Raw genomic sequence first — 111,108 nt, 5'->3', positions numbered from 1 at the left:
TCTTGGGCCTGATCATCCTCTCCTTTGCCTTGGCCGGTGTAGGTAGCTACCTCAATGGCCCGGCACGTACCGCCCCCGCCACCGTCAACGGCAATGAGATCAGCTCGGCTGCGCTGGAAAATGCCTATCGCAACGAGCGGGCCCGGATGGAATCCCAAATGGGGGAGTCTTTCAGCCAGTTGGCCGCCAATCCCGATTACATGAAGCAGTTCCGCCGCGGTGTGCTGGACCGGCTGATCGATCAGGCCCTGTTTGACAGCAAGGCCCGCGAGCTGGGTCTGCGCGTCAGCGACGAGCAGATCAAGCAGGCCATCGTCGCCATGCCGGAGTTTGCCGAAGATGGCAAATTCAACAATGACCGCTACCTGCAGCTCATTCGTCGTGCCGGCATGACCCCCGAGATGTTCCGTGACTCCCTGCGCCAGGACATGGTGCGTCAGCAGCTGATGGGCGCCTTGCTGGGCTCCGAATTTGCACTCAAGGGTGAAGCCGAGCAGCTCGACCGGATCTACAACCAGACCCGGGATCTGCGCCTGGTGCGCCTGGCTGCCGCCGCCTACATGGGGGATGTTCAAGTCTCCGATGAGGAAGTGGATCAGTACTACAAAACCAACAGCGCCCGTTTCATGAACGACGAGAAGGTCAAGGTCGACTATCTGCTGCTGGATGCTGCCACCCTCGGCAAGGATATCAAGGTCACCGAGCAGGATGCCCAGGATTACTACGATCAGCACCAGGACCTGTTCCAGCGTGCCGAGCGTCGTCACGTGGCGCATATCCTGATCCCGTTTGGCAAGGACGAGAAAGCTACCGAGCAGAAGGCTGACGCCCTGCTGGCACAGGCCAAGGGGGGCGATGATTTTGCCGCGCTGGCCAAGGCCAACTCTTCCGACACCTTCTCCGCCAAGAAGGGCGGCGAGCTCGACTGGTTCGAGAAAGGGGTGATGGATCCGGCATTCGAGAAGGCGGCCTTCGCGCTGGCCAAGGCGGGCGATCTCTCCACCGTGGTGAAGAGCCCGTTCGGCTTCCACGTCATCAAGCTGCTGGGGGTTGAACCGGCCCAGACCAAGCCGTTTGCCGATGTGAAAGCGGAGACCATCAGCCGTCTGCAAGCTGACAAGGCCAAGGAGCTGTTCTTTGCCGAGCAGCAGAAGATGGCTGACAGCAGCTTCGAGAACCCGGATTCGCTGGATTTGACCGCCGATGCCATGGGCCTGAAGGTCATCTCCTCTGACTATTTCAGTCAGGCCGATGCGCCGGCACCGCTCAATGATCCCAAGGCGCTGTCCACTGCCTTCTCCGAGCAACTGCGCGATGACAACACCAACTCCGACGTGATCGAGCTGGCGGATGGCAAGGCCCTGGTTATGCACATCACCGGCCATCAACCGAAAGCGGCCAAACCGCTGGCGGAGATCAAGGAGCAGGTGATTGCTGCCATCAAGCACGACAAGGCCAGTGAAGTGGCCCGTGGCAAGGCGCAGGGTCTGCTGGACAAGCTGAAGGCCGGTGAGAACATCCAGGCCGATCTGACTGCACTGGGTCTGAAGGTGGAGACGCACAAGGGCGTTGCCCGCTTCACTCAGGAGATGGATCAGAACCTGCTGGCCCAGGCGTTCCGTATGCCTCATCCGCAGGATGGCAAGCCGAGCGTCGAGCTGGTGACCGAAGCCAATGGCGATCGCGTCGTGGTGGCCCTGGACAAAGTCAACGTGACCAAGGAGCCGTCCCAGATGGTCAGCCTGCTGCAAGGCCAGCTTGGCCAGGGCAAGGCTCAGGTGAGCTACAAGTCGCTGATCGACGAGCTGCGCAAAGCCGCCAAGATCGAGTACTTCACCGATGTGGAAGCCACAGTCGAATAAACCCGACCGGTTGCAACCCATTGAAAACGGCCCCGTGATGGGGCCGTTTTTTTATCTGCAGGAGTGGTGCTGAGGTCGTTATCCTGGCTGCGTTGCAGTGCAGAGCAGGTTGATCGTCAGCAGGGGACTATCCCGGCCATAAAAAAACCGGCAATCGCTTGCCGGTTTTTTCTATTCAAGCGCCTTGGCTGGCGAGGCTTATACCACGCCCTGAGTGCGCAGGTAATCCTCGTAGGTACCGCCGAAGTCGCGGATGCCGTTTTCGGTCAGCTCCATGATGCGGGTCGCCAGGGACGACACGAATTCACGGTCGTGGGAGACGAAGATCAGGGTCCCCTGATACATCTCCAGCGCCAGGTTCAAGGATTCGATGGATTCCATGTCCAGGTGGTTGGTCGGCTCATCCATGATCAGGATGTTGGGACGCTGCATCATCAGCTTGCCGAACAGCATGCGACCCTGCTCGCCACCGGAGAGTACCTTGACCGGCTTCTTGATGTCGTCCTGGGTGAACAGCAGACGACCCAGCACAGAGCGTACCGCCTGCTCGTCTTCGTTGGCCTGTTTCCACTGGGCCATCCAGTCGAACACGTTGAGATCTGTGTCGAAGTCCTCGGCGTGATCCTGGGCGTAGTAGCCGATCTGGGCGTTTTCGGACCACTTGATGGTGCCGCTGTCCGGTGCCAGCTCGCCCATGAGGGTCTTGATCAGGGTGGATTTACCTATGCCGTTGGTACCCAGAATGGCGACCTTCTCGCCCACTTCCAGCATCATGCTCAGGCCCTTGAACAGGGGCGCCTCACCATAGCCCTTGGCAACGCCTTCCACTTCCAGGATGTTGCGGTAGAGCTTCTTCTCCTGCTCGAAGCGGATGAAGGGGTTCTGACGGCTGGAGACCTTCACTTCCTCGATCTTGATCTTGTCGATCTGCTTGAGGCGGGAGGTGGCCTGGCTCGACTTGGAGGCGTTGGCGCTGAAACGGGAGACGAAGGATTGCAGATCGGCGATCTGGGCCTTTTTCTTGGCGTTGTCGGAGATCAGACGCTCGCGGGCCTGGGTGGCCGCCGTCATGTAGTCGTCGTAGTTGCCCGGGTAGACGCGCAGCTCGCCATAGTCCAGATCCGCCATGTGGGTACAGACCGAGTTCAGGAAGTGACGGTCGTGAGAGATGATGATCATGGTACTTTCACGATCGTTGAGCACCTGCTCCAGCCAGCGAATGGTGTTGATGTCCAGGTTGTTGGTCGGTTCGTCCAGCAGCAGGATGTCGGGGTTGGAGAACAGCGCCTGTGCCAGCAGCACCCGCAGCTTCCAGCCCGGCGCCACTTCGCTCATGGGGCCGTTGTGCAGCTCGATGGGAATGCCGGCACCCAGCAGCAGCTCGCCTGCGCGGGCCTCGGCGGTGTAACCGTCATACTCGGCGACCAGACCTTCCAGCTCGGCGGCTTTCATGTAGTCGTCGTCGGTGGCTTCCAGGTTGGCGTAGATGGCATCGCGCTCGGCGATGGCGGCCCACAGCTCGTTGTGGCCCATCATGACCACGTCCAGCACGCGCATCTCTTCGTAGGCGAACTGATCCTGGCGCAGCTTACCGATGCGCTCATTGACGTCCAGGCTCACATTACCGCCAGTGGGCTCAAGGTCGCCACCGAGGATCTTCATGAAGGTGGACTTGCCACAGCCGTTGGCGCCAATCAGGCCATAGCGGTTGCCGCCGCCAAACTTGACGTTGATGTTCTCGAACAGCGGCTTGGCGCCGAATTGCATGGTGATATTGTTGCTGCTTAACAAAGGATGTGTCCCGGGTTGTCTGCCAAATGGCGCGCATTATGGCACAGATCCCCTAAAAGTTTTAGCAAGAACTGTGATCCGCCCCCATTGCGCATGGCTTGTCGCTCATGATGGGCGACCATGAAAAAAGCCGGCACAGGGCCGGCTTGCAAAAGGGGATCCGCGTTTAGTGGGCGGTGGCGCTGGAGGCGCCCAGCCCGGTTTGTGAGCGGACGAACTGGGGCAGGAACTTGGCGTGCTCATCGGCCGCATTCTGCGACTTGTCGGTGACCGAGAACAGCCAGATCCCGATGAAGGCCACTGCCATGGAGAAGAGGGCAGGGTACTCGTAGGGGAAGATGGCCTGGGCATGGCCCAGCACCTTCACCCACACGGTCGGGCCCAGGATCATCAGGCTGACCGCACTGACCAGCCCGAGCCAGCCACCGTAGACGGCGCCGCGGGTGGTCAGACGGGACCAGAACATGGAGAGGAACAGCACAGGGAAGTTGCAGCTGGCCGCGATGGAGAAGGCCAGACCCACCATGAAGGCGATGTTCTGCTTCTCGAACAGGATCCCCAGACCGATGGCGACCACTCCCAGCACCACAGTGGTGTACTTGGAGACGCGCAGCTCGTCGGTTTCGTTGGCCTTGCCCTTCTTGATGACGCTGGCGTAGAGGTCGTGGGAGACCGCCGAGGCGCCCGCCAGGGTCAGGCCCGAGACCACCGCCAGTATGGTGGCGAAGGCGACGGCCGAGATGAAGCCGAGGAACAGGCTGCCGCCGACCGCATCGGCCAGGTGAATGGCCGCCATGTTGGTGCCGCCCAGCAGGGCGCCGGTGGCATCCTTGAAGGCCGGGTTGGTGCTGACCAACAGGATGGCGCCAAAGCCGATGATGAAGGTCAGTATGTAGAAGTAACCGATGAAGCCGGTGGCGTAGAACACGCTCTTGCGCGCTTCCTTGGCATCGCTCACGGTGAAGAAGCGCATCAGTATGTGGGGCAGGCCGGCGGTGCCGAACATCAGGGCCAGACCGAGCGAGATGGCGGAGATGGGATCGGCCACCAGACCGCCCGGGCTCATGATGGCGATGCCCTTCTCATGCACCTTGACCGCTTCGCTGAACAGGGCGCCTATGTCGAAGTTGACGGACTTCATCACCATGATGGCCATGAAGCTGGCACCGGAGAGCAGCATCACCGCCTTGATGATCTGCACCCAGGTGGTGGCGAGCATGCCGCCAAACAGCACGTAGAGCACCATCAGTATGCCGACCAGCACCACGGCGACGTGGTATTGCAGGCCGAACAGCAGCTCGATGAGCTTGCCTGCCCCCACCATCTGGGCGATCAGGTAGAGCGCCACCACCACCAGGGAGCCGCTGGCGGAGAGGGTGCGGACCTCGGTCTGCTTGAGACGGTAGGAGGCCACGTCGGCAAAGGTATATTTGCCGAGGTTGCGCAGCCGCTCCGCGATCAGGAACAGTATGATGGGCCAGCCCACCAGGAAGCCGATGGAGTAGATGAGGCCATCGTAGCCCGAGGTGTAGACCAGGGCCGAGATGCCGAGGAAGGAGGCGGCGGACATGTAGTCGCCGGCGATGGCCAGCCCGTTCTGGAAGCCGGTGATGCGGCCGCCGGCGGCATAGTAGTCGGAGGCCGAGCGGTTGCGCTTGGAGGCCCAGTAGGTGATGAACAGGGTGCCCGCCACGAAGATCACGAACATGACGATGGCCGAGATGTTGAGGGGTTGGCGATGGACTTCACCGGTCAGCGCGTCGGCCGCCAGCAGGGGGGAAGAGGCCAGCGTAGCCAGCAACAGCAGAGACTTGCCTTTCATGATTGCACTCCCTTGAGGATCTTCTGGTTCAACTCGTCAAACTCGCCGTTGGCCCGAAACACGTAGATGCCGGTCAGCACGAAGGAGGCGAGGATCAGCCCCACCCCGACCGGGATGCCACGGGTGATGGTGGAGCCCTGGCTCAAGGGGGTGCCGAGCCAGCCGGGGGCAAAGGCGATGAGCATGATGAAGGCCAGGTAGAGCCCCAACATCAGGATGGAGAGGGTCCAGGCGAAGCGCTGACGCTTGGCGATCAGCTCCTGGAAGTTGGGATCTTGCTGGATCCGAAGATAAGGTTGCTGTTCCATTGCAGTTCTCCATGACATTGAGTGTCAGCGGTGGATGAAGGGAGGTCCCTACCGAGCAGCAGACCTGCTCATGTAAGTGAAATGTGAATTAAATGTTATTGGTGGGCAATTAGACTTTGGGATAAGCCAGTGGCCCGCCTTGGGTCAGGCGCAGGTAGATGAGGGCGGCCGTGATGGCGTCACTCAGGGCGTCGTGGACGGGCAGGGGAGGCAATGCCAGGTGCTGGCAGATGGCGGCCAGATGCAAGTCGATGGCGGCGTCGGGATAGCGCCGATAGAGGCTGTCATGATAGAGGCGGCTCACCTCTATGCCCCGCTGGGGCAGGGTCAGCCCCCATAGTCTCTGGCAGGCCAGGTTGAGAATGCGCAGGTCGTAGGCGATGTGATAGCCCACCAGTTCGCGCGGGCCGATAAAGTCGAGCAGCAGGCGCAGCGCGGCTTCCAGCGTCAATCCCTGTTGCAGATCCTGATGGCGCAGGCCGTGGATCACCACGGATTGCGCGCTCAGACTGGCGGGTGGCTGCACCTTGAGGGTGAGCGCCTCTCCGGTCAGCAGCCGGTTGCCCTGGATGCGCACGGCGCCGATGGAGACTATCTCCGCCCGCTCGGGATCCAGGCTGGTGGTCTCGAAATCGAGGGCGATCCGCTCATCGCCCGGCGGTGCGGTGAAGAGCGGGGCGAACTCTCCCTCACGGAAGGCGCGACCAAGCCAACGGCGTCGCCAGTGGTTCCACATGCCTATTGTCTCAGACGAAAGTGCAAGGTGAGCCACTGCTGGAATTTCTTCACCTGATGCAGCGCTTGGCGCAGCAGATCCCGCTCGCCGTGGCTGAGCTCGCTTACCTGCACCCGGCTGTCGCCTCCCTTGAGCTGGCTGCGCAAGCGCAAGCGGATAAAGAGCCGGAACGCCTCCGCCAGGTTGGCGCCATAGCTGGCGCTGAGCCGATCGCACGCCACCAGCGCCTCGATGCGCCCCAGGGTCGAGGTCTCCAGAATGGTCGCCTCCAGCGCCAGCATGCGGATGCCGTGCACCAGCGGGAAGAGGCCGCCCCGCTTGAGATCAAGCCCGTCCGGCGCCCGCTCCAGCCGGCCAAACAGGGTCAGCGGCGCATGAAAGGCCACCGCCGGCCGCACCATCTCCGCCAGCAGATCCTGCCGATCGGCCAGTTGCTCCCGCAGCTTGCGGGCGACGGGAGGCAGCAGGCCGCGATCCCCGGCGATGGGGTGGGCATCGGCCAGGGTAGCGAGCCAGAGCAGGTCGGCCTCGCCCGCGTTGACGCAGGCCCGCTCAATCTCCTGTTGCCACTCGTTGACCTCTTTCACCCAGCTCGGGTTGTTGACCATCACCTGGCCGGGGCAGGGCGGATAACCGAGCCGCTCGAGCAGGGCGCTGAAGGCGGCCAAGTCGGCCTGCTGATTTGGCCAGTGCAGGCCGGCGGGCAGGATCAGGGCATTGTCCTGATCGGTTTTCTGGATCTGCTCGCCGCGCCCCTCCGAGCCCAGCATCAGCAAGCACACCTTGTCCTGTACCTCGGGCGGGATCACCAGGGCAAAGGCCTTGGCGATCAGCTGTTCGTTGATGGTGGCGATGAGCCGCATCAGGAAGGCGGTGTGGATCCCCTGGCCAAACAGGGAGCGAGTCAGCTGTTGCTGCTCGCGGGCCACCGCCTCCAGTGCGGGCTGGGAGTCTGCCCGGGCGATGCGCAGGGTCAGCACGTGGGAGTGGGTGGAAAAGAGCCCCAGCACCTGGGTCAGCTGCAATATGCCCGCCACCTCGCCTTGTTGCCAGATGACCAGCCGCTTGATGCGATGACGGGTCATCAATAACAGGGCATCGAACAGGTAACTGCCCAGCGGCAGGCCAATCAGCTGTGTCGGGGTCAGCACGGCGAGTGGCGCAGTCAGCGGCAGTCCCTTCAGGGTGAGGGCGTGCAGCAGTGTCTTGCGGGTCGCCAGGGTCAGGCTGCCATCCGGCGCCGGGTAGAGCAGGCAATCCGTGCCTTTGGCCACCATGGCCTCGGTGGCCGCCAGCAGGCTGAGCCGGTTTTCGACGACGAGCGGCGCCTGCAGATGGCCGGGTTCGATGCGGGTCAGGATAAATTCCGCCAGATTCTTCTGGCCCAGCTGTTCCCGTTGCTCCTGCTGCTGTTGCCGCTCGACCAGATTGGCGGTGAAGTAGCTGGCCAGCGCCGGCGCCTGCTCGCAGAGGGCCAGAAAGGTGTGGCGGGGGATCAGCTGGCAGAGGGTATCTTCCAGCGCCGTGAAGCTGTGGCGACAGCGGCCGTCAAACTGGGCACGCACGTCGAACAGATCATCGACCCCGTAGTCACCGAAGTGGTGGTGAGGCGCCGACTCCTCCACCGCCCCCTTGATGACGAGGTAGAGGCCGGGCGGGACATCACCGGCGTTGAGCACCACCTGACCTGCGCGGAAATAGCAGATGGAGAGGCTCTGCGCGAGCCGCTGGCGCTCTTCGGCGCTCAGGCTGTCAAACGGCGGGCGGGAAAAGTTGAACAGGGTGGTCATGGCAATCCTTGGCCGGTGGCGTCAGGTCAGTCTGACAAAGCGGTAGCATCTGAGCCAGCCGACTTTAGTCGCACGCGGCATCTGCAACGGGAAACATATGCCCTCGCTGTACCTGGCGATAACACTCTGATAACGTGGTGGTATGACCAGTGAGTCAACAACAGGGATCAAGGAGAGGACAAGGGAGATGGAAAAACCAAGGGTCAAGTGCGAGATCCGGGACGGCATCGCCGAAGTGATACTGGCGCGGGGGGACAAGCTCAATGCGCTGGATAGAAGCATGTTCGGCGCCATCGACGAGACGCTGACGCAGCTCGCGCAGCACAAGGGGTTGCGGGCCGTGATCCTGCACGGTGAAGGGCGTGCCTTCTGCGCCGGACTGGATGTGAAATCCATGCTCAAGCAGCCGGTGGCGGCGCTCGATATCCTCAAGCGCGAGGCGGATGAGGCGACCAACCTGGCCCAGCGGGTGGCTTACGGCTGGCATCAGCTGCCGGTGCCCGTGATTGCGGTGACCCAGGGGGTCTGTTTTGGTGGCGGCCTGCAAATTGCGCTGGGGGCCGATTTTAGGTTCAGCACCCCGGATTGCCGCTTCTCGGTGATGGAGATCAAGTGGGGCATCATTCCCGACATGAGCGGCAGCGTCACCCTGCGCAACCTGATGGGGGTGGACACAGCCATGGAGCTGGCCATGAGCGGGCGTGAATGCGATGCGCTGGAGGCGAGATCCCTCGGGCTGGTGAGCCGGGTCTGCGAGGATCCGCTGGCAGAGGCGCGGGAGTTTGCGAAGACCCTCATCACCAAGTCGCCGGACGCGCTGGCGGGGATCAAGCAGCTCTACCATCAGGCCTGGGCTCGCAGCGATGAGGTGATGCTCAAGGAAGAGACCCGTTTGCAGAGACAGATCCTGGGGCGGCCCAATCAGTGGCGCGCCACCCTCAACAGCCTGTTTCGCTGGCGCTTGCCATTCGGACCCAGGCGCAACGCGCTCTGAGCGGCCCGTACCCCAGACTGATGCAGAACAAATAAAAATGGCAGCCGAGGCTGCCATTTATAAATCAATAATGCTTTGTTTTATAAGCTCTTTTTGTTTTTAGTGTCCGCAATGTGTCCACGACTCTGACAAACTGACCACGCTTATAGGGCCAACCACATCTCACAGGCTTCTATTTTCCGTGAGATAAGCCAACAAGTACATCAGGGTCACATTCCCCCTTCAAAATTTCAGTTCTCAGAGGACCCCTTCTTGCACCTAAGCGTCTGAAACAAAACGCCTTCTAGCTGTTCCCTCGCGGAAAGCAGGATCCTTCCAGATAGTTCAAATCCCCACGGAAAGTACGCTACTCCCAATATATTCAATGACTTACGTTTTCTACGCCGCTAGTCAGACCCCTTTCAAACTGTAAAACCCTGCAATTTCTTTCGATCCTTTCAGATCCTAACCTCGGCCGAGATCCTTTATCTGGCGCGCTCTAGGCCTATGGTTTTGCGGTAATCCACTTTTGCAAAAAATTTTATTGATGCGGCGCGCAGGCGGGAGCGGAAGAGCGCGGTTTCCGTGACGCAGACGCGGCGGTGGGCGTCGCCGCCATGCGCTGGGAGGCTGTGAGCGTGCGCATGCTTCACGTATGATGCAGCGCTGCCCGATGGCTGCTTCTTCATGCGGCGCCATTCCCTGGCCATGCTCAGGCGCTGTCAGGCAGATAGAAGAAGGCCCCACTTTGTGGGGCCTTCTTTGCTTGGTGGCTTACTCGATGATGGGGGATAGCTGGCTGGCCAACTGCTTGGCTTGTTGGCCATGTCCGGTCATGGCCCCGCTGTTACCGGGGGCTGGCCCGTTGCCGTGGGTGTGGCTGGCAGTGGCTGCGGCCAGCTGCTCTACCACGTTCATCAGCTGCAGCAGCAGCCGGAAGATGTTCACGCTGTCGGACCCCATCCACGAACGGGGCGCCTCCAGGTGTTGCAGTTCGCCGGCAACCGCCCGGCGCAGCTGGCCCACCACCTCGACCAGATCCCCCGCCGTGGTCTGGCTCATGTTGCCCAGACTCCCCAGGGTGAGGTCATCCCCGGCCAACAGCTCGATGGCGCCCAGCGCCTCGATGAGCTTGAACCCGCCCACTTCCTCGATGCTGTGCTGGGCTACCTGCAGCTGATGCTGGCCATGTTCCCCCAGGTAGTCGTCACTCTGGTGGTGCATCTGCAGGGCTTGGTCATGCAGGCGTCGGTCGGTGTGGCGGGAGAGGTTACCCACGGTGTCGGTGCGGCTGGCCACCTCGGCCCGTTGCTGCTGCAACTGCTCGCCCGGGGCGATGTCCGGCAGGGACCAGCCACTGCCGAGCACGGTACGGATAAAGGGCCGGTCGGCCCGCCCAAAGGCAAAGCCCAGCTCAACCAGTGTCCCCTCGATGGGGAACTGCAGCAGGCCTTGCTCCTGCCCGCCGAACTGCACTGGCAGCGGCACGGCCCGATAAAGTGGGGCGGCCTTGTCCGGCTGGCCATCCTCACCCAGCAGTTGCACGTCCACCGCATAGCGGGGGCGAAAGGGGTCATTGAGCTGGCCAGCGCTGGCCTGATCGCTGATGGCCTCGACCCGTCCGAACTTGGGCAGGTGCATCTTGTCGGCCAGCTCCGGGAATTCCCCCTCTATCTTGCGCCGCTCTGGCGACTTGGTGACCTTGCCCGGGGTGGCCGTGGTCAGGGTCATCTCGTCGCCCTTGAGCCGCACCCGCATCACCCGCTTGCCGTTGATGATGGTACCGGGCCGGATGGACGGGACCGGCGACAGGGTCAGGGTGTCGCCCGCCTGGCGGCCTGACCAAGCGGGATCGAGCGTGACCTCCTTGTCATGCCAGCGGCTGTGGGCGTGGCTGCCCACAAAGATGGCGCCATTGGGTTGCTGGTACCAGACAAAGTCGGGCACCTCAAAGGCGCGGCCAGCGTTGTCGAGCAGCTGATAACCGGTGCCGGCGCTGGTGAAGTTGGGGATCGGCCGGTCGGTGTAATCGCTGCCCTGGGGCAGCAGGAAGGTCAGACCGGTCTGGTCGGTCAGCCAGGCCAGCAGGCCGCGCAGGGTGGCATGTTGTTGGCTGACCGGCAGCCGTGAGCCCAGGGCACCGGCCAGCTCGCGGCACAGCAGCTTGCTGGCGCCATTGGCGGCAGGCTGCACGTCGTACACGTAACCTGTGAACCAGCGGCGCAGGTCGCCGTTGTAGCCGGTGTCCAAGGTGAAGGTCTGCCCCTTGCGGGCCGTTCCTTCAATGGTCAGGGCGGCGCGGCCGCCGGCGTTGATGTCCAACACCAGGTCATGGTCGACCAGGTGCACCGGCTGGCCGGCGAGGGTCAGTGACGTGGAGAGTTTCATGCCAGCATGTCATCCATCGGTTTGAGCACATAGCGCTCGAAGCTGCTGAGGTCTTGCTCGTCGTCGCCAGTCCCTTTGGCGCCTGGCTTGGCGGTGCTGGTGTTGGCGGTACTCTGGCCCACGGTGGGGGCTTTCTTCGGCAAGCGTTGTTCGCGCTTCTCCGGTACCGAGTTGAACTCTTTCAAGGTGAACTGCACCTGCCAGGCCAGCAGCCCCTCCTGTTCGCTGGCGGTGATGCGCCCGGCAAACTTGGCCTGGCGCACCTTCACCGACTTGGCCAGGAGCGAGCCGACCCGGTAGACGTGGCGTTTGCCGCCATTGCCCTTGGCATCGGCCAACTCAAACAGCCGGCTGAGCATGCGCTCATCCTTGAACGGGATGAGGCCGGATACGTCGAGCTCCTTGCCCTTGGCGCCCTGTTCGGCGCTGCTGGTTGAGCTGGTCTGGCCGCTCTGGTCCTTGTCCTGAAACTGCATCGATGCGGATACCCGCATCGACTTCATGACGATGGGCTCGCCATCGAGGGTCAGCATGGCTTGGCTCATGGGGTTAACTCCTGCCAGAAGGTGAGCGGGGAGGGGGAGAGCAGCAGAGCCCCAACAGTCATGCTCTGGCTGTGGTCGGGTGGGGAGCTCTGCCCGAGCTGGGTGGCGAGGCTGGCCGTATCCCCCTGACCTTGCCAGTGCCAGAGCGTGCCGGACAGCGTGCCCAGCTTGGCCAAGGTCTCGGCGAGTTGTGCCAGGCGAGCGGTGCGGCGTGTCGCCAGTCCCTGCAGCTTGGCGATCGGGGTCTGGCTGTCACGGGCCAGGCTCTCCAGCTGGGCCAGCTCTGCCCCCAACACCATGCGGGCCGGGCGCAGTGGTGCCCAGCTCAGCGGCTCATCGGCGCGCCAGCGCGGCACCTTGGCCGCCGTGGGCTGGCTCATGGTGTCGTTGTTGGCGTGAAGGCGCCGCAGGGTGGCGCACCACTCCGGCAGTGGCAGCAGGGCGCAGAGGATAGCCAGCTGCCTGGCCAGCTCCTCGGCGCTATTGCCGGTGACCAGCCAGGCGAGGGCATGCAGTTGCCCGCTGGGCAGAAGGGGATCAGCCCCGTCCTGCAGCTTGGCGGCCAGGGTGGCCACCGCATTGGGGGCGGCCAAGCTGAATTGTTGTCCCTGCTGTTGGCCGACCCCGTGCTGGTAGGGGGTGACGGTCAGACAACGGCCAGTGACCAGCAACTGGTCGAGCTCGGCGCGCAGACCCGCCAGCGCGGTGGCCGCCTCGCTTAGCGGGCTGCGTGGGTATTGGGCACGCTCGGCCACGCTCTGTAGGCGCGCCATAGCACTGGTTTGGGTGGCCGGGATCTGGGCCAGCACGCCCTGGGCGTTGGCCTGCAGGCTGGCGGCACTGGCCGGCCAGCGTAGCGCCCCTTGTGTCCAACTCATTGCGGCATCTCTGGCCAGTTGACCTCGGTGGGCCAGCCTTCACTTTGTGGCAGGCGGTAGAGGGCGACCCGGTAGCGCTGCCAGGCGGTGAGCTGTTTGCGTTCGGCCTCGCTGATGATGCCCAACGCCTCGGCATCCTCCAGCGGCGCCATGGTGGTGGCGGCCTGTTTGAGCAGCGTCGTGAGGCGGGCCTGCTGCTGCGTCTCGGTCGGCGGCGCGAGGGTGATCACCTCGATATCGCCAAACTCGCCAAATACAGCCCGGCTGTAGAGCTCGCGGCCATGCTCCTCCGAGTCATCCTTGCGGGCGGCGAACTGCACCTGCTCAGGCAGGTGGGCAAACAGCACGTCCAGGGTGATGCTGTCGGGATCCGCTGCGTAATGGCGTGGGTTCGCAGCGGTTAGCACTTCAATGCGTTCCATGATGTTCTCCTCTCTTATGCAACCCGGATCCACAGGGTGGTGCGGTCATCCCAGCGGTCATCGCTGTTATCTGTGACGAACCCCAAGCACTTCCAGGTGCCCGGCAAGGCCCAATCGCGATTCTGGCCCCACTCGGAGGCGTTGGCAGGGCGCAGCGACGAGCCGGCGATGGTGGCAGATGGATTCATGGCCGCGGCATGGCCCGGGATCACAGCGGCCATCATGTAGGTACCTACCTGCCCCCAACCGCTGGCGACGATGTCCTGGTTGCCTTGCGCGGCCGTGTGGTTGTGGGTGTAGTGGGGCTGGTTTCCCGGGCTGTAGCAACGGCCCGTGCCGTCATTCACCGTGCCCACAAAGGAGCCGTTCCCTGCGGCATCAATCGTCAGGCGGGTGGCGGTGGCTCCCCCTTGACCGTTGGAGGAAGCAATCCGAAACGCGCCATCGGTCGCAAGGTAGGTCATCACCGCCCATTTGCCCGGGATGTGGTATTCGGTCATTGCGTAGTTGGGATCCGAGATCCCTAAGCGCCAGCCCACCTCCCAGCCAGTGGCTGCCTGGTTGAGCCACTGACGAAACGCAGTCTGGCTGGCGCAGTAGCGCAGATAGCTGTCGTTGCCGTAGTCGACCCGAAAGGCCACGGCGCCGACCATACGTTGTTCATCAACCAGGTTGGTGCGCAAGGTGCGGACTAGGAGATCGCCGGAGCCGTCGCGTAGGGCATAGGTGTTGGCCGATGGATCGTAACTGGGGGCAATGTTGGCGAGCTTGCCCAGACCCACGTCATCGGCGCTCGGCTTGTTCAGGGTGTTGTAATCCCGGGCCCAGGGTGTGAAGGCCCCGGTGTTGTACTGGGCGCGGGTATAGACCCGGCTGGTGTTGTAGACGTGGTAACGCTGCTGCACCCCGGCGCCGACGGTCACTGTCAGGGAGCCGGCTTTAGGCTCGGGATAGTTGAGTGAGGCCGCGGCATTGGCATCGGACTCCTGGCGAAACACGCTGGGGGTGATGAGGGTGTTCAGGTCTTCCTTGGCCAGCGGGATCGGATTGGTCAGCGTGCCCGGGTGGGTGTGGTTGGCAGCAGCCAGATCCGGTTTGTTGGTCACCTCGCTATAGCTAGGCCAGCGGCTGGCGGTGGCCGGTATCTGGTCGAGCTCATTCCACCGGTGGCGGTGGCTGCCGTCTTTTATCTCCACCGCGATGGTGACGCCTTGGGCATCTTCCAGGATGCCCTTGCCGGCCACGTCCCCGGTCAGCTCGATGGTGCGCTTGCGGCGCACGTCGGTGACGCTGCCATTGGCATTGACGATGGCCACCTTGGCCACATGGTGCTGATAGCCGTTGCTGTCTAGGTAGTCGGTGAGCTCTGGCACGCTTAAGGTCAGAGTGAAGTGATTCACCCAGGCATCGAGCAAGGAGCCCGCCCGGTAGATGTCGAGCCAGAGCCCCACCGGCTTGGCTCCCGGGGTCACCTTCTTGACCTCGTTCAGCTCCGCCCGCAGGCCGCCCACGTAGGCCACCCCGGGTTGCACCTTGTAGACCCCGGACTCGATACCTAAGTTAAAGCCGTTGCCGTAGAAGGTGGCCGGCCCGAAGAACTGCAGCGCCTGCAGGCGCAGGTCGTCGTCCATCCCGCGCAGGCGGGCGGCATAGTCTATCTGCCAGGTGCTGGCGTCCACGTGGGTGGCGGTGGCCTCAGCCGCCCGGTCGTACTCCATCAGCATGGATTTCACCAGGCTGTTGCCGGTCTGGCCGGTGGCCTCATTGGTCTTGAGTTTGGTCTCCAGCCCCTTGTGCACAATCATCCCCACCACGCCGGTGGCCTTGTTGATGAGGTACATGGCGTTGAAGCTGAAATCGCCGACCGTGGTGTCCATTACGATGGTGTAAGCCACTGCATCGTTGTTGATACGCCCGCGCTGGTCCACCGGGTGGCGGTGCACAATCTGGCCCGCCTGCGGCAGGCCGCTGTCCGGGTTGATGGCGGCATCGGGATCGAGATCCGGCACGTTGGCCAGCACGAACTCATCGAGCACCACCGGTGCCTGGGTGGCGAGGCACTCCTGCCAGTAGCGGGAGAAGGCGTTGGTAATGATTTGGCTCATGCGTTCCTCTTGAGTGATGCGCCGAACACCTGCTGGCTCATGTCGATACGACCGAACCGCAGGGTGCCGGTGACCGGGTAAACCACCTGAAAGCGATAGCGGCGGCAGGTGCGGCCATAGTGTTGAATGAGGGTTTCCATCAGTTTCTGGTTGGCTGCGATGGCGCCGTCGGTCACCTCGATGGTGATGACGTCCCAGGGGGCGCCGGCCTGGCGTTCGTGGATGTCACACCAGCCGATGCCCAGGCGCTCAAAAATGCGCTTAAAGCCGGCCACCTCACCGGCGTCCCGGGCGTTCACAAAGGCGAATTTGACTCGTTTGCGAAAGAGCAGCAGCGGCTCGCCGTTGAAGCGGGTGATGTCACGCTCCCAGGCGAGCAGCGAGAGCAGGGACTCCGAGCAGGTCAGCGGGTCTTGCTGGGCCAGCGGCAGCAACAGCCAGCCTTTGAGCCGCTGCCAGAAGGCGTTGATGCCACGCGCCAGAAACCCGGGCTCGGCGTGGGCCGGGCTGATGGTGTAACCGTCTTCCCACCAGGGGGCGCTGGCATCGGGTAGCACCGGCGCCTGCCGGCCGTGTTCAAGCGGGGTCGGGTTACTCATGCAGGGTCACCGCCAGCTTGTCGAGGCGCGGGATGGCCAGCCCCGACACGATGTCATCCTGCGCAAACTTGAGGCTCTGCAGCTGCGGGAACTGGCTGTGCAGCTCGCGGCCCAGCTGCGAGAGCGAGAAGCGCGAGCGCGGCCAGGTACGGGTCACGGCCGGAAAGTCCGCCGACTGGCGAAACGCCGCCTTGACCAGATTCTCGGCGCCCGCCTTGAGCGCGGCCAACTGCTCATCGGAGAGGTTGGGCTGGGGCCAGAGCTCCAGCGTCAGGCTGTGCTGGGTTTCGGGCATGGGCATCACGAACAGGTCATCCCCATGTCCATGGTTGCCCTGGCGGCCCACGTAGTCGTTGAGCTGCTCAATGAGGCTGGCTGGGGTCGCGCCCACCTCCAGCAGGATGTAGGCATTGGCGGTACCCGGGCCACGGGGGCCTTCATGTTCAAAGAAGATGTGATCGGCCCGGATCCCCGCCACGTTTGCCAGCATGGAGCGGTAAATCGCGTCGATGTGGTAGCGACCCACCGCCGAAAACTGGTTCTGGATGCGCAGGCCGAGCGCGTCGTTGCCCTCGGCATCGGCGCCCTGGGTGGTGATCCATTCCTTGTCATCGTTGCGGGCCGACAGGATGCCGGTCACCGGTTCACTGAGCAGGTTGTAATAGCCCGGCGCCAGATTCCAGGCGCTGCCGGCAAACTCCGCCTCGCAGACCACCCGGGCAACCGCTTCGCCGGCGGGGCTCACTACCGCCTGCAGGGGTTTGAGGCGGTAGATGGTGCCGTTGATGCGCTCGGTGGCGATCCAGATATCGGCCGGGATGGTGGCGGCCTCGCTCGGATTAGCCTTGACGAAGTTGACCAGGCCCCGTGTGGTCTGGGCCGCCTTGCGGGTCAAGTCCACATCCCAGGCCTTGAGGTCGAGATAGGCATCGGTGGCGGTGGCTGCGAAGGTGTTGGGCAGCACATGGCCGGCCAGCAGGGTACGGACCAGCCAGAGCGCCGGGGTTATAACCACCCCGCGCACCAGCCGCCAGAATGGGCTCACGTCGCTGTCGTTGGTGATGAGGGAGCCGGCGGCCACCACCTCCTTTTTGAGCTCGGCCTCCATGGCCTGTTCGGTGGTTGGGACGCCGGTCTCGGCCAGCAGGGCCATAAAGTCCACGGTCGGGCGCAGGTTCACAGGGTTACCTCCAAATCGCCGAATTCATAGGTGCGAGCGGTGACCAGCACCCGGTCGGGGACCTCTTCACGGATGAGGATGGTGCCGGGCACCAGCCGCTCGTCGTCTTCTACCAGCAGTTCAATCTCGGTCATCACGTCGCTGCGCAGGGTCGGGCTGCGCTCGCCAATGAGCTTGCGGGCGAGCCCCGACTCCATGATGCGGTGCTTGATGTCCTGACCGATGCTGTGGCGGTCCTGGGTGTAGCGCGGCTGGCCGCCGGCATCGAGTTGCCAGGCGCCGTTGACGACCAGGAGATCGATGTACTTAGGTTCGTGGGTCAGGGGGTCATTCATCATTTGGTCTCCAGCCAGACGTTCTCGGCCATCTGCTCCGGGGTCATCGGGTTCTGGTTGGTGATGTGCACCTCGCCGACGTGCAGGGACTTGGCCGGCTTCTGGTTGGCAGAGGTCGCGGCCGCGTTGGCCTGGATCAGCTGCTGGCCAATGCCACCGGATGGCACCTTGCTCTGGTCTTGCTGGCGGTAGCGGGCGAGGGGCGCGTTGACCGTCTCCTGTTGTCGCTCTTGCGCTGGCACATTCATCACCCCGGGCATGACCGGCACATTCAGTGGCGGCATGCTCGGCATGGCGAGATCCGGCATGCTGCCGAGCTCGATGTTGACGCCCGGGATCATGTTGAGCTTGTCGATCAACCAGTCCACGGCTTTGCCCAGCAACTGGAAGGGACTTAGGTTGGCAAGCAACTGCATGAAGTTGGCCCAGCCGGCGGCTGCTCCATCGATCATCGCCTGGATGGCGTCGAACACGCCCCAGTCTGCCAGGGTCTTTTTCAGGTCGTCCCAGTAGTAGATGACCGCCGCGACGGTGCCGATCAGCAGCACAATGCCCGCGATGATCAGGCCGATGGGGTTGGCATACATGGCAATGTTGACGGCCAGCATGATGGCGCGAAAGGCAACCAGCCCGGCTTTGAGCAGGTTGAGCGGCGCCATGATGACGGTCCAGGCGATGCCGAGCCCCAGGGTGGCCAGCTTGGCGAGCCCGGCAACCAGCATCCACACCCCGGTGACCATACTCAGTCCGACGATGGCGAGCAGGGTATAGCTCACCACCTTGGTCAGGTTCGGGAAGAGGTGCGTCCAGCGCAGCACATCATTGGCGCCATCGGCAAAGACGCCGACCACCGCATTGATGGCAGGTAGCACCACCCCGAAGGCGGCGGCACGAATGGCGAACCATCCCTGTGTCACCCGTTCCCACTGGTCGGTCATGGAGGCGGCCATCTGCTCGGCCTTGCCCATGCCGTGGGTGTTGGCCAGCGCGTTGATGTTGGTGGCCAGCCCCTTGGTGTTGGTCATCAGCAGCTTGATCATGGCGACTGCCTCATCCGAGCCGAAGGCCTTCTTGAGCTCGTCCCCCTCGGCCACGCTCATGGTCTCGCCGTAACGCATCTTGAGCTTGTCCAGGATGGTCAGCACCGGCAGCATGTTGCCTGCCGAGTCGGTGAACTGCATGCCGAGCGCCTTCTGAGCGCCACCGACACCAGCCAGGAACGACTTGAACTTGGTACCGGCCTCGCCGCCACTCATGGTGGCCTGCAGTTGGCCGATCACGGCGAACTGCTCATCCATCGAGACGCCCGCGGCGGTGGCGTTGGCACCGATCGCCCCAAAGGCATCGGCCATGCCCTGGCCGGTGGTCTTGAACAGCTGCACCGCCAGCGCGGTCTTGCCGGCCACATCTTCGACCCAGTTGGCCTTGCCCATCTGCTTGGCCTGCTGTTCGAAGATGCCGTACATGGTGCCCATGTAGTTGGTGATGGTGGCGGTATCGGCTTTGGTGGCCTTGGCCAGGGTGGTGGAGGCGCGGGTAAAAGCGGGCAGTTCATTGCCCTCCAGCCCGGCGATCGCGGATTGGATATCGTAGGAGGAGCGCACGATCTCGGTGGCCGACTCACCATACTGGATGGAGAGTTTGAGCGCCTCGCGACCGAGCGCCCCGAGCACATCCTTTTGCACATCGAGAGAGGCCACTTCCGCCAGCGCCCGATCCATTTCGATGGCGGGGCCCAGAGCCCCCTGGATCGCCATGACGCCGCCGGCGACGGTGGTGGCCCCCATGGCCATGCTGCCCCAGCCCTGGCGGCCAGCCTTGCTGACCTTGTCCATCTGGGCATTGATGCCGGCAAGGGGCTTGGTGACCTGGTCAACCAACGCCACCTGCATCATCAATTTTTCCATCCAGGCCATAGGGGTCTCTTATCCGTTCAGTGCTTTGGCGATGCCCTCGGCCACGGCGATGGCGTTGGAATCTCGGTGGTACTTGTCTAACCAGGTAGCGCGGGCCAGGCTCTCGATGTCGTCATCCTCATGGGGCAGGTAGTAGCGTCGCAGCGCCAATACTTGTTCAAGCTGGTTGCGCTCGATGGCCTCGGCACGCGCGGTCAGTTTTTTACGGTGATTTCCAGATCAGGGGCGAACTCTTTGTTGATCGCGCCCGCCAGCTGCAGCGCAGCGCTGGGACGCTTGAGCAGATCATCGAGCGCCTCTTTGCTCTCGGTGCAGACGATCTTCTTCAGGTAGTTGTGGGCCGGCGCCACCTTGTCGTTGGGCATCATGTCGTTGATGAAGCCGTTGTAGGCGGTCATGGTCGGTTCAAAGCTGATGTCGGTACCGGCGATGGTCAGGGTGATTTTTTTGCTCATGGGGTGGTTTCCTCTTGTTCAATCCAATGGTTCAGGGTGTTGAGTTGGGTCTGGCAGCGGCGCATGGCCGTCTGCAGGGTGGGGATAAACCGCACGGCGTCGCCGTAGGTGCTCCCCGTGAATTCAGGCTCCGGGCAGTGGGGCACCAGCCCCGGCGGCGGCAGTCGCTTCACTACCTGGGTTTGCACCACTGCGGTGGGCTGGCTGGAGCAGGCGCAAAGCGCCACCAGGCAGAGGCTCGCGAGCGCAATCTGGGCGGCCCGCCGGCGGTGTGGCCAGGGCGTGTTGCAGTTCATCGGCGGTTTTCCTGTTCTGGTTGTCGAGCTCGGTCAATGCCGCGTTCTGGTCGTTAAGCAGTAAGCGCAGACCCTTTGCCTGCATCAGCAGTTCCTGGAGGGCGGTCGCTTGCTGGGTGTTGACTGCCTGCAGGATGTTGATGGTGTCGTTGGCGTTGGCCAGCTCCTTGGTGCGCTGCGTGAGTCGTTCGCCTTGGGTAAACAGAATGGTGCCAAGCACAAAGCCGATGATGGTCGGCAGGAACCGGATGAGCGTGCTCATGCTTCCCCCATCGACAACTGGGCAGGGGTACCTATGGGCAGCTCACCGGCCGGCATCGGTTCATGCAGCGGCCAGCGGTAGCCGGTGACGCGGGTCAGCGGAAATTCACGGATATTCACCTCATCCCCTTGGTTGCCACCGAGCACCAACAGGTTGCCGGAGGGTGACTTGCCGACCACGAACCCCACATGACCACCACCGTCACGGGTGAACACCACCACGCAGCCTGGCACGGGGCTATCCAGTTTCTCGCCCCATCCCAAGTAGCTTTTGGCACTCTCAAAGCGGGTTGACTGGATGCCGACCCGTTCCAGGCAAGCCCCGACAAAGGCGGCGCACCACGGGGTTTCATCGTCTTTGATGCCGCCCCGCTTGATTGCCTTCCACATGTCCAGGATGGCCTGGGCATGCTTGGGCCCTTTTATCTCTTTCAGGCCCAAGAACTGGCGGGCCTCTTCAATCCAGCGCAGTGACATGTCAGTTTTCCTTCTTGTTGAACATCAGTGCGGCCCGGTCGCGGATGATGTCGATCCCAAGCAGTCCCACCATGCCACCCAGTAACGGGGTGGCCTCCTGGGGGATCCCGAGCAAGTGGGTCCCGGTGGCAGCAGCCAGAGTGATGAGGCCGCACAGCAAGGATTCGATCAGCCGGCGGCGACCCCGCCCACCGGCATAGGTGATGCGCAGGAAGGCGATGGCCAGCGCCAGCAGTGCCCCATAGACAGCGGGCCAGTTATCCATCAACCAGGTCAGCATGGCGGCCCAGAGGGTGGGGTCTTTGTTTGGCATAGGGTTCATATCCCGTTCTCGATGCTTATTGGCCGCGACGCTCTGCGCGGCTCTGGCAGGGCACACATTTGCGCACCCCGGGTACTCGCTGGCGGCGTTCCTCCGGGATCGGGTCATCGCACGCTTCGCAAAGGTGCAAGCTCTCGCCCTGGTAGTGGCTGCGGCCAAGCTGGCTATCCAGCTGGGCCGCCAGCATCCGCTCGGCGTGTTGGTTGGCACGGTCGATCAGATCCATCGGTTAGCCCTTGAGGTGACGGGTGTCGTCATCCGACAGGTACGGCATGCCGTTGATGTGCACGAAGTCCGGGGAGGTGACGAACCCCTTGATTTTGTGCACCCCCTTGCTGCCGCCCTTGGGATCGATATCGAGCAGGTCAGAGATCACCAGCTTCACGCCAAAGGCTTCCACCTTCATGGTCTCGTCGCCGGTGTCGGCGTAGAACAGCACATCGTCCGGCTTCATGCCGCGCCAGCTGCCCTGACGCTTGGCGCTCTCACACAGCATCTTGAAGTTCTTGGCATCGAGCTCGAACTCCAGCTCTGCGGCCACATCCCCATCGATATAGCCATCAGGGATGCCACGGGTTTGCGCCACGGCGCTGTTGTCGGTGATGGAGAGGCTGGCCTTCTCGATGTGCACCATGGTGCCCATCAGGGTGGTATCGAAGGACTGGCCTGAAATACGGCGGGTCATGGGTTAGCCCTCCCCGTTGTTGAGGATCAAATCGAGCATGATGTTGACGGTGATCCCTTTGGGGCAGTCCACGGTGCGCACCACCACATAGATGGAGACCAGGTTCTTGGCGGTCCACTGGATGCGGATGTCGCCATCCTTGGGGGAGGCGATGTCACCCGGGAACGGTTGGCCGTTGATGGTGATGGCGCTGGCCATCTGGCGCAGGTCCTTGCCAAAGAACATGACGGCGGCCTCGGTGCTGCCCGGGGTGGAGTTGAACGAGCGATCGCCGATGCGGGCTATGGCGCGCAGGCGCATCCGGCGGGCGACCTTGTAAGCAATGCGCAGGTTTTCGATCACCTGGTAGTCGCCGCCCTCGACGTCCAGGGTGCGGCCATCGGCCCAATAGGTGCCGTCAAAGTCCGGGTACCACATAGGCACCGAGTAACGGCTGGCTTCCAGGGTCTGCAGGGTGGCCAGCGGCAGTTCGGTGCCGTCCTTGTCCTTGGGGGTCGCCCCAAGGCCGACCACAGCGCCGGTTTTCACCCGGCAAGGGCTGTCTGCGATGCTCACTGCCCGGTTGCACAGGCGGCCGGCGTAAGCCCCGATGAGGTTGGGCCACAGCTGCGGGATCAGGGAGACCGATTCCGCCGCGATGCCATCCTGCAGGGCGGCCAGTTCTGCCTCGTATTCACTCCAGTCCTGACCACCCTCGGCGGTGGAGACGATACCCGGTACCGCCAGCAGCATGGCTTGCCAGCGACCCCATTTGGCGATCAGCTCCTGGTTGAGGGCGTGGGCGGCGTTGATTTTCGCCTTATCCCACTCCTGCCCCAGCACCACGACGGCCTCGAATGACTGGGTTTTCTGGACGGTGCGAACGGCATCCTTCCAATCCATGTCGGTCGGCAGCACGAAGGCGGCGGCCGTCCAGTTCTGGCCAGCGTTGGCCATGGCAGCCTGCAGGTTGGTTTTCAGCTCGCTGTCAGCCTCGCCCAGCAGCTTGTCAAAGTCCGACTGGGTATTGAGCGAGAGCAGCTTGTTGGTGTTGGTCGGCGCACTGCCGATGAACAGCAGGTGACGCTCGACTTCCGTCACGGGCCCCTGCATCTGGTTCAAGTTGTTGATCTGTACATAAGGCCACATGCCGTTATTTCCCCTTCATGCCTTGTTTGTTGACGTCCCAGCCGTAGTTGATGCTCTGCAGCGCGCGGGCAAAGGCCTGCTCGCGCTGCTGGGTGTTGGCGCCCAGGAATGGGCGGGCGGGTAGCTGGATCTCCCAGCTCTCTTTCACCGGTTCATCCTTGAGTTTCTTGATAAGCAACCCTGCCTGGGCGTAGTTGAGGTTGCCCGTTATCCAGCCCAGTGAAGCCGAGCGGTATGCCCGCTTGCGCTTGCCCGGGCGCTTGAACCCCAGTTCCCGCAACTTGCGGGCTTGTGCCTTGCTGGCCTGCTTGTTTTTGCCGCCGTCGCTGGGGGCAATACGGCGCCGGCTGGCTGCCGTTACCTTGTAGGTGTGCCCCTTCTGGTGGGTGTTGGCGATGACCCCGGCGTGGGCGCTCATGGTGCCCTTGGTGAACCCCAGCTCTGCCACGTCCTGACGAGGCTCGCGGATCTGCAACAGCTTGGGCAGGCCACGCAACATCTTGCGTTTGCCCCGCTTGCGCGGTGCCCACGGCTGGCCGTTGGGGTCTTGTTGCTGGCGCACGTTACGGGCGGCCAGCTTCTTCATCTCGTTGGCTGCGCGCCACACCAGGCGCTTGCGCTTCTTGGGTGGCAGGGCCAGCAGGTTGAGCTGGTCTTTGCTGCGGCGAGTGTCCAGGGTGATGGTGATCATGACTGGCCACCGACCTGGTGATGGCCGGTATCACCCACGTTCAGGTCGATATGGTCGGCCACCCAGATTTCATACGGACCCACGTTCCAGCGTTTGCCCATCCAGTTGATCGGGCCTTGCGGATGCTCGATAAGGCGAAGCGGCTCGGTAAAGGCGAGCTGGATCTCGAGATCGGCGGTCTTCTCATCGTTTGGGGTGACGGCGTAATCGGGATCGTCCAGCTCGAACTTCTCGCGGAATGGGTCGTTCTCCTGCACCCAGGCGGCGACAGCGGCCAACACGATGGCCGGATCCAGTTCGCGAAACGGCAGCTGCTCGATGGTGAACACCGCCTGATAGGTGAGCCAGGCCACATCCACCCCAGTGGGGCCCATGTTCTTGGGCTCCAGCCGGATGGTGCCGTTCTCCATCCAGCTATCCAGCGACTTGTGGCACTTGGCCGGGAGCACCCGCAACAGCTCGGCGTGGAGCGCCTGCAGGAAATAGCCCTGGGCCTGTTGCTCGTTCATGCCTGCATTTTTATCTGGGCTCATATCAGCGAGACCCCCGCTCTGTGCTTGCCCTTGATGCTGCGCACCAACTGCTGACTCTCGGCCAGCAGGTGGGCGCGCTGGTCTGGCGATCGCTCTACCTGGTTGTTGGCGGTGGCCCGCTCGGTGACGCTGGCGAACTCGGGCAGCAGGGCCGCCTTGGCGCGGGCAAAGACGGCGGCCAGATACTGCTCTGTCAGCGCATTGGTGCCGCCTTCCAGGCTGGGCCCGGGTACCTCGGCGGCGGTGGTGTAGCCCTTGCCCAGCAGCGCGGCCTGATGGCTTTCGAGCTGCAGGTTGATTTCAGAGACGGCGGCCAGCAGGGCGGCGCCGGTGGTCTGGGTATCCAGATCAGCAGGCAGGGCGCGGCGGCGCTCGAAGTCAGCGACGGCCACATCCGGCCAGAACCCGTCATTGCGGATAGTGGCGGCGCTGTAGTCGATGTCCTTGCCTGCAAACATGGCTTGCCTCGCTGGTTGGTTGAAATGGGGCACCCCTGTAGCCACGCAATTGCCGCTGGGTTAGCCAAAGGCTGCCCATGGCATTCGCGCCGGGGTGCGGTGGCGCGGAGAGTCTTATTGCTCCGGATTCAGCGCCCGCAGGCGCATGGCAATCTTTTGGCGCAAGGTGCCGACGCCCACCTTGCTGTGCAGCTTGTCGGCCTGGGCCAGCCAGTGATCGGCTTGTTCCAGGGTGGCGTTGTCGCCCACTGCGCTGGGGCGGGGCTGGCCGTCGTGGTCACGCAGCAGCAGGCAACCGGCGGCCTTGAACCACTTGGCGGTCAACCGCTCGTTGAGGCGCCAGTCATTGCGCACCTTGTCGAATACCCGGGAGAACCAGGGCTCGACGGCATGACCCTCGGCGGACTGCTTCTCGGCCCACTCCAGCACGGTGTCGGCCACGAAGTGGGCCCAGTCGCGCTTGATGTTGTTCGGGGTGCGCTGCCCCTGAGCAATGGCGAGCTCTGCCCAGGCAATGCCTGCATCAAAATCCCCGACGTCAAAGGCCCAGATGATGAGGCGCTGAAACAGCTCGTTCTGGTAGGGCTGGCCGGACTCACTGATGGCGGCCAGATAGCGCTCCACATAGGGGCGGTACTTGGGCATCAGCTCATCGCGTTTCATGTTCACCCGGTCACCGATGCGCGCCAGTTTGCGCAAGCGGGCAATGTCCTGTTCCAGGGCAACCAGTTGCAGGTGCAGGCTGTCTGCCACTGCACCGGTGGCCATGCCAGAGCAGGCGGCCTGCTCGGCCCCCTGCATGGCTTGAACGCGCTGCTTGTGACGTTGACCGGGTGAGCTCATGACTTAGGCCTCGGGCGCTGCCGGTGCGGCGCCGATCTCGATGTCGGCCTCTTCAAAGCCGCCATAGGCCAGGTGCTCGCCCAGGGCATAGCCTTCCATGCGCCAGTACTGGTTATCGAAGCACTTGCGATCCTGGTTATCCTCGGCCTTGCGGTTGCGCGTACCGCGCTGGGTGTAGCAGTGCAGGTTGTCCAGGGTGGTGACCACCATCCGCTTGCCCGGGAAGAAGGGCGGGATGTAGGCCTTGCGCCCGGCGATGGACTCGGCCAGCTTCTGGGCGGCGATCTGCTCGCTCGGCTTGGTGGCTTCGCTGTAGAGCTTGGCCTGGGCAGCTGCCACAAGTTCGGTACCGACCAGCACCACCAAGCGTGGGTCTTGGCGGAACAGGGGATCGATGGTGGTGTTGATAAGATCGGAGGCCATCTCGTCCAGGGTCTTGTAATCGCCCTTGCCGTCCGGGTCGAAGTGGATTTTCTTGCCGGCCCCGGCCTTGATGATCTGGCTACCTTTGTTCCACTCGCGGGCGATCTGATGCCAACCCTTGTTGACATCTTCACCCAGCGGATGAGCATCGGGGTCGGTAGTCTCTTCGGCAGAGACGCCGTTCCAGCCGACCCGCAGGATGTCGAGGGCGAATGCCGTGTTGATGAACTCACCGACCAGGCGGATGAACTCGCCCTCGCTGCCGGCGTTGGCCCAGACGCACAGGGTCGCCCAGTCGAGCGAGGCGCACGAATCGGTCTCGGTCAGCTCGTAGGTGTTGCCATCCACGCCGACCTTGCCGTTGAAGCGGCCATTTTTCTTGCGGCCGGTGAACAGCTTGCCGATGCCGACTTGCACCACCTGGCCCTTGATCTGATCCACATCCATGCAGGTGATGAGGTTCAGGAACTCGACCGAGGCGAGCAGGCCCGCGCGCAGGCCGGTTTCCACCGGGCCACTGATGACGCTGAACTGTTTGTCCAGCACGTTAACGGGGATGCCATAGGTCTTGGCCAGGGCAGCACTGTATTTTTCGAGGCGCTGACGGGCCTGGACGGTTAGGGTCTGACTCACGGTCGCTCCTTAATATGCGGTGGGGGTATCGTCACCGCCGAGCTCACCTGGGCGCTGGCCCGGCACTTCAACGGAGAACTTGTCGATCTTGGCGGTCAGTTCTGAGAGCTGGGTTTGCAGCTGGTTGAACTGCTCGGTGGTGACGCCGGGTTTGTCTTCTTTTGCCGGGTCGATGACCGGGGCCGGTTCGGTCTCCGGTTTGGTTTCCAGCTTGGCGCTGAAGGCATCGATCTTGGTGCCAAGGCCTGTCAGGGCCCCCAGCATCTGATCGAACTGTTCTGGTTTCATTTCCTCATCCTCGGATTGGCTGGGGGTGGGTTGTGGTTCGTGCTCGCCATGGCTGGACAGTAGGTTGAACAGCTTTGAGAGCAGGCTGTCGGGCTTCTCGTGCTTGGGCAGCTTGAGCATGGAGAGATCCAGCGGTTCGCTGGTGCCGATGGTTTGGCCCTTGCTGCTCTTGCTGAACTTGAGATGGGTGGTGCCGGTGCTGGCTGGCTGGTCGGTGACGCCCAGGCCAATCAAGTAGGTTCGGCCCAGATCGGCGAATTGCTCGAACGGTTCGATGGAACAGAACTGGTACTGGCCGCTTTGGTTCCAGTAGACGAGATCCCGGTTGGGGCAGAGGACGGCGAACAGTTTGAGCTTGCCGTCGACCTCTTCGGTCTTGAGCGCCTGCACGGTGCCATAGCTGGACCAGCGATCGTGCTCTGGCCAGATGACGGCGGTGTAATAGGTCGGGTCGTAGGTCTCGGCCATGTCGACCAGCCAGTCGCGGGTGATGTCTCGGCCGTCCACCGCTTTGCCTTCGGTGGCGATACAGACAAAGCCAGTTCTCAAGGTTGATTCGTTCATGCCTGCTCCCAATTGATACGGGCTCAGGCTATCGGGTCGGGAAGGGGTATTCATCCGGTTGTGTTCGGGGGGATTCGGATCCTGCTGGATATCCGAATTGCTCAGAACATCAGTGGGATAAGTGGGGATAGTGGGCTGGCTATGATGGCGCCATCATTCATATTGATGGAGGCGCCGTGGCGTATCCCGAAGAGATCCGCAATGCCGCGCGGGGACTCTACCTTAAGCGATGGACCCCCCAGGAGATCAAGGACGAACTAGGTCTGAACTCCTGCCGCATTGTCTACTACTGGGCCGAAAAGCTCGGCTGGCGGGAGCTGCTCACTGATGAAGCGGTAGAGGATGCCATTGCCCGCCGCCTGCACTCCCTGTTGGGGCGTGAGAAGAAAACCAGCGCCGAGATGGATGAGATTGACCGGCTGGTCTGCCACCATGTCAGCCTGAAAGAGAAGGCCCTCAAGTGGGCCGAGCGGCAGCAGGCGCTCGCCGCTCGCCGCGAGAGTGGCGATGAACCGACCGCCGAACGGCCGCGCCGTGGCCGAGGTGGCCAGGATAGTGGCAGCAGCAAGGGCAAGGGCGGCAAGAAGGCCAAGAACGAGGTCGGCCACCTGACAGCCGATGACTTTGCCGAGTGGCTGGGTACCTTGTTTGGCTATCAGCTGCGCTGCCGGGAGGCCAAGAACGACCCGGCCTTGCCGCGCACCCGTAATATCCTCAAATCCCGCCAGATCGGCATGACTTACTACTTCGCCGGCGAGGCGCTGGAAGATGCGATTCTGACCGGCGGTAACCAGATCTTCCTGTCAGCCACCCGGGCCCAGGCGGAGGTGTTCCGCTCCTACATCTGCAAGATTGCCCAGACCTTCCTTGGGCTGACCCTGACCGGTAACCCCATCGTCTTGTCGAACGGGGCAGAGCTGCACTTCTGCTCGACCAACTCTAACAGCGCCCAGTCCCGTTCCGGCAACGTCTACATCGACGAGTACTTCTGGATCCCCAACTTCGAGAAGCTGTCGGACGTGGCCAGCGCCATGGCGACCCAGAGCCGCTGGCGCAAAACTTACTTCTCGACCCCATCCAGCAAGGTTCACGAAGCGTACCGGTTCTGGACCGGGGATCGCTGGAAGGGACAGCGCCCGAGCCGGGTGGCCATCGACTTCCCTGGTGAAGATGAGATGCGCGATGGCGGACGGGTCTGCCAAGACCGTCAGTGGCGCTATGTCATCACCATCGAGGATGCTATTCGCCTGGGCTGCAACCTCATCGACATTGAGGATCTCAAAGACGAATACCCGGAGGAGGTGTTCGATCGCCTCTACCTGTGCCGCTTTATCGACGATGCGCTGTCGGTGTTCAAGTTCCAGGATATGGAGCGGGCAGGGGTGGACCCGACCCGGTGGGAGGACTACAAGCCCGGGCGGCCTGACCCGTTCGGGCGGCGAGAGGTGTGGATGGGCTACGACCCGAGCCGCACCCGCGACAACGCCACCCTGGTGGTGGTCGCCCCACCCACCGTTGCTGGCGAACGGTTCCGGGTGCTGGAAAAGCACTACTGGCGCGGGCTCAACTTCCAGTACCAAGCGCAGGAGATCACGCGGATCGCCAAGAAATTCCGGGTCACCTATCTCGGGGTCGATGTATCCGGTATCGGCTCCGGGGTCTATGACCTCTTGAAACCCGTGTTCAAAGGGGTATGTCACCCCATCAACTACAGCATCGAGAGCAAGTCGCGGCTGGTGCTCAAGATGATCGACGTGGTGGAGGCCAACCGTATCGAGTGGGACAGCGCGGACCGGGATATTCCGCTGGCGTTCCTTGCCATCAAGCGCAGCACCACTGGCGGCGGTCAGATGACGTTTCGGGCCGCCCGCGACAATGTGACCGGACACGCTGACGTGTTCTTTGCCATCGCCCACGCCGTGGCCAATGAGCCGCTCGATACCAACCGCAAACGCAAATCCAGCTGGGTCACCAGCCAGGAGAGAAAGGCAGCATGACCAAACGACAGCAAGCACAGGCCAAGGTGGCCACCCCTTCCGCGCGTCCCTCCGTGGTGTTCAGCATGCCGGAAGAGATAGACCCCACCGCCTGGATGACTGACTACACCGGGGTGTTCTACAACCCCTACGGCGAGTATTACCAGCCGCCCATCGAGCGCAAGGGGCTGGCCAAGGTAGTGCGGGCCAATGCCCACCACGGGGCCATCCTGATGGCGCGGCGCAACATGGTTGCGGGGCGCTTTACCAACCAGCGCGCAACCATCACCGCGTTCGTGCACAACTATCTGCAGTTCGGGGATGCGGGCATGCTCAAGCTGCGTAACGGCTTTGGCCAAGTGGTCGGGCTGCACCCGCTCTCCAGCGTCTACTTGCGCCGGCGCGAAGACGGTTGCTTTGTTTATTTGCAGCAGCAGGGCAAGCCGAACCTGATTTACCGGCCGGAGGACGTGATCTGGCTGGCCCAGTACGATCCTGAGCAACAGGTCTATGGGATGCCCGATTACCTGGGCGGCCTGCAGTCGGCCCTGCTCAATCAGGATGCCACCCTGTTTCGGCGCAAATACTTCCTCAACGGCGCCCACATGGGGTTCATCTTCTACGCCACTGACCCGAACATGGACGACGACACCGAGCAGGAGATGAAAGACAAGATCGCCAACAGCAAGGGGGTGGGGAACTTTCGCTCCATGTTCGTCAACATCCCGGACGGCAAGCCCGACGGCATAAAGCTTATTCCGGTGGGGGACATCGCCACCAAGGACGAGTTTGCGGCCATCAAGGGGATCACCGCCCAGGACGTATTGACCAGCCACCGCTTTCCGGCCGCGCTGGCCGGCATTATTCCGACCAATGGCGGGGGAGGGCTCGGGGATCCCGAGAAGTATGATGCCACCTATGCCCGCAACGAGGTGCTGCCGTTGTGTGAGCTTATCCAGGATGCCATCAACAGCGCGGGACTCCCTCGCTCCCTCTGGGTCGATTTTCGGGAGAATATCGGTTCAACTGTATAAACAAACAGTGTTTGCTATGGCAAGATAGGCTGTTGATTTGGATAGAGAAGGGGGCGTAATGCGGGTTTATTGCAAAGTGTGTGGCCAGCGGGGCCGCATTACCAAGACCAACCGACTGAGCGATGATGTCTCGGATCTCTATTGTCAGTGCACCGATGCCGAGTGTGGCCACAGCTGGGTGGCCACCTTGTCGTTCGCCCACACCTTAAGCCCCTCGGCCAAGACTACCAACCAGCTGGTGCTGAGCCTGATGGGGTCGCTGACCCCAGAGGGGCGGCAGTTGATACTGAAAGGACTGGGGGCGCAGTAGCGCCCCCAGTTGTTTTTCCTCTCTCGCATTGTGGATCCCCACTAGGTAGAGGCACCGTGGCCGCTAGCCACAGCCTTCCCACTTCATTACCCCATTTTGCTGACTTGCGTCAAAAAATTAACCAAAAATCAGTATCATAGATAACTTATTGATGACTGAGATGGTCAGCGTTTGATACCCTTTATCATCTATCCCTCACTGTTCCAAAGGCAACCGAGGCGTACCTGATGGTTTTTCCAGCTTCAATCCGGTTAAAAGCAGCGTGCAGGGAGCTGAAACCCCTTGCGGTAGCCATCTTGTTTACCAGGAGATGAGATACAAGGCGATAGATAATAGTGAGACTCATTATCGGATAATAAGGAGAGGTTCCACATATCCACGGCGTGGGCCAAGCCGGTTAGCGTAGAATATTGAAATGTCATAGATATTTTTAATGCATCAAAAAGTTTGTTGAATATATACAGAACAGAGGCTCGTTATTATGTGGAAACTTTTTGCATAATAAATTGTTAGGCATCAGAAACCGTAACCTGTTTACGTCACGATCCAGCCTCCGAAAACTTCACCAGAAAAAACTCATTGAGATATAACCATGAATAAAAAATCTTCCCAAGGAAAAAAGCCAGGAGAGTTAGATGTTAACGGCTATCCAATCCCAAGATATATCGTCCATGGCGGCCCTGAACTGGCAAAACTACGGGGTCTTCCAGACTCAGAGTGTCAGTTCTTTGATGAGCTACCGAACTCGGAAGAACATCGTAAGAATCAAGATGCGATGTGGGCACGCTGGGTAAATGCTGGAGCCGAACACATTTACCCTTAGGCAGAACTCGTTGTACTGAAATAGCAGCTCTGCTGCCTAACAAGTCATCCCAGCCGACCCCGTACCGGGGCGGCTGAATTCCAACGTTATGCACACAAGGAAGAGGCCATGAGCAAACCTGACATCGCACTGATATATGAAGAAAGCCTTCCGGAAGATCTATTCCAAGATTTCAAAGAGGGGCTTAGCGATGACAAAATTAAAGTATCAGTCGAGTCTAGACCTCCAAGTGGGCCTCAAGCATGTTTAGAATGGTTCATCTTTCCACTTGTAGCCGCTTACATTTCAAAGCCATATTTTGAAGCTTTTTTCGGAGAAATGGGGAAAGACCATTACGCCATTCTTAAGAAAAAGCTTTCTGAAACCACGACAAAAGTTATGTCGCAACCAAAAATTGAGCCCGTGCTTTACGGCACAAAAGGGAAAATCAGTAAAGACAACCCTTACACCTTAGCCTTCGCAATATATGCAGAGGCTAACGATAACCACAGGTTCAAACTACTTATCCCAAAACCAGCAGATGACAATAATTACAATGAAATTATTGAAATATTCCTAGAATTTCTATCGGAGTATCATTCTGGTATAAAAGAACTTAGCGCTATCGGTTTCGAAAAAAATAGCAAGCCTCCTAGTGGCTTGATTTTTGTACATGTAAACCCTGCCACAAAAACAATAGAGTGGCTTGACCACATGAAGAGCGCATAACAAATGGTTTAAACCGTTCGCTTCGCTCACTGGGACGGGCTAAAGCCCGCCCCTTAACCAAACGTTAACTGTATTTGTCTGTACGTATCGAGGTTTCTGTGAAGATAGAAAAAGCCAAGATCGAAGATTATCAAAAGTACTTGAGTGAAAAATCAAGACCTCCAAGTAAAGGAGGAAATACGAAAGCTCTGCACTCTCACCTACTCGTCATTGATGGAGAGAAATACAGCTTTCTTGCGCTAGGTTCACAGCAATGGGTATTCAAAACTGACCTCGTTAGCTTTGAGTACGAACTGAACGGCCAGTATAAGAACATTAAGAAAGAGACGCTTGTTACCGTCGATAAGAATGGTAAGGAAGTAGTCCGAGGTAATCGAGGCTTCAAAAAGCAGTTGCGCACTGCGGATACTCGAATGCCTGTCAGTCGTCGTGAAATGAACAGTTAACAAGGCGCATCAGTACGCGGCCGATGGCCGCCGGACGCCCTTTTCATTGCGGCTTCGCCTCCATTACAAGGTCGCCGCTGTGCTTAGCGTTATGTGAACATCTAATTCGAGAATTGTATGGAAGATATAGATCGATTAAATGCAGAATGGATTTCTTTAAATGCTTTTAGAGGGCTCTCTAAGATTGCATCTAATGGAGATATGGAGAAATCCACCTATGATAATGCGCTTGAGTTGGGTGGTGCACTTTATCCGGATCTATTAGGTGACGATGTTAGTGAGTTAAAAAGAGAGCGAGTTAGTGATACGACTAAGGAATATTGGCAAAGAGCCGCATATATGTCTATTAGAGATAGTGCAACAGTCCATGCCATCGACCTCGTAAAGACAGCTATTGAGGAAGATGAAGGTCTTTTAAAAATTGCTGAAAAAGAGAAAGGAAACAAGAGTCGAGTTGATCAGTTAAAGAGGAAGCTTGGTCAGCTTTACAAAGCTCGCGAGGAATTAGAGCCTCGAGAACACTCTGAGAACCAGCTCATATTTAGAGATGCATATAACGTTGAGCGAATAATACCTTGTTTGACAAAAGGTCAAGGATACCGAGATTTTAGGCTTCCAAATGACAAAATATTAAGGTTGAGAGTTCTCCATCCCGATAAAATTGAACATATTACTGGGGCTGATTTGATTTATGAAAGACATTCGCTAAGTGACGAAACTGTGGCAATCGTCGCAGTACAATACAAAATCTGGGAAAATCGAAAACTTTACCTTTCCGATGAAAGAATGCTCGACCAAATATCTAAGATGAATGGATTTTTGTGTGATAAAGGTGTTTGCGAGTCGAATTCAGAAGAGAATGAGTATAGGTTTCCATGCTGTTCTGCATTTCTCCGGCCAACAGATAAGCTACAAAAGCCGGATCAAGCATTCATATCTACAGGCGAGCATTTACCGATATGTAAGATCGAGCAATGCGCCAGCAAAGGTGTTAGAGGTGCAGATGTTCTTGAATACAAGAACATTAAAGATATTTCCCTTTCAAGTGAGATGTTTGAGTTTCTCTTCAACAAGGGGAAGATCGGCTCTAAGGAATTAAGCTATGCAGAGCTCGAAGAGTTATATGGTAAGTTTATAGGCGACGCCTCAATTGAAAGAGTAGTAGTCTATGCGCAAGAGTTTTAATCATATAATACTCTCGCCAATTAGGATGTTCGTAAGTTCACGCCCATTACGCAGACGCTAGCATTTAAGGAAATAAGGAGTACGCATGGATATAACCACAGTATTAAGTTCAGGTGTGGTGGCTGGTTTAATTGCGGGATTAGTCACTTTGAGAAAGTCTGAGCGGCAAATCGCAATTGAAAACATAACTAAACAAAGAAAAGTATGGCGGGATAAAGTTAGAGCTAAGTCTCTAGATATAACTAATGCTATTGAAAATAAAGCCCTTTCAAAGTTATGCGGGTTGTATACAGAGTTTTCACATTTGCTAAATCCTGAAGATACAGAAGATTTTGCGATATTGAGCTTGATATGGCGTTTTAAAATGGGGGAGTTTGAAGAGAATTTACATGTAGAATTTATAGAGCGTGTATCGATTTTGCTAAAACATGACTGGGAAAGGGCCAAGCGCGAAGCAAAGCCTTGGTTCTTTTTTAGCAAAGAGCCCGAACGAACGAAATACAATGACTTTAAACATACGCGAAAAGCTGCTAACCAGCAAAGTCAGAGGAACGCATAAATGCGCCGCTGCTGTGGGCGTTAGCTCTCGATACCAGAATAAGAGACTTATCCTCGGGAATGATGAGGTGCACCTCCTTGTTACCACGGCGGAGCAGATCGCTAATGATTGCCTGCCGGTACTGATTTATCTGTGGTCAGCCACCACTTGGTGCATCGCTGGTTTGTACTTCGAGTTAAGGTTCGGCTTCCCCCAGGTTGGCTTGATCGGTCGGGCTGCCTGGCGCTATCCAGAGGATGTGGCCGGTGACTGCGCATCGGATGGTACCGCTCTGGTCGATGGCCACAGGGGGGAGCCCGTCCACGATATAGCGGCGGCCAACAGGGCGGCCATTTGCTGAGAGCTGCGGCACGGTGGGCCGATTCGGCTTGGCCTAAACGGGTTGGACACGGCCGGCAGGGCCAGAGATGCGGGGCGAGGATGGCGCAGGCCACGGCCTGCTGTTTGCCCTTGAGCATCCCCACCCATTGGCTGATTTCCTTGGCTGGCCAGCGCTGCTGCAGGATGCAGGTCACCCGATTATCTAGGCGGCGGTACTCTTCTCGGCTGACGGTCTATTTGCTGTTTATGTTCATGCCCACTCCTCGCTGTAGTCGTCCTGTTCCTGCATCCATACCGGCACATCTAACTTCTCCAATTCTGCCCACATCTCCGACTGGTAGGGCTCGGGCAGCATCTCAATCCAGCTGCAGGTACCGGTATGGCCCTGTGCCTGGTAGACCTTGGCGCATAGATCAACAAGCATCGGCCAATCCTGGTCATCAGCCGGGATCGCGTATTCATCTGTTCCGGCCTGTTCGGCTGACTGCTGACCATCGGGCACCCAGTCCGGCTCGTTGGGCATCGCTCGGCTCGACTGCAGCTGGCCGTTCTCCAGCCAGAGGGTGAAGCCGTCCATGCTGACGCTGGCACCTGAGTGCAAACGGCTGATAGAGAAGGGTGATAAACCCCATTGCTCTGCCATTAGCTGATCCGCGAACGCCGCAGGATCCGGCTGCGTACAGTTATTGTCAGAGCTCCAAGGAGCCGGGCTGTCGCCCGACTGAACCCCAACACCCCAGCCCGACGCCCCGGCGGCCTTGGTGGCCTCATGGGTGCCTGCGGGCACTACTTCCCACCCTTGCAGGCGGGTCTTGATACCCAAGTGGGCGGTGTGCAGTCCCATTAAGCGCTTGATGTCTTCGCCGTAGCAGTTGGCCTGCTCCTCGATGAGGTGGGCCAGTTTGATTGGGTGCTCGGCGCGGGTAGAGAGGGCACCACCCATGGCCTGGATATAGCAGCGGAAGATGCCGTTATCCGCGGCATAGCGGGCCGCCTCAAAGCGCGGGTCTTGCAGCACGGGTTTGGGTGGCCCCACCAGATCGCCGTGCTTCTTGGCGTTGCTGATACGGCGCAGCTCGCGCCATACCCCGACTGGGGCACCGCCGATCTGCTGGAAGGTGCGGATCCCCCACCAACTCGCCCAAGCGCAGGCATGCTGGGCGCCTATGTCTGCTTTGGTACCGGCTTCGTCATCACCGTCAACGTGCTCGCCATCGATGTTCTTGGCGATATAGGCGGCGATGTAGCCAGTGGCATCCCCTTTAGTTGGGTCGATCTCCTTCCAGTCAAAGCGGGGGGTGATGTCGGTGAAGGGGATCCCCTGGTTGTTGCGCTCCAGCTCCTGGTGGTCATGGCTCAGGGCATAATGCTGCAGGGTGCTGATCACCCGCCACTTGTCGGCCGGGCGCATAAACAGCAGCAGGTGCCAGTGCGGTGTGCCGTCATGGTGCGGCTCGCAGACCCGAAAGCCATAGACGGGGGTATCGCTCCGCTTGAGGGCGGCCCGGGTCAGGCTCCACAGTTTGGCCAGATAGGCGCAGGTTTCACGCGGGGTGGCGCCTGCATAGCGTTTGTTCTCAATGGCCCGGCTGTTACGTTGCTGTGTCCAGGAGTGATATTTGCTCGGGGCGGTCCAAGTAAAGAAGACCCCCACATGGCCCTGTTCCTCGGCGTAGTCCTCAAAGCCGCGCATGCGGGTCATCATTTCATTGCGGCGGTTGACCGGATTGGAGGTGCTGGCCTCCCAGCAATCCTTCATCGACACGACCAGATCGTACTGGGCGTTCATCACCTCCGACTCGGCCAGCCAGCGCATCATGGCCCGCTTACGCTCGCGCACCACCTTCATGGTGGCGTTCGAGATATAGGCGGACACCCCTTTGCGCACCTTGCCGAGCAAAATGGCGATGTGTTCCTGCAGTCTGTCCCAGCAACGGTTAACCCTGCGTTCCCACCACTTGGCAGAGAGCAGGCGCACCATCACCCGGATAATCCATTCATCCTGGCTTTCTTGGTTTTTGAACTTGGGCATTCGGGGAGTGAATCCCCATTGGTCGGCCGGTTGGCGGATAGCTTCCCAGGTGAGCAGCAGATCCGGCTTTTCGCCGGCTTTGATGTCTTGCTCGATGTGGCGCCAGATCGCGGCTGTCTGGTTGGCAAACAGGTGGGCGACACGCTTGCACCCCTCTTCATCGCGCATGGTGTGCGGGTCGACCGGGATCGCCTGGATAAGGCCTCGCACCCACTTGGTTCGTTCACGCAGCCAGATATTGGCGTTGCGGCAATTGCGGCTGGTGCCATCTTTGCGGCGGCGCACGTACTGCTTGAACAAGGTCAGCGTGAGTTGTTGTGACAGGCCATCAAGCAGCTGGATAGCCCACACTAGATCGCTCTGGCCCGGGGTGCCGATAAATACGGGGCCAAGGGCACTTAGGTCGAGGTGGGGCAGGGCGTTGGCAAGGGTATCGATGCGCTGCCGCAGTGTCCGTTTGGACAGCGGCAGCTTGACGGTGTTGCGGGTCATTGGGCAGTAGTACCTAGCAGCGAGTTGAGGGCGCAGCGGTGGCCCTTGATCACCAGGGAGGAGTGAGCGCAGATGCGACGGGCCGCCGCGCACTGTCGTAGGGTCAGCGCTATGGTGGCCCTTGGCCGTGGCGAGAGTTGGCGGCACTCAATGAGCAGACGCTGGTAACCCTGCAGGCGCGCACTGGCGCCCCGCAGGTCTTCCCACCACCACCCCAAGTCCCGCTCCATCATTGATATCAGGCGGTAGTTCATTTGATGGTTTCCCCCAGGCCGTGCATGGGAGACACATCCGCCCACCAGTTCGCGATGGTGGTCGCCAGCGCGGCTTCACCACTGCCCAGCGCCAGCCAGTACAAGGCACGGATCGCGCCCAGTGCCAGCAGCTCCGCCACCTCGCCGTTCTCTGGGGCGATGAGGTATTCCCTCATCGCCGCTTGCCAGTGCTTGGTAAGTTGGCTGACCGGTGCCGGTGGCTGCATATGTGCTGGGCCTGCTTCACCGCAGCCCACGTCATCAGTAGGGGCCTCCAGTTCAAACAGGTCAGCTGTCATGCCTCGTCCCCCATCACGGAATCGTCATCCAGCAGATCTTCCTGCTTGCTGGTCACGATCAATTGCACCTGGATGTATTGGTCGCCTGAGTAGAGCTCCCCCAGGGCGATACGGTTCTCCTGTTCGCCGCTGGCCAACAGCTCGGTCAGCAGCGGCAACACGGCCAGTTCGGCCCGTTGGGCGATATGAATGGCGTCAATGCTCATGCCGGCGCCCTCTGATTCAGCGCGCGAAACAGCTGATGCCAGCGCAGGTTTTGTTGGGCTTGGGCCCGCAGGGAGTTCCCCTCCGAGCCACGGTAGAGATAAGAATGCCGGGTATGGCCCTGCAGTCGGGTTGACAGCTCATGCAGGGCCTCGATGGCCGCCTGCGGGTGGATGTGGTTGAACAGCTTTTTCATGCAACCCCCTCAACGATGCGGATAGCGCCAGACGTCAGGCGCTCCATGCGGGCGTATCCGTGTTGGCCGCGCAGCCAGGTGGTGCCGCAGTTGATGTAACCGCGGCTGGCAAGGTAGGCACTGGCGGCCCTGATAGTGGGTTCGGTGTGACGAGTGGTAACGGCGGCCATGGTCAGGCCTCCGCTATCTGGTTGGGGGCCTGCCCGGTCAGCAGCCAGTTGAGGTGCTGTTTCAAGTCTGCATGGTTGGCAATCAGCAGGAACAGGCCGCCGCCAATCTCGCGGTACCCCAGCTCGTAGTTCTTGAGCGTGGTCGGGGGGATATCCAGCAGCGCGGCAAACTTGGGGCGGCTCAGAGCCAACCGTTCCCGCAACTGGCGCAGGCGCTTGGCGGCATGATGGTTGAGCAGGTTGATTTGGGTCGGTTGTGCGGTCATGGTCAGGCTCCTTGTTGAACGGTGCAGGGGTTGATGCGGTGAAACAGAGAGGCCCAAGCCAGGGCGGTGGAGCGCTCGATAAGCGCCACGCCGTCCGGGTGTTGGCTAAGACGGGTGCCATACCGGCCTGCTAGCTTGCGTTGCTGGATGCGAAGGTTGCGCAGGGCGCAGGGGATCGCTAAAGTTGTCATGTCGACTTCCTCATACGTTGTTGATAGAGGCCCGCTTGGAGTTGCAGCTCCGTAATGCGGGCTTTTTATTGCCCGATGGGTCGCGGGCCTTGTCTGCACATCTCGATGCCAGCCGCAACGGCGCGCTTTTGGCGCAGCCTGGCGGCTCGCTCTTTCTTCTCTCTCTCGATATCCCTCATGGATCTGGTGGTTGTTACCGGGTGCCATAGCCTCGTGTCACAGGCGCAGCGAAACTCGCCCTGATAATCCAGCGCCATCACTGCCAGCCTGATGGCCTCACGCTGCTGGTGCGGCAGTGCGGACAGGGTGGCCGTCATCAGTTCGCCGCGTGGTTGACGGGCGATGGCGCAAATAGCGGCTTTCTTGGCTGAGCTGATCGCCAGCCAGTCGGTATCCAGACTTGAGCGCCTCTTTCCGAACTGCTCGCGAAGCAGGGCGAGCCCAGCTGTATTCATTTCGGCTTGCTCTAGTGGTGTCAGGCCAGCCAGATTGCGTTGTTCTGAATCAATGTGTTTTTGCATGGGGTCCCCCTTACATGGTCGAGGCTTGCATCAGGATGTCTGATGCACAGGCCAGGGCCGGTATCGCTTGAAAGCGGGCTTCTACGTCATGGATCAAGATGGCCAGTGAGCCCATGGCCGAGGTGGCCACGCTCACCAGGGTGTTGCGTTCAGATCGGGTGATCCGGCCGCGGTCGGTCAGCTCCAGGGCTCGTTGGCCAATGCTGGCGATCTTGGCGTTCAGGTCGATCGCCTGATGGGGCAGGGAAGGGGCGCGTTCTGCCTGGGGGATGGCAACTGCCGTCAAGCCACAGCCAAACAGGGCGCCATCAAACAGGGTTTCATCGCCGCCACTCGCCTGGGTGATGGCAATCAGCTCTGCTACCGTCAGTTCATGGGGCTGATCGGGGTTTAACTTGTTGCGCAGGAGCTGCGGGTTCATGCCGACGAGTTGGGCGATCTGAGCCATGTTGTGACTGGTCGCAAAGCGTTGGCAGGCGCTGATCCAATGCGGATGTTTGCTGGCGTATTCGGTAAACATGCGAGGTTCTCCTTGACCCGTTATGGTGTCTGCAGGTTCATGCGAGCGTCATGGTGACGTAGCGCTCGGCCTGATAACGAGCCTGCAGGAACAGGGCGTAAAGGTTGACCTCGCGAGGTGCGCCCGGACCGTCTTGCAAGATGGGCAACTGGCCGCGGTCGGCGCGTTTCTTGATAGCCCCAATGCTCATGCCCTGGCGTTTGGCGTACTCTTCCAGGCTTTCGCTGACGCGATGGCCAAAGGGGTAATCAAGCGGCAATTGGCTTACGTCGCTGGGGATACGGATGGGTTTGATTCGAGCAGTCATGGTGAATCCTTCTCAGGGGGTTCAAACACAAGGGGTTGATTGTTGCGGGACGCTGCGCGTGTTGGCTTTCAATTTGCCGCCGGTCAGCACCTCGATTTGGTAGGCGCGGCCTTGGGGAACAAGGTCACTCCACTGAGAAATGGCTTGAGGCTTGCAGCCCAATGCCTGTGCCAATTTGTTAGCCCCACCGAAGTGGTCAATTGCGTCTATTTTCTTCATCACACACCACCTTGTAAGGTTTACTTTCGAAAGCAAATGTAAAGCTAGGTGAAGTGTAAATGCAAGGAAAAACTTACAAAAAAGACAAGAAATCCTACGAAAGCAACTTGTAAGATTGCTTACATGAAAATAAACGAACGCATCAAGCAGATACGTAAGAGACTCGGGTATAGCCAAGAGATTCTCGGCTCACGGGTTGGTGTATCACGCGTTTCCATTAGCCAATGGGAGCGAGGAGAAAACACACCTAATGGTCGCTACCTCAATGAGTTAGCCGCTGCGTTGGGAGTAACGGTTGACTGGCTTTTGACAGGCGAGGGAGATGCCCCAAGTTCGTCAGGAGAGCCGCAGATACCTGGTTATCACAACGTTGAACCAGCAGTGATTCCGCAAGGAACGCGCGTACCGGTGCTGAGCTATGTCCAGGCAGGCCACTGGCACGAGATGTGTGAGCAGGCCACTGCTTTTGATGGCAATGTCGAGTATGTGACGGCGGGGGTCGATGTCGGCCCTTGTGGTTTCGGCCTCTGGTTGCGTGGCAAATCGATGGAACCCTTCTTCAAGGAAGGTGACCTCATCATCGTTGACCCTGACGAAGCACCCCAACCAGGGGATTTCGTCGTGGCCAAGAACGGAAGCGAAGAGGCCACCTTCAAGAAGTACCGGCCCCGCGGCATCGACGAGAGCGGACAAGAGGTGTTTGAACTGGTCCCCCTCAATGATGATTTCCCCACCATGCACTCCGACCGGCAGCACATCCAGATCATCGGCGTGATGGTAGAACATCGATCATATAGAAAAAGACAAACAGGGCGCTAATGCGCCCTGTTTTACATATCTAAGTTTATTTTTCTTCCGGCTAAAGTGTTCATTCAGTATATTTTAATAAAATTTTCACTATCGACTTATAAATCAAGTTTCGGTCTTTTATAATATTAACCCACAACATGGGATGGCCACCGGGCCATGGGAATTAATCCGAGTTTACTACCGACTATATTATCTGGTAATGGAAGTATGGTTAGATACTTGTACATATGTGGAGCAATAACCATCTCCAGATGCTTTATATTTTCTTTCATAGAATTTCTACTTTCTATCATATAATTTTTAGTGTCATTTTTCTCTACTTTCTTATCGCCATTGGGATCTCCACATGTTGACTCAACTCCCCAAGCCATATCTATACCAAGTTCAAAAATAGAAAAATCTTTGGCATACACTCTTAAAATAGCTGGAGTTGCTTTATCATTTTCTGGATTAGGAATGCATCCCCCATCTTCGCTATAAACTTGCGTAGAAGAGTCACTATAATCCTTTGCGAGACCTAACAAACGAGCAATATAAAAACCACTACCTTTAGCTTGACCATCTCCCGTTCCGCAAAAGATCTCATTGAGTCCATTTTCGCACATGTTTAAATAATTATGTCTGTTTGTTCCGTGATATCCAATGAAAACATAATTGTTATCAGATAGAGCTCGATCTGCAGCAATTAAGTTTTCAGCAGTACAGTTATCCCTGATAGCAGAGAATCCCAAATCACAAACATGACAGGCCCGTTTTGTTGCTTGAACTGGTGGCCATTTGGTTGTGCTGGGTTCACCATCCTGCTTTGTTTCTTCAGCTAGATTTATTATCGGTAATTGAATGGGGCAAGGTTCTCCATTGACCCAATATCCTTTAGGTTGTCCATTTAACATCACATTGACAGTGTCATTCTTACGAATATATGACATTATTTCAGCGGAATCTTCAGATCTGTCTCTCCAATGTCCTCTGGCCCGCATTAGTTTGATAAATTTTTGACGTTCCATAATTCCTCCGAAAGATGTATGTATGGAAACATTGTCTTTTTTCAGTAGCTTTCACCCCAAGTCCATTCGCTGTCAAATTGGTATTCCAAGCACTGATAGTGCTGTTTATCAAACTAACTACAACTAATATAGCTGCTCTGATTAGATCTAACTTGATAGTTTGTGTGCCCTCGAGTTATTACTACCGCTTCGATGATATCCATCATCTACTACTCCCTCATGTATGCATTCGCCTCACGTAAACACTACCAATGACCATTGATTACTGTATAAAATTACAGTTGTTTGGTGGAGGGGCGATGAGAGTCAACGAACGAATCTTGGGATCGGTGCTACTAAGTGGTCACCTGCGATTGGAGAAAGCCTTTCTTTATAGGAGGGGCCGATGAGCATCAAGTCCACTCCCGAGGGCTACTTGGTCGATATCCGTCCGCAGGGAAGGGAGGGCAAGCGGATCCGCAAGCGCTTCAAGACCAAATCCGAGGCCCAGCAGTTTGAGCGCTGGGTGATCGCCACCGAACACAACAAAGAGTGGGTGGAGCGCCCGGCAGATAACCGGACGCTCTCCGAGCTTATCGAACTCTGGTGGCGCTACCATGGCCAGACTCTGAAGTCGGGGGAAAATGCTATTACTCGACTGCGCAAATTAGATACGGCGTTGGGCTATCCCCAGGCTAGGCAAATAAACCGACTGTTGTTTGCAGAGTATCGGGCGCAACGCCTGCAAGCCGGTTGCCAACCCAGTACGCTCAACTGGGAGCAAGATAGGCTTAGTGGTGTCTTTTCCGTGCTGATTGCATTGGGGCACTACCACAATGAACACCCGCTCAAGGGGCTGAAAAAGGTCAAACAGGTAGACCGCGCTATGGGGTATCTCACCCATGAGGAAATTGGTAGCCTGCTGGCGGTGCTGATAGGTGACAACCTGAAGGTGGTCAAGTTGTGTTTGGCCACCGGAGCCCGCTGGAGCGAGGCGACGGGCCTGCGGCGAGATGATGTGATTGCCAGCCGGGTGACCTACATCAACACCAAGAACGGCAAGAACCGGACAGTGCCCATCTCGGCCGCCCTGGCGAAAGAGATCACCCAGGGTGTTCGGCGTGGCCCGTTATTTCAGGACGTTGATTATCTGCTGGTGCGTGACGTGATCAAGCAAGTTGCCCCTGATTTGCCAGTAGGGCAGGCGGTACATGTGCTGCGCCATACGTTCGCTTCTCACTTTATGATGGCGGGTGGAAATATCTTGGCGCTGCAAAAAATTCTTGGGCATCAGAACATTCATCAGACGATGACCTATGCCCACTTTGCACCGGATTATCTTAATGATGTGGTCCGCTTCAACCCTCTGGAAAACCATCTTCAGCCAGCTTGAACTGCCCGGGAATGGGCGGCAAAAAGTGTCCACATTTTGCCAATATTGGTGTCTTTCCTCGTCCCATAGCGTCCCCTTGCGTGGCACTTAACTATTTGATTTTATTGCAAGTTGTTGAATTTAAAGAAATAAAAATGGCAGCCGAGGCTGCCATTTTTACTGGGCATTGCGTTCAGGAGATCTTGCGATCCGGCTCGAACGGGTGGCCGGCCTTCTCCTGCTCCAGGTTGTCTTCGGAGCGGTGGCCCATCCAGTAATCGGCGTTCTTGATGCCGAGTTTTTCCGGGTGGAACACGGGATCCAGCCCCTTGGCCTGCTGGGCTTCATAATCCCGCAGGCAGGCGAAGGCGGTCTTTTGCAGCAGCAGGATGGCGATGATGTTGAGCCAGGCCATCAGGCCGACCCCGATATCACCCAGACCCCAGGCCAGATCGGCGGTCTTGACGGTGCCGTAGACGGTGGAGGCCATCAGCGTCAACTTGAGCATGAAGGTCAGCCAGGGACGGTTCACCTTGCGATTGATGTAGGCGATGTTGGTCTCGGCTATGTAGTAGTAAGCGACGATTGTGGTGAACGCGAAGAAGAACAGCGCTATGGCCACGAACATGCTGCCAAAGCCGGGCATCATGCTCTCCATGGCGGTCTGCACATAACCAGGCCCTGCGGCTATGCCGGCGATCCCCGTGTAGAGGGCGGCACCATCCGGTCCCTGCACGTTATAAAGCCCGGTAATGAGCAGCATGAAGCCGGTGGCGGAGCAGACGAACAGGGTATCGATATAGACGGAGAACGCCTGTACCAGACCCTGCTTGGCCGGGTGGCTCACAGCGGCGGCGGAGGAGGCGTGCGGTCCGGTACCTTGACCCGCTTCGTTGGAGTAAACCCCGCGCTTGACCCCCCACATGATGGCCAGACCCAAAATGGCGCCAAAGCCGGCGTCAAAGCCGAAGGCACTCTTCCAGATCAGCAGGATCACGCCCGGCAGGGCCGTGATGTTGAGGGCTATGATGACGCAGGCCACTATGATGTAGCCCAGCGCCATGAAGGGCACCACTGTGCTGGCGAAGCTGGCAATGCGCTTCACACCACCGAAGATGATGAAGCCGAGCAGCAGCGCCAGACCGGCGGCGGTGACGTTCGGATCGATATCAAAGGCGGTCTGCAGGCTGGAGCCGATGGAGTTGGCCTGCACCCCCGGCAGCAGCACGCCGCAGGCGAAGATGGTGGAGATGGCGAAGGTCCAGGCATACCACTTCATGCCGAGCCCTTTCTCTATGTAGAAGGCCGGGCCACCGCGGTATTCGCCGTTGATCTTCTCTTTGTAGACCTGACCCAGGGTGGACTCCACGAAGGCGGAGCTGGCGCCGAGGAAGGCGACCATCCACATCCAGAACAGGGCGCCCGGGCCACCGAAGGTGATGGCGGTAGCCACACCCGCGATGTTACCGGTACCCACGCGACCGGCCAGGGTCATAGCCAGCGCCTGGAAGGAGGAGACGCCAGCATCCGTGCTCTTGCCATCAAACATCAGCCGGATCATCTCCTTGATGTGACGCAGTTGCAGGAAGCGGCTGCGCAGGGAGAAGTAGAGGCCTACCCCCAGACACAGAAAGATGAGCGCTGGGCTCCAAATCACCCCATTGATGGCATTGACGATCTCATTCATGTACAACAACTCCTTTGTCGTGCTGTCTTGGCGGGGTCTGCGCCCCGCTCCCTTAAAATAGTGAGTGACCAAGGGGGCCACTCAATGGTGTGCGGAATGTTCAACTGCCAAGTCCGCGGGTTTTAACATATCCATTTGTTCATGGGCTTCCCAGTTAAATATGTTGTCGGCTTGTTAATTTGTGAATTGACATTAACAAATGGTCGATTTGACTGGACACGATACGGCGCAACCCCTTTATCATCGCCATTTTCTCCTGGATGGATTGGGGGGGCTGAGACAGAGCAAAATGGAGGCCAAAGATGAAGATGGAAAGAGACGCGTGGCAGATCCGGCCCGCCGGGCAGGCGGATGCCGATGCCATGGCGCAGCTGTTCGGGCAGCTTGGCTATCCCGCCAGCCCGGCCGAGGTGGGCGAGCGCTGGGGCAGGCAGGATCCTGCTAGCGAGGTGCTGCTTGCCTGTGATGGGGATGAGGTGGCGGGCGTGCTGGTGTGGCACCGCCTGCGGCCCTTGCATGTTGCCCCAGACTGGGGCCTGATCTCGGCGCTGGTCGTCGATGAAGGTGCAAGGGGGGCGGGTGTGGGGGCCGCCTTGCTGGCGGCGGCAGAAGCCAGCGCTTTGGCGCAGGGTTGCAGCCAGCTGGAGCTCTCCAGCAGTCTCAAGCGTGAGGGGGCCCATCGCTTCTATCTGGCGCAGGGCTATCTTGAACGCCCGAAACGGTTCGTGAAATCATTCTGATCAGCAAGAGGAGTCCATGTGTTCTGGTCCAGGTTATGGAGTCTGTTTGGTGGTGCATCCCGGCAGGAAGAGAATGCCCCGGGTGCGTTGGAGTGGCAGCAGGCGCTGGCCGCCGTGCCCATTTTGCAAGGATTTACCCACAGCGATCAGCTGCGGTTGGTTGCGCTGGCGCAGCAGTTTCTGGCTCGCAAGACGCTCACCCAGATTGGCGTCGAGCTCACTCCTCGCCAGCAGGCCGTGCTGGCCCTGCAGGCCGTGCTGCCCATTTTGCATCTGGGGCTCGACTGGTATCGCGGCTTTCACGAAATCATCCTGATCCCCGAGCCGGTGACCCGTCGTCAGGAGGTGCAGGATGAGTTCGGTCTGGTGAGCGAGTGGGAAGAGGAGAACGCCGGGGAGTCCTGGCCGCAGGGGCCGCTGGTGCTGGCCTGGAGCGAGCTGCAGCAGGACGGAGACTGGGACGGCTTCAACCTAGTGATCCACGAACTGGCCCACAAGCTCGACATGCTGGGGGGGGAGGCCGACGGTGCACCACCACTGCCGGCAGGCATGGATCCGCGCCAGTGGACCCAGGCGTTGCAGGGGGCATTCGATGCCATGAATGCCCAGCTGGCCCGCCATGAGGTGACCGCCATCGACCCTTATGCCGCCGAGCACCCGGCCGAGTTCTTTGCGGTGTGCAGCGAGAGTTTCTTTACCGATCCGCTGCGCCTGCGTGACACCTATCCCGCCGTGTATGAGCAGTTCGTGCTCTTCTTCGGCCAGCAGCCGGCGACGCGTTTCCCGGCCACCCGCTTGCTGGCAGGGGAGCCTGAACTGCAGGGTTGACGCGCCCTGGCTTGCCAACGGCAGATAAACAAAAGGCACCCCTGAGGGTGCCTTTTTGCATGGGCGCGAGGGCCTGGGGCTGCGCTTACGCGGCGGCCTTGAGCTGCACGGCGGCGGCTTTCTTGTGATCGCCAATCGGCAGCACGGTACGGCCAAATTGCTCGTTGATCACTGTGGCCATGGCCAGGTAGATGGCGCTGGCGCCGCAGATGATACCTTCGAAACCGGCGATGGTGCCGATCAGGGTGCTGCCGGTGAAGTCACGGGCGGCCAGCAGGAAGAACAGCACTGTCAGGGAGGCGAACACGAACTGCTTCACGCGCGGGTAGTTGACGGTGCCAACCAGCATGAACAGGGTGAACATGCCCCACATCAGCAGATACCAGCCCATGTAGGCGTGGGGAGTGGCTTCGGCCAGACCCATGGTCGGCATCACCAGAAGGAACACCAGGCTCCACCAGAAGGTGCCGTAGGAGATGAAGGCAGTGACACCGAAGGTGTTGCCACGCTTGAACTCCATGATACCGGCGATGATCTGGGCCAGACCGCCATAGCACAGGCCCATGGCCAGGATCATGGCGCTGATGGGGAAGAAACCTGCGTTATGTATGTTCAGCAGAATGGTGGTCATACCGAAACCCATCAGACCCAGAGGGGCAGGGTTGGCCAATTTTTCGCTCACGTGGCGTTCTCCAAAAATAGAGGTGGGGGTTGATAAAAGACGCGCGATTTTAGGCAGGCTCTTGGCCCCGAGCAAGAGGGGGAACCGCAGAAATGGTAAAAAAACTACACGAAATTTTACCCCATGGACCATTCGTGCCATTCAGGTAGATGGCAGGTGAATGAATAGCGCCGACAAGGTTGATTTTTTGTATGAAAAGCGCGCTTTGTGAAAGTAAGCAACATTAGGACGTGGGCATGTTTGACTGCGCGCCTTGTCCCTCTTTTTATTGCCTGAGCAGTGCTCTGCAGTTCGATAAATAGTCTCATATGCCATCAGACAAGAGTGTGTCACTATCATATGAGGCTGGGACAGAGCTCGGCTTATGTTGGGAGCAAGCCGGTTTGGCAGGGCCGCGGAGAAGGGAGAGCATGATGGCTAACGGGCTAACGGGCTAACGGGCTAACGGGCTAACGGGCTAACGGGCTAACGGGCTAACGAGAGCGAGGCATCCGGGGAAGGGGGTACGGATCGTCGTGCCGGCGCCAGTAACCTGGCCCCCATCACGCCGCCCCCAAGCACCGCCATATGGCGGTGCTATGGGGAAAATGGTCGCCGTGGACAAGGCGGGGCGATGCAAAAAGACAACGGGAACAGGCATGGTGAGCAAGGGGGGAACCCTCTCGGCCCCCCGCTGTTGGTCAATCATCCAGGGTCAGGACGACCTTGGCATCCTTGTCTGTTTCCTTGACCTGGCTGTCGAGCACGAACAGCCGCTCCGGCACTATCCCCTGGGTATCCACCAGATACTCCTTGGTGTTCTGGGCACGGCGCATGGCGAGGTTGCGCAGGGACTTGGCGGTGATCAGCTGCTGATCCCGCAGCAGGATCTCCGCCTGGGCGCGCAGGGCCGGGCTCGACTCATCCAGTTTCAGCCGATCGGCCAGATCCCCAAGATCCTCGTTGAAGCGAGCCTCATAGGCTTCGGCCAGCGCCGCTTGCAGGGCGGGATCCTGCTCCAGCAGGGCGAGGTCGACCGGTGCGCCCGTGATCTTGGCCAGCGCCCGCTCCAGCTTCTGGCGCTGCAAGATGGGGCGCTCCTCGTTGAAGTTGACCTTGCCGCGAATGTTCATGCTGAGCTTGGGCCTCTCCTTGAGGGCCTGCGCCAGCTTGGCCAGCTTCGCCTGCTGGGTGGGGGTGAGATCCGGCTCACCGGGCAGGAAGGGCAGTTCGTCCAGATCTTCGGTGCCGCCGGCCAGGGAGGCGAGCAGGGAGAAGGGGGAAGTGATGGCTTTGCTGAGCGTGTTGCTTAGCACATCCCAGAAGATGTTGCCCAGGCTGAAGTCCGGCTGATCCAGATTGCCCTTCACCTTGAGGTTCATCTGGATGACGCCATTGGCGTCGCTGAGCAGGGCGATGGCCAGCCCCAGCGGCAGATCCTTGGCCTGCTCACTCTTGATCTTCTCCCCCAGTTGCAGCTTCTTGATGGTGATGTCGTTGTCCCCCTCCAGTCGGTTGCCCTGCAGCTTGTAGTTCAGCTTCATGGAGAGCTGCCCCTTGTCGATGGCATAGCCCGCATAGGTGCTGGAGTAGGGGGTGAAGGTGGTGAGCTCCAGGTTGTTGAAGGTGACGGCCACGTCCAGCACCGGCTGCTCGACCAGCAGGTTGGTGCCGCCGCGAATGGTCACGGGGGCATAGCGGTCAACCTTGCCGTTGAAGGCGAGATCCGAACGCTGGCCGGGAATGTTGCTGATATGGCGGCTCTGGCCGCTGAGGGAGGCGATGTCCACCACGAACTCCGGGCTAAGGCTGCGATCGGCAAAGCGCAGGTTGCCCTGCTCGGTGCGGATCTGATCTATGGTGATGCGGGGGGCGGGCCCGCTGGCCGGCTTGGTACTGGCGGCTTGCGGCAGCAGCAGTTGCTGGACGTTGGTCACCCTGTCCTCGTCGATCTCGATGCGGGCAAAGGGCTTGCGCAGCAAGATGTCGCCAATCTTCACCTGCTGGCTGATGCCGTCATAGTGCAGTCCGCTCAATTGCAGGTGATCTATCTGCAGCAGACGCTGATTGTCGGCCCGATCCAGCACATTGAGACGCTCGATGTCGAGCCCGCCCGTGACGTCGAGCCGGCTCAGTGCCCCCTTGGCATCGGTGGCGATGGCCAGCTTGGTGCGACTGGCGAGCAGGCCATCGCGCACGCTGATGCGCAACAGATCCTGCAGGTAGGGCTGGGCCCACTTGAGGGGCAGCCCTGCCTGCTTGATATCCCCGTCGAGGGTGAAGGGGGTGAGGGTGAGGGCGCCGTCAAACCCCAGCGTACTCTGGGCGTTGAGGGTGGCATTGAGGGTGAGCGGGCTGCGCTGGCCTGCCTGGCTGCTCAGGGTGCCCAGGGTGAGGTTCAGCCCGGAGAGTTCCCGCAGTTGCGGCTTGCCGCTGCTCGACTCGGTCAGCTTGAGCTCACCCTGTTCGATGCGTGTCTGCTTGAGGCTCCAGCGCCAGGGTTTGCCGTTATCCGCTTGCTTGCCCGCCGGCTTGGCGGCGGCCTGCAGGATCAGCAGGGCGGCCAGATCCAGCTGCTGATTGGCATCGAGTACAGCGCTGACGGCCGGGGCCTTGAGCGCTATCTTGTCGATCTGGATCGACTGCTTGCCGCCATCCATGGCAATGCCTGCCAGCGCCAGCTGCTTGAAGCGGGCAAACTCGGCCCCCTTGCTCTGCCTGAGCTGCCAGTCGTTCAGGGTCAGCTTGCCCTTGGCGAGCTGCCAATCCAGCCCCTGCTTGCCCGGCGTGAGCCGGTAATCCAGTTCGGCACTGGCCTCGCCCTTCACCAGATTGACCCTGAGATAGGGGGCCCAGAGCGGTGCGAAGGGCGAGAGCGCCAGTTTGCCCAGGCTGATCCGGCCCTTGCCTGCCCCCGTCATGATATCGAGCTGGCCATTGGCCTTGAGCGGGCTGCGCTGGTTGAGGATGGCGCTCAACTGAAACTGGTTGGTGTGGGTCGGCGCCGTGGTGAAATCCGGCAACTGCAATTCGAGCCCGCTCAGGGTGAGCGGCGGCACCCAGCCCAGGCTGCTGCTCTTGCGACTGTCCTGATAGCGGAGATGGCCCGCAGTGGCGGCCAGCCTGGTTATCTGTACCAGGGGCGGTTCGCCGCCGGCCGGTTCGGGCGTCTGCGTGGGGGCCAGCAAACGGGCCAGGGCCTCGGTCAGGTTGAAGCGGATGGCCCCCTTGTCGTCCGGGAGCCGAACAAGCTGCACCGTTGGCCGGGTGAGGCTGGCGTCGCTCAGTATGATGGCCTTCTGGCGCCAGCTTTCGCCAAGTGCGGGGATAACCTGCAACTGCTCGAAGGCGATGATGGGTTGCTGTTTTTCATCGAGCAGTGCCGAGGAACCTATGGTGAGGGAGGGGTGACGCAGGCCGACGCTTATCTCCCCCAGAGTCAGGTTCAGACCATAATGCTTGGCCAGCCAGCCCGGCAGGTGGCGCTGGGTGAGGGTGGGGGCTTGCCATAACAGGATGAACAGGGAGATGAGCAATACGGCGCAAGAGTAAAGGACGTAGCGCAGCAGGCGGGCACGCAGGGGCTTGGGCATGAAGGTCTCCAATTGATGCGCATAGGGTACCAAAATCTCAGGCGATGATCATGGTGCCGCTTGATGCTGTACGCCGTACTTTGTCCAAAGGCGTGTCAGTCTTCCACTGCTCTGCAACGCGGCCAGCCAGGCTTCCAGCTGGCTGGCCGAGACGCTGGCCGTCGGACTGAGCAGCGCCCTGAGTTCGTATTGCTGATCCCATTTGTCCGATCGCAGCAGGCGGGCGGCCTGCTGCGGATACTGTTTGCTGAACTGGTTCAGGTAGGAGAGGTTGAGCATGGCCACCTCGCCGCGCCCCTTGAACAGTCCCTGCAGGGCACTGATGTTGTCCTTGACCAGGGTGATGTCAAAACGTTGCTTCAGCTCCGCCGGGGTGGCATTGAAATCGGCGACCCCGTAGTGATAGCCGGTGACGCCGATCAGCCGACGCTGCTCCAGGTGCTCGAAGAAGGATTGATCCCGGTCCGGTGCCTTGAGCGCAACATAGATCTCGCCTCCCAGCAGCAGGGGCCGGGTCATGCGTACCTGATCCGCATTCCAGTCCCAGTGGATGTCCTCGAACAGCATGAGGGAGAAGCGACCGAGCGCCAGCGCCTGGTAGCGATGGGAGGCCGAGGTGGGCACGAACACGAAGCGCACATCCCGTTGGATCTCGTTGAGTTCGGCGATGAGATCCAGGGTCAGCCCGCGATAGCTGTTGTCACCCTCCTTGACCACGAAGGGGGCATAGGGGTAGCCCCCGACCTTGATCAGGGGGTGGCTCCATGCCGTGGAGCAGAGCAATAACAACCAGCAGCACCAGCGTTTCATGGGGGGCTCCAGGGCGGTGAGATGATCCCAGATTCGGTTAATCTGCGCTGGTTTTCAAGCTGTTGAGGGAATTTGCACAGCGCTGCTCGGCGGCCTCCAGCTCCGCCATCACCATCTGGATGTCTTCCAGCTGCTGGCGCAGGGATTGGCGCTTGGCGTCGATGAGCTGGATCATGGAGTGAAGCTGGGTCTTGCTCGATCTGTCCGTGTCATACATGTCGAACAGCTCGCGGATCTCCGCCAGGCTGAAGCCGAGCCGCTTGCCGCGCAGGGTCAACTTGAGCCGGATCTTGTCCTTGTGGCTGTAGATGCGGGTCTGGCCCTCTCGGGTCGGGGTGATCAAGCCTTCATCCTCGTAGTAGCGGATGGTGCGCGGCGTGATATCAAACTCGTGGGCCAGCTCGGAGATGCTGTAGGTGATCTCCTTGCCGGGCAGGGGATCAGGCATCATGGTGCGCTCCTGTGGCAAATCGGGTCTGCAGTCGCTTGGGCTCTGGGAGGCCGGGCCCGCCTGGCGGGGGATCAGAGATCATGCTGTGCTTCCATTGACAGCGCGGCGCGAAGCCGCAGGGCGTTGGCGTGCAGGGCCTGGCCGACTCGCGAGCCGTTGGGGCGACCGAGCTGCTCGCTCACCCACTGGCCGGTGGCGGCCAATTTATCGAGACTCACCCCTGTGCTCATGCCAAGGCCGTGCAGCAGATAGACCACCTCTTCCGAGGCGACGTTGCCGGAGGCCCCCGGCGCATAGGGGCAACCGCCCAGCCCGGCCACAGAGCAGTCTATGGTGCGGATGCCGCGCTCCAGCGCCGGCAGCAGGTTGGCCAGCCCCTGGCCATAGGTGTCGTGAAAGTGTACCGCGAGCCGGCCCGCCGGGATCTCGTGCAGCACAGCATCCAGCATGGGCGCCACAGTGCCAGGGGTGCCGACCCCTATGGTGTCGCCCAGGGAGATCTCGTGACAGCCGAGATCCAGCAGCCGCTCGGCCATGGCCGCGACCCGTTTCGGGCGGGTAGGGCCGTCGAACGGGCAGGCGATGACGGTGGAGAGATAACCGCGCACCTTGATGCCGAGGCGGCGCGCCTCCAGCACCAGGGGGGCGAAGCGTATCAGGGACTCCTCCACGCCGATGCCGATGTTGGCGCGGGTAAAGCCATCGGAGCAGGCGGTGAAGAGGCCAATTTCGTCGGCGCGGGCGGCAATGGCCGCCTGCAAGCCCTGCAGGTTGGGCACCAGGGCGCCGTAGCGGGTCGGTCCCTTGCGCGGCAGGACCTTGAAAAGTTCGGCGGAGTCCGCCATCTGCGGCACTTTTTTGGGAGAGACGAAGGCCCCCACCTCGATGCGCTGCAGGCCGCTCTCGGCGAGGCGCTGAACAAGCTCCAGCCGCTGGACGAGCGGCAGGGTACTGGCCTCGTTTTGCAGGCCGTCGCGCGGGCCCATCTCCACCAGGCTCACCTTGTCATCCTGCATTCCTGATTCTCTCTTCATGACCCGCTCTCTTGTTGATCCACGGCATCGGCAAAGCGCACCAGTATGGCCCCCTGACTCACCTGTTCCCCCTGTTTGCATTGCAGGGTCTCGATCACCCCATCCCGGTCGGCTTTCAAGACGTGCTCCATCTTCATCGCCTCCAGCACCAGCAGGGGTTGGCCCTTGCTGACGCGCTGGCCGGTCTCGACCAGCAGCGCCACGACTATGCCGTGCATGGGGGCCGTTGCGCCCTGTGCGGCGCCTGTGTCCTGATCATGATGCAGCTGATGGTGCTGATCATCGGCGCAGAAGCGGATGCGCTGGCCATCGAGCAGCAACACGCACTCGGTGGCGGTCAGCGTCTGGACGGGGTAGCGCTGCCAGTGTCCTGCCTGCTGCAGGCGGATATGATCGGCGCCCAGCTCGCAGGGGAGTGATCCCCCCTGCCACGTCAGCGTGCCGGCGCGCTCGGACAGGGTCAGCACCCGGGCCTCCTCGCCGATGCGCACCGCCGCCGTCCAGTGCCTGCTGGCCCCCAAGCGAAAGCCGCGCGCCTGTTGCCAGGGGGAGTCGTCGGCACTGCGGCTGGCGAGCCAGAGGGTGGCCAGCGGCCAGGCCAGCTCCGGGATGGCTTGCGGCTCGGTGGGGATGGGCCACTGGGTGTGATGGCGCATGGCCAGCACGTCCGGCTCCTGACACAGGCGCAGCAGCAGCGCCCCGTTGTGTACCAGGGGGCCCAGCTCCAGCGCCGCCAGCGCATCGGCCAGGCTGGCAAAGGCCTCGGCGCGGCTCTGGCCGTGGGCGATGAGCTTGGCGATCATGGGATCGTAATAGGGGCTCACCTCATCACCGGCGGCGACGCCGGTATCGATGCGCCCCCCCTTGGGCCAGCTGAGCCACTGGATGGGGCCGCTGGCGGGCAGGAAACCGGCCCCCACGTCCTCGGCGTAGAGGCGCGCCTCCACCGCGTGGCCACGCAGCACCACCTCCTCCTGGGTGAGCGGCAGCGGCTTGCCTTCGGCCACCGCCAACTGCCAGGCCACCAGATCCTGACCGGTGACGGCCTCGGTGACCGGGTGCTCCACCTGCAGGCGGGTGTTCATCTCCATGAAGAAGAACTCATCTCCGCACAGCAGAAACTCTATGGTGCCGGCCCCCCGATAGTCGATGGCCCTGGCCGCCGCGACGGCCGCCTCGCCCATGGTGCGGCGCAGCGCCGGTGCGATGTCAGGGGCGGGGGCCTCTTCGATCACCTTCTGGTGGCGGCGCTGCAAGGAGCAGTCCCTGTCCCCCAAGTAGATGGCGTTGCCCAGGCTATCGGCAAACACCTGCACCTCCACGTGGCGGGCGCGGGCCAGATAGCGTTCGAGCAGCACATGATCATCCCCGAAGGCGGCCTGCGCCTCGCGTTTTACCGCCGCCAGCGCAGCATCGAATTCATCTATCCGATCGACCCGGCGCATCCCTTTGCCACCGCCGCCGCTGGCGGCCTTGATAAGGAGCGGGAAGCCGGTCAGCAAGGCCTGCTCGCGCAGCCACTCGGAGCGTTGATCCGCGTCGTGATAGCCGGGCAGCACGGGCACGCCGGCCGCCAGCATCAACGCCTTGGCCCCCGACTTGTCGCCCATGGCGAGAATGGCGGCGCCGCTCGGGCCTATGAAGCGCAGGCCACGCTGTTCGCAGGCGGTGGCAAAGTCGCTGTTCTCCGACAAGAAGCCGTAACCGGGGTGGATGGCGTCGGCCCTGGCCTGCTGGGCGATGCGCAATACCTTGGCGGCGTCGAGGTAGCTCTCCCGTGCGGGAGCCGGCCCCAGATGCCAGGCTTCGTCGGCTTCCCGCACATGCATGGCGCAGGCGTCGGCGTCCGAGTAGAGGGCGATAGTGTGGATGCCGAGGCGCCGGGCCGTCTTGATGATGCGCACGGCGATTTCGCCTCTATTGGCAATCAGCAGGCGCTTGATGGGAGCCTGATGGGTCATTTTTTCGCCTCGCTCATAAAGGTACACAGGGGCCTGATGTGTTGATCCGCACCGCGGCTATCCTCGCCACTGTGGGCGATCAGCCGGTGCTTGATAGGGTGATCTTGGGTCATGCTTCATCCTTGAAACGGGGGCGCCAGGCGGGGGGACGTTTATCGAAGAAGGCCTGCATGCCCTCCTGGGCCTCGAGTCCGACCCGCACCCGGGCTATGGTCTCGACGGTTTTCTCTTCGTGCAGGCTGGCGCCATGGCTCTCGATGGCGGCCAGCAGCCGCTTGGTCTCCTTCATCGCCTCCGGGCCGTTGCGACACAGCCGCAGGGCCAGCGCGCGCCCTTCGGCCAGCAACTGCTCCGGCTTGGCCAGCTGGTGCGCCACATTGAGTCGACAGGCGGTGATGGCATCGAAGGGCTCGGCGCTCAGCATGTAGCGGCGCGCCTGGCGCATGCCCATGGCGCGCACCACATAGGGGCTGATCACCGCAGGCACCAGCCCCAGGCTCACCTCGGAGAGGCAGAAGCGGGCATCCTCGCTCGCCAGCACCAGATCGCAGGCGCAGACAAGGCCGAGCGCCCCGCCATAGGCCGCGCCCTGCACCAGCGCCACCGTGGGGAAGGGCAGCTCGTCCAGGGTTTGCATCAGCCGCGCCAGCACCCGGGCGTCTTCCCGGTTGTGCTCGAAATCGGCGTGGGCCAGGTTGCGCATCCAGTTGAGATCGGCACCGGCGCAAAAGTGCCTGCCCTCAGCCCGCAGCAAGAGGGCATGGGGTCGCTCGGCGAGGTCGTGACCGTGGTGATGGGCCAGATCGTCGAGGCAATCGAGCAGCCCCAGCATGAGGTCGGCATCGAAGGCGTTGTGGCAGGCGGAGCGCGAGAGCACCAGCTCGGCCAGCGGACCGTGACGCTCCAGGCGAAATCCTTGCTGGGCGCCGCTGAAAAGTGGATCGGACATGTCGAACTCCTTACATCCGGAAGATGCCGTACTGTTCCGGGCCTGTCTCGGCCCCCTGACAAGCGGCCAGCGCCAGCGCCAGTACGGTGCGGCTCTGGGCGGGATCTATGACGCCATCATCCCACAGCCTTGCGCTGGCGTAGTAGGGATGACCCTGCCGTTCGTACTGGGCGATCACGGGCGCGCGGATGGCGTCGGCTTCCTGCTCGCTCAATGGCTTGCCCTCGGCGGCCAGCTTGTCGCGGCGCACCTGCACCAGCACGCCGGCGGCCTGCTCGCCCCCCATCACAGAGATGCGGCTGTTGGGCCAGCTGAACAGAAAGTCGGGCTCATAGGCGCGGCCGCACATGCCGTAGTTGCCGGCACCGAAGCTGCCGCCGACGATGAGGGTGATTTTGGGCACCCGGCTGCAGGCCACGGCGGTGACCAGCTTGGCGCCATGCTTGGCGATGCCTTCTCGCTCGGCTGCACTGCCTACCATAAAGCCGGTGATGTTTTGCAGGAACAGCAGGGGGATCCCGCGCCTGTTGCAGAGCTGGATGAAGTGAGCGCCTTTCTGGGCGCTGTCGCTGTGCAGCACGCCATTGTTGGCGAGGATCCCCACCTGCATGCTCTCGATCCGGGCGAAGCCGGTAACCAGCGTGGTGCCAAACAGTGCCTTGAATTCGTCAAACGCGGAGCCGTCCACCAGGCGGGCGATGAGCTCGCGGGCGTCATAGGCGCGTTTTAGGCTGGTGCCCACCAGACCGTAGAGATCTTCTATCGGATAACAGGGGGCTTCGTAGGCTGAAGCGGATGGAGTGGCGTGTTCTCCCAGGTTGCCAACTAACGTGCGGGCTATGGCCAGCGCATGGGCATCGTCCCTGGCCAGGTGATCCGCCACGCCTGAATGGGCGCAGTGCACCTCGCCGCCGCCGAGGGCCTCGGCGCTGATCTCCTCGCCCGTGGCCGCCTTGACCAGCGGCGGCCCCGCCAGAAAGATGGTGGCCTGGTTCTTGACCATGATGGATTCGTCCGCCATGGCGGGCACATAGGCGCCGCCTGCGGTGCACAGCCCCATTACCACCGCCAGCTGGGGGATGTTCCGGGCCGACATGCGGGCCTGGTTGTAGAAGATGCGACCGAAGTGCTCCCGGTCGGGAAACACCTCATCCTGCATGGGCAGGAAGGCGCCGCCGGAATCCACCAGATAGAGGCAGGGCAGGCGCAGCCGCTCGGCGATGGCCTGGGCGCGCAGGTGCTTTTTCACCGTGAGCGGGTAGTAGGTGCCCCCCTTGACGGTGGCATCATTCACCACCAGCAGGCAGAGCCGGCCCGCAATCTGGCCCAGCCCAGTGATGATGCCGGCGGCGGGCACAGGCTCGTCATAGACCTGCCAGGCGGCCAGTGCAGAGAGTTCGAGAAAGGGGGAGCCCGGGTCCAGCAGCTGGTTGATGCGCTCGCGGGGCAGCAGCTTGCCACGGGCCTGATGGCGGGCGTTGTTGGCCTCGCCGCCGCCCTGGGCTATCTCGTCGAGACGGGCATTGAGATCCTCGACCAGTGCCAGCATGGCCGAGCGGCTCTCGGCAAATTCGGGGCTCGCCGTGTCGAGGCGGGAGTGGATCCGGCTCATGCGTCTTCCCCCATCAGAGTGTTGCTGCCGATATCAGGGAGTAACAGGAGAGGCTTCATGCATTCTCTCCCATCAGCTCACGGCCGATGAGCCAGCGACGGATTTCCGAAGTGCCGGCGCCTATCTCGTAGAGCTTGGCGTCCCGCAGCAGGCGGCCTGTGGGGTATTCGTTGATGTAGCCGTTGCCCCCCAACAGCTGAATGGCATCCAGCGCCATCTGGGTGGCATTCTCGGCGGCAAACAGGATGGCGGCGGCGCAATCCTTGCGAATTAGGTGACTGTCATGACCCTGATCGCAGGCCGCGGCCACCGAGTAGACCAGGGCGCGGCTGCTGGCCAGCCGGGTGTACATGTCCGCCAGCTTGCCCTGTACCAGCTGGAACTCGCCGATGGCCTGGCCGAACTGTTTGCGCTCGCGCACATAGGGCAGCACCACATCCATGCAGGCCTGCATGATGCCGAGGGGGCCCGCCGCCAGCACCACCCGCTCGTAATCGAGGCCGCTCATCAGCACCTTGACCCCGCCGTGCAGGGTGCCGAGCAGGTTCTGTTGCGGGACGCGGCAGTTGTCGAACACCAGCTCGCAGGTGCTGGAGCCGCGCATGCCGAGCTTGTCGAGCTTCTGGGCCGTGGTGAAACCGGGGGTGCCCGCCTCGACGATAAAGGCCGATATTCCCCTGGCGCCGGCCTTGGCATCCGTCTTGGCATAGATGACGAAGGTGTCGGCGTCAGGGCCATTGGTGATCCACATCTTGGTGCCGTTCAGCACGAAGTGATCGCCCTCTTTATCTGCGGTCAGCCGCATGCTGACCACATCTGAGCCGGCCCCCGGCTCGCTCATGGCCAGGGCTCCCACGTGTTTGCCGCTGACGAGGGCGGGCAGATAGCGTGCCTTCTGATCAGGGGTGCCGTGGCGGTGGATCTGGTTGATACAGAGGTTGGAGTGGGCACCGTAGGAGAGGCCGACCGAGGCGCTGGCGCGGCTCACCTGCTCCATCACCAGCACGTGGGCCAGATAGCCGAGGCTCACGCCGTCATACTCCTCCGCCACCGTAATGCCGTGCAGCCCGAGTTCGCCCATTTGCGGCCAGAGATCGCGCGGGAAGGCGTTGCTCTGATCGATCTCGGCGGCGCGCGGCGCTATCACTTTCTGGCAGAAGGCCTCGACCTGCTCGGTCAGGGCGCGGAGGGTCTCATCCATCACTGCGTGCATCCTTGCTCTCCTTTGAATGACGGGTGCTCACCTGTCTGGTTGCCCCGACGAGCCGAAATAGGGGGGTCAAACTGGTCAGTCCATCTGTGCGTTAAGTTTACGTTAGCGTAAACGTAAATTGATTGTTAGTCTAAGGTAAATTTGTCGGGTGGCGGCTGCAAGGTGGCTCGTCTCCCTCCACCAACCGAACTCAAGGAGTGAGCGGCATGACCAGCCAGTACCCATTGCAGTCTGCCAGCAAGGAGAGCAGGGCATGAGCAACCATCAGACCCAGTACGGCGATGTGCCGCTTTATATCGGTGGCGAGGCCTGCGCTTCCACGAGCGAGGCATGGATCGAGGTGACCAACCCGGCGGATCAGAGCCTGCTGGCACGCGTGCCCAAAGCCACCCCGGCCGAGGTGGCGCGCGCGGTGCGCAGCGCCCACGACGCCTATCTGCTGTGGCGGGATGTGCCAGCCCCCGAGCGGGCACGGGTCATGTTCAACTACCAGCATCTGCTCAAGGCCCATCACGATGAGCTGGCATCCCTGCTGGCCCGGGAGACCGGCAAGAATCTGGCGGATGCCAGGGGGGATGTGTGGCGCGGCATCGAGGTGGTGGAGCAGGCCTGCGGCATCGCCAGCCAGACCATGGGGGAGACCATGGGCAACGTGGCGCGCCGGGTCGATGGCCACTCCTGGGTGCAGCCGCTGGGGGTCTGTGTCGGCATCACGCCGTTCAACTTCCCCGCCATGATACCCCTGTGGATGTTTCCGCTGGCGGTGGCCTGCGGCAACGGCTTCGTGCTCAAGCCTTCCGAGCAGGACCCGCTCACCCCCATGCGGCTGGCCGAGTTGTTCACCGAGGCGGGGGCCCCCAAGGGCATACTCTCCGTTGTACACGGCGGCGCCGAACAGGTGGATGCGCTGTTGTGTCATCCGGATGTGAAGGCGGTCAGCTTCGTCGGCTCGGCCCGGGTCGGGGCTCACGTCTATCGCACCGCCACCGAACACCTCAAGCGGGCCCAGTGTTTCGTCGGTGCCAAGAATCACATGGTGATCATGCCGGACGCCAACAAGGGGCAGGTGCTGAGCAACCTGGTGGGGGCCGGCGTCGGCGCGGCCGGGCAACGCTGCATGGCCATCAGCGTGGCTGTGTTCGTGGGCTCCGCCCGCGACTGGATCCCCGAGCTTGCGGCCGAGTTTGCCAAGGTGAAACCCGGGGTCTGGCACGATCCCGAGGCAGCTTATGGTCCTCTCATCAGCCCGGAGGCGAAAGTCAGGGTAGAGGGCCTCATCGAGGCGGGGATCAAGGAGGGGGCCGAGTGCCTGCTCGATGGCCGCTTCTGTGATGTGGCGGGCTATCCGGTGGGCAACTGGGTGGGGCCGACCCTGTTTCGCGGCGTGACCCCAGAGATGCGGATTTATAAAGAGGAGATCTTCGGCCCCGTGCTCGCCTGTCTGGAAGTGGAGAGCCTGGACGAGGCGCTGACCCTCATCAACAACAACCCCTATGGCAATGGCACCTCCATCTTCACCGGCTGCGGCGCGGCGGCCCGCAAGTTTCGCCACGAGGTGGCCGTGGGTCAGGTGGGGATCAACGTGCCCATTCCGGTGCCGCTGCCATTTTTCTCCTTCACCGGCTGGCGCGGCTCCTTCTACGGGGATCTGCACGCCTACGGCAAGCAGGCGGTGCGCTTCTACACCGAGACCAAGACGGTGACCGAACGCTGGTTCGACGAGGATATCCCGACCGGCCCCAATATGACCATCAGCCTGCGTTGAGCGTGGGCCAAAGAGACAACAGACAAAGGACACAAGGAAGCGGACAAGATGGATTTTACCCTGACCGAGGATCAACAGGCTTATGTCGAGGCGGCCACCGCCTTTGCCAATGAGGCGCTCAAACCCCATGCCGCCCGCTGGGACAGAGATCACGAGTTTCCCATCCCCACCATCAAGCAGGCGGCGGCGCTCGGCTTTTGCGGCCTCTATACCCCGGAGCAGTATGGCGGGCTCGGCCTGCCCCGGCTCGATGCCAGCCTCATCTTCGAGCGCCTCGCCATGGGCTGCACCTCCACCACGGCTTATCTGACCATCCACAACATGGTGAGCTGGATGCTGGGCAGCTGGCTGCCTGGCGATGTCGCCGAGCAGTGGGTGCCCAGGCTCGCCAGCGGCGAACTGCTGGGCTCTTATTGCCTTACCGAGCCCGGTGCTGGCTCAGATGCAGCGGCCCTCAAGACCCGTGCTGTGCGTGACGGCGAGGACTACCTCATCGACGGCAGCAAGGTGTTCATCTCGGGGGCGGGCAGCACGGACGTGCTGGTGGTGATGGCCCGCACCGGGGGCGACGGGGCCAAGGGGATCTCCGCCTTCATGGTGCCCGCCGACAGTGAAGGAATTGTCTACGGCAAGGCGGAAGAGAAGATGGGCTGGAACAGCCAGCCGACCCGGGAGGTGGCCTTCAACGGGGTGCGCATTCCCGCCAGCTATCGGCTGGGGCAGGAGGGGGAGGGATTCAAGTTCGCCATGCAGGCGCTGGATGGCGGGCGCATCAATATCGCCACCTGCTCTGTGGGCACAGCCCAGCAGGCGCTGGATGATGCGCTAGCCCATGTGCAGCAGCGCCAGCAGTTTGGCCACCCCATCAGCGAATTTCAGAGCGTGCAGTTTCGCCTCGCCGACATGGCCACCGAGTTGGCGGCGGCGCGGCTGATGGTACGCCAGGCCGCCGACAAGCTGGACAGGGGCAGCCCGGACAAGAGTGCCTGGTGCGCCATGGCCAAGCGGTTTGCCACCGACGTGGGTTATCGCGTCTGTGACGAGGCTCTGCAACTCTTTGGCGGCTATGGTTATATCCGCGAGTATCCGCTGGAGCGCTACCTGCGCGATACCCGGGTCCACCGTATCCTGGAAGGCACCAACGAAGTGATGCGGCTGATCATAGCCCGCCGCCTGCTGGCGGATCCCGGTCTGTCGCTGGAGTAGCGGGATGGGGCCGCCATCCACGGTAGCCCGCCCTGACGATGCGGCCGGCGCGACTCGTCGCAGGCTTTGTGAGCCGGCCGAAGGTTGGCTCCATTCAACCCTGTCATCATGGGGCAGTCTCATTCACAAGGACAATGCAATGACAAGGATCAGGCTCGAATATCACGGTCACGTGGCCTATATCACCCTCGACCATCCGCCCGCCAACACCTGGACCCTGGCCAGCCTGCAAGCCTTCTTGCAGATGATGGTGGAGCTAGACAGCCGCCCCGATGTGGTGGCCCTGGTGATCCGCGGGGCGGGGGACAAGTTTTTCTGCGCCGGCGCCGATCTCAAGATGTTTGCCGACGGCGATCTGGACCATGCTCGCGAGGTGGCCGAGGCCTTCGGTCGCGCCTTCGAGGCGCTGGCCGGTTTCCACGGCGTCAGCATAGCCGCCATCAATGGTTACGCCATGGGTGGCGGGCTGGAGGTGGCGCTGGCCTGCGACATCCGCATCGCCGAGCAGCAGGCCAAGCTGGGGTTGCCGGAGGCCTCCGTGGGCTTGCTGCCCTGCGCTGGTGGTACCCAGCGCCTCACCGAGCTGGTGGGACCGGGCTGGGCCAAGCGGATGATCCTCTGTGGCGAGAAGGTGAGCGCCACCTTGGCCTACGAGATGGGGCTGGTGGAGGAGGTGGTCAAAGAAGGCCACGCCTGGGACGCGGCGCACCAGATGGCCCAGCTGGTGGAACGTCAGAGCCCGAGCGCCCTGCGCGCCTGCAAGCAGCTTATCAATCAGGGGCGCAGCGGCCATCGGGACGCGGCGCTGCCGCTGGAGCGCAGCCTGTTCCTTGAGCTGTTTGCAGACGCCAACCAGCGTGAAGGGGTGGCGGCCTTTTTGGAGAAGCGCCCGCCCCGCTGGCAGTATGAAAAATCCAATGGAGTGACGAATGAGTGAATCGGTTCGCATAGAGACCCATCCCACGGCGGACGGCCATCAGATCGGTGTGCTGACTCTGGACAGCCCCGCCTCCCTCAATGCATTGAGCCTTGAGATGATCCAGTTGTTGCAGGCGGCGTTGACCCGCTGGGAGCAGGACCCGGCCATCGTCTGCGTCTTGTTGCAGGGGGCCGGTGAGAAGGCATTTTGCGCCGGCGGCGACATTCGCTCCTTCTATTACCGCCAGCAGGAGGAGAGCGAGCAGGCGCTGTTTGGTTATGCGCGGGATTTCTTTGAGCAGGAGTATCGGCTCGACCACCATATCCACAGCTACGGCAAGCCCCTCATCTGCGTGGCGGACGGTATCTGCATGGGGGGCGGCATAGGCCTGTTCGCCGGTGCCGACTTTCGGGTGGTGACCGAGAAGAGCCTGTTCGCCATGCCGGAGGTGACCATAGGCCTCTACCCGGACGTGGGGGCCAGCTGGTTTTTAAGCCGCATGCCGGGGCGACTCGGGCTCTGGCTCGGGCTGACCGGCGCCCGTTTCAACGGCGCGGATGCCATCGGCCTGGGGCTGGCGGATCACGCCATCGCCAGCAGTGAGCGTGCTGCCTTGTTGCCGCGACTGGCCGCGTTGGCGTGGGGGGCAAAGGCCGAACCGCGCGAGCAGATCGAACGGTTGCTGAGCGGCTTGCACGCAGAGGCGGACCAGCCGCTGCCAGCGCCTGTGATCTTGCCCCATCAGGCCAAGATCGATGCCCTGCTGGCCGGGCGCACCCTGCAAGGGGTACTGGATCGGTTATACGATGCCGCCTTCGCTCCCGAGCTTGGCGAAGGGAGCCTGGCGCAGGCTCGCGACACATGTCGCAGTGGCAGCCCCATCAGCCGCGCCATCCTGTGGCGCCAGTACTGGCAGGCGCGCCGCCAGTCGCTGGCCGAGGTGTTTGCCGATGAGTTGGCACTCTCGGTCAACTGCGTGCTGAGGGGGGATTTTGTGGAAGGGGTTAGGGCGCTGCTCATCGACAAGGACAAGTCCCCGCGCTGGCAGGCGCCTCAGCCCGGCACTGACTGGCTGGATGCCTTCTATCGCTGGCCCGAGGGGAAAAATCCCCTGGCGCCTTGAGCCTTCGAGAGGGCGTCAGGGCGGATCAACAGACACAGGTTGCTGGATAGCCAGCACCAGCACGGCAAGGAGCAGACGAGATGACAAGGATTGGGTTTATCGGGCTGGGCAACATGGGGGGGCCCATGGCCGCCAACCTGGCCAGGGCGGGGCACGGGGTCCGGGTGTTTGACTTGATGCCGGAGAGTGTCGCCAAGGCGATCGCCGCCGGTTGTATCGCCGCCGGGGATGCCCGCGAAACGGTGGCCGATTGCGATGTGGTCATCAGCATGCTGCCCGCCGGTGAGCACGTGCGCGGGCTCTGGCTCGGCGAGAGTGCCGGAGAGCGGGGAGGACAGGATCTGCTGGCAGCCTTGCCCGCGGGGGCCCTGGTGATCGATTGTTCCACCATAGACGTGGCCTCGGCCCGCCAGGTGGGGGAGGCGGCACGAGCCCGGGGGATCCGCTTTATCGATGCCCCCGTCTCGGGTGGCGTCGCCGGGGCGGCGGCGGGGAGCCTCACCTTTATCGTCGGCGGCGAACTGGCGGATTTCGAGGCAGCCAGGCCCATTCTGGCTCACATGGGGCAGAACCTGTTTCATGCCGGGGCGCTCGGGGCAGGCCAGATCGCCAAGATGTGCAACAACATGCTGCTTGCCATCCACATGGCGGGCACCGCCGAGGCGCTGGCGCTCGGGGTGAAGGAGGGGCTGGATCCGGGCGTGCTCTCCACCATCATGGGCAAGAGCTCAGGCAACAACTGGAGCCTGGAGCGCTACAACCCCTGGCCTGGCGTGATGGAGAACGTGCCTGCCGCCCGCAACTATCAGGGGGGCTTCATGACCCGGCTGATGGTGAAAGATCTGGGGCTGGCCATGGCCCTGGCCGAACATGCCCACAGCGCCGTGCCCATGGGAGCCCTTGCCCGCAACCTGTTCAACCTGCACGCAAGCCAGGGCCAGGAGAGCAAGGATTTTTCCAGTATCGTCGAGCTCTATCTGGATAAAACGCTGGACCCGTCACAGGCCGGTTAGTCTGCGGCAGTTTGCTCATCACCTCATCAAGCGGGCTGCAACTCAGTTAACAACAAGGAGTACCCATGGATATCAAGCAGAAAGTCATCGCCATCACGGGGGCGGGCAGGGGGCTCGGCCGCGCCATCGCCCTGAGCCTGGCCAGTCAAGGCGCCGTGCTGGCGTTGATCGATGTCAATCGCACCGATCTGGAGGTGACCGAAGCCGAGCTGCGCAGTCGCGATGGCCAGTGCGCCCTGTTCGTCTGCAACGTGGCGAGTGAAGCCGAGGTGGAGACGACCTTTGCCGCGATTAAAGAGCAATGTGGCGCCCTGCATGGCCTCGTCAACTGCGCGGGGATCCTGCGGGACGGCATGCTCATCAAGGTGAAAGAGGGCGAACTGGTGGAGAAGATGAGTCTGGCCCAGTGGCAGGCCGTCATCGACGTCAACCTCACCGGCACCTTCCTCTGTGGTCGCGAAGGGGCGGCCCTGATGGCCAAAGGCGGGCAGGGGGGCGTCATCGTCAACATCTCCTCCATCGCCCGCGCCGGCAATATCGGCCAGAGCAACTATGCCGCCAGCAAGGCCGGGGTGGCCTCCCTGGTGGTGACCTGGGCGCGGGAGCTGGCCCGCCACAATATTCGGGTCATGGGCATAGCCCCCGGGGTGTTTGCCACCGACATGACGGCGGCGATGAAACCGGAGGCGATGGCGCGCATGCAGCAGGCCATTCCGGTCGGCAGCCTGGGGCAGGCGCACCAGCTGGCCGAAACCGTGCATTTTATTCTCGCCAATGACTATCTGTCCGGCCGCATGATAGAGCTCGACGGCGGCTTGCGACTCTAAATTCCGGCTGCCTTTTGCAGATGCCCCTGGCCCCTGGTACAGGGGCATTTTTATTGAAACGTTTGTCAGCAGTCGATGCTGCCGACCCAGGCTGCAAGCTGCATGCTCATGCAGGTCTGCTCCGAAAAACGGGGGCGAAGTCATGGAAAAATGTGAAATATCAACGGGTCTTTCTTAATTTGAGCCAGCTCACAGGCGCTTGAGGTCAGTGCTGTAGAATTGCGCGCGGTCAAGACGGTGCATGATTGACGGTACGAGGGATTGCGGTCGGAATAGTCATGCAATATAGTTGCCGCCTTTTTCACGGGGTACGGATTTTTCGCCCCTCCCATATTGCGCGCAGTATGAATACGGATGCTCTACCGCCGCCTAATCAAACAGGATTGAGATGGACAAGAAACTAGGGCTTGGCGCCCTCATCTCGCTGGTGATCGGCTCCATGGTCGGCGCCGGGGTCTTCAGTCTGCCACAAAATATTGCCGCTCATGCCAGCGCCGGGGCCGTCGCCCTGGGGTGGGCCATCACAGGTCTTGGCATGATCTGTCTCGCGCTGGTTTACCAGAATCTCTCCATGCGCCGCCCGGATCTCGATGGCGGTATCTTCAGTTATGCCAAGGCCGGTTTCGGCGATTTCATCGGCTTCAACGCCGCCTGGGGTTACTGGCTCTGTCAGCTGCTGGCCAACGTCTCCTACGCCATAGTGGTGTTCAGCGCCCTGAGCTACTTCTTCGACACGCCGGACAATGTCATCTTCGGCGACGGCAACACGCCCGTGGCCATCACGCTCGCCTCCCTCCTCATCTGGTCGGTGCACGCCCTGGTGCTGCGCGGGATCCAGGTCGCGGCCCTGGTGAACATAGTCACCACCATCGCCAAGATGGTGCCGCTCATCGTGTTCTGCGTGGCCATACTGCTTGCCTTCAACATGCAGACCTTCACTCTGGATATCTGGGGCCACGACAACGTGGAGCTGGGTTCCGTGATGGATCAGGTCAAGTCCACCATGAAGGTGACGCTCTGGGTCTTCATCGGCATCGAAGGGGCCGTGGTAGTCTCCGCCCGCGCCCGTCATCGCAAGGACGTGGGCCGTGCCACCGTGCTGGCGCTGCTCGGCGCGCTGGCGCTCTACGTCATGGTGACCCTGTTCTCCCTCGGCGTCATGAGTCAGCCGCAGCTGGCCGCCCTCAAGAACCCGTCCACCGCCATGATCCTGGAAGCCGTGGTGGGCCCCTGGGGCGCCTGGCTCATCAACATAGGTCTGGTGATCTCCGTGATGGGGGCTCTGCTGAGCTGGACGGTACTGGCGGCGGAAGTGCCCTATATCGCGGGCAAGACAGGGGTCTTCCCTGGCTGGTTTGCCAAGGAGAACAAGAACGGCTCGCCCAAGGTGTCGCTCTGGTGCTCCACCTGCCTGGTGCAGATCTTCCTCATCATCATCTACTTCCAGAGCAGCACCTATCTGGCGCTGGTCAACATCGCCACCTCGGCGGCGCTGGTGCCCTATGTCTTCTCCGGTGCCTATGGCCTCAAGCTGGCGCTGAAAGGGGAGACCTACGAGGGTCAGCCCCATCAGCGCAAGCGCGATCTGCTGCTGGCGCTGGTGGCCACCCTCTACGGCTGCTGGCTGGTCTATGCCGCCGGGGTGGAATACCTGCTGCTGGTGGCGCTGCTCTACAGCCCCGGCATCTTCATCTACTGGAAGGCGCGCCAGCACCACGGGCTGCGCGGCCTCAACCGGCTGGAGCAGGGGATGACGGCGGCCCTGCTCGGTTGCGCCGTGCTGGCCTTCTACAAGGTGATGGACGGTACCATTCCCTTGAGTTAACCGGCACAATGAAGAGATGGCCCAAGGGCCATCTCTTTTTTTATGCGCGTGTTGGCCTGGATGGTCAGGCGCCGCCTCGGAAGGAATTTTTATGCTGTTTATGGGTTATCTGCTGCTGGGTGCTTTCGCGGGCATGCTGGCGGGGCTGTTCGGGATCGGTGGCGGTCTCATCATAGTACCCGTGCTGGTTCTCAGCTTCCACGCTCAGGGGGTAGCCCCCGATATCATTACCCATTTGGCACTGGGTACCTCGTTGCCCACCATGATCTTCACCGGTTTCAGCTCATTGCGGGCACATCAGGAGGCCGGCGCGGTCGACTGGGTGGTGATCCGCCGATTGGGGGCCGGCATGCTGATCGGTGCCTGGCTTGGCGGCATGACCGCCAACCTGCTCAGCGCCAGCACCCTCAACATCATCATTGGCTGCTTCGCCTGGACCATGGCGCTGCAGATGGGGCTCAACCTCAAGCCCAAGGCGGAGCGGCACCTGCCGGGACCTGTCGGCACCGGCATCGCGGGCACCGTCATCGGCTGGATGTCGGCGCTGTTTGGCATAGGCGGCGGCTCGCTCACCGTGCCTTATCTCAGCTGGAACAGCGTGCCGATGCGCAACGCCGTGGCGGCCTCCGCCGCCTGCAGCATGCCCATCGCGCTGGCGGGCAGCCTGAGCTACCTCTACGCCGGCTGGGGCAATGCCTCCCTGCCAGAATGGAGCCTGGGCTTCATCTACCTGCCCGCCCTGCTCGGCATAGTGCTCACCAGCACCCAGTTCGCCCGGGTGGGGGCAAAGCTGGCCCATAAACTTTCCCCGCAACGGCTCAAGCAGGCGTTCGCCCTGTTGATGTTGCTGGTGGGGGCCAAGTTCATGCTGTTTAGCTGATTCATTCGGCAGATTGTTGAAAAATAAGGCGAACGGTTCGTCTCTCGGCAGAAAGCCATTGCAATGAAACGGGACTTTGCTATTCTCCTCGCCGGTGGTCCCATTGGTCCTCTCGCATTGATAACTCGTCAACCTGGTCAGGACCGGAAGGTAGCAGCCAAGGCGGGGGACTCGAGTGCCGGGATGTGGCTGGTGGGGCCACCACCTGTTTCTGCAGATCAATAAGTTAGCCTCCAAAACCCCCTCTAGACCTCTTGGTCATCCACTTTGTATGGATGGACTCGGAGTCTTCATAGTGAATCTCTGGCTCTCTGCGCAAGGTATCTGGTACTACCACAAGTGACCTTGCTCCCCTGTGGGCATTTTCGCGTAAAGCCAGTAGCTGCCCAGCCAGAACCTCAGTCAAATTCCCTACCGGAACCTCAGCAGCCACAACAACAGAGACAACCTGCGGCCAATTCTGCCCCTCAGTCAGCCCTGATGGCTCCTTCTACTATTTCATCCCCTGTACTCTCAGAACTCAGTGAGCGTTATCTGAAAGAGAGGGCACTTTCCTGGGTACCAAAAGCGCTCCGCAACCAGAAGAACTAGAGCGGTTACTTCACCACGGCGAATGCTCAACACTCCGCCGGAGTATGGCGGAGTGTTGTTTTGTTGCTATCTCCCAGACCTGGGTTCAGAACCTGCCATTTAAGCCCACTCGGAAAGTGTCGTTGCGTTCATTTGAGCCAAGATTGGTTTTGTATGAAACCCCTAGCTGCCAGGAGTGTCCCAGGTTGAAGTCGATACCCATATCCAGGCCGGCTAAATCGCTGTCCTGAGCATCGGGCTTGAGGCTGTAAAGCATGCCTTCGTCGCCCAGGTCGGTATAGCGCATCTTGTAGTCGCTGCTATGACTGAAGTTGTGGCCCCAAGCCAGGCCAACCTTGGGTGTCACCACACCAAGCGGAGCCATCAGGTCGTAGCTAGTACGCACACCGAGGTAGGATGTGAAATTCTCTTGGCGTTGCTCTTCATAGGACAGACCATAAATGCCGCCACCACTTTCACGGTAAGCCTCCATGAGGGTTGTGCTGGCATTCAAGCGGCCGTAAGGCGCCAGCGACAACGGCCCCTTGCGGTATTCATAGCTGGCAGTCAGGGATGCGAACAATTGATCTGCATCCCGCGAGCCACTGGCATAGTCATCTGCGCTGTCGGTGATGTAACGGCGTGAATCAAAACTGATACGGTTGTAGCCCAGCAGGCCGTCGACATATACCTGCGGCGCCTGGTTCAGGCTTAGATAAGTGGCGATACCGATGGCCTTCCCATCACTGCGAGTGTTGTTCTTGCCGATATCACTGCGGTCGTTGCCGTAGCCGATACCGACACCGACGATGGCCGTTGGTGATAGGCGATAGTCTGCACCGGCGCTCAGGCCCAGTGTAGTGAAGCTGTTGTCTTGCGCGCCCTGCGCATGGGTAGAGCCGACGTTGACGAAGCCGTCGCTCCAGAATGCCAAGGCATCCTGTTTGCAGCCGTTCTGCACCGAGGTTGCGGCCTTGCCTTTTTCCAGTTGTGCCTGGTTGGCGGAATCTCCTTGCTGACTCTGGATAGCTTTGGCGATCTCGCCCAGGGGCATGGCACTGTCATCCTTGCGTAAACTGGCATTGAACGAATTACGGTCGCAATTTGTTTGATGCAACTGCTCAAGACGTCGGTTGAAGTTGTCCATCTGAGTGCCGGCGAAGCGCTCTGCTGTCCGGCTCTGAGCGTTAAGCAGGCCGATAACTTCGGCATCCTTGGTCGGGTCTGGACGTTCCTTAATGATGAAGCTGACGGTGCTGGCTGAGCTGGCACCGCTACCGTTCCGCAGGCTGAAGCTGACGATTGCCGTCCCAGCGAAAGCGACCGACGGTGCGAAACGCATCGAGAATGGGCCCGTCATCGTTACTCGCCCGGCGGAGGCAGGGGTGACCGAACCCAGAGTTGCCTGGGTGAACGGGCCACCGGTGGCACCTTGGGTCAGGTCGACTGTGGCAGACTGTCCCACGGCCAGGATCTGGCTGGATGCTGGCACGGAGATCTCCATGGCAGAGATGGTGATCGAGAAGTTTTGCAAGCTGGTGGCACCTTTGGCATCAGTGACTGTGATGGTCAGGTCGGTAGTGCTGGCGGTGCTTGGCGTACCGCTGATGAGGCCGCTGGCGGCATTCAGGCTCAGGCCCTCAGGCAGGGCGCCGGCGGTGATCGCATAGGTGTAGGGCGCGGTGCCGCCGGAGGCGGTGAGCGTCGCACTGTAGCTGGTGCCGATAGTGCCGTTGCTCAACGTGGTGGTGATCAGACTGATGCTCGGCGGGTTGACGGTGATGGTCACCGTAGCCGGGCCGGAGGTGCCGCTGGCATTGGTGGCTGTGTAGGTGAAGCTGTCGGCACCGGAGAACCCGGCGGTCGGGGTGTAGGTGATGCTGGTGCCGCTGGCGGTGGCAGTGCCATTGCTGGCGGCGCTGGCCACGGCGACGCTGGTGGCAGCGCCGCCACTGAGGGCCAGGGTGATCGGGTTGGCACTGCTGTTGGCGGCGACAGTGGCACTGACGGCACTGGCGACTGGGGCCTGGGCATCGATGGTGAGGGTGTAGGCCTGAGAGCCGGTCGCGCTATTGGCATCGGTGGCGGTCACGGTCGGGTTGCTTGTGCCGCTGGCGCTCGGCGTGCCACTGATGGCACCTGTGCTGTTATTCAGGCTGAGGCCGGCCGGCAGACTACCGGCGGTGATCGCATAGGTGTAGGGCGCGGTGCCGCCGGAGGCGGTGAGCGTCGCGCTATAGCTGGTGCCGATAGTGCCGTTGCTCAACGTGGTGGGGCTCAGGCTGATGCTCGGCGGACTGATGGTGATGGTCACCGTAGCCGGGCTGGAAGTGCCGCTGGCGTTGGTGGCGGTGTAGGTGAAGCTGTCGGCACCGGAGAACCCGGCGGTCGGGGTGTAGGTGATGCTGGTACCGCTGGCGGTGGCAGTGCCATTGCTGGCGGCGCTGGCCACGGCGACGCTGGTGGCAGCGCCGCCACTGAGGGCCAGGGTGATCGGGTTGGCACTGCTGTTGGCGGCGACAGTGGCGCTGACGGCACCGGCGACTGGGGCTTGAGCATCGATGGTGAGGGCGTAGGCCTGGGAGCCGGTCGCGCTGTTGGCATCGGTGGCGGTCACGGTCAGGTTGCTTGTGCCGCTGGCGCTCGGCGTGCCACTGATGGCACCTGTGCCGGTATTCAGGCTGAGGCCGGCCGGCAGACTACCGGCGGTGATCGCATAGGTGTAGGGCGCGGTGCCGCCGGAGGCAGTGAGCGTCGCACTGTAGCTGATGCCGACAGTGCCGTTGCTCAACGTGGTGGGGCTCAGGCTGATGCTCGGCGGGCTGACGGTGATGGTCACCGTGGCCGGACTGGAGGTGCCGCCGGCGTTGGTGGCTGTGTAGGTGAAGCTGTCGGCACCGGAGAACCCGGCGGTCGGGGTGTAGGTGATGCTGGTACCGCTGGCGGTGGCAGTGCCATTGCTGGCGGCGCTGGCCACGGCGACGCTGGTGGCAGTGCCGCCACTGAGGGCCAGGGTGATCGGGTTGGCACTGCTGTTGGCGGCGACGGTGGCGCTGACGGCACCGGCGACTGGGGCCTGGGCATCGATGGTGAGGGTGTAGGCCCGGGAGCCGGTCGCGCTGTTGGCATCGGTGGCGGTGACGGTCAGGTTGCTTGTGCCGCTGGCGCTCGGCGTGCCACTGATGGCACCGGTACTGGTATTCAGGCTGAGGCCGGCCGGCAGACTACCGGCGGTGATCGCATAGGTATAGGGCGCGGTGCCGCCGGAGGCGGTGAGCGTCGTACTGTAGCTGATGCCGACAGTGCCGTTGCTCAACGTGGTGGGGCTCAGGCTGATGCTCGGCGGGCTGATGGTGATGGTCACCGTAGCCGGGCTGGAGGTGCCGCTGGCGTTGGTGGCGGTGTAGGTGAAGCTGTCGGCACCGGAGAACCCGGCGGTCGGGGTGTAGGTGATGCTGGTGCCGCTGGCGGTGGCAGTACCATGGCTGGCGGCGCTGGCCACGGCGACGCTGGTGGCAGCGCCGCCACTGAGGGCCAGGGTGATCGGGTTGGCACTGCTGTTGGCGGCGACAGTGGCGCTGACGGCACCGGCGACTGGGGCTTGAGCATCGATGGTGAGGGCGTAGGCCTGGGAGCCGGTCGCGCTGTTGGCATCGGTGGCGGTCACGGTCAGGTTGCTTGCGCCGCTGGCGCTCGGCGTGCCACTGATGGCACCTGTGCCGGTATTCAGGCTGAGGCCGGCCGGCAGACTACCGGCGGTGATCGCATAGGTGTAGGGCGCGGTGCCGCCGGAGGCGGTGAGCGTCGCGCTATAGCTGGTGCCGACAGTGCCGTTGCTCAACGTGGTGGGGCTCAGGCTGATGCTCGGCGGGCTGACGGTGATGGTCACCGTAGCCGGGCTGGAGGTGCCGCCGGCGTTGGTGGCGGTGTAGGTGAAGCTGTCGGCCCCGGAGAACCCGGCGGTCGGGGTGTAGGTGATGCTGGTACCGCTGGCGGTGGCAGTGCCATTGCTGGCGGCGCTGGCCACGGCGACACTGGTGGCAGCGCCGCCACTGAGGGCCAAGGTGATCGGGTTGGCACTGCTGTTGGCTGCAACCGTAGCGCTGACCGGGCCTGCGATCGGTGCCGGTACTGTGTATGTATAACCGTTGGTCAGGGTTGCGCTGCCACCAGGTGTGGTGACTACCACGTTCACCGCGCCGGCGGCGTGGGCCGGGGTGGTCGCGGTGATGGTGGTGGCATTGTTGACTGTGTAGCCGGTGGCCGCTGTTCCGCCAAAGCTTACGGCGGTAGCGCCAGTCAGATTGGTGCCGGTCAGGGTGACTGAGGTGGCGCCAGCGGTGGAACCACTGTTCGGTGCAGCGGAAGTCAGGGTCGGTACTGCGGAGCTGGTGACCACCAGGGTATAGGTGGCGACACCACCCTGATTCAGGCCGTCATTCAGGGTGATGCTGAATGTGTAGGTGCCGGCCGTAGTTGGCGCGCCGTGGAGCGTGGTGGTCGGGCTGCCCGGCGACGGGTCTAGGATCAGGCCGGGAGGCAGGCAGGGCGTCACGCCATCGTAGTCCGGGTCGTTGGCATCGCACTCCACCCATTGGTCCAGCGGCAAGGCGCCGCCGGTCGAGCTGATGGGGATACTCATGGACTGACCTACCGCCACGCTGGGCAAGGTACTGCCCGAAGCTGGACTGGTGATCACGGGAGCTGCGGCCATTGCCTGGGTGGGCAGTGCCAACATGACCAGCAACATAAAAAGTGAAATCAGCGGGCGTTTTACTCTGGTACCTGGCGCGGTAAGTAGTGTTCTCATGATGGCTTCCTGCCTTGCGACCGGTTCGTGGCTCGTATCCAACGTGAATGTTGATAAAGGTCCTACGGTTACGGCATGGTTACAGCTAGTCCAATCCACTGCTCTTGCATGGTGTTCAAGGGTTGTCGAGGTTCTGTTTGACAGCAGGCTTGGCAGGTCGCTGCATCTGGGTATAAAGGCCGCTATCAGCACAGGGCTGGAAGCCAAGTCGTTCATAGAGTCTGCGGGCCGGGCTGCCTTGTTCGACGCTCAGGCTGCAGGACTGACGATCGGCATCCGCCTCGGCGAGCAGGGTGCGCAGCAACTGAGTACCTATGCCCCGGCCTTGCCAGGCGGGGAGCAGGGCAATATCGACGATGCGCATATCATGGGCCTCGCGATTCACGCACAAACGCCCGATCGGGCTGCCGGCCTGCTCAACGATCAAAAAGTCCGCGGCGGGAAAGTGATTTTCATAATGCTGGCGTTGCAGTTCGGCCTGTGAATACAGGAACGCCCGGCGCTGGGCATCGTTCCAGCCCGGTACCGCGCGGACCTCGACCCAACGGCGTGACAGATACAGCTCACACAGAAAGGTCCGATCGTGGTCGTTCTGCTTGCGCAGTACGACCACCTGGTTCGTCGACAGTTGGAGGTGGACGGAATGAATCATTGGGATCTTATCGGGTACTCGCCATCAAGGCAGATGCAATAGGACAGCGTCAGGAAGGGTTGCATGGTGTTACGCATCGTTGGCGGTGGTGCAGCGTTTCCGACTGGCGCCACTGTGCCGGCGGCCAGTTTGGGGTCGGTCGCCGACGGAACGGTAGCGTTGTACAGACGGATATTGCGGGGCTGTGCCAAATAGGCGGTGTTGTTGGGGGTGTCCACGGCTGCGGCTGTTTCGCTGCCATCCTTGGCCAAGACCATGTGGCTATGGGACGAGATGTTATCTGGCTTCAGTTCTATACGATCGGCGCCCAACGGGGTTCCGACGTTCGTTCCTATGGTACCACCTGAACCCATGGCAACCCGTCCGTTGAGATTGGGCAGCCTGAAATTCTGCCCTGATGTGCCGCCATAAAGCGTGCCAATCACCGAATAGAGCGCGGGATTCTGCTGAACAGTCATGAGCGATCCATCGCAATAGGCCCAGTTTTGTGGGGCAAAGTTGTAGGGAAACAGTCTGATTTCACCGGTAAAAGCGTCCATGAGCGGTCGTCCCAGATTGAGTGGTTAACGTTACTGGCTGCGAGTCGGATAGAGGCCGACCAGACAAATGATGTAGCTGACCGTCAATGACCCCATCAGGTTGTCATGCGCGGTTGCGTTGACACCGGGTGGAACCAGTGCCGTGTCGAGAAAATTCGGGTGCAGGGCGTGGGGAGTGGAGGTGCCGGTTCCCGCGCTGTACAGACCGGTGATGATGCCCGCCCCCGGGAACTTGCCGAAGGTCATTTTGTTGGGATCAGTCGAGGGGGACGGCACTGAGGACGTGGCGTCGCTGGTGCTCACCATAAAGGAGTGGGTATGGTTTGGCGTGTTTTCCGGGCGCATGGTGACGGAGGCTTGGCCCATGGTGTTCGCCAGCACTCTTGGGGTCAGGCCCGGACCACTTCCCGAGCCTACGGGCAGGCGGCCGCGGTAGTCCGGCAGGCCGAACGTGGTGGCACCGTTGCCGCCATATAGGGTTCCCAGTAATGAATACAGAGCTTGATAGTCGTTGATCGACAGGGTTCTACCGTCACACAACGCCCAACCTTCAGGCGCATAGTTGCCGGCAAACATGCGAATTTCTCCGACGAAGGCTTCAGACATGTCAGTTTCCTTGCTTGAGAGTCTGTAAACAGCGATTACTGGCGCGGTGGGTAGATACCCGTTGTAGCAATGCAAAAATACCCGACGATGGAGGGCTGCATGTTTGGCATGGGCAAGCCCTGGGTCGGCACAACGGTGGCACTGTTGAGGGACACCAGATTGGTCGCCGCCGGGGCATAAGTCGGTTTTGCAACCGCCCCCACGGAGTTCGAACTGATGGCGGGAATATTGCCGGAGGGGCCAGCGGTGCCGGGAGCGTTCGAGACATGGGTGGCATGGGTGTGCGCGAGCAGTGACGTCAGGGGCAAGGCCACTGTTTCGCTCCCCCCTTGGCTGCCCAGCGCATGGGTATCCATGATCGGAGGGAGAGTCGAAGCCTGAAAGTTCTGCCCCAGGGCAACCCGGCCGCGCAGATCCGGCAGGCCGAAGGTGGTGGTGCCATTGCCGCCAAAGTTTTTGCCCAGTAGGGAGGCCAGTGCGACATTGCTGTTGAATGGTAGAACCTGCCCCTCACAGGGAAGCCAGCCTTCAGGTGCCCAGCCCCAGGGGAACAGGCGAATTTCACCAAGAAAGGGATCCATGTTCTTTTCTCCTTGAACAAGATAATGGCGCCAAATCCATTTACCGCAGGAGAGTAGCAAGCGCTTGTAGACAATAGACAGGTTTGGATTCATTTGGCAAGTGCATTTTTTAATGTTTAATTGCGCTTGCTACGAACCTCGAATAGTTGATGTATTTACTCAACATCTATTGCCATAAAAAGCACTGAAGTGACTTAGCGTAAAATTGTAGAAAAATACCATGCTGTAACCAGCATCTATCCTTCAACCTATATCACATTCGCACGCTATACCGTCGAATGTATGCGTTGAAATGCTGCGTGCACGCTGCACTATCAAAGTGAACTGGCCAACTGAAAGGATGGGTGCTTGCGTCACTTTTCTTCTCTATCTACTGCAATGATTGACATCAATGCTATCTAACTCGATATCGAACAATGGATAGTTATGCCGGCATCACAGGCCAGGAGCGTATAAAGCTGATTTATCATGCCTAATCAAAATATATGGCTGATCGTAGTAAAATCTCTAGCAGGCTAGCTAAGGTATAAACTCGAATATGAGATACATGAGATACATGAGATACATGAGATGTCGTTGTCGAATCCTCCCGGCTATCTTTTTTAGGTGATACCATGTCCAGCGGTGCTCAATAATAAGATTGCGTTGTTTATTGACTGCTGAGCCAAAACTGGAAGACATGCTCGCTAAATAGCGAATCCGAATAGTGTGCTACACCTTGACTCTTCCATAACCACTCTTGGGAAAGGATATACTGTTGCAACCCACTATGTGGCAGCTTGGTAAAGGCGACCAATCCAATTAATCAGTCTCTAATACTCTTTCCGTCCTCTCGGTCAGCCACTTTATGTGGATGACCAAGACCTCTTTCAAGTAAATCAATAACCTTCTTCGCACGTTTTCCGATCCTGCTGCAAGGTGGTCCACCGTTTTCTCTATTCTGGTATGACATCCTTGATGCCATCGGCGGTGGGCAAGGTGCGGCTGCCGTAATAGATAGCAGGCTGTGCATGCCCTCATGTGTTCGGGTAGCAGGGGAACCAGACGACTGGCCTGGATGTGCGCCGCCGTCTCGTCATTGGTGGAGATGGTGGCGCTGACAAGATGCCCCTACAGACTGTTCCCGATTTTGACATGTCAGGGGATCAGGCGACCGAAACCTGCTGCTCTCACCGTGGCCCCGCCATGGTGGAGTGGCTGACCCAGCGCAGGCTCGACGTCTGACGAGGGCAATGAGCCATAGAATCGGGACATGCTCCGGCTGACGGTGAATGGCGTATCGCATCAAGCCGCTTGCCGCAGCCTGACTCCCATGATCGGGTCTGCGCACCTTGCTCCAATCTGGCTGCCCAGATGACACAGGCCTAGTCGGGATGCCCGCGCTTTTGGGGATCCTCGGGCGGTGACAGGGGTTGCGATCCATCGTCATGGACAGGTTGCTGATCGCGACTGGCCAGCACGGTGCGATTGCGGCCCCGTCGCTTGGCTTCATAAAGTGCCTTGTCGGCCTGTTTCAACACGGCGTTGAGATCGTCATCGCTGCCGGGCCAATGGGCGACCCCGAGCGAGATGGTGATGTGGCCGGCGCCGGGCATCGGATGTGCGGCGACCCGCTGGCGCAACCGCTCGGCGATTTCGAAGGCGAGGGGGAGCGGCAGGCCGGGCAGCAAGACCAGAAACTCTTCACCGCCGCTACGACACACGGCATCCGCCTGTCTGGCGCCTTGCTGCATCAAGGCCGCGAGGGCGGCCAGCACCTGGTCCCCGACATCGTGGCCGAAGCCGTCATTGATCTGCTTGAAGTGATCTATATCCAGCGCTATCACGGCGAGTGGCTGGCCCAACGCCTGATAGCTGTCGAGCACCTGCTGCATGCCCCGGCGGTTGAACAGGCCCGTCATGGCATCGGTATGGCTGTCATTGTGCAGCTGGGTGATCCTGGTATTGAGCAGCCCCAGCCCCTTGAGCATGGCCTGCTTGAGCTGGGCGGCCTCGAAGTACCAGACCCGGATCCTGGCGATGTTCTTCAGCGACTCTTGCTGATCCATCAGCTTGGCCTTGTGGGCCAGCTGCCACAGCGGCCTGGAGATGAAGATGGCGGAAATCCAGATGAACAGCAGGATCAGCAGGTTGATGGGAATGATCTTGAGCAGCACGTGCATCATCTGCTGATCCAGTCCGGCCAGGGTGGCGGCGCGGGGACGCTGTGCCACCACCCCCCAGTGGGTCTGCGGGATGGGGGCGAAGCCGGCCAGCATCTCTGTGCCCGTATCGTCAGTCAGTGCGAGTGCCCCTTCTTCGCCATTCAACACCCGATCGACCACCCCGTTGTCACGGATTTTTTCACCGACCCTGGCACTGTCCGGGTGATAGATGCGGGTTCTGTTGCGATCCACCACATAGAGGGAGGAGCCATCCTGATAGTAGTGCTGGCCCAGTATGCCGGAGAGCATGTTGTGTGACTGGAGGTAGATGGTGCCCGCCACATAGCCCAGATAGGCCTGCTCCTTGTCGAAGATGGGGTAGGAGATGCTGATGAGATAGTTGCCCGAGAGCGAAACGAACGGATCCGTGATCACCGGCTGGCGGGTCGTGATGGAGAGCTTGGCGCTCTGGGACGTGAGTCTGGCCCCCTTTACCTGCAGCGTATCGGGATAGACGGCCACGACCACGGCATCGGCATTCACGACGGCCACCGAGTTGAAGGTCGCCGTCTGCTGTTGCAGCCGCCGTACTTCACTCAAGAGGGTGCTGTCATCCTTCATGGCGGGGGCGAGCAGGGTGGCGCTGTAGGCCAGCTGGCTCTGACCGGACTGGAGCATGGTGCTGGTCATCTCGGCCAGCTTGGCCGCATAGACGCGATTGGCATCCAGGGTGTTGCTGATCAGCAGTGCCCGCTGCGCTTCGTAAGTGGCATAAAAACTGTTGCTCAGGGTCGCCATGACGCTGATGACGGCCAGTGCGAGTATGAGGCTGCGCAGGTCAATTTTCAGGAACCGAGGAAGTAACATGAGCAGGCAGGCGTCCGGTATCAAGGTGCGGTAGTGGAAATGAGCCTGTTGATTCTAATGGAGCCAACTGTCGAAAAGCTACTACTATCCGGCCTGGCCTACCCACCTTAATGCCTTGATCGAAAAGATGATCTTCTCTGTTCCATCCTTGGTCGGCGCGGATCACTCAATAAAGGCCGCCATCCCAGACAGGGACCTCTCCCTGGGTGGGCGAGGCGGCGAGTGTGCGTTGCAGAGGTCAATCCGGCTCGCCCGTTGGCGCGACCATGGCCGCGACAATCTGCCAGAAGGCATCGATGAGCGGGCCCTTGCTGTGGGGCGGGCGAATGAGGCCTATGGTCCAGCTTGCCTCGGCTTCGCGCAGGGGCAGGGTGAGCACATCCGGGTGCTCTATGGTGGTGGAGGAGGGCACCAGGGTCCAGGCGATATCCGCCGCCGCGGTGGCGACCCCGGCGGCGAAGTCGTTGACGTACTGGATATCGCGAAAGCGCACGCCGCTCTGGGCCAGGTAGTGCATCAGGTTGTCGTAAAACGAGGGTGCCTTGTCCCGGCGCAGTATGGCCAGCGGCTTGTCCACCAGATCCGCGAGTTCATTTATGCCGCTGTAGCTGGCTGGCAGTACGGCGACAAAGTGCGCCAGCACCACAGGCAGGCAGTGCCACCCCTTGGGAGCGGGCAGGCGGCAAAAGCCGAGATCCAGCCTGCCTTCGCTCAGGGCCAGCAATTGGTGATGGGTGGAGAGGTCGTTGAGCTCTATGGTCACCTGCGGCCGCTCGGCGCGAAAGCGGGCGATGGCGGCGGGCACCAGTATCTTGGTGGCCACGCCGAAGCCGATGCGCAGGGTGCCGCTGTTGCCTGCCAGCACATCGCGGGCGGTGCGCCCTAGCTGTTCGCTCTGGGCCACCAGGGCGCTGGCATCCGCATAGAGCGCCCGTCCCAGCACGGTCAGGCGGGTGCTGCTGGCGTTGCGCTCGAACAGCTCACCGCCGAACTCTTCCTCCAGCCGCCTTATCTGCTTGCTCAGGGCCGACTGGGTGACATGCTGACGCACCGCCGCCTGACCGAAGTGCAGCACCTCCCCCAGGGTCACGAAGGCTTTCAGATCCCGTAGCTCCACCACAGCTCCTTTCATTCCTGTTGGGAATGTTGAATGGCCATATTTGTCATTGGACGGAATTTTAGAACTGTTCGATGCTTATGCCAATTTATTTGGGGCGCCTTGACTGGGGCGCCGACTTATCAGAGATGGCTGACACCATACGCGCAGAGGGAGCAACACCAGATGCATCACCATATGTTCAACGACTTCCCGAAAGACTTTCTGTGGGGCGCCGCCTCCGCCGCCTATCAGGTGGAAGGGGCCTGGAATGCCGACGGCAAGGGCCCCTCTGTGTGGGATCTGTTCACCAAGCTGCCGGGCAAGACCTTTGAGGGCAGCAACGGCGATGTGGCGGTCGATCACTATCACCGCATGGAAGAAGATGTGGCGTTGATGGCCGAGATGGGGCTCAAGGCCTACCGTTTCTCGGTGAGCTGGCCGCGTATCTATCCGACCGGCCGGGGCGAGGTGAACGATGCGGGTCTCGCCTTCTACGAAAAACTCATCGACACCCTGCTGGCGCACAAGATCGAACCCGTGCTGACCCTCTATCACTGGGACTTGCCCCAGGCGCTGCAGGATGAGTACGGCGGCTGGGAAGACAGACGCATCATCGACGACTTCGAGCGCTACTGTGTGACCCTGTATCAGCGCTTCGCCGGCAAGGTGAAGTACTGGGTATCGCTCAACGAGCAGAACTACAACCTGACCAACGCCTATCAGCTCGGCACCCATCCCCCCGCAGTGCAGGACCGCAAGCGCTTCTTCGCCGCCAACCACATCGCCTTCCTGGCCAACGCCCGGGTGATCAAGGCGTTTCGCCAGCACGTGCCGAACGGCCTGATAGGCCCGAGCTTTGCTTATTCGCCCGCCTATCCGGCGTCATGTGACCCCAAAGACATGCTGGCGTTCGAAAATGCCGAGGAGTTCACCAACTACTGGTGGCTGGATGCTTACTGCTTCGGCCGCTACCCCCAGGCGGCGCTCGCCTACTTGAAAGAAAATGGCGAGGCACCGGAAATACTGCCGGGCGATCTTGAGCTGCTGCGCGAAGGCACGCCGGATTACATAGGCGTCAACTACTACTACACCCTGACCTTCACCGACAATCCCCTCGGCGGCCAGACCCTGCAGCGCATCAACACCACGGGGCAGAAGGGCACCACCCCTTCGAGCGGCATTCCGGGCCTCTACAAGACGGCGCCCAACCCCCATCTGGAAACCAGCAACTGGGACTGGGCCATAGACCCGACCGGGATGCGCATTGCCCTGCGCCGCCTCTCCTCCCGCTACGGTCTGCCGCTGATGATCACCGAGAACGGCCTCGGCGAGTTTGACCAGCTGGGGGCGGATGACAAGGTGCACGATGATTACCGCATCGCCTACCTCAAGAGCCATCTCGTTGCCTGTCAGGAGGCGCTGCAAGACGGGGTCGAGCTGATTGGTTACTGCGCCTGGTCCTTCACCGATATCCTGAGCTGGCTCAACGGCTACCAGAAGCGTTACGGCTTCGTCTATGTGGATCGCGATGAGCAGGGCGGCTCCTTGCGTCGTATCAAGAAAGAGAGCTTCCACTGGTATCAATCGGTGATCGCAAGCGGCGGCAAGATGCTGTAAATCACTCGGTTCGGATTGCATTGGAACAACAGGCTCTGCTACGGAAAAGGCCCCTCGTGTGAGGGGGCCTTTCGTTTTGCCGCCGACCTCTTGTGCGATGCAGTGGCATGCTGCGATGGGCGCTAGATAAACATGCCGCCCGAGGCCTCGATGCGCTGGGCATTGACCCAGCGATTGTCATCCGAAAGCAGGGCCGCTATCACGCCGCCTATGTCGTCCGGCTGGCCGACTCGCCCGAGCGCGGTCTGGCTGGCGATGAAGTCGTTGACGGCCTGATTGTCCCGCACCACACCCCCGCCAAAATCAGTCTCGATGGCACCGGGCGCCACCACGTTGACGGCGATCCCGCGCGGGCCCAGCTCCTTGGCCAGATAGCGGGTCAGCACCTCTATTCCCCCCTTCATGGCGGCGTAGGCAGCGTAGCCTGGCAGCGCGAAACGGGTGAGGCCGGTCGAGAGATTGATGATGCGCCCGCCATCGCGGATCAGGGGCAGCAACTGCTGGGTCAGGAAGAAGGTCCCCTTGAGGTGAATGTTCATGAGGGTATCGAACTGCTGCTCAGTGGTTTGCTCGAAGCTGGCGTGGATGCCGATGCCGGCATTGTTGACCAGAAAGTCGAACCGCTCGCGTTGCCACTCCCGCTGCAGCAACTGGCGCACCTCGGCCGCGAAGGTGGCGAAGGAGGCGCTGTCGGCCACATCGAGTGGCAAGGCGTGGGCCTTGACGCCGAGCGCATTGGCCTGCGCCACCACGGTGGCCGCCTCTTCGGCCTGGCTGCGATAGGTGATGATGAGATCGACGCCTTTGGCGGCGAGGGCCAGGGCCGAGTGTTTGCCGAGGCCGCGGCTGGCGCCTGTGATGAGGGCGATGGAACGGGTCATGGTACGACTCCTGTCAATAAGGTGGATGCGGGCTCGGGACGAGCCGCTAGTGCCACTCTATTGGTGCGTGCATCATGGATAAAGATGGTAATAATAGATGCACTGTTCCGTTCAAAGTGACAATGATGCCATGGATCAACTGGATGCGATGAGAATGTTCATGCGGGTGGCCGAGCTTGAGAGCTTCACCCGCAGCGCCGAGCAGCTGGGCATGCCCAAGGCAACGCTCTCCGCGGCCATACGCCGGCTGGAAGAACAGCTGGGCACCCGCTTGCTCCATCGCACCACCAGGCGGGTGCAGCTGACCACGGATGGTCAGCTCTGCTATGCCCGCAGCCAGGAGCTGCTGGCCGACATGGAGGAGTTCAACGGGCTGTTCCGGCAAGGGGGACAACTCAGCGGCCAGCTGCGGGTGGACATGCCAAGCCGGATGGCGCGCCATCTGGTCATCCCGGCGCTGCCCGCCTTTCTGGCGGCCCATCCTGATCTGCAACTGATGCTGAGCAGCACGGATCGACGGGTCGATCTGGTGCGTGAGGGGTTCGACTGCGTGGTGAGGGTGGGGGCGCTGGAGTCCTCCAGCCTGGTGGCGCGCCCCCTGGGTCACTACCGCCAGATCAACTGCGCCAGCGCCACCTATCTGGCTCGCCACGGTACACCGCAGACGCTGGTGGATCTGGCGCAGCACAAGCTGGTGCACTATGGCGCCGGGCCCGGGAGTCGCGAGGCCGGTTTCGAGTACGTGCAGGCCGATGGCTCCCGCACCGTGCTGGCGATGGCGGGGACCCTCACGGTGAGCGACAGCGAAGCCTATCTGGCGGCGGCGCAGGCGGGGCTGGGGATCATCCAGCTGCCAGGCGTCGGGGTCGAGCCGCTGCTCGCCAGTGGCGAGCTGGTGGCCATACTGCCACAGTGGCAGGCGCCGCCCTTGCCGATCCATGCCCTCTATGCCCATCGTCGCCAGCTCTCGCCCCGGGTGCGGGCCTTCATCCACTGGCTGAGCGAGGTGCTGGATGAGGCGCTGGCTGCTGACACGGCGGTCGTCACCTGATGCGGGGCCGGTAACGGATGACCTACATCCGTCATGCGGGGCGCCTGTGATCAGAGTCTCTATGACGGCCATCGAGGATCCCGGTTTGGCGTGGGCGGGGGAGATCGGCATAATGGCGCTCTCACAGAGCAGAGGAGATCTCATGAAATATATCGGAGCCCACGTCAGTGCCGCCGGCGGGGTGGAGAACACCATAGCCCGCGCAGAAGCCATCGGCGCCAACGCCTTCGCCCTGTTTACCAAGAATCAGCGCCAGTGGCAGGCGGCGCCGCTCTCCGAGGCCAGCATCCGCGCCTTCAAGCAGGCCTGCGAGAAAGCCGGTTTTCGCCCCGAGCAGATCCTGCCCCACGACAGCTACCTCATCAATCTGGGGCATCCGGATCCCGACGGCCTCGCCAAATCCCGCGATGCCTTCCTCGATGAGCTCAAGCGCTGCGAGCAGCTGGGGCTTTGCTACCTCAACTTCCACCCCGGCAGCCACCTGAAACAGATCCCGGAAGCGGCCAGCTTGAAACTGGTGAGTGAATCCATCAACTGGGCGCTGGAGCGCAGCCAGGGGGTGACGGCGGTAATCGAGAACACAGCCGGGCAGGGCAGCAACCTCGGCTGGTCGTTTGAACACCTGGCCACCCTCATCGACGGGGTGGAAGACAAGAGCCGGGTCGGCGTCTGTTTCGATACCTGCCACGCCTTCGCCGCCGGTTACGATCTGCGCACGGCCGAGTCCTGTGCCCAGGTGTTCGCCGACTTCGATCGCATCGTCGGTTTCCAGTACCTCAAGGGGATGCACATCAACGGCGCCAAGTGCACCTTCGGCAGCCGGGTCGATCGCCACCACAGCCTGCAGCAGGGCAATCTGGGGGAGGCGGTATTCCACCACATCATGAATGACGAGCGTTTCGACGGCATTCCGCTGATCCTGGAGACCATAGACGAGTCCATCTGGGGCGACGAGATCCGCTGGCTGCGCAGTCTGGCCAAGGCATAACCCGTGCAGGAGAAAGAACGGATGCAAACAGAGGAACTGAGCGCGGCGCCACTGCGCTGGGGCATTGCCGGGGCGGGGGCCATCGCCCGTCGTTTCTGCCGGGACGTGAATGATCACGCCAGTGGCAGCCGGGTGGTGGCGATCGCCGCCCGTGATCAGACGCGGGCCCGGGCCTTTGCCGATGAACAGGGACTGCCCCTTGCCTATGACAGCTATCAGGCGCTGGCGGCCAGCGCCGAGGTGGAGGCCGTCTACGTGGCGGTGATCCACCCTGAGCACGCCGGCCTGATCAGGCAGATGTTGCTGGCGGGCAAGCACGTGCTGGTGGAAAAGCCGGCGGTGACTCAGGTTGCAGACTGGGATGCGCTGGTGCAGCTCGCCCGGACGTGCGGCCTGCTGCTGATGGAGGCGATGAAGGTGATGTGCTTCCCCGCCATGCGTGAATTGATGCGACGGCTCGGTGCCCTGCCTGCCCCCAACCGGCTGCGGGCGGCCTTCGGCTCGGTGCAGGAGCGAGACGGCAAGCTGTTTGATCCCGCATTGGCCGGCGGCGCCGCCTGGGATGTGGGTGTCTATCCGCTCTGGCTCTACGCCGCCATCTGTCACCAGCTGGGGCTGGTTGCAGGTGAGCCGCAGGTTGCTCTTTCCCGCCAGGCTGGCGAGGTGGACGAGGCCGCCAGCTTCCGCTTTGCCGGCCCCCTCGCGGCCGAGCTGGATGCCTCCATCGTCCAGGATTTCGACAAGGCGGCGTATCTTGGCGGCGAGGGCTGGGCCCTGCAACTTGTCGGCAAGTGGTGGAACCCCCAGCAGGTATGCTGGCTCACGGGCGATCCCTTGCCTGCCTGGCCGCAGGACATCGCGCTGCCGGTGGCGGGCGGTGGCATGCAGCACGAGGCGGATCATTTCGCTGCCTGTGTCAGGCAGGGATTGAGCGATTCCCCCTGGGTGCCGCAGGCCCTGACCAGACAAGTGCTGGGCTGGGTCGAGCGTGGCTTGCAAGCCGGCTCGTGATCATGATGTGCAGAGAGGGCGCCGGGGCGCCCTCTCTGTTTTGTCTGAGCTCTACCGGCTTGAGCGGCAAGCGGCGAGCCGTCATGCCTCAGACGCTCACCTATCTGCTCGTTGGCGACTCGGCTGTGGTCACCTGAGGCAGGGCCCCCTCCTGCGCGCGGCAAAACTGCAGGAAGCGGCGCAGGGTGGCCGAGTGGTATTTCTGCCGATGCCAGATGAGGGAGAGCTGGCGGGGAAAGCGCCGGGCAAGGGAGAAGGCCACCAGCCGACCGGCCTGCAACCGATCCGACACCGCCAGGCGGGAGATGAAGGAGATCCCCAGCCCTTTTTCAACCGCCAGCATCACGGCCTCCAGGGTGTTGAGCTCGAGCCCCGCCTGCCAGCGGGGCAACTCGGGCTGGATCTGCAGCTCGAACTGCTCGCGACTGCCCGACTGGGGTTCGCGCAGCACCCAGGTCTCATCGCTCAGCTGGCTGAGCGACAGGCGATTGCGCCGGGCGAGGGGGTGGTCGGGGTGGGCCACGATCAGCATCTCGTCATTGAGCCAGGGCTCGCTGACCAGATCTGGGTGGTGGTTCTGCCCCTCTATCAATGCCAGATCCAGCTCGAAGTTGGCCAGCAGATGGCAGAGCTTGTGGGTGTTGGTGATGGTGACCCTGGGGGGCAGACCCAGCTCCTGCTTGCTGCTGGCCAGCAGGGTAGGGAGCAGGTAGTTGCCTATGGTCTGGCTGGCACCGAGGCGCAGCTGGCCGCTCGGCTCCGCATCCGGGCTGAACAGGGTCTCGATATCCTGCATCCGGGTCAGCAGCTCTTCGGCGGCCGGTTGTAGCAGGCGCCCCTCGTTGTTGAGCTGCAATCTGGGGTGGATGCGATCGAACAAGGGGGTGGCGAGCTGGCGCTCCAGCTCCTGCAACGACTGGGAGACGGCGCCCTTGCTCAGGCAGAGCTCGTTGGCGGCCAGTCCCAGATTGCCGTAGCGGGCTATGGTGGCGAACACCTTGAGTTGTTGCAGGGTCAGTTTCATGTTTGGTTAACCTGAACGATTGATTCAATTCATTTAGATATCGTAAACGATAGCCGCTCTTTATCCTATGCACATCGTCTCTCACAAGAGGTTTCAGACATGATCGCAAGAACCCGTCAATCCTTGGGCAAAGCCCCGACCCCCATGGCGGGCCTGGCCCTCGGGATCGCCAGTCTTGGTTGGTGCTGGGAAAATGCCGGTCAGTTCGATGGCCGCCTGCAGCTGCTGGGCGCCGCCGTCGCCGCCGTGCTGCTGGTGATCCTCACCTTCAAGTTTCTGCTCCATCCGCGCCTGCTGTGGCAGGATCTGGCTCACCCCGTGGTGGGCAGCGTGGTCCCCACCTATGCCATGGGCACCATGGTGGTTTCCAAGGCGATCGGCATGCTGAGCCCGGGCCTTGGCGAGGGGCTCTGGTTGTTTGCCGTGGTGCTGCACCTTCTCTTCCTGGCGACCTTCCTCTGGCACAGGGCCAGGCAGTTCGAGATCCATCACATGGTGCCGAGCTGGTTCGTACCGCCTGTGGGCATTATCGTGGCTGACGTCGCCTTTCCCGGCGGTCAGTTTGCCGCGCTGGCCGATGGTCTGCTCTGGTTCGGCATGCTCTGCTACGCTCTGATGCTGCCGCTGATGCTCTACCGTCTCATCTTCAGCCATGAAGTGCCGGATGCTGCCAAGCCGACCATCGCCATTCTGGCGGCCCCTGCCAGCCTGTCACTGGCCGGCTACCTGACGGTGACCGAGGATCCTTCCCTGCTGCTGGTGGCCGTGCTGCTGGGGATCGCCATCCTGATGACCGGCATCATCTACCTGGCCTTCATCAAGCTGCTGCGTCTGCCGTTTTCACCGGGCTATGCCGCCTTTACCTTCCCGCTGGTGATAGGCGCCACCGCCCTGTTCAAGGTGGGGCACCTGCTGGAGCAGTGGCCGCAAGCGGCCCACTATGTGGCGCAGATCAACCTGCTTGCCCACTTCGAGCTGGGTGCCGCCACCCTGATTGTCGGCTACGTGGCCCTGCGTTATCTGATGTTCTTCCTGCCACTGGGTGATAGCGGCATGGCGCCCGGCATGGCCCGGCACGGTGCCCGCCGCTAGGCAAAGACTCTGCTGGAGAGCAAGGGGATAAGGGGTCAGTCAACGAGAAGGGCATGCGTGATGACATGCTCCGCTGACCAGACAGCAGCGACAGCGCTCCACCATGGGTGGAGCGCTTTTTTGTCTCTTCTCGCGGGCCGAACTCGGGGGTGTCAGCCCCTGGCGGATCCATTTTTTGAACCAGCGCTCATCGTGGGGGGCTCACGATGAATTTCACTGGTATTACCTGTCAGGACGAATACAATGCAACCCCATTTTCTTCGTTTGACCTCATTCATGTCTGCCCAAGATCCTGTGTTTGACTCCTCTTTTCAGACCCGTTTGCTGCGCCCGCGTTACTGGCCAAGCTGGCTGGCGCTCGGTGCGCTTTGTCTGCTCGCCTTCGTGCCGCCCCGCTGGCGTGACAAGCTGGCAGAATGGCTGGCGCCGCTGATCGTCAAGGTGTCCAAGAAGCAGATTTATATCGCCAGGACCAACCTGGATATCTGCTTTGCCGACAAGAGCGACGCCGAGCGCGATGCCATTCTGATGACCTCCATTCGCATCGGTCTCAAGACCCTGCTCGGCTTCGGTGAGTTCACGGTGCGCAGCCCCGCCTACCTGATGAGCCGCATCCAGGTGAGCGGCTGGGAACATATCGAGGCCGAACAGGCCGCCGGCCGCCCCGTGATCCTGGTGGTGCCCCACAGCTGGCCGGTCGATGCCGCCGGCTACTACTTCACCCAGCGTGGTGTGCCCATGTGCACCATGATGAAGAGCTCCCGCAATCCGGTCTTTGACTGGCACCTCAACCGGGCCCGGGCCAAGAACGGTTGCCGCGTCTACGAGCGCAGCGCCGGCATCAAGGCGGTGATCCGGACCATCAAGGGGGGACACAGCTTCTTCTATCTGCCAGATCAGGATCATGGCCGCGAGAAGAGCATCTTTGCCCCCTTCTTCGGCTACCCCAAGGCGACCCTGCCGGCCCTGCCACGTCTGGTGCAGGTCAGCGGTGCCCGGGCCGTGCCCCTGCTGGCCTGCTATGACGAGGCGCACTACTGCTACCGTCTGGAGATAGAGGCGCCGTTTACGGATTATCCCAGCGCCGATCTGATGGCGGACACCTGCCGCATGAATGACATGGTGCAGCAGCAGCTGACCCGTCATCCCGGCCAGTACATGTGGTTCCTCAAGATCTTCGATACCCGCGAGGATCAGGAGGGGCCGGATGGCCTCTACGAAGAGGGCATTAAACGGATCCGGGGAGATCTTCCCCCTCGCCCCTGAGGGGGTGTCAGCGTTGTTTGTCATGGCCCTTCGGGGCCATTTTTGTGGGCGCCGCACCCGGGACTGCGCACTCCCTTGCACCCCAAAGTGGAAAAAAATATCAGGATAATTAAAATAACCGTTTCTTTTCTATGACTTGATGGCGGCCATGTCCTCACACGATCCGGTTTTTGACACCTCATTTCATGCCCACCTGCTTCACCCGCGCTGGTGGGGCAGCTGGCTGGCGCTCGGTCTGTTGTGCCTGCTGGCGCTGGTTCCCCACGGGCTGCGCGATCGTTTTGCCAATGTCATGGCACCTGCCTTGCTGCGCTTCTCCAGGAAACAGGCCTATATCGCCGAGACCAACCTCAAGATCTGCTTTCCCGAGCTGGATGCGGCCGGGCGCCGCACCCTGCTGCTCAAGGCGATCCGCACCGGCCTCAAGACCTTCATGGGCTTTGGCGAGCTGACCCTGCGCAGCGCCGCCCACCTCAAGCGCCGTATCAAGGTGCGGGGCTGGGAACATATAGCGGCGGAGCAGGCTGCCGGGCGTCCCATGATACTGGTGGTGCCCCACACCTGGGCGGTGGACATGATAGGCCGCTACCTGACCGACGAGGGGCTTGTGCTCTGCACCATGATGAAGAGCCCGAAAGATCAGGTATTTGACTGGTACATCAACCGCGAGCGGGCCAAGGGGGGCAAGGTGTACGAGCGCAGCGTCGGCATCAAGCCGGCCATCAAGGCCATTCGCAGCGGCGCCAGCTTCTTCTACCTGCCGGATCAGGATCATGGCCGCGAGGCCAGCCTGTTCATCCCCTTCTTCGGCCACCCCAAGGCGACCCTGCCGGCGCTGCCCAAGCTGGTGAAGCTGACCGGTGCCAGGGCCGTGCCCATCCTCGCCTGCTACGACGAGGAGGAGAGCTGCTACCGGCTGGAGATTGAACCGCCGTTCGATCCTTATCCCAGCGGGGACCTGAACGCCGATGTCAACGCCATGAACCGCATGGTGGAGCGGCAGCTGCGCCGTCATCCCGAGCAGTACATGTGGTTTCTCAAGATCTTCGAAACCCAGGAGCATCAGGCGGGGCCGGATGGTCTCTACGAAGAGGGCATTAAGCGGATCCGCAGCGGTCTGCCCCCCGAACCCTGAAGGGAAATACACCGGCTGGCGTGTTGAGCAGAGGCGGGTGACAACTGCTTGTCCTTCAGGCAGTTTGGTGGGCAAAAAGTCGGCAATCAGGGCGCCGCGGGGCGCCAGATAACAGGGATATGCAAGCTGGCCCCGCAGGGGCTATCTTCTGATGCGCAAATAGGGTAAAAGGGCGGCCATGAAAATTCCAAATCGAATCCAACCTCTGGTTGATGACGGCCTGGTCGATGACGTCATCAGCCGGCTGATGAGCGGCAAAGAGGCCGACGTCTATGTGGTGCGCTGCGGTGACGAGATCCGCTGCGCCAAGGTCTATAAAGAGGCGTCCAAGCGCAGCTTCAAGCAGGCCGTGGTCTATCAGGAAGGGCGCAAGGTACGCAACAGCCGCAGCGCCCGCGCCATGGAGAAGGGCTCCAAGTACGGTCGCAAGCAGCACGAAGAGGTGTGGCAGAACACAGAAGTCGACGCCCTGTTCAAGCTGGCGGCGGCCGGGGTGCGGGTGCCGCAGCCCTATGTCTGCCTCGACGGCGTCCTGCTGATGGAGCTCATCACCGACGAGGAGGGCAACGTGGCCCCCCGTCTCAACGATGTGGCGCTCTCGCCCGAGCAGGCCATCGCCGATCACGCCAAGGTGATCCGCTACGTGGTGCGCATGCTCTGTGCCGGCCTCATCCACGGCGACCTTTCCGAATTCAACGTGCTGGTGGATGCCCTGGGGCCCGTCATCATAGACCTGCCCCAGGTGGTGGATGCCGCCGCCAACAACCAGGCCAAGGCCATGCTGGAGCGGGACGTCAACAACATGCGCAACTACTACGGCATGTATGCCCCCGAGCTGCTCAAGACCCGCTACGCCAAGGAGATGTGGGCGCTGTTCGAAGATGGCAAGCTCACCCCCGAGAGCGAGCTGACCGGCCTGTTCGAGGAGAGCACCGAGGCCATCGACATCGATGCCGTGCTGCACGAGATCGAGAGCGCCGAAGAGGAGGCGCTGGCCCGTCAGGCGCGGATGAAGGCCGAGCAGGAAGACAGCTACTGATCCTCGTCATCATCACCTCATCAGTCACACCATGAGCGCCCTGGAGGCGCTCTTTTTATGGCCGCGACCTGTACCCGTGCCGAGTCAGGCAGGTGGTCATAGTGCGGGAGATAGCCGGTAAAACCGCACCCAGCAGTCATCCCCTGCATGGTAGCGGCGATCCAGACATTGTCCGTTGGCGGCCGCTATGACCCTGAGGGAGGCGCCGTTGGCTTCGTCGCAGCTGATGAGCAGTGGCTCGGTCAGCACAGCTTGCTGCAACCAGCGCAGCAGGGTGCGGGCCACCCCTTCACCACGGCGGGAGGGGCGGGTCTCGTAGCCTATGTGGCCAAGCCAGGCCAGGGTGGCCGGATTGTCGCCGTGGCGCAGGCGCAGGGCTCCGAGGATCTCCCCCCTCTCAAGGGCAAAGTAGGTGGTGGTGGGCGGGTAGTCCGGCGGCAGATGCCGTCCATCGGCATGGGCGAGCAGATCCAGCAGCCACTGATCCGGGTCAAATTGCGCCACCTGATAGAGCGGCAACCCGGCGGCGCCACATTCGGCCACATAACGGCGATAGGCGGGCGCATCACAAAGCTGTGCGGCCCGGCACTCTATGGCGGCCGTCATGAGCGCTGCTCTGCCGTCTGCAGTGGCTGGGGCGCGCTGTGGTGGGGCTCCTGCACGCAGGCCCGCTGCCGTCCCGTCTGCTTGGCGGCGTAGAGCGCCTGATCCGCCCGCAGATAGGCCTGCTCGAAGCTCTCCCCCGGCTGCAGCGAGGTGAGGCCCATGCTGAGGCTGATGGGGCCGCCCGCCAGCCAGCGGGTCGCCTCCGTGACCTCTTGCTGCAGGGCGTGGCAGTAGCCGGGCAACGTCTGCGGCGTCTCCATCACCAGCAAGGCCAGTTCGTCGCCACCGAGGCGCCCGGCCAGCCCCGCCGGGGGCAGGTTCTCCCGGATCACCCGGCCAACCACCCGCAGCATGGCATCACCGGCGGGATGACCGTGCCGGTCGTTGATCAGCTTGAAGTTGTCCAGATCGATCAGCAGCAGCTGGCATGGGCGGGTGTGTCGGCATGCGCGCGCCGCCAGCTGCAGCTCGAAATGGTGGCGGCTGTCCAGTCCGGTCAGGGCGTCCAGATTGGCGCGCCGTTCCAGCTCGCGCTGGGTCGCCAGCAGCGCCTGCTGCTGGCGAGTGTGCACCAGGCTGAGCAACAGATAGCTGCGGGCTATGGTGAAGAGCAGGCTGAGCAGGATCACGGGCCCAAGCAGGGGATCGGTAAAGGTGGTGGCCGCGAACTCGGGCAGCCAGAGGTGCTTGGCGATCCGCAGCAGTTGCAACAGCAGTTGCAGGCCGAGCAGCAGGACGGCAAAGCGCAGCACCCGATAGCCGGGGGCCAGCCGTTGATAACGCCAGAGCTGCCAGATCAGCACAGCCATCTGCAGCGAGAGCACGGCGGAGAGCACTATGATCCGGCTGTGCACATCGGACAGCGGCCGCAGGCTGGCGGTCAGGGCAAACAGCGCGAAGCCGGTGAGGGCGATGGCGGGACAGAGCCAGCCCAGCCGGTCCGCCTCACGTCGAAAGAAATGACGCAGGCCCCGCTCATAGAGCAAGGGGGTGGCGATCAGCAGCAGGTTGGTCAGCAGAATATTGGCGAGGGAGGTCTCCCCCGCGAGCGGGCGGATCAGCAGGCAGCCGAAGGCGGCGGCAATGGCCAGCTCGCTGGCCGACCAGTAGAGCAGGGCCCGGATGCGGCGCTGGGTATGCCACACATAGGCGAAAATGGCCGCGACCCCGACGTGCGACAGCGTGACGAACAGCACCAGGCTCAACAATTGCGCTGAGGAAAACAGATTTTGCATCTAGGGGTCTCTCTGGGCTCGTCCTGCCGGTCACTGTGTCTCGACCCTAAGGGTCTCCATGACAATGCCGGATCACAACATGAATCCGACCCATTATCAATGGCTTGAGCGGCTGGATCCCGATCCTGGCCACAACCGGATCGATGGCGGCAGCTGACGCGATTCATCAAGGGCACGAGACGGGGTTTGTCGATCACGCCACCCGTCTGGGGAGTGTCAGGTTGGCTGCACCGGCAGCGCCATGACGGTGGCCTCCCGGCCGAGATGGGCCAGCAGGCGGCGCACATCGTCCAGCGTGATGATGAGGGTGGCTGTGTTGACCAGCGGGTGGCACTGCACCCGTTCGGCTTGCCAGATGGTGTGGTCCACCACCAGGGTCACCGCCCGCTCTGTGTCGCGCACCATGGCGAGCAGGGTCACGGCGCCCGGGGTGAGGCCGAGCACGGCAGCCAGCCGTTCGGGGGAGCCAAAGCTCAGCCGCTTGACCCCGAGCGCCCTGGCCAGCGCCTTGAGATCGACCCGGCTCTCCTCCGGCACGACCACCAGAAACAGCCGCTCGCTTTTGGGGTCGCGCAAAAACAGGTTCTTGGTCCTGGCGGCGGGCAGGTCGGGCAGCAGCCTGCTCGCCTCCTCACAGGTGAAGACGGGGGCATGGTCGATGCGCTGATAGGAAATGGCCAGCCGGTCCAGCAGGGAATAGAGTGTCACCAGGGCTCCTCGTGTCGGGTGAACAGGCGCAGGGAATGGGCGGCGATAACTGGGCTCCCGGCGCATGGGCAGAGGGTCGAGCTTACCAGCTTGGCCCCGGCCGCGCAGCCTGGCGTGGCAATTGCGGCCAGGCACTGTATGAACGTACAATAGTCTCATCCCAAGGCCGACTCTTTTATCCTGAATGACTGCGACCCAGCCCACAGTGACGACCACTTCTCCTGCCACGCCGCCTCGCGACGGTTTCATCCTGACCCGTCATGGCCGGGATGTGCGCGGCCGGGCCGAGCAAGGGGGACGCACCGAGATAGTGATGTGGCTCTGGAGCGAGCAGGGGCCGGTGCGGCTGGTGGTGCCGGGGCAGGAGCCCGTATTCTTCCTGCCACAGAGTCATATGCAGGAGGCGGCCGAGCTGTTCAAGGGGGCCGGTGTGAGCGGGCGATTTCGCCGTCTGCCCATGCACACCTTCGACGGGCGTGCCGTGGTGGGCTGCTATTTCTCCACCCTGAGCGCCTTTCACCGCGCCATCGAGCTGCTGCTGATCCGCGGGCTGGAGCACTTCGAGGCGGATATCCGGCTGCCGGAGCGTTTCCTGATGGAGCGCTTCATCACGGCCGGGGTCCGTTTCGGCGGCCATGCACGGCAGAAGGGGGGCAAGCGCGGCTACTGGGAGGTGAACGAGGCGCGCTGCGCCCCGCAGGCGGTGACGCCGAGCCTCTCCTGGGTGTCGCTGGACGTGGAGTGTGCCATGGACGGGGCCCTCTTCTCGGTGGGGCTCTACAGCCGTGAGGATGCGCGTGTCATCATGATAGGCGCCCCCGAAGCCGGTGCCGAGGCGTGGGAGACTCGCATCGAGTGGGTAGCGGATGAAAATGCCCTGCTGAGCGCACTGGAAACCTGGTTCAGCCAGCACGACCCCGATCTGGTGATCGGCTGGAACGTGGTCAATTTCGATTTTCGCCTGCTGCTGCGCCGCGCCGAGCTCAACAAGCGGCGGCTGCGCCTCGGGCGGGGGCGCGAACTCTGCTTCTGGCGCTCGTCACGCAACGATCCCCAGACCGGCAACGTCATCATCCCGGGCCGCATGGTGCTCGACGGCATCGATACCCTGAAAAGTGCCACCTGGCAGTTTGCCAGCTACAGCCTGGATGCGGTGGCAAGCGAGCTGCTCGGTCGCGGCAAGGATATCGAGGATGTGGCGAACCGGGGGGAGAAGATCACCGAGCTGTTCCACTCCGACAAGGAGGCGCTTGCTCGCTACAACCTGGAAGATTGCAGGCTGGTGTGGGAGATCTTCGACTACTGCCACCTCATTCCCTTTGCCATCGAGCGCGCCTCCCTCACCGGTCTCGAACTCGATCGGGTGGGGGGCTCGGTGGCGGCCTTCACCAACCTCTACCTGCCGCGGCTCCATCGCGGCGGCTATGTGGCGCCCAACCTGCCTGCCGACGGTGGGCTGGCGAGCCCGGGCGGCTATGTGATGGACTCCAAACCCGGCCTCTATCGCCACGTGCTGGTGCTCGATTTCAAGAGCCTCTATCCCAGCATCATCCGCACCTTCTGCATCGATCCCATGGGGCTGGTGGAGGGGTTGCAGCACCCGGACGAGGCGATTCCCGGCTTTCGCGGCGCCCTGTTCTCCCGTACTCGCCACTTTTTGCCGGATCTCATCGCCACCCTGTGGGCGGCGCGAGACAGGGCCAAGGCGGCCAGCAACAAGGCGCTCTCCCAGGCCATCAAGATCATCATGAACTCCTTCTACGGCGTGCTGGGCTCGGGGGGCTGTCGCTTCTACGATCCCAGGCTTGCCTCTTCCATCACCTTGCGCGGCCACAGCATCATGCAGCAGACCCGGGAGTGGATAGAGGCGCAGGGGTTCGAGGTGATCTACGGTGACACCGACTCCACCTTCGTCCATCTTAATCGGGACACCAGCCCCGAGGCGGCGGACGAGATTGGCCATGAGCTGGCCCAGATGATCAACGACAACTGGAGTGCGCTGATCAGGCGCGAATTCGACCTGCCGAGCCATCTGGAGATCCAGTACGAGACCCATTACCGCCGTTTCCTGATGCCCACCATCCGCGGGCTGGAGAAGGGCAGCAAGAAGCGTTACGCCGGCCTGGTTGGAAAACAGGAAGAGGGGCGAGGGGAGGAAGAGCATCTGGTGTTCAAGGGGCTGGAATCTGTGCGCACCGACTGGACCATGCTGGCCAAGCAGTTCCAGACCCGGCTCTACGAACTGGTGTTTCACGACCAGGACCCCAGCGGCTACGTGCGCACCATAGTGGATGAGACCCGGGCCGGCCTGCACGATGACTTGCTCATCTACCGCAAGCGGCTGCGCCAGAAGCTGGAGGAGTACCAGAAGAACGTGCCACCCCACGTGCGGGCGGCGCGTCTGGCCGATGAGGAGAATCTGCGCCGCGGTCAGCCCCAGCGCTATCAGCACAGGGGCACCATCGCCTATCTGATGACGCTGGGCGGCCCGGAACCGCTGGAATACAGGCGCAGCGCCATCGATTACGAGCACTACATCGACAAGCAGCTGAGGCCCATCGCCGACGCCATACTGCCCTTCATCGGCGAGTCATTCGACCGGATCTGCGGCCAGCAGCTGGATCTCTTCTAGCCCGAAGGCGTGCAAGGCGTGGAGGGAAAGGACGCGGGGAGGTGAGCTCAGGCGGGGGCAAGCTGACCTCTGTTCCCGATTGGCAAGAAGCTGAAATGCAAGAAGCCCGCTGTTAAGCGGGCTTCTTTAATCTGGTGCGTCCTAGTGGATTCGAACCACCGACCCCCACCATGTCAAGGTGATGCTCTAACCAGCTGAGCTAAGGACGCAGGGTGCGCAAGGCGACTTTGTGTTGCAGGGAAGTGGTGGGTTTAATTGGATTCGAACCAACGACCCCTACCATGTCAAGGTAGTGCTCTAACCAACTGAGCTATAAACCCACATCTGCAATATATTCAATTTATTCAAACTGTTATGGTGCGTCCTAGTGGATTCGAACCACCGACCCCCACCATGTCAAGGTGATGCTCTAACCAGCTGAGCTAAGGACGCATAACAGTGTCGTGATGGTGCGTCCTAGTGGATTCGAACCACCGACCCCCACCATGTCAAGGTGGTGCTCTAACCAGCTGAGCTAAGGACGCATCACGAAAAGTGGTGGGTTTAATTGGATTCGAACCAACGACCCCTACCATGTCAAGGTAGTGCTCTAACCAACTGAGCTATAAACCCGCTTTTCAGCACGCAAGCGAACACGACGTCGCTGGCGTGGTCGGCATACTACCCATGCCCCCCAAGGCTGTCAACAGGCCGCACACACAAAGGAGACTGTTTGCCCAGTTCTTGCGCAGCCTGTTGATTTTGCAGGCGAGCCACTCTCGTGAGCGGCTCGCCGAGCACACATTTACTGGGCCCGGGAGAGGGCGGTACAGGCCTCTGGACTCGCGAAGCGGCCATAGATGAGGCGCAGACGGGCGCCCAGCATCAGGGCGGCGCCGGTCAGGCCGACGATGAAGCCGACCCAGAAGCCTTGCGGCCCCATCCGTGGCACCAGCCAGTCGGTCAGCCCCAGGATCATGCCGGTGGGCAGCCCAAGACCCCAGTAGGCGACTATGGTGACGTAGAAGATAGCCTTGGTGTCCTTGTAACCGCGCAGGGCCGCGGCTGCGACCACCTGTACCGAATCGGAGATCTGGTAGATGGCGGCAAAGAACAGCAAGGTGGCAGCCAGCGTGATCACCTGCATGTCGTCGGTGTAGATCCCCGCGATATGCTCGCGAAGCAGCACAGTCAGGGCGGCGGTGCCGGCGGCGACCGCCATGCCCAGCATCAGGCCGGTACGGGCGGCGACCCTGGCGTGAGCAGGCTGGCCTTCGCCTATGCTGTGGCCGACCCGGATGGTCACGCCTACCCCAATCGACAAGGGCAGCATAAACACCAGGCTGGAGAAATTCAGGGCTATCTGGTGGCTCGCCACCGTTTCGGCGCCGAAGGGGGCCAGCATCAGGGCCACCACGGTAAACAGGGTCACCTCGCAGAAGATGGCCATGGCGATGGGGAAGCCCAGCCGGAACAGGCGCCAGATCCGGCTGCCATTGGGGCGGGCGAGTTGAGCGAACAGGTCAATCTTCTTGAAGTGGGAGGATAACTTCACGTAGAGGATCATCGCCAGCAGCATGGCCCAGAGCACTATGGCGGTGGCGACGCCGCAGCCGACACCGCCGAGCTTGGGCATGCCGAAGTGACCGTGGATGAAGACGTAGTTCGCGGGAATATTGACCGCCAGCCCCACAAAACCTATCACCATGGTGGGCATGGTATGGGAGAGCCCCTCACTGAAGTTGCGCAGCACCTGGAACAGCACGAAGGCGGGCAGACCCCACATGATGGCGTGCAGGAAGCCGGTGGTCTTGTCCGCCATGACAGGATCCACGTCCATCAGATGCAGTGCCAGCGGGCTGAAATAGAGCGCCAGCATGGCGAAGGGGATCACCATGAGCGCCAGCCAGAAGCCCTGGTGCACGGCCGGGCGTACTTCATCCCGTTTGCGGGCGCCATTGAGCTGGGAAACTATGGGGGTGAGCGCCATTATGATGCCCTGGGTCAGCAAGATGATCGGCAGCCAGAAGCTGGAGGCGACCGACACTGCCGCGAGATCCACGGCGCTGACCTGGCCCGCCATCACGGTATCGACGAAGCTCATGGCGACCTGGGCGACCTGGGCCACCAGAATGGGGCTGGCTAAACGAACGAGCTGCCTCGCCTCGGACCAATAACGTTGCACTGACACCTCCGAGTGGATCAGATAAATGAGAAAGAACGGATAACGGATGGGCTTTTGTCTCCCCACTGTGGGGAGACAACATGCGGGGGTGTCATTCTAGCCTGAAAATCAACCATCGTGAAACGGTTGAGGGGCGGCTTTGTGGCGGGATCAGGCGTCTTCGTGATCGCTGATCAGCAGATTGGCGGCGGCATAGGCGGCCTGTTCGCGCAGATCGGCCGGCACCCGCTCGTCAGAGGCCACGGCGTTGAGCGCCCGTATGGCCGCGGCTATGGCTTGCGGCACATAGCCCTGATCACCTGAGCCTATCTGGTTATAGGCGATGCGAATGGCCTCACAACATTGATATACCTGCATTTCTTTTTCCTCGTTAACCCGAATGTGAACGCCGTCACTATAGCGATCGAGGGCTGGCTTGTCAGCTGGCGCGCTTGTCAGTGCCGCGATGCGGGGTTAACCTGCCTTTTTTCGTAGCAGGAGACGAGACATGTTCACCGGCATAGTGCAGGGGACCGCCGAACTGGTGGCCATCGAAGAGCAGCCCAACTTTCGCACCCACCTGATCCGCATGCCCAGCCAGGCCTGGGGTCAGGGTCTGGCGCTCGGCGCCTCCGTGGCCCACAACGGCTGCTGCCTGACCGTCACCCGGGTGGAAGGGAATCTGGTCAGCTTCGATCTGATGCAGGAGACACTGCGTCTGACCAACCTCGGCCAGTTGCAGCCGGGGGACAAGGTCAACGTGGAGCGGGCGGCCCGCTTTGGCGACGAGATCGGCGGGCATGCCATGTCCGGCCACATCATGGGCACGGCTGAGGTGATCTCCGTCATCGATACCCCCAACAATCGCCAGGTGTGGTATCGCCTCGCCCCCGAGTTGATGAAATATGTGTTGACCAAGGGTTACATCGGCATCGACGGCATCAGCCTGACCGTGGGGGAAGTGCGTGAGAACACCTTTTGCGTCAACCTGATCCCGGAGACCCTGGCCCGTACCAACCTCGGCTGGGTCAAAGCCGGCTGGCACACCAACATCGAGATAGATCCCCAGACCCAGGCCATCGTCGACACGGTGGAGCGGGTGCTGGCGGCGCGCCAGCCGGGGTGATCTGCCTGGCTCAACTTCCCCCTGGCGATTTGCCATAGAAAAGGGCCTGCATCCTGCAGGCCCTTTGTGATCTCTTGATCGCTTTCGCTCGCCGTCACAACAGCCGCTCGGCTTTCTGTGATTCGCAGTCAGAACATCTGCTCGGCTTTTTGTGACTCGCAGTTAAAACATCTGCTCGGCTTTTTGTGACTCGCAGTCAAAACAGCTGCTCGGCTTTTTGTGACTCGCAGTCAAAACAGCTGCTCGGCTTTCTGTGACTCGCAGTCAAAACATCTGCTCGTCGTCTGCATCCACAAACAGCTGCAGGCAGTCGCGGGCTTCATCCCGGTGCAGCCGCAGGTGGATGGGGTTGCAGCAGGCCATGCAATCCTCGTAGAACTCCTGATCCCCCTGGCTGGCATCCAGCTCGACCCGGGTGTGATGGCCACAGTGGGGGCAGACGATACGCTTGCTGGTGTACTCGATCATGGTGACCTCCTCGGGCCCGTGGGCCGCTTATCTTCCCTGATTCTAGTCGGCCGGGAGGGGGTTGACCGCGAGCAAGCGCACGTTTATGACAGAGATCAAGGGCGCCGCCGTGTCAGGTTTTCTGGCCCTATGCGCCCCTGGTTCCTGCGCGCGTTCACGCCACCCAGCTGGCCAGCATGTCGGCATCCAGTTCGGCGAGCGAACGCAGCTGGTGATCGGCGATGGCCAGACGCGGATCGCCCACCAGAGCGGGATCCGGCACTATGAGCGCCTTCATGGAGGCCGCCTTGGCCGCCAGCAGGCCGGTGAAACTGTCCTCTATGGCCAGACAATGCACCGGCAGGGTGCCGAGCTTCTCGGCGGCGTGGATATAGACATCCGGGTGCGGCTTGCCGAAGCGCTCCACCTCGGCGGAGTGCACCGCCAGGAAGCGATCGCGGATACCGAGCTTGCCGAGTACAGCCTCCACCATGGCGAAGGGGGAGGAAGTCGCCAGACCTATTTTAAGCCCCTGTGCTTCCATCAGGGTCAGCGCGTCCAGTACACCGGCCTTGGCCTCACCTTCGCTCAGGATGAGGGCGTTGACCCGATCCAGAATACGCTGCACCACCTCTTCCTGACTGGGGCCTACCCAGGGACGCAGCCGATACCAGTGCGCCACCAGCTGATCGATGCGCACGCCTATGGTGGAGTTGCAATCTTCCTCGCTGTGGGGGTGACCCAGCTCGGAGAAGACAGCCATCTGGGCCCGTTGCCAAAAGGGTTCCGAGTCGATCAGAACACCATCCATATCGAAGATCACGGCAGCTAACATCTTGTACTCCTGACAAATTTGAAGGGGGATTATAAGCCCGACGGGCAAATGCAAAAGGGGCATTGCCATGCCCCTTGCGCCCGTTCACATCGGCAAACGTTTGTTTTGCTGTGGCAAAAAACGAGGGTTAGAAAATCACTTCTACCTTGGCTGCGACCGCCTTGGCCTTTTCCACCGCATCCGGGCAATCCTGGGCGCGGGCGAGCGCCACGCCGAGACGGCGGCGACCGGCTATCTCCGGCTTGCCAAACAGCCGCAGCTGGGCACCCGGCACCAGGGCCAGCGCCTCGCCAATCCCCTGATAGCGGATGTCCTGACTGTGCCCCTCGCGCAGCACCACGGCGGAGGCGCTCGGCCCGTACTGGGTGATGGTGCCGACCGGCAGCCCCAGGATGGCGCGCACATGTAGCGCGAACTCGGAGAGATCCTGAGAGATCAGGGTCACCATGCCGGTGTCGTGCGGGCGGGGCGAGACTTCGCTGAACCACACCTCGTCGCCCTTGATGAAGAGCTCGACCCCGAACAGGCCATAACCGCCCAGCGCCTCGACCACCTTGGCCGCCACGGCTTTGGAGCGGGCCAGTGCCAGCTCGCTCATGGCTTGCGGCTGCCAGGATTCGCGGTAGTCGCCCTCTTCCTGACGATGGCCTATGGGCTCGCAGAAGTGGATGCCATCCACGGCGCGTACCGTGAGCAGGGTTATCTCGTATTCAAAGGGGACCAAGCCCTCGACGATCACCTTGCCGCGACCGGCGCGGCCACCCTCCTGGGCATAGGTCCAGCTGTCGTCAAGTTTGGCGAGATCGCGCAGCACGCTCTGCCCCTTGCCTGACGAGCTCATCACGGGTTTCACCACGCAGGGCAGGCCGATCGCCTCGACGGCAGCGATGAACTCCTCCTTGCTCTGGGCGAAGCGATAGGGGGAGGTGGGCAAGCCCAGCGCTTCGGCGGCGAGGCGGCGGATCCCCTCCCGGTTCATGGTGAGCTGGGTGGCGCGGGCATTCGGCACCACCTTGACCCCCTCCTGCTCAAGCAAGGCCAGGGTATCGGTGGCGATGGCCTCGATCTCGGGGATGATAAGGTCCGGCTTGACCTCGGCCACCAGGGCACGCAGGGCGTTACCGTCGAGCATGTCCAGCACGTGGGCTTTGTGCGCCACCTGCATGGCGGGAGCATTGGGGTAGCGGTCGGCGGCGATCACCTCGATCCCGAGCCGTTGCAACTCGATGGCGACTTCCTTGCCGAGTTCCCCCGAGCCAAGCAGCAGGGCGCGGGTGGCGCCGGGGCGGGTGGCGGTTCCAAACATGTGATCTCTCCTGATGTCGTTGGTCACAGTTGATGGCCGCTATTGCGGGAATAGCGGGCAAAAAAAGAGGCACGCATGGCGTACCTCAGGAAACGGATTTGTGGGCGCGCTGCTCCAGATGGGTGAGCAGCGTGATGGCGCCAATGATGATGGCAGCGCCGAGCCACAATCGGCCGGGCGGTGCCCAGCCAAACACCAGCCAGCCTGCCAGCACGTTCATCGGCAGCTTGGCAAAATCAAAGGGTTGCACGAACGAGGCCTCGGCCACGCTGTAGGCGCGGGCGATGGACATCTGGGCCAGCGCAGATAGCACCCCTGACACGGCCACCAGCAGCCACTGGGTTTCGCTCGGCCACTGCCACTCAGGCAGGGCCAGCATGGCGTTGAACGGGGTGCTGAAGATGAGCAGGTAGACCACTATGGTGTGGGACGACTCGCTCGCCGCCTGATAGCGCACCAGCAGGGAGTAACCGGCCCAGAACAGGGCGGCCGCCACTGGCAGCAGGGAGGCCCAGCTGAAATCATCGGTCCAGGGGGCCAGGATCACCATGGCGCCGACAAAGCCCGCCAGGGTTGCCAGGATGCGCGCCCGGCTCACCTGCTCCTTGAGCAGCAGGGCCGATCCCAGAGTGGCAAACAGCGGAGAGGTCATCAACAGGGCTATCCCCTGCCAGATGGGCACAGGCACCGCCAGCGCCCACAGCCAGAACTGGATGCCGATCACGGCCAGCAGCACCCGCAGCAGGTGCAGCCTCAGCTGGTTGGTCATCAGGGACTGGCGCAAGCCGTGGCGGACCAGCCAGGGCAGCAGACAGATCAGGGCGATCAGGTATTGATGAAAGGCGACCTGGGTCGAGGGGAGGCCAAGTTTGAAGCTGACGTACTGGCTCAGGCTGTTGACGGCGGCGAAGCAGAGGCCTGCCACCATCATCCAGACTGCACCGGCAAAAGGAGAGTGCCTGCGCGAGTGTGCCATGGGATCCGGGTCACTGAAAAAAGTGCGGCGAATCATAACGGCAATCGTTTGTTCTGCCAAGCCTTGGGCGGCTGGCTGCGGTCCGTTGGCGAGAGAATGAACTAAGGTCAAAATTTTTGAACAAGTTGAGCATCTATTTTCGCTATCCGCATATAAGCCCAGCGTTTAGAGTGACCTCCATCGACAGCACCGCTGTTCAACCGACCACCTAATGGAGTTTCACCATGGCTAACATCCTCGTTCTCAAGTCCAGCATCCTGGGCCAGTATTCCCAATCCAACGCCCTGATCGACGGTTTCCTGGCCGACCATCAGTCCGATACCGTCACAGTGCGTGATCTGGCGGCCCTCAACCTGCCGGTACTGGATGGCGAGCTGGCCTCGGGTTTGCGCGGTGGTGACAACCTCAATGAACGTCAGCTGGCCGTCATGGCCCAGTCCGACGAGCTGGTCGCCGAATTGAAGGCGAGCGACCTGGTGGTGATTGCCGCCCCCATGTACAACTTCAACATCCCGACCCAGCTGAAAAACTGGATCGATCTGGTGGCCCGTGCCGGCGTGACCTTCCGTTACACCGAAACCGGTCCGGTCGGTCTGGTGGAGAACACCCGCGCCCTGGTGATCAGCCCCCGCGGCGGCATGCACGTCGGCAGCGCCACCGATCTGGTGACCCCCTACATGCGTACCGTGCTGGGCTTCATCGGCATCAAGGATGTGGACTTCATCTACGCCGAGGGCATGGGCATGGGCCCGGACGCCCAGGCCAAGGGCATAGAGCAGGCCAAAGGCCAGCTGGAAACCCTGGCACTCTGATCAAGAGGCAGGCCATGGCGGGTGCGGCATAACGCAGAGCCGTGTCGTACCAAACGAAACAACGCAGCCCAAGGGCTGCGTTGTTGCTTCTGTGCGGGTGAAGACGGGATCAACAGGGGCAGAGGGGGCGAGTCAATCCCGAATGAAGCGGCGACAGCCGCTGCCCACCATCAGGCACACGGCGACCAGAGAGCCCAGCAACAGGGTGCTGAGCCACTGTTCGGCGCTGTCGGGCAGGCGGGGGGAGAACAGGCTGATCATGAGAAGGGCACAGAGGGTGATCAGACTGGTCTGTCGGGTCAGGAACATCATGGGTCATCCTTGGCTGCGGCTGGTGAGTGGAAGGCTAACCGCGGTCTGTGACAGCAAGATGTATCCATACTTCTTGCCGAAGGTCAGTCGACCGGGGTAGCCATCACCATAGCAGCTTTTGCGGCCGGAGCCAGCGACATGGGTCGGGTTGTGATCCGGATCCCTATCTGAACTGTTTCTGATCCGGTCGGTAGTGGAAGTCGCCGCTGGCAAGCCTGGCGATCAGGGCCGCCTGGTCGAGATCCTGCGCCTTGCAGAGATCATCCAGATCATCGTAACGATCACGCAGCTGCATGTTGATCAGGCTCAGCAGCATGTTGACGTCCATGGTGGCGAAGTTGTTCAGGTTCATGAGGTGTGCTCGTTATCCAGCAGATGCAGCTGTTCGATGGCGTCGCTGACACTTTGCAGGTGCAGGCGAATGGTCTGGCGCGCCTCGCTGGGCAGATAGTCGGTGAGGGTATGCTGCCAGCTGCCCGCTTCGCTCTTGAGTTGCTGGAACAGGGTGAGCCCGGCCTGGGTGAGTGACACCAGACTGACCCGCTTGTCCTGTTCGCTGCTCTCGGTAAACAGGATCCCCTTCTCCACCAGGCGGTGGATTTCGCGGGAGATCCGCACCTTGTCCATCCCGCTCGCCTCTACCAGCTCTTTCTGGCTGATGGGGTAGTTGGGGCCAAGCACCATCATCAGGCGCCACTGGGGCACCGTCAGCTGATAGCGCTGCTTGTAAAACTGCTCAAAAGTGTCGCGCACCATCTCGGCGGCGTGAACCAGCTGATAGGGGGGATAGTGCGCAAGCAGCTCTATGATCTTTGACATATGACATCCTGCTGTGACGGCTGCATCGGGTGCAGTTTCTCTTGATACTTTGACCTTGATGATACGTAACACAAGGACATTTGTCTGAACATGCACCAGAGAAATGTGCGGTTGCGCACGTCATCCGCCGCAACCGGGTCTGTTCGAAGCTGATTTTTGCCTCGGGTTGCTCAGCCTTTACGCAGCCAGATCAAGGCGTTGTGCTTGAGCCAGGCTTCGCGGCTCTGCAATGTGTAGAGCGCCGCTTCATCGCGACTGCCCGCCTGCCAGCTCTGTGGCTCCTGTTTGGGCAGCTTGCGCTGACCCAGCAGACAGGCCGGCACATGGGCATTGGCCTTGATGGCCGCATCCAGCCGTGGCTGCGCCACTTCGGGGCCGTCACAGACAAACGCCATCAGCGCCCTGTTGTAGAGCAGCCAGCTGGAGGCCTCGTCGAAGCGGACCAGCAAGGCGCGCAGGGCGGCCCAATCCCCTTGCAGGGCATAGAGGCTGGAGAGGGGATAACGGCAACCCAGCTCATCGGCGATGCACAGATCGAGCAGCGCCAGATATTCACTGCGCGCCTGTTCGATCTGGCCGAGACGCAGCAGGCAATCGGCCCGGCCGGCCCTGGCGGCGAGCAGGGGGCGTGCCTCGTGGGCACTCCAGCCGTGGCCGGCCATCTGCTGCCAGAAGGCGGCATCGAACAGAGGCTCGGCATCGTCAATCACCTTGTCAAACCAGCCGAGGCGAGCCTGGGGATCGCGGCAGGCATCGGCCAGTTCGAACCACTGCTGCCACTGCTCGGCCTGCTCGCTATCGAGGGCTGCCTGAGCGCCGGGCACCGCCTGATACTCATCCAGCTGCAGCAGCTGGTTGAGCGCCGTCTTCATGTTCTGACGCTGGCGTTTGCAAAATTCCATGAAGGGCAGCTCGCTGCCGGCGGCCGCGTGCAGCATCTGGGCCATGGGCTTGTCGCGAAACAGGCTGAGCTCGGCGGCCAGACTGAAGCGGTACTGGGTGGTGGGATCGTTCAGATCCTTCGGCTTGGGCCAGCTGGCAAACCCCTGGCTGAAGCCGTAACACCACTGGCCTAGGGGGTGGCTCTGCGCGAACACCTGCTCCGGGGTCTCGGTGGAGAGACGGCACTGACTCGGCAAGGCGAGCTGGGCCTCGTCCGCCTGGGTTTCCAGTTCGGCGATCAGATGGTGCAGCGCCTCGGCGCTCTTCTCATCCAGCTCGGCGTCATGTGGCAACAGACCGGCCAGCGGGGCCTGCCAGTCAGGGGCATCCGGTCCCACCAGACGGGCGCACAGAAAACCGTGCAGCGCCGGGTAGGTCATGTCCTGCCCACTGTGGGTCTGGATCCATTGATTGAGATGACGGGTACGAGTGGATGGATTCATCGACAGTTCCTCTGGATTTGAACAGCGGCGCAGTCTACCCAAAAGTGGGGTTATTTGCAGCAAAGCCCTGGCTGACTGACGATTATATCGCCACCAACCGGGCTGGCCGCCCCGAAAATCGTGTGAGAGAAGGGCAAGGGACTAGGCCCGGTTACCGCTCTTGAGGTAACATGCGCGCCCATACGGGCAATGAAAAATTGACCATCCGGATAATGAAAGAAGAGATCACCATGTTACAGATTGGCAAGATGAACACCCTCACCGTAATCGAGCTCGAAGAGAGGGGCGCCTGGCTTGCGGCCGACGAATATGGCGAGCTGTTGCTGCCCAAGCGCCAGCTGCCGGAAGGCGTGGCCGAGGATGACGGTGTGGAAGTCTTTCTCTATCTGGATGCCGACTGCGAGCCGGTGATCACCACCGACAAGCCGTTCGCCATGGTGGGTGACATAGTCGGCCTCAAGGTGGTCAATGCCAACAAGATCGGGGCCTTCCTCGACTGGGGCATGAAAAAGGATCTGTTCGTGCCGACCCGCGAGCAGAACAAACCCATGCAGGTGGGCCACGTCTATCTGGTGCACCTGATGCTCGACAACGAGGGGCGCATGGTGGGCACCAGCCGGCTGGAACGTTTCCTGCGCACCGACAAGCCTCCCTTCAAGGCCGGTGACGAGGTGACGGCGCTGCCGGGCGAACACACGCCGCTTGGCATCAAGGCGATCGTCAACGGTGAATACTCCGGCATGCTGTTCAAGAACGAGGTATTTGGCCGGGTGATGACGGGTCGACCGCTGACCGCCTGGGTCAAGCAGGTGCGCGACGACGGCAAGCTGGACTTGACCCTGCAAAAGCCGGGCATGGATCGGATGGACGACGCCGGTGGCCGGATCCTGACCCGGCTGATGAAGCAGGGTGGCAGTCTGGCGGTGGGCGACAAGAGCGAACCCGAGCTCATCTACAAGATGTTCAACATGAGCAAGGGTACCTTCAAGAAGGCCATCGGCGGCCTCTACAAGCAGGGCAAGATTGTCATCGAAGACAACTGCATCACGCTCGTTGCTGCCGATAGCGCGCCGGACGGCGAATAAGTGCCGAGTCCCTGTATCGGCCTGTGTCAGGCCCGGGATGGGCTCTGCCTCGGCTGTGGCCGTACCCTGACCGAGATCGGGCACTGGTCGGCCATGGAGAGCGATGCCCAGCTGGCGGTGATGGCCGAGCTGGATGGGTCAACAAGCACCCATGCGTGCCCTGGCTGTGGCGAGCCGGCGTTTTGCGCCGTCTCCGCCGGTCAGACCATAGATCAGTGCTGGTGCAGCCAGCTGCCCGTCTTGCCCATGAGCGAGGCGAGCGCCTGCTGGTGTCGTCGCTGTCTGGCCAAGGCCATAGCGGCGCAGGCTTAGCAGAGAACAAAAACAAGAAAGGCGCCCATGGCGCCTTTTTTATGCCTGTTGCTGGCGGTGCCAGCGCACATGGACATGGTGCTCGTTCAGATAACGGGGCAGCAGGAAGGTGGCATAGATCACCTCAAACTCATCCTGATGGTCCAGCAAGCCGACCCACACTTCGACCCAGCGCTCCATGTCGACCGGCACACCGAGTTCGGTTGACCAGTCTCCGTTGGGCAGGGTCGCCTCGACGGCGCCACGCTGTTCAAATTCCAGGGTGATGTCGACGATTTGTTCGGGGGCCAGCATGTCTGCGGCCTGCTCAAGAAACTGATCATAGGCCCATTCGACCAGCTGATCCGGGGTACGCTGTTCCATGAAATCACTCCAGATACATCGAGGTTCGCTACTGTAGCAAGTATTGACGGTGGCGGCCAGACCAGTGCGGATGGCCATTTGCTGCCTGTCCAACGAAGCGGGCAGGAGGTATGGTTGAAGAGGCGGTTAACCCGGGCTGGCTGAGCCCGGGCCCTGTTCACAGGAGTGAGGCCATGAAGCGGCGGGTGCGGCGACAGCAGATCAAGCGACGGCGGGAGACCTGGTGGTGGCACTATCTGCCGCTGCACCAGGGCACGGTAGGCGGTCATCTGGGCCCGCCGGCAGACGAACCCGGCAGTTAAGCCTTGGTCACCGCATCGTCAATCAGCTTGATGCACCCTGTTGAGGGTGACCTGACCCAGCTGCCCCATCTGGCGGCGGATCCAGGCCGAGCGCTGCTGCACATAAGGGGAGGGCGGCTTGACCCGATAGCGCCAGGGATTGGGCAGGGCGGCGGCGAGCAGAGAAGCCTCATAGCGGGTCAGACGGGCGGCCGGTTTGCCAAAATAGTGCCTGGCGGCGGCTTCGGCGCCATAGATGCCGGGACCGAACTCCACGATATTCAGGTACACCTCGAGGATGCGGGACTTGTCCCAGCCCAGCTCCATCAGCAGGGTGAACCAGGCCTCGATCCCCTTGCGCAAGAAGCTGCGATCGCTCCACATGAAGAGGTTCTTGGCCGTTTGCTGGCTCAGGGTGCTGGCACCCCGCACCCGCTCGCTGCGCTGGTTGTGCTTGAGCGCCGAGCTGATGGCATTCATGTCGAAGCCATTATGATCGGGGAAGCGCTGATCCTCGGCGGCGATCACCGCCAACTGCAGCTCCCGCGAAATGCGCTCGAGCGGCACCCAGTCGTGCTTGACCTCGGCCACCTTGGCGGGCGGAAACAGGGCTCGCTCGATGCGCCAGGTCCACATGGGGGGATCGATGAAGCGCAGCAGCGCCACCGAGACGATGGAGCTGACCAGCGCTGCCAGCAGCAGCTTGCCGAGCCAGCCCAGCAGGCGGCGTTTCAGCGCCGGTCGCACGGGGCCTGGCTCGGGTTCCCAGACATGCTGGCCAGGATCATCGGGATCCGGAATTATTGGGGCAGCCATTCGATGTGGCAGAACTTCTCGTCAACACGGCGGGAGAGCAGCATGCGGGCAAACAGGTGCTCATACTCTTGCTCGGCATTGCCAAGCCCGACCCAGATCTCGGCGTACTCGGCATCGCTCACGGCAAAACCCACGTCCGCTTCCCAGTCATCGGCCGGATCGGTTTCCGCCAGCAGACCCCGATCGTTGAACGCCTGGTTGAACAGGGCTATCTCCTGCTCCGGCAGGTTGTCGGAGGCCAGCTCCATGAAGAGTTCGAGGGCGGTGTCGAGCAGTTCCTCGACACTGTGCATTTCGTCGTTCAAAGACATTGGTCTGTTCCAGATAATAAAAAGAGAAGCCCCGCCGGCGATGCCGGACGGTGGCGCGCGGTATTCTAGCTGGCCCCCGCTCCCTTGGCGAGATCCGGCTCCGCGAGTCGGCCCCGTTTGTGACAATAAAAAACCGGATCCTGCTACAGGATCCGGTCTTCATTGAGGGAAAGGGTCACGCATGGGGCGTCAGCTCATCCCTTCTTGTCGTCGGCGAAGGTGATATTGAGCTCCAGCACCGACAGCTCATCACTCTTCTTGTCCAGCTGGACCGTGATCTTGTCAGGGTCTATCTGCACATATTTGCGGATCACGTCGAGCAGGTCCTGTTTGAGCTGGGGCAGGTAATCCGGCCCCCCTCTGGATGAACGCTCGTGTGCGACTATGATCTGCAACCGCTCTTTGGCCAGTTGTGCGGTGTTTTGTTTCTTGTTGGAACGAAAATAATCCAATAATGACATGTTTAACTCCCGAACAGTCGGCTAAAGAAGCCCTTCTTTTCTTCTTCCAGAAAACGAAAATCCTTGGTGTCGCCCAGCAGACGGGCAACGGCATCCTCATAGGCCTGACCGGCATCGGACTCCTTGTCCAGAATGACCGGCTCCCCCGAGTTGGAGGCGC

General features: G+C 61.4%; 114 protein-coding genes, 5 tRNA genes, 1 other RNA gene and 1 pseudogene (2 of these 121 only partly in view). 37 read left to right on the top strand and 84 right to left on the bottom strand.

Features of this window, described 5'->3' with window-relative positions; translation table 11 throughout:
• A protein-coding gene (ppiD, locus tag IU367_RS12275) for a peptidylprolyl isomerase (protein ID WP_274452034.1) crosses the window boundary here: on the top strand, positions 1–1,862 show its 3' portion. Its footprint begins 52 nt before the window's first position; the window shows 1,862 of its 1,914 coding nt (coding positions 53–1,914); the start codon falls outside the window, past its left edge; its stop codon occupies positions 1,860–1,862.
• A 198-nt stretch (positions 1,863–2,060) separates the two neighbouring features.
• Here ppiD and IU367_RS12270 read toward each other — a convergent pair whose 3' ends face one another.
• The 5 genes from IU367_RS12270 to IU367_RS12250 all read right to left on the bottom strand — a co-directional run bounded on the left by IU367_RS12270 (position 2,061) and on the right by IU367_RS12250 (position 8,309).
• Entirely contained in the window at positions 2,061–3,653 is a 1,593-nt protein-coding gene (locus IU367_RS12270) for an ABC-F family ATPase (protein ID WP_043555498.1), read from the bottom strand.
• Positions 3,654–3,819: 166 nt separating this feature from the next.
• Positions 3,820–5,475: a cation acetate symporter gene (locus IU367_RS12265; protein ID WP_098984201.1), complete on the bottom strand. Its 1,656-nt coding sequence runs from the start codon at positions 5,473–5,475 to the stop codon at positions 3,820–3,822.
• Positions 5,472–5,783 carry a DUF485 domain-containing protein gene (locus IU367_RS12260; RefSeq protein WP_043136310.1) on the bottom strand — a complete coding sequence of 104 codons (312 nt, stop codon included), beginning with the start codon at positions 5,781–5,783 and terminating at the stop codon, positions 5,472–5,474. The genes IU367_RS12265 and IU367_RS12260 overlap by 4 nt, the downstream gene beginning before the upstream one ends.
• Positions 5,784–5,892: 109 nt before the next feature.
• On the bottom strand, positions 5,893–6,519 hold the full coding sequence (locus IU367_RS12255) for a 3'-5' exonuclease (RefSeq protein ID WP_274452033.1): 627 nt from the start codon (positions 6,517–6,519) through the stop codon (positions 5,893–5,895).
• A gap of 2 nt (positions 6,520–6,521) precedes the next feature.
• Positions 6,522–8,309, bottom strand: a complete 1,788-nt coding sequence (locus tag IU367_RS12250) for a putative nucleotidyltransferase substrate binding domain-containing protein (RefSeq protein WP_274452032.1) — start codon at positions 8,307–8,309, stop codon at positions 6,522–6,524.
• 187 nt (positions 8,310–8,496) lie between these two features.
• Here IU367_RS12250 and IU367_RS12245 point away from each other — a divergent pair, with 187 nt between their 5' ends.
• Positions 8,497–9,303 (top strand): crotonase/enoyl-CoA hydratase family protein, encoded by an 807-nt coding sequence (locus tag IU367_RS12245; protein WP_274452031.1) that lies wholly within the window; start codon positions 8,497–8,499, stop codon positions 9,301–9,303.
• Positions 9,304–10,056: 753 nt separating this feature from the next.
• On the opposite strand, the gene IU367_RS12240 is transcribed toward IU367_RS12245, so the two are convergent.
• From IU367_RS12240 to IU367_RS12125, 24 genes are all read right to left on the bottom strand, one after another.
• Complete coding sequence (locus IU367_RS12240) at positions 10,057–11,670, bottom strand: hypothetical protein (protein ID WP_274452030.1); 1,614 nt, start codon at positions 11,668–11,670, stop codon at positions 10,057–10,059.
• Positions 11,667–12,215, bottom strand: coding sequence for a baseplate complex protein (locus IU367_RS12235; protein ID WP_274452029.1), 549 nt, complete (start codon positions 12,213–12,215; stop codon positions 11,667–11,669). Before IU367_RS12235 ends, IU367_RS12240 begins: the two co-directional genes overlap by 4 nt.
• Positions 12,212–13,093, bottom strand: coding sequence for a hypothetical protein (locus IU367_RS12230; protein ID WP_274452028.1), 882 nt, complete (start codon positions 13,091–13,093; stop codon positions 12,212–12,214). The genes IU367_RS12235 and IU367_RS12230 overlap by 4 nt, the downstream gene beginning before the upstream one ends.
• On the bottom strand, positions 13,090–13,515 hold the full coding sequence (locus IU367_RS12225) for a tail fiber assembly protein (protein ID WP_274452027.1): 426 nt from the start codon (positions 13,513–13,515) through the stop codon (positions 13,090–13,092). The genes IU367_RS12230 and IU367_RS12225 overlap by 4 nt, the downstream gene beginning before the upstream one ends.
• Positions 13,516–13,529: 14 nt before the next feature.
• Entirely contained in the window at positions 13,530–15,620 is a 2,091-nt protein-coding gene (locus IU367_RS12220; RefSeq protein WP_274452026.1) for a phage tail-collar fiber domain-containing protein, read from the bottom strand.
• On the bottom strand, positions 15,617–16,219 hold the full coding sequence (locus IU367_RS12215; RefSeq protein ID WP_274452025.1) for a phage tail protein: 603 nt from the start codon (positions 16,217–16,219) through the stop codon (positions 15,617–15,619). The genes IU367_RS12220 and IU367_RS12215 overlap by 4 nt, the downstream gene beginning before the upstream one ends.
• Positions 16,212–17,399: a baseplate J/gp47 family protein gene (locus IU367_RS12210; RefSeq protein ID WP_274452024.1), complete on the bottom strand. Its 1,188-nt coding sequence runs from the start codon at positions 17,397–17,399 to the stop codon at positions 16,212–16,214. The genes IU367_RS12215 and IU367_RS12210 overlap by 8 nt, the downstream gene beginning before the upstream one ends.
• Positions 17,396–17,734, bottom strand: coding sequence for a DUF2590 family protein (locus IU367_RS12205; protein ID WP_274452023.1), 339 nt, complete (start codon positions 17,732–17,734; stop codon positions 17,396–17,398). Before IU367_RS12205 ends, IU367_RS12210 begins: the two co-directional genes overlap by 4 nt.
• Complete coding sequence (locus IU367_RS12200) at positions 17,734–19,650, bottom strand: phage tail tape measure protein (RefSeq protein ID WP_274452022.1); 1,917 nt, start codon at positions 19,648–19,650, stop codon at positions 17,734–17,736. Before IU367_RS12200 ends, IU367_RS12205 begins: the two co-directional genes overlap by 1 nt.
• A 9-nt stretch (positions 19,651–19,659) precedes the next feature.
• A complete protein-coding gene (locus tag IU367_RS12195) occupies positions 19,660–19,800 on the bottom strand; it encodes a DUF6890 family protein (protein ID WP_274452021.1) in 141 nt (46 codons plus the stop codon).
• A 44-nt stretch (positions 19,801–19,844) separates the two neighbouring features.
• Positions 19,845–20,105: a putative phage tail assembly chaperone gene (locus IU367_RS12190; protein WP_226169276.1), complete on the bottom strand. Its 261-nt coding sequence runs from the start codon at positions 20,103–20,105 to the stop codon at positions 19,845–19,847.
• Positions 20,102–20,332: an Rz1-like lysis system protein LysC gene (gene lysC / locus IU367_RS12185; RefSeq protein ID WP_274452020.1), complete on the bottom strand. Its 231-nt coding sequence runs from the start codon at positions 20,330–20,332 to the stop codon at positions 20,102–20,104. Before lysC ends, IU367_RS12190 begins: the two co-directional genes overlap by 4 nt.
• Positions 20,229–20,663, bottom strand: a complete 435-nt coding sequence (locus IU367_RS12180; protein ID WP_274452019.1) for a hypothetical protein — start codon at positions 20,661–20,663, stop codon at positions 20,229–20,231. The genes lysC and IU367_RS12180 overlap by 104 nt, the downstream gene beginning before the upstream one ends.
• Positions 20,660–21,139 (bottom strand): TIGR02594 family protein, encoded by a 480-nt coding sequence (locus tag IU367_RS12175; protein WP_274452018.1) that lies wholly within the window; start codon positions 21,137–21,139, stop codon positions 20,660–20,662. Before IU367_RS12175 ends, IU367_RS12180 begins: the two co-directional genes overlap by 4 nt.
• Before the next feature lies 1 nt (position 21,140).
• Positions 21,141–21,452 (bottom strand): phage holin, lambda family, encoded by a 312-nt coding sequence (locus IU367_RS12170; protein WP_274452017.1) that lies wholly within the window; start codon positions 21,450–21,452, stop codon positions 21,141–21,143.
• Positions 21,453–21,477: 25 nt separating this feature from the next.
• Positions 21,478–21,687, bottom strand: a complete 210-nt coding sequence (locus tag IU367_RS12165; protein ID WP_042871617.1) for a TraR/DksA family transcriptional regulator — start codon at positions 21,685–21,687, stop codon at positions 21,478–21,480.
• Between the two features lie 3 nt (positions 21,688–21,690).
• Positions 21,691–22,146 (bottom strand): phage protein, encoded by a 456-nt coding sequence (locus IU367_RS12160; RefSeq protein WP_042654650.1) that lies wholly within the window; start codon positions 22,144–22,146, stop codon positions 21,691–21,693.
• 3 nt (positions 22,147–22,149) lie between these two features.
• On the bottom strand, positions 22,150–23,274 hold the full coding sequence (locus IU367_RS12155) for a DUF2586 domain-containing protein (protein WP_274452016.1): 1,125 nt from the start codon (positions 23,272–23,274) through the stop codon (positions 22,150–22,152).
• 4 nt (positions 23,275–23,278) lie between these two features.
• A complete protein-coding gene (locus tag IU367_RS12150) occupies positions 23,279–23,965 on the bottom strand; it encodes a phage virion morphogenesis family protein (RefSeq protein ID WP_274452015.1) in 687 nt (228 codons plus the stop codon).
• Complete coding sequence (locus IU367_RS12145; protein ID WP_420796503.1) at positions 23,962–24,474, bottom strand: phage tail protein; 513 nt, start codon at positions 24,472–24,474, stop codon at positions 23,962–23,964. Before IU367_RS12145 ends, IU367_RS12150 begins: the two co-directional genes overlap by 4 nt.
• Positions 24,475–24,494: 20 nt before the next feature.
• Positions 24,495–24,956, bottom strand: coding sequence for a head completion/stabilization protein (locus IU367_RS12140; protein ID WP_274452013.1), 462 nt, complete (start codon positions 24,954–24,956; stop codon positions 24,495–24,497).
• Between the two features lie 114 nt (positions 24,957–25,070).
• Positions 25,071–25,799, bottom strand: a complete 729-nt coding sequence (locus tag IU367_RS12135) for a phage terminase small subunit (protein ID WP_274452012.1) — start codon at positions 25,797–25,799, stop codon at positions 25,071–25,073.
• 3 nt (positions 25,800–25,802) lie between these two features.
• Entirely contained in the window at positions 25,803–26,855 is a 1,053-nt protein-coding gene (locus IU367_RS12130) for a phage major capsid protein, P2 family (protein WP_274452011.1), read from the bottom strand.
• A 9-nt stretch (positions 26,856–26,864) separates the two neighbouring features.
• Positions 26,865–27,707 (bottom strand): GPO family capsid scaffolding protein, encoded by an 843-nt coding sequence (locus tag IU367_RS12125; RefSeq protein ID WP_274452010.1) that lies wholly within the window; start codon positions 27,705–27,707, stop codon positions 26,865–26,867.
• Positions 27,708–27,883: 176 nt separating this feature from the next.
• On the opposite strand from IU367_RS12125, the gene IU367_RS12120 reads away from it, so the two are divergent.
• The 8 genes from IU367_RS12120 (at position 27,884) to IU367_RS12085 (ending at position 34,748) form a co-directional block, all read left to right on the top strand.
• Positions 27,884–29,704, top strand: a complete 1,821-nt coding sequence (locus IU367_RS12120; RefSeq protein ID WP_274452009.1) for a terminase large subunit domain-containing protein — start codon at positions 27,884–27,886, stop codon at positions 29,702–29,704.
• Complete coding sequence (locus IU367_RS12115) at positions 29,701–30,717, top strand: phage portal protein (protein WP_274452008.1); 1,017 nt, start codon at positions 29,701–29,703, stop codon at positions 30,715–30,717. Before IU367_RS12120 ends, IU367_RS12115 begins: the two co-directional genes overlap by 4 nt.
• A 58-nt stretch (positions 30,718–30,775) precedes the next feature.
• Positions 30,776–31,027 (top strand): Ogr/Delta-like zinc finger protein, encoded by a 252-nt coding sequence (locus IU367_RS12110; RefSeq protein ID WP_139401308.1) that lies wholly within the window; start codon positions 30,776–30,778, stop codon positions 31,025–31,027.
• Positions 31,028–31,619: 592 nt separating this feature from the next.
• Positions 31,620–31,850: a hypothetical protein gene (locus IU367_RS12105; protein WP_274452007.1), complete on the top strand. Its 231-nt coding sequence runs from the start codon at positions 31,620–31,622 to the stop codon at positions 31,848–31,850.
• Between the two features lie 108 nt (positions 31,851–31,958).
• Positions 31,959–32,558: a hypothetical protein gene (locus IU367_RS12100; RefSeq protein WP_274452006.1), complete on the top strand. Its 600-nt coding sequence runs from the start codon at positions 31,959–31,961 to the stop codon at positions 32,556–32,558.
• A gap of 98 nt (positions 32,559–32,656) precedes the next feature.
• Positions 32,657–33,004 carry a hypothetical protein gene (locus IU367_RS12095; protein WP_274452005.1) on the top strand — a complete coding sequence of 116 codons (348 nt, stop codon included), beginning with the start codon at positions 32,657–32,659 and terminating at the stop codon, positions 33,002–33,004.
• A gap of 117 nt (positions 33,005–33,121) precedes the next feature.
• Positions 33,122–34,189 (top strand): hypothetical protein, encoded by a 1,068-nt coding sequence (locus tag IU367_RS12090; protein WP_274452004.1) that lies wholly within the window; start codon positions 33,122–33,124, stop codon positions 34,187–34,189.
• Positions 34,190–34,274: 85 nt separating this feature from the next.
• A complete protein-coding gene (locus IU367_RS12085; RefSeq protein WP_274452003.1) occupies positions 34,275–34,748 on the top strand; it encodes a hypothetical protein in 474 nt (157 codons plus the stop codon).
• Positions 34,749–34,874: 126 nt separating this feature from the next.
• Here IU367_RS12085 and IU367_RS12080 read toward each other — a convergent pair.
• The 12 genes and pseudogenes from IU367_RS12080 to IU367_RS12025 form a co-directional block, all read right to left on the bottom strand.
• Positions 34,875–35,263 (bottom strand): annotated as a pseudogene (locus tag IU367_RS12080) (hypothetical protein).
• Between the two features lie 56 nt (positions 35,264–35,319).
• Positions 35,320–37,593, bottom strand: a complete 2,274-nt coding sequence (locus tag IU367_RS12075) for a replication endonuclease (RefSeq protein ID WP_274452002.1) — start codon at positions 37,591–37,593, stop codon at positions 35,320–35,322.
• A complete protein-coding gene (locus IU367_RS12070) occupies positions 37,590–37,847 on the bottom strand; it encodes a hypothetical protein (RefSeq protein ID WP_274452001.1) in 258 nt (85 codons plus the stop codon). The genes IU367_RS12075 and IU367_RS12070 overlap by 4 nt, the downstream gene beginning before the upstream one ends.
• A complete protein-coding gene (locus IU367_RS12065; RefSeq protein ID WP_274452000.1) occupies positions 37,844–38,146 on the bottom strand; it encodes a hypothetical protein in 303 nt (100 codons plus the stop codon). Before IU367_RS12065 ends, IU367_RS12070 begins: the two co-directional genes overlap by 4 nt.
• Positions 38,143–38,352, bottom strand: a complete 210-nt coding sequence (locus IU367_RS12060) for a hypothetical protein (protein ID WP_042871650.1) — start codon at positions 38,350–38,352, stop codon at positions 38,143–38,145. The genes IU367_RS12065 and IU367_RS12060 overlap by 4 nt, the downstream gene beginning before the upstream one ends.
• Positions 38,349–38,546 carry a hypothetical protein gene (locus IU367_RS12055; protein ID WP_274451999.1) on the bottom strand — a complete coding sequence of 66 codons (198 nt, stop codon included), beginning with the start codon at positions 38,544–38,546 and terminating at the stop codon, positions 38,349–38,351. The genes IU367_RS12060 and IU367_RS12055 overlap by 4 nt, the downstream gene beginning before the upstream one ends.
• 172 nt (positions 38,547–38,718) lie before the next feature.
• Positions 38,719–38,982, bottom strand: a complete 264-nt coding sequence (locus IU367_RS12050; RefSeq protein ID WP_274451998.1) for a helix-turn-helix domain-containing protein — start codon at positions 38,980–38,982, stop codon at positions 38,719–38,721.
• A 2-nt stretch (positions 38,983–38,984) separates the two neighbouring features.
• Positions 38,985–39,173: a hypothetical protein gene (locus tag IU367_RS12045; RefSeq protein ID WP_274451997.1), complete on the bottom strand. Its 189-nt coding sequence runs from the start codon at positions 39,171–39,173 to the stop codon at positions 38,985–38,987.
• Positions 39,174–39,238: 65 nt separating this feature from the next.
• The gene (locus IU367_RS12040) at positions 39,239–39,694 is read right to left on the bottom strand and encodes a hypothetical protein (RefSeq protein ID WP_274451996.1); all 456 of its coding nucleotides are present in this window, start codon (positions 39,692–39,694) and stop codon (positions 39,239–39,241) included.
• Positions 39,695–39,704: 10 nt separating this feature from the next.
• Positions 39,705–40,214, bottom strand: coding sequence for a phage regulatory CII family protein (locus IU367_RS12035; protein WP_274451995.1), 510 nt, complete (start codon positions 40,212–40,214; stop codon positions 39,705–39,707).
• Positions 40,215–40,251: 37 nt separating this feature from the next.
• Positions 40,252–40,521, bottom strand: a complete 270-nt coding sequence (locus IU367_RS12030; RefSeq protein ID WP_274451994.1) for a DNA-binding protein — start codon at positions 40,519–40,521, stop codon at positions 40,252–40,254.
• Between the two features lie 21 nt (positions 40,522–40,542).
• On the bottom strand, positions 40,543–40,740 hold the full coding sequence (locus IU367_RS12025) for a Cro/CI family transcriptional regulator (RefSeq protein WP_274451993.1): 198 nt from the start codon (positions 40,738–40,740) through the stop codon (positions 40,543–40,545).
• 123 nt (positions 40,741–40,863) lie between these two features.
• Here IU367_RS12025 and IU367_RS12020 point away from each other — a divergent pair, with 123 nt between their 5' ends.
• Positions 40,864–41,559, top strand: a complete 696-nt coding sequence (locus tag IU367_RS12020) for a LexA family protein (RefSeq protein WP_274451992.1) — start codon at positions 40,864–40,866, stop codon at positions 41,557–41,559.
• Between the two features lie 116 nt (positions 41,560–41,675).
• On the opposite strand, the gene IU367_RS12015 is transcribed toward IU367_RS12020, so the two are convergent.
• Positions 41,676–42,557 (bottom strand): hypothetical protein, encoded by an 882-nt coding sequence (locus tag IU367_RS12015; RefSeq protein WP_274451991.1) that lies wholly within the window; start codon positions 42,555–42,557, stop codon positions 41,676–41,678.
• Between the two features lie 385 nt (positions 42,558–42,942).
• On the opposite strand from IU367_RS12015, the gene IU367_RS12010 reads away from it, so the two are divergent.
• On the top strand, positions 42,943–43,929 hold the full coding sequence (locus IU367_RS12010; protein ID WP_274451990.1) for a phage integrase: 987 nt from the start codon (positions 42,943–42,945) through the stop codon (positions 43,927–43,929).
• Positions 43,930–44,101: 172 nt separating this feature from the next.
• Here the strand turns inward: IU367_RS12010 and IU367_RS12005 are convergent, their stop codons facing one another.
• Complete coding sequence (locus IU367_RS12005; protein ID WP_274451989.1) at positions 44,102–45,595, bottom strand: alanine/glycine:cation symporter family protein; 1,494 nt, start codon at positions 45,593–45,595, stop codon at positions 44,102–44,104.
• A 302-nt stretch (positions 45,596–45,897) separates the two neighbouring features.
• Here IU367_RS12005 and IU367_RS12000 point away from each other — a divergent pair, with 302 nt between their 5' ends.
• On the top strand, positions 45,898–46,335 hold the full coding sequence (locus tag IU367_RS12000; RefSeq protein ID WP_274451988.1) for a GNAT family N-acetyltransferase: 438 nt from the start codon (positions 45,898–45,900) through the stop codon (positions 46,333–46,335).
• An 18-nt stretch (positions 46,336–46,353) separates the two neighbouring features.
• Entirely contained in the window at positions 46,354–47,163 is an 810-nt protein-coding gene (locus IU367_RS11995) for a M90 family metallopeptidase (protein WP_043136292.1), read from the top strand.
• A gap of 85 nt (positions 47,164–47,248) precedes the next feature.
• On the opposite strand, the gene IU367_RS11990 is transcribed toward IU367_RS11995, so the two are convergent.
• The 9 genes from IU367_RS11990 to IU367_RS11950 form a co-directional block, all read right to left on the bottom strand.
• Positions 47,249–47,845 carry an acetate uptake transporter gene (locus IU367_RS11990; RefSeq protein ID WP_043136288.1) on the bottom strand — a complete coding sequence of 199 codons (597 nt, stop codon included), beginning with the start codon at positions 47,843–47,845 and terminating at the stop codon, positions 47,249–47,251.
• 680 nt (positions 47,846–48,525) lie between these two features.
• Positions 48,526–51,417: a DUF748 domain-containing protein gene (locus tag IU367_RS11985; RefSeq protein WP_274451987.1), complete on the bottom strand. Its 2,892-nt coding sequence runs from the start codon at positions 51,415–51,417 to the stop codon at positions 48,526–48,528.
• A 48-nt stretch (positions 51,418–51,465) separates the two neighbouring features.
• Positions 51,466–52,227 (bottom strand): substrate-binding periplasmic protein, encoded by a 762-nt coding sequence (locus tag IU367_RS11980; protein ID WP_274451986.1) that lies wholly within the window; start codon positions 52,225–52,227, stop codon positions 51,466–51,468.
• A 37-nt stretch (positions 52,228–52,264) separates the two neighbouring features.
• Complete coding sequence (locus tag IU367_RS11975) at positions 52,265–52,675, bottom strand: MerR family transcriptional regulator (RefSeq protein WP_043555852.1); 411 nt, start codon at positions 52,673–52,675, stop codon at positions 52,265–52,267.
• A 74-nt stretch (positions 52,676–52,749) separates the two neighbouring features.
• On the bottom strand, positions 52,750–53,694 hold the full coding sequence (locus tag IU367_RS11970) for a hydroxymethylglutaryl-CoA lyase (protein WP_274454382.1): 945 nt from the start codon (positions 53,692–53,694) through the stop codon (positions 52,750–52,752).
• Positions 53,695–53,708: 14 nt separating this feature from the next.
• Positions 53,709–55,673: an acetyl/propionyl/methylcrotonyl-CoA carboxylase subunit alpha gene (locus IU367_RS11965; RefSeq protein ID WP_274451985.1), complete on the bottom strand. Its 1,965-nt coding sequence runs from the start codon at positions 55,671–55,673 to the stop codon at positions 53,709–53,711.
• A 109-nt stretch (positions 55,674–55,782) separates the two neighbouring features.
• The gene (locus tag IU367_RS11960) at positions 55,783–56,622 is read right to left on the bottom strand and encodes an enoyl-CoA hydratase-related protein (protein ID WP_274451984.1); all 840 of its coding nucleotides are present in this window, start codon (positions 56,620–56,622) and stop codon (positions 55,783–55,785) included.
• Positions 56,623–56,632: 10 nt separating this feature from the next.
• Positions 56,633–58,234, bottom strand: coding sequence for a carboxyl transferase domain-containing protein (locus IU367_RS11955; protein WP_274451983.1), 1,602 nt, complete (start codon positions 58,232–58,234; stop codon positions 56,633–56,635).
• A gap of 55 nt (positions 58,235–58,289) precedes the next feature.
• Complete coding sequence (locus IU367_RS11950) at positions 58,290–59,447, bottom strand: isovaleryl-CoA dehydrogenase (protein ID WP_103473059.1); 1,158 nt, start codon at positions 59,445–59,447, stop codon at positions 58,290–58,292.
• 253 nt (positions 59,448–59,700) lie between these two features.
• Here IU367_RS11950 and IU367_RS11945 point away from each other — a divergent pair, with 253 nt between their 5' ends.
• From IU367_RS11945 to ffs, 9 genes are all read left to right on the top strand, one after another.
• Entirely contained in the window at positions 59,701–61,212 is a 1,512-nt protein-coding gene (locus tag IU367_RS11945) for a CoA-acylating methylmalonate-semialdehyde dehydrogenase (RefSeq protein ID WP_274451982.1), read from the top strand.
• Positions 61,213–61,260: 48 nt separating this feature from the next.
• A complete protein-coding gene (locus tag IU367_RS11940; RefSeq protein ID WP_274451981.1) occupies positions 61,261–62,418 on the top strand; it encodes an acyl-CoA dehydrogenase family protein in 1,158 nt (385 codons plus the stop codon).
• A gap of 139 nt (positions 62,419–62,557) precedes the next feature.
• Complete coding sequence (locus IU367_RS11935) at positions 62,558–63,355, top strand: enoyl-CoA hydratase (RefSeq protein ID WP_274451980.1); 798 nt, start codon at positions 62,558–62,560, stop codon at positions 63,353–63,355.
• A complete protein-coding gene (locus IU367_RS11930) occupies positions 63,348–64,460 on the top strand; it encodes an enoyl-CoA hydratase/isomerase family protein (RefSeq protein WP_274451979.1) in 1,113 nt (370 codons plus the stop codon). Before IU367_RS11935 ends, IU367_RS11930 begins: the two co-directional genes overlap by 8 nt.
• Positions 64,461–64,540: 80 nt before the next feature.
• Positions 64,541–65,473, top strand: coding sequence for a 3-hydroxyisobutyrate dehydrogenase (gene mmsB, locus IU367_RS11925; RefSeq protein ID WP_274451978.1), 933 nt, complete (start codon positions 64,541–64,543; stop codon positions 65,471–65,473).
• Between the two features lie 65 nt (positions 65,474–65,538).
• Positions 65,539–66,300, top strand: coding sequence for an SDR family oxidoreductase (locus tag IU367_RS11920; protein ID WP_274451977.1), 762 nt, complete (start codon positions 65,539–65,541; stop codon positions 66,298–66,300).
• Between the two features lie 388 nt (positions 66,301–66,688).
• Entirely contained in the window at positions 66,689–68,125 is a 1,437-nt protein-coding gene (gene arcD / locus IU367_RS11915; protein ID WP_042871706.1) for an arginine-ornithine antiporter, read from the top strand.
• Positions 68,126–68,216: 91 nt separating this feature from the next.
• Complete coding sequence (locus tag IU367_RS11910) at positions 68,217–69,005, top strand: sulfite exporter TauE/SafE family protein (protein ID WP_043136249.1); 789 nt, start codon at positions 68,217–68,219, stop codon at positions 69,003–69,005.
• A gap of 101 nt (positions 69,006–69,106) precedes the next feature.
• Positions 69,107–69,203, top strand: an RNA gene (gene ffs, locus IU367_RS11905) — signal recognition particle sRNA small type.
• Between the two features lie 478 nt (positions 69,204–69,681).
• Here ffs and IU367_RS11900 read toward each other — a convergent pair.
• From IU367_RS11900 to IU367_RS11870, 7 genes are all read right to left on the bottom strand, one after another.
• Complete coding sequence (locus IU367_RS11900; protein ID WP_274451976.1) at positions 69,682–74,217, bottom strand: putative Ig domain-containing protein; 4,536 nt, start codon at positions 74,215–74,217, stop codon at positions 69,682–69,684.
• 283 nt (positions 74,218–74,500) lie between these two features.
• On the bottom strand, positions 74,501–75,037 hold the full coding sequence (locus IU367_RS11895; RefSeq protein ID WP_274451975.1) for a GNAT family N-acetyltransferase: 537 nt from the start codon (positions 75,035–75,037) through the stop codon (positions 74,501–74,503).
• Positions 75,034–75,576, bottom strand: coding sequence for a phage tail protein (locus IU367_RS11890; RefSeq protein WP_274451974.1), 543 nt, complete (start codon positions 75,574–75,576; stop codon positions 75,034–75,036). Before IU367_RS11890 ends, IU367_RS11895 begins: the two co-directional genes overlap by 4 nt.
• Before the next feature lie 30 nt (positions 75,577–75,606).
• Positions 75,607–76,182 (bottom strand): phage tail protein, encoded by a 576-nt coding sequence (locus tag IU367_RS11885; RefSeq protein ID WP_274451973.1) that lies wholly within the window; start codon positions 76,180–76,182, stop codon positions 75,607–75,609.
• A gap of 35 nt (positions 76,183–76,217) precedes the next feature.
• On the bottom strand, positions 76,218–76,856 hold the full coding sequence (locus tag IU367_RS11880; RefSeq protein WP_274451972.1) for a phage tail protein: 639 nt from the start codon (positions 76,854–76,856) through the stop codon (positions 76,218–76,220).
• Between the two features lie 1,271 nt (positions 76,857–78,127).
• On the bottom strand, positions 78,128–79,774 hold the full coding sequence (locus IU367_RS11875) for a sensor domain-containing diguanylate cyclase (protein ID WP_274451971.1): 1,647 nt from the start codon (positions 79,772–79,774) through the stop codon (positions 78,128–78,130).
• Positions 79,775–80,012: 238 nt separating this feature from the next.
• A complete protein-coding gene (locus tag IU367_RS11870) occupies positions 80,013–80,891 on the bottom strand; it encodes a LysR family transcriptional regulator (protein ID WP_274451970.1) in 879 nt (292 codons plus the stop codon).
• A 165-nt stretch (positions 80,892–81,056) separates the two neighbouring features.
• Between IU367_RS11870 and IU367_RS11865 the strand changes: the two genes are divergently transcribed.
• Positions 81,057–82,490 carry a glycoside hydrolase family 1 protein gene (locus IU367_RS11865; protein ID WP_274451969.1) on the top strand — a complete coding sequence of 478 codons (1,434 nt, stop codon included), beginning with the start codon at positions 81,057–81,059 and terminating at the stop codon, positions 82,488–82,490.
• 122 nt (positions 82,491–82,612) lie between these two features.
• Here IU367_RS11865 and IU367_RS11860 read toward each other — a convergent pair whose 3' ends face one another.
• Positions 82,613–83,371: an SDR family NAD(P)-dependent oxidoreductase gene (locus IU367_RS11860; protein WP_241278838.1), complete on the bottom strand. Its 759-nt coding sequence runs from the start codon at positions 83,369–83,371 to the stop codon at positions 82,613–82,615.
• 130 nt (positions 83,372–83,501) lie between these two features.
• On the opposite strand from IU367_RS11860, the gene IU367_RS11855 reads away from it, so the two are divergent.
• The 3 genes from IU367_RS11855 to IU367_RS11845 all read left to right on the top strand — a co-directional run bounded on the left by IU367_RS11855 (position 83,502) and on the right by IU367_RS11845 (position 86,421).
• Positions 83,502–84,422 carry a LysR family transcriptional regulator gene (locus tag IU367_RS11855; RefSeq protein WP_337999351.1) on the top strand — a complete coding sequence of 307 codons (921 nt, stop codon included), beginning with the start codon at positions 83,502–83,504 and terminating at the stop codon, positions 84,420–84,422.
• A gap of 142 nt (positions 84,423–84,564) precedes the next feature.
• A complete protein-coding gene (gene nfo, locus IU367_RS11850; protein WP_274451967.1) occupies positions 84,565–85,410 on the top strand; it encodes a deoxyribonuclease IV in 846 nt (281 codons plus the stop codon).
• A 21-nt stretch (positions 85,411–85,431) separates the two neighbouring features.
• Complete coding sequence (locus IU367_RS11845) at positions 85,432–86,421, top strand: Gfo/Idh/MocA family protein (RefSeq protein ID WP_274451966.1); 990 nt, start codon at positions 85,432–85,434, stop codon at positions 86,419–86,421.
• Between the two features lie 100 nt (positions 86,422–86,521).
• Here the strand turns inward: IU367_RS11845 and IU367_RS11840 are convergent, their stop codons facing one another.
• A complete protein-coding gene (locus IU367_RS11840) occupies positions 86,522–87,445 on the bottom strand; it encodes a LysR substrate-binding domain-containing protein (protein ID WP_274451965.1) in 924 nt (307 codons plus the stop codon).
• 99 nt (positions 87,446–87,544) lie between these two features.
• On the opposite strand from IU367_RS11840, the gene IU367_RS11835 reads away from it, so the two are divergent.
• From IU367_RS11835 to IU367_RS11820, 4 genes are all read left to right on the top strand, one after another.
• Positions 87,545–88,537 (top strand): TDT family transporter, encoded by a 993-nt coding sequence (locus IU367_RS11835; protein WP_241324866.1) that lies wholly within the window; start codon positions 87,545–87,547, stop codon positions 88,535–88,537.
• A 276-nt stretch (positions 88,538–88,813) separates the two neighbouring features.
• Positions 88,814–89,803, top strand: a complete 990-nt coding sequence (lpxM, locus tag IU367_RS11830; RefSeq protein WP_098984151.1) for a lauroyl-Kdo(2)-lipid IV(A) myristoyltransferase — start codon at positions 88,814–88,816, stop codon at positions 89,801–89,803.
• Between the two features lie 139 nt (positions 89,804–89,942).
• Positions 89,943–90,938: an LpxL/LpxP family acyltransferase gene (locus IU367_RS11825; protein ID WP_274451964.1), complete on the top strand. Its 996-nt coding sequence runs from the start codon at positions 89,943–89,945 to the stop codon at positions 90,936–90,938.
• 178 nt (positions 90,939–91,116) lie between these two features.
• Complete coding sequence (locus IU367_RS11820) at positions 91,117–91,977, top strand: PA4780 family RIO1-like protein kinase (protein WP_241278832.1); 861 nt, start codon at positions 91,117–91,119, stop codon at positions 91,975–91,977.
• Positions 91,978–92,073: 96 nt separating this feature from the next.
• On the opposite strand, the gene IU367_RS11815 is transcribed toward IU367_RS11820, so the two are convergent.
• From IU367_RS11815 to IU367_RS11805, 3 genes are all read right to left on the bottom strand, one after another.
• Positions 92,074–92,583 carry a GNAT family N-acetyltransferase gene (locus IU367_RS11815; RefSeq protein ID WP_241278831.1) on the bottom strand — a complete coding sequence of 170 codons (510 nt, stop codon included), beginning with the start codon at positions 92,581–92,583 and terminating at the stop codon, positions 92,074–92,076.
• Positions 92,580–93,818, bottom strand: coding sequence for a GGDEF domain-containing protein (locus tag IU367_RS11810; RefSeq protein ID WP_241278830.1), 1,239 nt, complete (start codon positions 93,816–93,818; stop codon positions 92,580–92,582). Before IU367_RS11810 ends, IU367_RS11815 begins: the two co-directional genes overlap by 4 nt.
• A 216-nt stretch (positions 93,819–94,034) precedes the next feature.
• Positions 94,035–94,526, bottom strand: coding sequence for a prolyl-tRNA synthetase associated domain-containing protein (locus IU367_RS11805; RefSeq protein ID WP_274451963.1), 492 nt, complete (start codon positions 94,524–94,526; stop codon positions 94,035–94,037).
• 184 nt (positions 94,527–94,710) lie between these two features.
• On the opposite strand from IU367_RS11805, the gene IU367_RS11800 reads away from it, so the two are divergent.
• Positions 94,711–97,158, top strand: coding sequence for a DNA polymerase II (locus tag IU367_RS11800; protein ID WP_274451962.1), 2,448 nt, complete (start codon positions 94,711–94,713; stop codon positions 97,156–97,158).
• Positions 97,159–97,290: 132 nt separating this feature from the next.
• Here the strand turns inward: IU367_RS11800 and IU367_RS11795 are convergent.
• The 7 genes from IU367_RS11795 to IU367_RS11765 form a co-directional block, all read right to left on the bottom strand.
• Positions 97,291–97,367, bottom strand: a tRNA-Val gene (locus IU367_RS11795).
• A gap of 34 nt (positions 97,368–97,401) precedes the next feature.
• Positions 97,402–97,478, bottom strand: a tRNA-Val gene (locus IU367_RS11790).
• A 35-nt stretch (positions 97,479–97,513) separates the two neighbouring features.
• Positions 97,514–97,590, bottom strand: a tRNA-Val gene (locus IU367_RS11785).
• A gap of 15 nt (positions 97,591–97,605) precedes the next feature.
• Positions 97,606–97,682 (bottom strand) — tRNA-Val (locus tag IU367_RS11780).
• An 11-nt stretch (positions 97,683–97,693) separates the two neighbouring features.
• Positions 97,694–97,770 (bottom strand) — tRNA-Val (locus IU367_RS11775).
• A gap of 172 nt (positions 97,771–97,942) precedes the next feature.
• Positions 97,943–99,322: an MATE family efflux transporter gene (locus IU367_RS11770; protein ID WP_043555856.1), complete on the bottom strand. Its 1,380-nt coding sequence runs from the start codon at positions 99,320–99,322 to the stop codon at positions 97,943–97,945.
• Positions 99,323–99,472: 150 nt separating this feature from the next.
• On the bottom strand, positions 99,473–99,679 hold the full coding sequence (locus tag IU367_RS11765; RefSeq protein WP_043138843.1) for a YaeP family protein: 207 nt from the start codon (positions 99,677–99,679) through the stop codon (positions 99,473–99,475).
• 130 nt (positions 99,680–99,809) lie between these two features.
• Between IU367_RS11765 and IU367_RS11760 the strand changes: the two genes are divergently transcribed.
• A complete protein-coding gene (locus tag IU367_RS11760) occupies positions 99,810–100,427 on the top strand; it encodes a riboflavin synthase subunit alpha (RefSeq protein ID WP_274451961.1) in 618 nt (205 codons plus the stop codon).
• Between the two features lie 264 nt (positions 100,428–100,691).
• On the opposite strand, the gene IU367_RS11755 is transcribed toward IU367_RS11760, so the two are convergent.
• The 4 genes from IU367_RS11755 to IU367_RS11740 all read right to left on the bottom strand — a co-directional run bounded on the left by IU367_RS11755 (position 100,692) and on the right by IU367_RS11740 (position 103,991).
• Positions 100,692–100,895: a CPXCG motif-containing cysteine-rich protein gene (locus tag IU367_RS11755; protein WP_005301298.1), complete on the bottom strand. Its 204-nt coding sequence runs from the start codon at positions 100,893–100,895 to the stop codon at positions 100,692–100,694.
• A gap of 154 nt (positions 100,896–101,049) precedes the next feature.
• Positions 101,050–101,709, bottom strand: coding sequence for a hexitol phosphatase HxpB (gene hxpB / locus IU367_RS11750; RefSeq protein WP_274451960.1), 660 nt, complete (start codon positions 101,707–101,709; stop codon positions 101,050–101,052).
• Positions 101,710–101,836: 127 nt separating this feature from the next.
• Positions 101,837–103,015 (bottom strand): formate-dependent phosphoribosylglycinamide formyltransferase, encoded by a 1,179-nt coding sequence (gene purT / locus IU367_RS11745; RefSeq protein ID WP_274451959.1) that lies wholly within the window; start codon positions 103,013–103,015, stop codon positions 101,837–101,839.
• 85 nt (positions 103,016–103,100) lie between these two features.
• Positions 103,101–103,991, bottom strand: a complete 891-nt coding sequence (locus tag IU367_RS11740; protein ID WP_241325026.1) for a DMT family transporter — start codon at positions 103,989–103,991, stop codon at positions 103,101–103,103.
• 224 nt (positions 103,992–104,215) lie between these two features.
• On the opposite strand from IU367_RS11740, the gene IU367_RS11735 reads away from it, so the two are divergent.
• Entirely contained in the window at positions 104,216–104,803 is a 588-nt protein-coding gene (locus IU367_RS11735; protein ID WP_098984141.1) for an FMN-dependent NADH-azoreductase, read from the top strand.
• 132 nt (positions 104,804–104,935) lie between these two features.
• Here IU367_RS11735 and IU367_RS11730 read toward each other — a convergent pair whose 3' ends face one another.
• From IU367_RS11730 to IU367_RS11715, 4 genes are all read right to left on the bottom strand, one after another.
• Complete coding sequence (locus IU367_RS11730) at positions 104,936–105,115, bottom strand: hypothetical protein (RefSeq protein ID WP_043138817.1); 180 nt, start codon at positions 105,113–105,115, stop codon at positions 104,936–104,938.
• Between the two features lie 163 nt (positions 105,116–105,278).
• Positions 105,279–105,467, bottom strand: a complete 189-nt coding sequence (locus IU367_RS11725; RefSeq protein ID WP_043138815.1) for a DUF4250 domain-containing protein — start codon at positions 105,465–105,467, stop codon at positions 105,279–105,281.
• Positions 105,464–105,934 (bottom strand): MarR family winged helix-turn-helix transcriptional regulator, encoded by a 471-nt coding sequence (locus IU367_RS11720; protein WP_274451958.1) that lies wholly within the window; start codon positions 105,932–105,934, stop codon positions 105,464–105,466. Before IU367_RS11720 ends, IU367_RS11725 begins: the two co-directional genes overlap by 4 nt.
• A 170-nt stretch (positions 105,935–106,104) precedes the next feature.
• The gene (locus IU367_RS11715; protein WP_274451957.1) at positions 106,105–107,319 is read right to left on the bottom strand and encodes a UPF0149 family protein; all 1,215 of its coding nucleotides are present in this window, start codon (positions 107,317–107,319) and stop codon (positions 106,105–106,107) included.
• Between the two features lie 212 nt (positions 107,320–107,531).
• Between IU367_RS11715 and IU367_RS11710 the strand changes: the two genes are divergently transcribed.
• Positions 107,532–108,404 carry a CvfB family protein gene (locus IU367_RS11710; protein WP_043555577.1) on the top strand — a complete coding sequence of 291 codons (873 nt, stop codon included), beginning with the start codon at positions 107,532–107,534 and terminating at the stop codon, positions 108,402–108,404.
• Positions 108,405–108,716 (top strand): DUF1289 domain-containing protein, encoded by a 312-nt coding sequence (locus IU367_RS11705; protein ID WP_043555578.1) that lies wholly within the window; start codon positions 108,405–108,407, stop codon positions 108,714–108,716. It abuts the gene before it with no gap.
• A 39-nt stretch (positions 108,717–108,755) separates the two neighbouring features.
• On the opposite strand, the gene IU367_RS11700 is transcribed toward IU367_RS11705, so the two are convergent.
• Positions 108,756–109,079, bottom strand: a complete 324-nt coding sequence (locus IU367_RS11700) for an HI1450 family dsDNA-mimic protein (RefSeq protein WP_043138804.1) — start codon at positions 109,077–109,079, stop codon at positions 108,756–108,758.
• Between the two features lie 173 nt (positions 109,080–109,252).
• Here IU367_RS11700 and IU367_RS11695 point away from each other — a divergent pair, with 173 nt between their 5' ends.
• Positions 109,253–109,381 (top strand): hypothetical protein, encoded by a 129-nt coding sequence (locus IU367_RS11695; RefSeq protein WP_274451956.1) that lies wholly within the window; start codon positions 109,253–109,255, stop codon positions 109,379–109,381.
• A gap of 18 nt (positions 109,382–109,399) precedes the next feature.
• On the opposite strand, the gene mtgA is transcribed toward IU367_RS11695, so the two are convergent.
• From mtgA to minD, 4 genes are all read right to left on the bottom strand, one after another.
• Positions 109,400–110,107, bottom strand: coding sequence for a monofunctional biosynthetic peptidoglycan transglycosylase (mtgA, locus tag IU367_RS11690; protein WP_241278852.1), 708 nt, complete (start codon positions 110,105–110,107; stop codon positions 109,400–109,402).
• Positions 110,108–110,160: 53 nt separating this feature from the next.
• Entirely contained in the window at positions 110,161–110,487 is a 327-nt protein-coding gene (locus IU367_RS11685) for an HI1450 family dsDNA-mimic protein (RefSeq protein WP_041205707.1), read from the bottom strand.
• A 194-nt stretch (positions 110,488–110,681) separates the two neighbouring features.
• Positions 110,682–110,948, bottom strand: a complete 267-nt coding sequence (minE, locus tag IU367_RS11680; RefSeq protein ID WP_005311265.1) for a cell division topological specificity factor MinE — start codon at positions 110,946–110,948, stop codon at positions 110,682–110,684.
• 2 nt (positions 110,949–110,950) lie between these two features.
• A protein-coding gene (gene minD / locus IU367_RS11675; RefSeq protein WP_098984135.1) for a septum site-determining protein MinD crosses the window boundary here: on the bottom strand, positions 110,951–111,108 show its 3' end. Its footprint extends 655 nt past the window's final position; only the last 158 of its 813 coding nucleotides appear in the window; the start codon falls outside the window, past its right edge — the gene reads right to left on this strand; it ends in the stop codon at positions 110,951–110,953.

The sequence above is a fragment of the Aeromonas bestiarum genome, from assembly GCF_028751155.1.
Lineage (GTDB): Bacteria > Pseudomonadota > Gammaproteobacteria > Enterobacterales > Aeromonadaceae > Aeromonas > Aeromonas bestiarum.
The sequence above is the reverse complement of the archived record's forward strand: the minus strand, read 5'-3'. Positions and strand labels throughout refer to the sequence as shown.

What these genes read in the sequence shown, in the direction of transcription:
- IU367_RS12265 (WP_098984201.1), bottom strand. Translation starts at nt 5,475, where the DNA reads ATGAAAGGCAAGTCTCTGCTGTTGCTGGCTACGCTGGCCTCTTCCCCC.
- IU367_RS12260 (WP_043136310.1), bottom strand. Translation starts at nt 5,783, where the DNA reads ATGGAACAGCAACCTTATCTTCGGATCCAGCAAGATCCCAACTTCCAG.
- IU367_RS12255 (WP_274452033.1), bottom strand. Translation starts at nt 6,519, where the DNA reads ATGTGGAACCACTGGCGACGCCGTTGGCTTGGTCGCGCCTTCCGTGAG.
- IU367_RS12250 (WP_274452032.1), bottom strand. Translation starts at nt 8,309, where the DNA reads ATGACCACCCTGTTCAACTTTTCCCGCCCGCCGTTTGACAGCCTGAGC.
- IU367_RS12245 (WP_274452031.1), top strand. Translation starts at nt 8,497, where the DNA reads ATGGAAAAACCAAGGGTCAAGTGCGAGATCCGGGACGGCATCGCCGAA.
- IU367_RS12240 (WP_274452030.1), bottom strand. Translation starts at nt 11,670, where the DNA reads ATGAAACTCTCCACGTCACTGACCCTCGCCGGCCAGCCGGTGCACCTG.
- IU367_RS12235 (WP_274452029.1), bottom strand. Translation starts at nt 12,215, where the DNA reads ATGAGCCAAGCCATGCTGACCCTCGATGGCGAGCCCATCGTCATGAAG.
- IU367_RS12230 (WP_274452028.1), bottom strand. Translation starts at nt 13,093, where the DNA reads ATGAGTTGGACACAAGGGGCGCTACGCTGGCCGGCCAGTGCCGCCAGC.
- IU367_RS12225 (WP_274452027.1), bottom strand. Translation starts at nt 13,515, where the DNA reads ATGGAACGCATTGAAGTGCTAACCGCTGCGAACCCACGCCATTACGCA.
- IU367_RS12220 (WP_274452026.1), bottom strand. Translation starts at nt 15,620, where the DNA reads ATGAGCCAAATCATTACCAACGCCTTCTCCCGCTACTGGCAGGAGTGC.
- IU367_RS12215 (WP_274452025.1), bottom strand. Translation starts at nt 16,219, where the DNA reads ATGAGTAACCCGACCCCGCTTGAACACGGCCGGCAGGCGCCGGTGCTA.
- IU367_RS12205 (WP_274452023.1), bottom strand. Translation starts at nt 17,734, where the DNA reads ATGAATGACCCCCTGACCCACGAACCTAAGTACATCGATCTCCTGGTC.
- IU367_RS12200 (WP_274452022.1), bottom strand. Translation starts at nt 19,650, where the DNA reads ATGGCCTGGATGGAAAAATTGATGATGCAGGTGGCGTTGGTTGACCAG.
- IU367_RS12190 (WP_226169276.1), bottom strand. Translation starts at nt 20,105, where the DNA reads ATGAGCAAAAAAATCACCCTGACCATCGCCGGTACCGACATCAGCTTT.
- IU367_RS12180 (WP_274452019.1), bottom strand. Translation starts at nt 20,663, where the DNA reads ATGAGCACGCTCATCCGGTTCCTGCCGACCATCATCGGCTTTGTGCTT.
- IU367_RS12175 (WP_274452018.1), bottom strand. Translation starts at nt 21,139, where the DNA reads ATGTCACTGCGCTGGATTGAAGAGGCCCGCCAGTTCTTGGGCCTGAAA.
- IU367_RS12170 (WP_274452017.1), bottom strand. Translation starts at nt 21,452, where the DNA reads ATGCCAAACAAAGACCCCACCCTCTGGGCCGCCATGCTGACCTGGTTG.
- IU367_RS12165 (WP_042871617.1), bottom strand. Translation starts at nt 21,687, where the DNA reads ATGGATCTGATCGACCGTGCCAACCAACACGCCGAGCGGATGCTGGCG.
- IU367_RS12160 (WP_042654650.1), bottom strand. Translation starts at nt 22,146, where the DNA reads ATGACCCGCCGTATTTCAGGCCAGTCCTTCGATACCACCCTGATGGGC.
- IU367_RS12155 (WP_274452016.1), bottom strand. Translation starts at nt 23,274, where the DNA reads ATGTGGCCTTATGTACAGATCAACAACTTGAACCAGATGCAGGGGCCC.
- IU367_RS12150 (WP_274452015.1), bottom strand. Translation starts at nt 23,965, where the DNA reads ATGATCACCATCACCCTGGACACTCGCCGCAGCAAAGACCAGCTCAAC.
- IU367_RS12145 (WP_420796503.1), bottom strand. Translation starts at nt 24,474, where the DNA reads ATGAACGAGCAACAGGCCCAGGGCTATTTCCTGCAGGCGCTCCACGCC.
- IU367_RS12140 (WP_274452013.1), bottom strand. Translation starts at nt 24,956, where the DNA reads ATGTTTGCAGGCAAGGACATCGACTACAGCGCCGCCACTATCCGCAAT.
- IU367_RS12135 (WP_274452012.1), bottom strand. Translation starts at nt 25,799, where the DNA reads ATGAGCTCACCCGGTCAACGTCACAAGCAGCGCGTTCAAGCCATGCAG.
- IU367_RS12125 (WP_274452010.1), bottom strand. Translation starts at nt 27,707, where the DNA reads ATGAACGAATCAACCTTGAGAACTGGCTTTGTCTGTATCGCCACCGAA.
- IU367_RS12115 (WP_274452008.1), top strand. Translation starts at nt 29,701, where the DNA reads ATGACCAAACGACAGCAAGCACAGGCCAAGGTGGCCACCCCTTCCGCG.
- IU367_RS12110 (WP_139401308.1), top strand. Translation starts at nt 30,776, where the DNA reads ATGCGGGTTTATTGCAAAGTGTGTGGCCAGCGGGGCCGCATTACCAAG.
- IU367_RS12105 (WP_274452007.1), top strand. Translation starts at nt 31,620, where the DNA reads ATGAATAAAAAATCTTCCCAAGGAAAAAAGCCAGGAGAGTTAGATGTT.
- IU367_RS12100 (WP_274452006.1), top strand. Translation starts at nt 31,959, where the DNA reads ATGAGCAAACCTGACATCGCACTGATATATGAAGAAAGCCTTCCGGAA.
- IU367_RS12090 (WP_274452004.1), top strand. Translation starts at nt 33,122, where the DNA reads ATGGAAGATATAGATCGATTAAATGCAGAATGGATTTCTTTAAATGCT.
- IU367_RS12085 (WP_274452003.1), top strand. Translation starts at nt 34,275, where the DNA reads ATGGATATAACCACAGTATTAAGTTCAGGTGTGGTGGCTGGTTTAATT.
- IU367_RS12075 (WP_274452002.1), bottom strand. Translation starts at nt 37,593, where the DNA reads ATGACCCGCAACACCGTCAAGCTGCCGCTGTCCAAACGGACACTGCGG.
- IU367_RS12070 (WP_274452001.1), bottom strand. Translation starts at nt 37,847, where the DNA reads ATGAACTACCGCCTGATATCAATGATGGAGCGGGACTTGGGGTGGTGG.
- IU367_RS12065 (WP_274452000.1), bottom strand. Translation starts at nt 38,146, where the DNA reads ATGACAGCTGACCTGTTTGAACTGGAGGCCCCTACTGATGACGTGGGC.
- IU367_RS12060 (WP_042871650.1), bottom strand. Translation starts at nt 38,352, where the DNA reads ATGAGCATTGACGCCATTCATATCGCCCAACGGGCCGAACTGGCCGTG.
- IU367_RS12055 (WP_274451999.1), bottom strand. Translation starts at nt 38,546, where the DNA reads ATGAAAAAGCTGTTCAACCACATCCACCCGCAGGCGGCCATCGAGGCC.
- IU367_RS12050 (WP_274451998.1), bottom strand. Translation starts at nt 38,982, where the DNA reads ATGACCGCACAACCGACCCAAATCAACCTGCTCAACCATCATGCCGCC.
- IU367_RS12045 (WP_274451997.1), bottom strand. Translation starts at nt 39,173, where the DNA reads ATGACAACTTTAGCGATCCCCTGCGCCCTGCGCAACCTTCGCATCCAG.
- IU367_RS12040 (WP_274451996.1), bottom strand. Translation starts at nt 39,694, where the DNA reads ATGCAAAAACACATTGATTCAGAACAACGCAATCTGGCTGGCCTGACA.
- IU367_RS12035 (WP_274451995.1), bottom strand. Translation starts at nt 40,214, where the DNA reads ATGTTTACCGAATACGCCAGCAAACATCCGCATTGGATCAGCGCCTGC.
- IU367_RS12030 (WP_274451994.1), bottom strand. Translation starts at nt 40,521, where the DNA reads ATGACTGCTCGAATCAAACCCATCCGTATCCCCAGCGACGTAAGCCAA.
- IU367_RS12025 (WP_274451993.1), bottom strand. Translation starts at nt 40,740, where the DNA reads ATGAAGAAAATAGACGCAATTGACCACTTCGGTGGGGCTAACAAATTG.
- IU367_RS12020 (WP_274451992.1), top strand. Translation starts at nt 40,864, where the DNA reads ATGAAAATAAACGAACGCATCAAGCAGATACGTAAGAGACTCGGGTAT.
- IU367_RS12015 (WP_274451991.1), bottom strand. Translation starts at nt 42,557, where the DNA reads ATGGAACGTCAAAAATTTATCAAACTAATGCGGGCCAGAGGACATTGG.
- IU367_RS12010 (WP_274451990.1), top strand. Translation starts at nt 42,943, where the DNA reads ATGAGCATCAAGTCCACTCCCGAGGGCTACTTGGTCGATATCCGTCCG.
- IU367_RS12005 (WP_274451989.1), bottom strand. Translation starts at nt 45,595, where the DNA reads ATGAATGAGATCGTCAATGCCATCAATGGGGTGATTTGGAGCCCAGCG.
- IU367_RS12000 (WP_274451988.1), top strand. Translation starts at nt 45,898, where the DNA reads ATGAAGATGGAAAGAGACGCGTGGCAGATCCGGCCCGCCGGGCAGGCG.
- IU367_RS11985 (WP_274451987.1), bottom strand. Translation starts at nt 51,417, where the DNA reads ATGCCCAAGCCCCTGCGTGCCCGCCTGCTGCGCTACGTCCTTTACTCT.
- IU367_RS11980 (WP_274451986.1), bottom strand. Translation starts at nt 52,227, where the DNA reads ATGAAACGCTGGTGCTGCTGGTTGTTATTGCTCTGCTCCACGGCATGG.
- IU367_RS11975 (WP_043555852.1), bottom strand. Translation starts at nt 52,675, where the DNA reads ATGCCTGATCCCCTGCCCGGCAAGGAGATCACCTACAGCATCTCCGAG.
- IU367_RS11970 (WP_274454382.1), bottom strand. Translation starts at nt 53,694, where the DNA reads ATGCAGGATGACAAGGTGAGCCTGGTGGAGATGGGCCCGCGCGACGGC.
- IU367_RS11965 (WP_274451985.1), bottom strand. Translation starts at nt 55,673, where the DNA reads ATGACCCATCAGGCTCCCATCAAGCGCCTGCTGATTGCCAATAGAGGC.
- IU367_RS11960 (WP_274451984.1), bottom strand. Translation starts at nt 56,622, where the DNA reads ATGTCCGATCCACTTTTCAGCGGCGCCCAGCAAGGATTTCGCCTGGAG.
- IU367_RS11955 (WP_274451983.1), bottom strand. Translation starts at nt 58,234, where the DNA reads ATGAGCCGGATCCACTCCCGCCTCGACACGGCGAGCCCCGAATTTGCC.
- IU367_RS11950 (WP_103473059.1), bottom strand. Translation starts at nt 59,447, where the DNA reads ATGCACGCAGTGATGGATGAGACCCTCCGCGCCCTGACCGAGCAGGTC.
- IU367_RS11945 (WP_274451982.1), top strand. Translation starts at nt 59,701, where the DNA reads ATGAGCAACCATCAGACCCAGTACGGCGATGTGCCGCTTTATATCGGT.
- IU367_RS11940 (WP_274451981.1), top strand. Translation starts at nt 61,261, where the DNA reads ATGGATTTTACCCTGACCGAGGATCAACAGGCTTATGTCGAGGCGGCC.
- IU367_RS11935 (WP_274451980.1), top strand. Translation starts at nt 62,558, where the DNA reads ATGACAAGGATCAGGCTCGAATATCACGGTCACGTGGCCTATATCACC.
- IU367_RS11930 (WP_274451979.1), top strand. Translation starts at nt 63,348, where the DNA reads ATGAGTGAATCGGTTCGCATAGAGACCCATCCCACGGCGGACGGCCAT.
- mmsB (WP_274451978.1), top strand. Translation starts at nt 64,541, where the DNA reads ATGACAAGGATTGGGTTTATCGGGCTGGGCAACATGGGGGGGCCCATG.
- IU367_RS11920 (WP_274451977.1), top strand. Translation starts at nt 65,539, where the DNA reads ATGGATATCAAGCAGAAAGTCATCGCCATCACGGGGGCGGGCAGGGGG.
- arcD (WP_042871706.1), top strand. Translation starts at nt 66,689, where the DNA reads ATGGACAAGAAACTAGGGCTTGGCGCCCTCATCTCGCTGGTGATCGGC.
- IU367_RS11910 (WP_043136249.1), top strand. Translation starts at nt 68,217, where the DNA reads ATGCTGTTTATGGGTTATCTGCTGCTGGGTGCTTTCGCGGGCATGCTG.
- IU367_RS11900 (WP_274451976.1), bottom strand. Translation starts at nt 74,217, where the DNA reads ATGAGTATCCCCATCAGCTCGACCGGCGGCGCCTTGCCGCTGGACCAA.
- IU367_RS11895 (WP_274451975.1), bottom strand. Translation starts at nt 75,037, where the DNA reads ATGATTCATTCCGTCCACCTCCAACTGTCGACGAACCAGGTGGTCGTA.
- IU367_RS11890 (WP_274451974.1), bottom strand. Translation starts at nt 75,576, where the DNA reads ATGGACGCTTTTACCGGTGAAATCAGACTGTTTCCCTACAACTTTGCC.
- IU367_RS11885 (WP_274451973.1), bottom strand. Translation starts at nt 76,182, where the DNA reads ATGTCTGAAGCCTTCGTCGGAGAAATTCGCATGTTTGCCGGCAACTAT.
- IU367_RS11880 (WP_274451972.1), bottom strand. Translation starts at nt 76,856, where the DNA reads ATGAATCCAAACCTGTCTATTGTCTACAAGCGCTTGCTACTCTCCTGC.
- IU367_RS11875 (WP_274451971.1), bottom strand. Translation starts at nt 79,774, where the DNA reads ATGTTACTTCCTCGGTTCCTGAAAATTGACCTGCGCAGCCTCATACTC.
- IU367_RS11865 (WP_274451969.1), top strand. Translation starts at nt 81,057, where the DNA reads ATGCATCACCATATGTTCAACGACTTCCCGAAAGACTTTCTGTGGGGC.
- IU367_RS11860 (WP_241278838.1), bottom strand. Translation starts at nt 83,371, where the DNA reads ATGACCCGTTCCATCGCCCTCATCACAGGCGCCAGCCGCGGCCTCGGC.
- IU367_RS11855 (WP_337999351.1), top strand. Translation starts at nt 83,502, where the DNA reads ATGGATCAACTGGATGCGATGAGAATGTTCATGCGGGTGGCCGAGCTT.
- nfo (WP_274451967.1), top strand. Translation starts at nt 84,565, where the DNA reads ATGAAATATATCGGAGCCCACGTCAGTGCCGCCGGCGGGGTGGAGAAC.
- IU367_RS11845 (WP_274451966.1), top strand. Translation starts at nt 85,432, where the DNA reads ATGCAAACAGAGGAACTGAGCGCGGCGCCACTGCGCTGGGGCATTGCC.
- IU367_RS11840 (WP_274451965.1), bottom strand. Translation starts at nt 87,445, where the DNA reads ATGAAACTGACCCTGCAACAACTCAAGGTGTTCGCCACCATAGCCCGC.
- IU367_RS11835 (WP_241324866.1), top strand. Translation starts at nt 87,545, where the DNA reads ATGATCGCAAGAACCCGTCAATCCTTGGGCAAAGCCCCGACCCCCATG.
- lpxM (WP_098984151.1), top strand. Translation starts at nt 88,814, where the DNA reads ATGTCTGCCCAAGATCCTGTGTTTGACTCCTCTTTTCAGACCCGTTTG.
- IU367_RS11825 (WP_274451964.1), top strand. Translation starts at nt 89,943, where the DNA reads ATGGCGGCCATGTCCTCACACGATCCGGTTTTTGACACCTCATTTCAT.
- IU367_RS11820 (WP_241278832.1), top strand. Translation starts at nt 91,117, where the DNA reads ATGAAAATTCCAAATCGAATCCAACCTCTGGTTGATGACGGCCTGGTC.
- IU367_RS11815 (WP_241278831.1), bottom strand. Translation starts at nt 92,583, where the DNA reads ATGACGGCCGCCATAGAGTGCCGGGCCGCACAGCTTTGTGATGCGCCC.
- IU367_RS11810 (WP_241278830.1), bottom strand. Translation starts at nt 93,818, where the DNA reads ATGCAAAATCTGTTTTCCTCAGCGCAATTGTTGAGCCTGGTGCTGTTC.
- IU367_RS11800 (WP_274451962.1), top strand. Translation starts at nt 94,711, where the DNA reads ATGACTGCGACCCAGCCCACAGTGACGACCACTTCTCCTGCCACGCCG.
- IU367_RS11765 (WP_043138843.1), bottom strand. Translation starts at nt 99,679, where the DNA reads ATGCAGGTATATCAATGTTGTGAGGCCATTCGCATCGCCTATAACCAG.
- IU367_RS11760 (WP_274451961.1), top strand. Translation starts at nt 99,810, where the DNA reads ATGTTCACCGGCATAGTGCAGGGGACCGCCGAACTGGTGGCCATCGAA.
- IU367_RS11755 (WP_005301298.1), bottom strand. Translation starts at nt 100,895, where the DNA reads ATGATCGAGTACACCAGCAAGCGTATCGTCTGCCCCCACTGTGGCCAT.
- hxpB (WP_274451960.1), bottom strand. Translation starts at nt 101,709, where the DNA reads ATGTTAGCTGCCGTGATCTTCGATATGGATGGTGTTCTGATCGACTCG.
- purT (WP_274451959.1), bottom strand. Translation starts at nt 103,015, where the DNA reads ATGTTTGGAACCGCCACCCGCCCCGGCGCCACCCGCGCCCTGCTGCTT.
- IU367_RS11740 (WP_241325026.1), bottom strand. Translation starts at nt 103,991, where the DNA reads ATGGCACACTCGCGCAGGCACTCTCCTTTTGCCGGTGCAGTCTGGATG.
- IU367_RS11735 (WP_098984141.1), top strand. Translation starts at nt 104,216, where the DNA reads ATGGCTAACATCCTCGTTCTCAAGTCCAGCATCCTGGGCCAGTATTCC.
- IU367_RS11730 (WP_043138817.1), bottom strand. Translation starts at nt 105,115, where the DNA reads ATGATGTTCCTGACCCGACAGACCAGTCTGATCACCCTCTGTGCCCTT.
- IU367_RS11725 (WP_043138815.1), bottom strand. Translation starts at nt 105,467, where the DNA reads ATGAACCTGAACAACTTCGCCACCATGGACGTCAACATGCTGCTGAGC.
- IU367_RS11720 (WP_274451958.1), bottom strand. Translation starts at nt 105,934, where the DNA reads ATGTCAAAGATCATAGAGCTGCTTGCGCACTATCCCCCCTATCAGCTG.
- IU367_RS11715 (WP_274451957.1), bottom strand. Translation starts at nt 107,319, where the DNA reads ATGAATCCATCCACTCGTACCCGTCATCTCAATCAATGGATCCAGACC.
- IU367_RS11710 (WP_043555577.1), top strand. Translation starts at nt 107,532, where the DNA reads ATGAAAGAAGAGATCACCATGTTACAGATTGGCAAGATGAACACCCTC.
- IU367_RS11700 (WP_043138804.1), bottom strand. Translation starts at nt 109,079, where the DNA reads ATGGAACAGCGTACCCCGGATCAGCTGGTCGAATGGGCCTATGATCAG.
- IU367_RS11695 (WP_274451956.1), top strand. Translation starts at nt 109,253, where the DNA reads ATGAAGCGGCGGGTGCGGCGACAGCAGATCAAGCGACGGCGGGAGACC.
- IU367_RS11685 (WP_041205707.1), bottom strand. Translation starts at nt 110,487, where the DNA reads ATGTCTTTGAACGACGAAATGCACAGTGTCGAGGAACTGCTCGACACC.
- minE (WP_005311265.1), bottom strand. Translation starts at nt 110,948, where the DNA reads ATGTCATTATTGGATTATTTTCGTTCCAACAAGAAACAAAACACCGCA.